The sequence below is a fragment of the Stenotrophomonas sp. I18B00994 genome (assembly GCF_014145825.1).
GTDB lineage: Bacteria > Pseudomonadota > Gammaproteobacteria > Xanthomonadales > Xanthomonadaceae > Stenotrophomonas > Stenotrophomonas maltophilia.
In genome coordinates, this window is sequence record NZ_JACIUW010000002.1 from 52,827 (window position 1) to 163,514 (window position 110,688).

At 66.8% G+C, this 110,688-nt stretch carries 108 protein-coding genes and 8 tRNA genes (2 of these 116 running past the window's edge); 51 read left to right on the plus strand and 65 right to left on the minus strand.

What is annotated here, in order from left to right; all coding sequences use genetic code 11:
- On the plus strand, positions 1-278 hold the 3' portion of the coding sequence (locus tag H4O10_RS02180) for a hypothetical protein (protein WP_143566029.1). Its footprint begins 217 nt before the window's first position; only the last 278 of its 495 coding nucleotides appear in the window; its start codon lies beyond the left edge, outside the window; its stop codon occupies positions 276-278.
- Between the two features lie 140 nt (positions 279-418).
- Here H4O10_RS02180 and H4O10_RS02185 read toward each other — a convergent pair whose 3' ends face one another.
- A complete protein-coding gene (locus H4O10_RS02185; protein WP_049396383.1) occupies positions 419-652 on the minus strand; it encodes a hypothetical protein in 234 nt (77 codons plus the stop codon).
- A 28-nt stretch (positions 653-680) separates the two neighbouring features.
- Between H4O10_RS02185 and H4O10_RS02190 the strand changes: the two genes are divergently transcribed.
- Positions 681-1,103 (plus strand): hypothetical protein, encoded by a 423-nt coding sequence (locus H4O10_RS02190; protein ID WP_154344331.1) that lies wholly within the window; start codon positions 681-683, stop codon positions 1,101-1,103.
- 356 nt (positions 1,104-1,459) lie between these two features.
- Here the strand turns inward: H4O10_RS02190 and H4O10_RS02195 are convergent.
- From H4O10_RS02195 to H4O10_RS02205, 3 genes are all read right to left on the minus strand, one after another.
- A tRNA-Cys gene (locus H4O10_RS02195) sits at positions 1,460-1,533 on the minus strand.
- Positions 1,534-1,599: 66 nt separating this feature from the next.
- A tRNA-Gly gene (locus tag H4O10_RS02200) sits at positions 1,600-1,675 on the minus strand.
- A 142-nt stretch (positions 1,676-1,817) separates the two neighbouring features.
- A tRNA-Gly gene (locus tag H4O10_RS02205) sits at positions 1,818-1,893 on the minus strand.
- A gap of 130 nt (positions 1,894-2,023) precedes the next feature.
- On the opposite strand from H4O10_RS02205, the gene H4O10_RS02210 reads away from it, so the two are divergent.
- Positions 2,024-2,425, plus strand: coding sequence for a hypothetical protein (locus H4O10_RS02210; protein ID WP_049397618.1), 402 nt, complete (start codon positions 2,024-2,026; stop codon positions 2,423-2,425).
- The gene (locus tag H4O10_RS02215) at positions 2,418-2,867 is read left to right on the plus strand and encodes a hypothetical protein (RefSeq protein ID WP_049397617.1); all 450 of its coding nucleotides are present in this window, start codon (positions 2,418-2,420) and stop codon (positions 2,865-2,867) included. The genes H4O10_RS02210 and H4O10_RS02215 overlap by 8 nt, the downstream gene beginning before the upstream one ends.
- 2 nt (positions 2,868-2,869) lie before the next feature.
- On the opposite strand, the gene H4O10_RS02220 is transcribed toward H4O10_RS02215, so the two are convergent.
- The 19 genes from H4O10_RS02220 to H4O10_RS02310 form a co-directional block, all read right to left on the minus strand.
- Positions 2,870-3,790, minus strand: a complete 921-nt coding sequence (locus tag H4O10_RS02220) for a biotin/lipoyl-binding protein (RefSeq protein WP_049397616.1) — start codon at positions 3,788-3,790, stop codon at positions 2,870-2,872.
- Complete coding sequence (locus H4O10_RS02225) at positions 3,787-4,515, minus strand: ABC transporter ATP-binding protein (RefSeq protein WP_099596202.1); 729 nt, start codon at positions 4,513-4,515, stop codon at positions 3,787-3,789. Before H4O10_RS02225 ends, H4O10_RS02220 begins: the two co-directional genes overlap by 4 nt.
- Before the next feature lie 10 nt (positions 4,516-4,525).
- The gene (locus H4O10_RS02230; protein WP_012479690.1) at positions 4,526-5,665 is read right to left on the minus strand and encodes an FtsX-like permease family protein; all 1,140 of its coding nucleotides are present in this window, start codon (positions 5,663-5,665) and stop codon (positions 4,526-4,528) included.
- Positions 5,662-7,125 (minus strand): efflux transporter outer membrane subunit, encoded by a 1,464-nt coding sequence (locus tag H4O10_RS02235; protein ID WP_012479689.1) that lies wholly within the window; start codon positions 7,123-7,125, stop codon positions 5,662-5,664. The genes H4O10_RS02230 and H4O10_RS02235 overlap by 4 nt, the downstream gene beginning before the upstream one ends.
- Before the next feature lie 369 nt (positions 7,126-7,494).
- Positions 7,495-7,570 (minus strand) — tRNA-Gly (locus tag H4O10_RS02240).
- 115 nt (positions 7,571-7,685) lie between these two features.
- Positions 7,686-8,792, minus strand: coding sequence for an NAD(P)/FAD-dependent oxidoreductase (locus tag H4O10_RS02245; RefSeq protein ID WP_012479688.1), 1,107 nt, complete (start codon positions 8,790-8,792; stop codon positions 7,686-7,688).
- Between the two features lie 138 nt (positions 8,793-8,930).
- A tRNA-Gly gene (locus H4O10_RS02250) sits at positions 8,931-9,006 on the minus strand.
- Positions 9,007-9,242: 236 nt separating this feature from the next.
- Entirely contained in the window at positions 9,243-9,869 is a 627-nt protein-coding gene (gene pgsA, locus H4O10_RS02255) for a CDP-diacylglycerol--glycerol-3-phosphate 3-phosphatidyltransferase (protein WP_005412825.1), read from the minus strand.
- A gap of 18 nt (positions 9,870-9,887) precedes the next feature.
- Positions 9,888-11,732 carry an excinuclease ABC subunit UvrC gene (gene uvrC / locus H4O10_RS02260; RefSeq protein WP_005408879.1) on the minus strand — a complete coding sequence of 615 codons (1,845 nt, stop codon included), beginning with the start codon at positions 11,730-11,732 and terminating at the stop codon, positions 9,888-9,890.
- Positions 11,729-13,141: a hypothetical protein gene (locus tag H4O10_RS02265; protein ID WP_005408878.1), complete on the minus strand. Its 1,413-nt coding sequence runs from the start codon at positions 13,139-13,141 to the stop codon at positions 11,729-11,731. The genes uvrC and H4O10_RS02265 overlap by 4 nt, the downstream gene beginning before the upstream one ends.
- Positions 13,138-13,626, minus strand: coding sequence for a low molecular weight protein-tyrosine-phosphatase (locus H4O10_RS02270; RefSeq protein ID WP_005408877.1), 489 nt, complete (start codon positions 13,624-13,626; stop codon positions 13,138-13,140). Before H4O10_RS02270 ends, H4O10_RS02265 begins: the two co-directional genes overlap by 4 nt.
- The gene (gene kdsB / locus H4O10_RS02275; protein WP_049397615.1) at positions 13,623-14,396 is read right to left on the minus strand and encodes a 3-deoxy-manno-octulosonate cytidylyltransferase; all 774 of its coding nucleotides are present in this window, start codon (positions 14,394-14,396) and stop codon (positions 13,623-13,625) included. Before kdsB ends, H4O10_RS02270 begins: the two co-directional genes overlap by 4 nt.
- A gap of 74 nt (positions 14,397-14,470) precedes the next feature.
- Positions 14,471-15,490 (minus strand): tetraacyldisaccharide 4'-kinase, encoded by a 1,020-nt coding sequence (gene lpxK / locus H4O10_RS02280; RefSeq protein WP_049397614.1) that lies wholly within the window; start codon positions 15,488-15,490, stop codon positions 14,471-14,473.
- Positions 15,490-17,238, minus strand: a complete 1,749-nt coding sequence (gene msbA, locus H4O10_RS02285) for a lipid A export permease/ATP-binding protein MsbA (protein ID WP_005412820.1) — start codon at positions 17,236-17,238, stop codon at positions 15,490-15,492. The genes lpxK and msbA overlap by 1 nt, the downstream gene beginning before the upstream one ends.
- A complete protein-coding gene (locus H4O10_RS02290; RefSeq protein ID WP_004152323.1) occupies positions 17,235-17,657 on the minus strand; it encodes a biopolymer transporter ExbD in 423 nt (140 codons plus the stop codon). Before H4O10_RS02290 ends, msbA begins: the two co-directional genes overlap by 4 nt.
- 3 nt (positions 17,658-17,660) lie before the next feature.
- Positions 17,661-18,323, minus strand: a complete 663-nt coding sequence (locus H4O10_RS02295; RefSeq protein ID WP_005412819.1) for a MotA/TolQ/ExbB proton channel family protein — start codon at positions 18,321-18,323, stop codon at positions 17,661-17,663.
- Positions 18,324-18,326: 3 nt separating this feature from the next.
- Positions 18,327-20,726, minus strand: coding sequence for a DNA internalization-related competence protein ComEC/Rec2 (locus H4O10_RS02300; RefSeq protein WP_049417678.1), 2,400 nt, complete (start codon positions 20,724-20,726; stop codon positions 18,327-18,329).
- Positions 20,727-20,785: 59 nt separating this feature from the next.
- Complete coding sequence (locus tag H4O10_RS02305) at positions 20,786-22,129, minus strand: HAMP domain-containing sensor histidine kinase (RefSeq protein WP_049397611.1); 1,344 nt, start codon at positions 22,127-22,129, stop codon at positions 20,786-20,788.
- Between the two features lies 1 nt (position 22,130).
- The gene (locus tag H4O10_RS02310; protein ID WP_005408870.1) at positions 22,131-22,802 is read right to left on the minus strand and encodes a response regulator transcription factor; all 672 of its coding nucleotides are present in this window, start codon (positions 22,800-22,802) and stop codon (positions 22,131-22,133) included.
- A gap of 145 nt (positions 22,803-22,947) precedes the next feature.
- Between H4O10_RS02310 and H4O10_RS02315 the strand changes: the two genes are divergently transcribed.
- Both H4O10_RS02315 and H4O10_RS02320 read left to right on the plus strand, forming a co-directional pair.
- Positions 22,948-23,715 carry a MipA/OmpV family protein gene (locus H4O10_RS02315; protein ID WP_049397610.1) on the plus strand — a complete coding sequence of 256 codons (768 nt, stop codon included), beginning with the start codon at positions 22,948-22,950 and terminating at the stop codon, positions 23,713-23,715.
- Between the two features lie 30 nt (positions 23,716-23,745).
- Complete coding sequence (locus H4O10_RS02320; protein ID WP_005408868.1) at positions 23,746-24,030, plus strand: hypothetical protein; 285 nt, start codon at positions 23,746-23,748, stop codon at positions 24,028-24,030.
- 42 nt (positions 24,031-24,072) lie between these two features.
- Here the strand turns inward: H4O10_RS02320 and H4O10_RS02325 are convergent, their stop codons facing one another.
- Positions 24,073-24,213, minus strand: coding sequence for a hypothetical protein (locus tag H4O10_RS02325; protein ID WP_005408867.1), 141 nt, complete (start codon positions 24,211-24,213; stop codon positions 24,073-24,075).
- Between the two features lie 162 nt (positions 24,214-24,375).
- On the opposite strand from H4O10_RS02325, the gene H4O10_RS02330 reads away from it, so the two are divergent.
- The 3 genes from H4O10_RS02330 to H4O10_RS02340 all read left to right on the plus strand — a co-directional run bounded on the left by H4O10_RS02330 (position 24,376) and on the right by H4O10_RS02340 (position 25,836).
- The gene (locus H4O10_RS02330; protein WP_005408866.1) at positions 24,376-24,945 is read left to right on the plus strand and encodes a TlpA disulfide reductase family protein; all 570 of its coding nucleotides are present in this window, start codon (positions 24,376-24,378) and stop codon (positions 24,943-24,945) included.
- 112 nt (positions 24,946-25,057) lie between these two features.
- Positions 25,058-25,246 carry a hypothetical protein gene (locus H4O10_RS02335; RefSeq protein WP_005408865.1) on the plus strand — a complete coding sequence of 63 codons (189 nt, stop codon included), beginning with the start codon at positions 25,058-25,060 and terminating at the stop codon, positions 25,244-25,246.
- A 257-nt stretch (positions 25,247-25,503) separates the two neighbouring features.
- A complete protein-coding gene (locus tag H4O10_RS02340; protein ID WP_005408864.1) occupies positions 25,504-25,836 on the plus strand; it encodes a hypothetical protein in 333 nt (110 codons plus the stop codon).
- Between the two features lie 94 nt (positions 25,837-25,930).
- Here the strand turns inward: H4O10_RS02340 and H4O10_RS02345 are convergent.
- The 3 genes from H4O10_RS02345 to uvrB all read right to left on the minus strand — a co-directional run bounded on the left by H4O10_RS02345 (position 25,931) and on the right by uvrB (position 28,310).
- Positions 25,931-26,005 (minus strand) — tRNA-Val (locus tag H4O10_RS02345).
- A 98-nt stretch (positions 26,006-26,103) separates the two neighbouring features.
- Positions 26,104-26,178, minus strand: a tRNA-Val gene (locus tag H4O10_RS02350).
- A 107-nt stretch (positions 26,179-26,285) separates the two neighbouring features.
- Positions 26,286-28,310, minus strand: a complete 2,025-nt coding sequence (gene uvrB / locus H4O10_RS02355; protein ID WP_005408863.1) for an excinuclease ABC subunit UvrB — start codon at positions 28,308-28,310, stop codon at positions 26,286-26,288.
- Positions 28,311-28,439: 129 nt separating this feature from the next.
- Here uvrB and H4O10_RS02360 point away from each other — a divergent pair, with 129 nt between their 5' ends.
- Positions 28,440-28,976 (plus strand): GspH/FimT family pseudopilin, encoded by a 537-nt coding sequence (locus H4O10_RS02360; RefSeq protein WP_099470581.1) that lies wholly within the window; start codon positions 28,440-28,442, stop codon positions 28,974-28,976.
- Positions 28,977-29,024: 48 nt separating this feature from the next.
- Here H4O10_RS02360 and H4O10_RS02365 read toward each other — a convergent pair.
- The 11 genes from H4O10_RS02365 to grxD form a co-directional block, all read right to left on the minus strand.
- Positions 29,025-29,101: transfer RNA gene (locus H4O10_RS02365), tRNA-Asn, on the minus strand.
- Between the two features lie 47 nt (positions 29,102-29,148).
- Entirely contained in the window at positions 29,149-29,574 is a 426-nt protein-coding gene (locus H4O10_RS02370; RefSeq protein WP_005408861.1) for a type IV pilin protein, read from the minus strand.
- Positions 29,575-29,587: 13 nt separating this feature from the next.
- Complete coding sequence (locus H4O10_RS02375; protein ID WP_012479678.1) at positions 29,588-33,376, minus strand: PilC/PilY family type IV pilus protein; 3,789 nt, start codon at positions 33,374-33,376, stop codon at positions 29,588-29,590.
- Positions 33,377-33,387: 11 nt separating this feature from the next.
- On the minus strand, positions 33,388-33,909 hold the full coding sequence (locus tag H4O10_RS02380) for a PilX N-terminal domain-containing pilus assembly protein (RefSeq protein WP_005408859.1): 522 nt from the start codon (positions 33,907-33,909) through the stop codon (positions 33,388-33,390).
- A 3-nt stretch (positions 33,910-33,912) separates the two neighbouring features.
- A complete protein-coding gene (locus H4O10_RS02385) occupies positions 33,913-35,082 on the minus strand; it encodes a PilW family protein (protein WP_012479677.1) in 1,170 nt (389 codons plus the stop codon).
- Positions 35,079-35,579, minus strand: a complete 501-nt coding sequence (gene pilV / locus H4O10_RS02390) for a type IV pilus modification protein PilV (protein ID WP_005408857.1) — start codon at positions 35,577-35,579, stop codon at positions 35,079-35,081. Before pilV ends, H4O10_RS02385 begins: the two co-directional genes overlap by 4 nt.
- The gene (locus H4O10_RS02395; protein WP_012479676.1) at positions 35,576-36,091 is read right to left on the minus strand and encodes a Tfp pilus assembly protein FimT/FimU; all 516 of its coding nucleotides are present in this window, start codon (positions 36,089-36,091) and stop codon (positions 35,576-35,578) included. The genes pilV and H4O10_RS02395 overlap by 4 nt, the downstream gene beginning before the upstream one ends.
- Before the next feature lie 161 nt (positions 36,092-36,252).
- Positions 36,253-37,641 (minus strand): nucleotide 5'-monophosphate nucleosidase PpnN, encoded by a 1,389-nt coding sequence (gene ppnN / locus H4O10_RS02400; protein ID WP_005408855.1) that lies wholly within the window; start codon positions 37,639-37,641, stop codon positions 36,253-36,255.
- Between the two features lie 252 nt (positions 37,642-37,893).
- Positions 37,894-41,142 (minus strand): TonB-dependent receptor, encoded by a 3,249-nt coding sequence (locus H4O10_RS02405; RefSeq protein WP_080101792.1) that lies wholly within the window; start codon positions 41,140-41,142, stop codon positions 37,894-37,896.
- 232 nt (positions 41,143-41,374) lie between these two features.
- Entirely contained in the window at positions 41,375-42,151 is a 777-nt protein-coding gene (locus tag H4O10_RS02410; protein WP_049395448.1) for an SDR family NAD(P)-dependent oxidoreductase, read from the minus strand.
- Entirely contained in the window at positions 42,148-42,468 is a 321-nt protein-coding gene (gene grxD / locus H4O10_RS02415) for a Grx4 family monothiol glutaredoxin (RefSeq protein ID WP_005408852.1), read from the minus strand. The genes H4O10_RS02410 and grxD overlap by 4 nt, the downstream gene beginning before the upstream one ends.
- 121 nt (positions 42,469-42,589) lie before the next feature.
- On the opposite strand from grxD, the gene H4O10_RS02420 reads away from it, so the two are divergent.
- The gene (locus tag H4O10_RS02420; RefSeq protein WP_032966020.1) at positions 42,590-43,168 is read left to right on the plus strand and encodes a superoxide dismutase; all 579 of its coding nucleotides are present in this window, start codon (positions 42,590-42,592) and stop codon (positions 43,166-43,168) included.
- A gap of 116 nt (positions 43,169-43,284) precedes the next feature.
- On the opposite strand, the gene H4O10_RS02425 is transcribed toward H4O10_RS02420, so the two are convergent.
- The 3 genes from H4O10_RS02425 to purE form a co-directional block, all read right to left on the minus strand.
- Positions 43,285-43,626 (minus strand): carboxymuconolactone decarboxylase family protein, encoded by a 342-nt coding sequence (locus H4O10_RS02425; protein ID WP_005408850.1) that lies wholly within the window; start codon positions 43,624-43,626, stop codon positions 43,285-43,287.
- A gap of 112 nt (positions 43,627-43,738) precedes the next feature.
- Positions 43,739-44,887 carry a 5-(carboxyamino)imidazole ribonucleotide synthase gene (locus tag H4O10_RS02430; RefSeq protein WP_049419355.1) on the minus strand — a complete coding sequence of 383 codons (1,149 nt, stop codon included), beginning with the start codon at positions 44,885-44,887 and terminating at the stop codon, positions 43,739-43,741.
- Positions 44,884-45,387 (minus strand): 5-(carboxyamino)imidazole ribonucleotide mutase, encoded by a 504-nt coding sequence (purE, locus tag H4O10_RS02435; protein WP_005412808.1) that lies wholly within the window; start codon positions 45,385-45,387, stop codon positions 44,884-44,886. Before purE ends, H4O10_RS02430 begins: the two co-directional genes overlap by 4 nt.
- Positions 45,388-45,445: 58 nt before the next feature.
- Here purE and H4O10_RS02440 point away from each other — a divergent pair, with 58 nt between their 5' ends.
- From H4O10_RS02440 to H4O10_RS02455, 4 genes are all read left to right on the plus strand, one after another.
- On the plus strand, positions 45,446-45,715 hold the full coding sequence (locus H4O10_RS02440; protein ID WP_005408847.1) for a Trm112 family protein: 270 nt from the start codon (positions 45,446-45,448) through the stop codon (positions 45,713-45,715).
- Positions 45,712-46,563: a carboxylating nicotinate-nucleotide diphosphorylase gene (nadC, locus tag H4O10_RS02445; RefSeq protein WP_005408846.1), complete on the plus strand. Its 852-nt coding sequence runs from the start codon at positions 45,712-45,714 to the stop codon at positions 46,561-46,563. The genes H4O10_RS02440 and nadC overlap by 4 nt, the downstream gene beginning before the upstream one ends.
- Positions 46,564-46,677: 114 nt before the next feature.
- The gene (locus tag H4O10_RS02450) at positions 46,678-47,679 is read left to right on the plus strand and encodes a DUF2272 domain-containing protein (RefSeq protein ID WP_005412807.1); all 1,002 of its coding nucleotides are present in this window, start codon (positions 46,678-46,680) and stop codon (positions 47,677-47,679) included.
- A 67-nt stretch (positions 47,680-47,746) separates the two neighbouring features.
- Positions 47,747-48,097, plus strand: a complete 351-nt coding sequence (locus tag H4O10_RS02455; RefSeq protein ID WP_005408844.1) for a DUF3301 domain-containing protein — start codon at positions 47,747-47,749, stop codon at positions 48,095-48,097.
- A 46-nt stretch (positions 48,098-48,143) separates the two neighbouring features.
- On the opposite strand, the gene H4O10_RS02460 is transcribed toward H4O10_RS02455, so the two are convergent.
- The 7 genes from H4O10_RS02460 to H4O10_RS02490 all read right to left on the minus strand — a co-directional run bounded on the left by H4O10_RS02460 (position 48,144) and on the right by H4O10_RS02490 (position 54,272).
- Positions 48,144-48,596, minus strand: coding sequence for a ClpXP protease specificity-enhancing factor (locus H4O10_RS02460; protein WP_005412806.1), 453 nt, complete (start codon positions 48,594-48,596; stop codon positions 48,144-48,146).
- An 84-nt stretch (positions 48,597-48,680) separates the two neighbouring features.
- Positions 48,681-49,316, minus strand: coding sequence for a glutathione S-transferase N-terminal domain-containing protein (locus H4O10_RS02465; RefSeq protein WP_005408842.1), 636 nt, complete (start codon positions 49,314-49,316; stop codon positions 48,681-48,683).
- Between the two features lie 134 nt (positions 49,317-49,450).
- The gene (locus tag H4O10_RS02470; RefSeq protein WP_005408841.1) at positions 49,451-50,200 is read right to left on the minus strand and encodes a cytochrome c1; all 750 of its coding nucleotides are present in this window, start codon (positions 50,198-50,200) and stop codon (positions 49,451-49,453) included.
- A complete protein-coding gene (locus H4O10_RS02475; protein WP_005408840.1) occupies positions 50,193-51,452 on the minus strand; it encodes a cytochrome bc complex cytochrome b subunit in 1,260 nt (419 codons plus the stop codon). Before H4O10_RS02475 ends, H4O10_RS02470 begins: the two co-directional genes overlap by 8 nt.
- Positions 51,452-52,072, minus strand: a complete 621-nt coding sequence (gene petA, locus H4O10_RS02480) for a ubiquinol-cytochrome c reductase iron-sulfur subunit (RefSeq protein WP_004151998.1) — start codon at positions 52,070-52,072, stop codon at positions 51,452-51,454. The genes H4O10_RS02475 and petA overlap by 1 nt, the downstream gene beginning before the upstream one ends.
- A gap of 264 nt (positions 52,073-52,336) precedes the next feature.
- Positions 52,337-53,257 (minus strand): lytic transglycosylase domain-containing protein, encoded by a 921-nt coding sequence (locus H4O10_RS02485; protein ID WP_049395455.1) that lies wholly within the window; start codon positions 53,255-53,257, stop codon positions 52,337-52,339.
- Positions 53,258-53,303: 46 nt separating this feature from the next.
- A complete protein-coding gene (locus H4O10_RS02490; RefSeq protein WP_033834738.1) occupies positions 53,304-54,272 on the minus strand; it encodes a WYL domain-containing protein in 969 nt (322 codons plus the stop codon).
- Between the two features lie 80 nt (positions 54,273-54,352).
- Between H4O10_RS02490 and H4O10_RS02495 the strand changes: the two genes are divergently transcribed.
- Positions 54,353-54,973: a glutathione S-transferase gene (locus H4O10_RS02495; protein ID WP_049395457.1), complete on the plus strand. Its 621-nt coding sequence runs from the start codon at positions 54,353-54,355 to the stop codon at positions 54,971-54,973.
- A 148-nt stretch (positions 54,974-55,121) separates the two neighbouring features.
- Positions 55,122-56,540: a tRNA (N6-isopentenyl adenosine(37)-C2)-methylthiotransferase MiaB gene (gene miaB, locus H4O10_RS02500; RefSeq protein WP_012479666.1), complete on the plus strand. Its 1,419-nt coding sequence runs from the start codon at positions 55,122-55,124 to the stop codon at positions 56,538-56,540.
- Positions 56,541-56,858: 318 nt separating this feature from the next.
- Here the strand turns inward: miaB and H4O10_RS02505 are convergent, their stop codons facing one another.
- The 3 genes from H4O10_RS02505 to H4O10_RS02515 are packed head-to-tail and all read right to left on the minus strand — an operon-like array spanning position 56,859 to position 59,868.
- A complete protein-coding gene (locus H4O10_RS02505) occupies positions 56,859-57,971 on the minus strand; it encodes an ABC transporter permease (RefSeq protein ID WP_049396218.1) in 1,113 nt (370 codons plus the stop codon).
- Positions 57,968-58,891 carry an ABC transporter ATP-binding protein gene (locus tag H4O10_RS02510; protein ID WP_049396219.1) on the minus strand — a complete coding sequence of 308 codons (924 nt, stop codon included), beginning with the start codon at positions 58,889-58,891 and terminating at the stop codon, positions 57,968-57,970. The genes H4O10_RS02505 and H4O10_RS02510 overlap by 4 nt, the downstream gene beginning before the upstream one ends.
- A gap of 20 nt (positions 58,892-58,911) precedes the next feature.
- Positions 58,912-59,868 carry an HlyD family efflux transporter periplasmic adaptor subunit gene (locus tag H4O10_RS02515; RefSeq protein WP_049396220.1) on the minus strand — a complete coding sequence of 319 codons (957 nt, stop codon included), beginning with the start codon at positions 59,866-59,868 and terminating at the stop codon, positions 58,912-58,914.
- A gap of 481 nt (positions 59,869-60,349) precedes the next feature.
- On the opposite strand from H4O10_RS02515, the gene H4O10_RS02520 reads away from it, so the two are divergent.
- From H4O10_RS02520 to H4O10_RS02555, 8 genes are all read left to right on the plus strand, one after another.
- A complete protein-coding gene (locus H4O10_RS02520) occupies positions 60,350-61,336 on the plus strand; it encodes a PhoH family protein (RefSeq protein WP_005408832.1) in 987 nt (328 codons plus the stop codon).
- The gene (ybeY, locus tag H4O10_RS02525) at positions 61,333-61,818 is read left to right on the plus strand and encodes an rRNA maturation RNase YbeY (protein WP_012479661.1); all 486 of its coding nucleotides are present in this window, start codon (positions 61,333-61,335) and stop codon (positions 61,816-61,818) included. Before H4O10_RS02520 ends, ybeY begins: the two co-directional genes overlap by 4 nt.
- A 48-nt stretch (positions 61,819-61,866) precedes the next feature.
- Entirely contained in the window at positions 61,867-62,475 is a 609-nt protein-coding gene (locus H4O10_RS02530; protein WP_005412797.1) for a hypothetical protein, read from the plus strand.
- A 74-nt stretch (positions 62,476-62,549) separates the two neighbouring features.
- Complete coding sequence (locus tag H4O10_RS02535) at positions 62,550-63,158, plus strand: hypothetical protein (RefSeq protein WP_049396221.1); 609 nt, start codon at positions 62,550-62,552, stop codon at positions 63,156-63,158.
- Positions 63,158-63,745, plus strand: a complete 588-nt coding sequence (locus H4O10_RS02540) for a hypothetical protein (RefSeq protein ID WP_172711786.1) — start codon at positions 63,158-63,160, stop codon at positions 63,743-63,745. The genes H4O10_RS02535 and H4O10_RS02540 overlap by 1 nt, the downstream gene beginning before the upstream one ends.
- Before the next feature lie 64 nt (positions 63,746-63,809).
- Positions 63,810-64,691 (plus strand): transporter associated domain-containing protein, encoded by an 882-nt coding sequence (locus tag H4O10_RS02545; RefSeq protein WP_005408827.1) that lies wholly within the window; start codon positions 63,810-63,812, stop codon positions 64,689-64,691.
- On the plus strand, positions 64,688-65,938 hold the full coding sequence (locus H4O10_RS02550; protein ID WP_033834730.1) for a DUF4105 domain-containing protein: 1,251 nt from the start codon (positions 64,688-64,690) through the stop codon (positions 65,936-65,938). The genes H4O10_RS02545 and H4O10_RS02550 overlap by 4 nt, the downstream gene beginning before the upstream one ends.
- Before the next feature lie 6 nt (positions 65,939-65,944).
- The gene (locus H4O10_RS02555) at positions 65,945-66,973 is read left to right on the plus strand and encodes a magnesium and cobalt transport protein CorA (RefSeq protein ID WP_049396223.1); all 1,029 of its coding nucleotides are present in this window, start codon (positions 65,945-65,947) and stop codon (positions 66,971-66,973) included.
- 195 nt (positions 66,974-67,168) lie between these two features.
- Here the strand turns inward: H4O10_RS02555 and H4O10_RS02560 are convergent, their stop codons facing one another.
- The 4 genes from H4O10_RS02560 to potA all read right to left on the minus strand — a co-directional run bounded on the left by H4O10_RS02560 (position 67,169) and on the right by potA (position 71,521).
- Positions 67,169-68,533 (minus strand): NAD-dependent succinate-semialdehyde dehydrogenase, encoded by a 1,365-nt coding sequence (locus H4O10_RS02560; protein WP_049417555.1) that lies wholly within the window; start codon positions 68,531-68,533, stop codon positions 67,169-67,171.
- Positions 68,534-68,616: 83 nt separating this feature from the next.
- On the minus strand, positions 68,617-69,459 hold the full coding sequence (locus H4O10_RS02565) for an ABC transporter permease subunit (protein ID WP_005408823.1): 843 nt from the start codon (positions 69,457-69,459) through the stop codon (positions 68,617-68,619).
- Positions 69,456-70,388, minus strand: a complete 933-nt coding sequence (locus H4O10_RS02570; RefSeq protein ID WP_005408822.1) for an ABC transporter permease subunit — start codon at positions 70,386-70,388, stop codon at positions 69,456-69,458. Before H4O10_RS02570 ends, H4O10_RS02565 begins: the two co-directional genes overlap by 4 nt.
- A complete protein-coding gene (gene potA, locus H4O10_RS02575; RefSeq protein ID WP_005408821.1) occupies positions 70,385-71,521 on the minus strand; it encodes a polyamine ABC transporter ATP-binding protein in 1,137 nt (378 codons plus the stop codon). The genes H4O10_RS02570 and potA overlap by 4 nt, the downstream gene beginning before the upstream one ends.
- 273 nt (positions 71,522-71,794) lie before the next feature.
- Between potA and H4O10_RS02580 the strand changes: the two genes are divergently transcribed.
- Positions 71,795-73,195, plus strand: a complete 1,401-nt coding sequence (locus tag H4O10_RS02580; RefSeq protein ID WP_049396225.1) for an NAD(P)-binding domain-containing protein — start codon at positions 71,795-71,797, stop codon at positions 73,193-73,195.
- 38 nt (positions 73,196-73,233) lie between these two features.
- On the opposite strand, the gene H4O10_RS02585 is transcribed toward H4O10_RS02580, so the two are convergent.
- The 3 genes from H4O10_RS02585 to H4O10_RS02595 form a co-directional block, all read right to left on the minus strand.
- Positions 73,234-74,343 (minus strand): polyamine ABC transporter substrate-binding protein, encoded by a 1,110-nt coding sequence (locus tag H4O10_RS02585; RefSeq protein ID WP_005408819.1) that lies wholly within the window; start codon positions 74,341-74,343, stop codon positions 73,234-73,236.
- A 91-nt stretch (positions 74,344-74,434) separates the two neighbouring features.
- Positions 74,435-75,832 carry a glutamine synthetase family protein gene (locus H4O10_RS02590; RefSeq protein WP_005408818.1) on the minus strand — a complete coding sequence of 466 codons (1,398 nt, stop codon included), beginning with the start codon at positions 75,830-75,832 and terminating at the stop codon, positions 74,435-74,437.
- Complete coding sequence (locus H4O10_RS02595) at positions 75,829-76,590, minus strand: gamma-glutamyl-gamma-aminobutyrate hydrolase family protein (protein WP_049396226.1); 762 nt, start codon at positions 76,588-76,590, stop codon at positions 75,829-75,831. The genes H4O10_RS02590 and H4O10_RS02595 overlap by 4 nt, the downstream gene beginning before the upstream one ends.
- Positions 76,591-76,751: 161 nt before the next feature.
- Between H4O10_RS02595 and H4O10_RS02600 the strand changes: the two genes are divergently transcribed.
- The 5 genes from H4O10_RS02600 (at position 76,752) to H4O10_RS02620 (ending at position 83,423) form a co-directional block, all read left to right on the plus strand.
- The gene (locus H4O10_RS02600) at positions 76,752-78,029 is read left to right on the plus strand and encodes an FAD-binding oxidoreductase (RefSeq protein ID WP_049396227.1); all 1,278 of its coding nucleotides are present in this window, start codon (positions 76,752-76,754) and stop codon (positions 78,027-78,029) included.
- Between the two features lie 50 nt (positions 78,030-78,079).
- Positions 78,080-79,684: an MASE1 domain-containing protein gene (locus H4O10_RS02605; RefSeq protein ID WP_049396228.1), complete on the plus strand. Its 1,605-nt coding sequence runs from the start codon at positions 78,080-78,082 to the stop codon at positions 79,682-79,684.
- A gap of 198 nt (positions 79,685-79,882) precedes the next feature.
- Positions 79,883-81,436: an MASE1 domain-containing protein gene (locus H4O10_RS02610; protein WP_049396229.1), complete on the plus strand. Its 1,554-nt coding sequence runs from the start codon at positions 79,883-79,885 to the stop codon at positions 81,434-81,436.
- Positions 81,437-81,532: 96 nt separating this feature from the next.
- A complete protein-coding gene (locus tag H4O10_RS02615) occupies positions 81,533-82,876 on the plus strand; it encodes a diguanylate cyclase (protein WP_005408813.1) in 1,344 nt (447 codons plus the stop codon).
- An 85-nt stretch (positions 82,877-82,961) separates the two neighbouring features.
- The gene (locus H4O10_RS02620; protein WP_004151683.1) at positions 82,962-83,423 is read left to right on the plus strand and encodes a bacteriohemerythrin; all 462 of its coding nucleotides are present in this window, start codon (positions 82,962-82,964) and stop codon (positions 83,421-83,423) included.
- Here the strand turns inward: H4O10_RS02620 and H4O10_RS02625 are convergent.
- Complete coding sequence (locus H4O10_RS02625; protein ID WP_176394327.1) at positions 83,404-84,696, minus strand: MFS transporter; 1,293 nt, start codon at positions 84,694-84,696, stop codon at positions 83,404-83,406. The two genes, H4O10_RS02620 and H4O10_RS02625, sit on opposite strands and share 20 nt — an antisense overlap.
- Before the next feature lie 156 nt (positions 84,697-84,852).
- Between H4O10_RS02625 and H4O10_RS02630 the strand changes: the two genes are divergently transcribed.
- Positions 84,853-85,494 carry a hypothetical protein gene (locus H4O10_RS02630; protein ID WP_044569750.1) on the plus strand — a complete coding sequence of 214 codons (642 nt, stop codon included), beginning with the start codon at positions 84,853-84,855 and terminating at the stop codon, positions 85,492-85,494.
- A gap of 115 nt (positions 85,495-85,609) precedes the next feature.
- Here H4O10_RS02630 and H4O10_RS02635 read toward each other — a convergent pair whose 3' ends face one another.
- Positions 85,610-87,106, minus strand: a complete 1,497-nt coding sequence (locus H4O10_RS02635; protein WP_012479650.1) for an aldehyde dehydrogenase — start codon at positions 87,104-87,106, stop codon at positions 85,610-85,612.
- A gap of 103 nt (positions 87,107-87,209) precedes the next feature.
- On the opposite strand from H4O10_RS02635, the gene H4O10_RS02640 reads away from it, so the two are divergent.
- From H4O10_RS02640 to H4O10_RS02665, 6 genes are all read left to right on the plus strand, one after another.
- Positions 87,210-88,562, plus strand: a complete 1,353-nt coding sequence (locus H4O10_RS02640) for an aspartate aminotransferase family protein (protein WP_182680958.1) — start codon at positions 87,210-87,212, stop codon at positions 88,560-88,562.
- Positions 88,563-88,625: 63 nt separating this feature from the next.
- Positions 88,626-89,504 carry a hypothetical protein gene (locus H4O10_RS02645; RefSeq protein WP_005408807.1) on the plus strand — a complete coding sequence of 293 codons (879 nt, stop codon included), beginning with the start codon at positions 88,626-88,628 and terminating at the stop codon, positions 89,502-89,504.
- A gap of 118 nt (positions 89,505-89,622) precedes the next feature.
- Positions 89,623-90,909, plus strand: a complete 1,287-nt coding sequence (locus H4O10_RS02650; RefSeq protein ID WP_024958724.1) for a DUF445 family protein — start codon at positions 89,623-89,625, stop codon at positions 90,907-90,909.
- 246 nt (positions 90,910-91,155) lie between these two features.
- A complete protein-coding gene (locus H4O10_RS22235) occupies positions 91,156-91,470 on the plus strand; it encodes a DUF3649 domain-containing protein (RefSeq protein ID WP_005412781.1) in 315 nt (104 codons plus the stop codon).
- Positions 91,467-93,104 (plus strand): PepSY-associated TM helix domain-containing protein, encoded by a 1,638-nt coding sequence (locus tag H4O10_RS02660; RefSeq protein ID WP_049396282.1) that lies wholly within the window; start codon positions 91,467-91,469, stop codon positions 93,102-93,104. Before H4O10_RS22235 ends, H4O10_RS02660 begins: the two co-directional genes overlap by 4 nt.
- Positions 93,101-93,430 (plus strand): DUF3325 domain-containing protein, encoded by a 330-nt coding sequence (locus H4O10_RS02665; protein WP_049396280.1) that lies wholly within the window; start codon positions 93,101-93,103, stop codon positions 93,428-93,430. The genes H4O10_RS02660 and H4O10_RS02665 overlap by 4 nt, the downstream gene beginning before the upstream one ends.
- A gap of 120 nt (positions 93,431-93,550) precedes the next feature.
- On the opposite strand, the gene rlmKL is transcribed toward H4O10_RS02665, so the two are convergent.
- Together rlmKL and H4O10_RS02675 are read right to left on the minus strand one after the other, a co-directional pair.
- Positions 93,551-95,689 (minus strand): bifunctional 23S rRNA (guanine(2069)-N(7))-methyltransferase RlmK/23S rRNA (guanine(2445)-N(2))-methyltransferase RlmL, encoded by a 2,139-nt coding sequence (gene rlmKL, locus H4O10_RS02670; RefSeq protein ID WP_049396278.1) that lies wholly within the window; start codon positions 95,687-95,689, stop codon positions 93,551-93,553.
- 145 nt (positions 95,690-95,834) lie between these two features.
- The gene (locus tag H4O10_RS02675) at positions 95,835-96,362 is read right to left on the minus strand and encodes an alpha/beta hydrolase (protein ID WP_049396277.1); all 528 of its coding nucleotides are present in this window, start codon (positions 96,360-96,362) and stop codon (positions 95,835-95,837) included.
- Positions 96,363-96,434: 72 nt separating this feature from the next.
- On the opposite strand from H4O10_RS02675, the gene H4O10_RS02680 reads away from it, so the two are divergent.
- The gene (locus H4O10_RS02680) at positions 96,435-97,001 is read left to right on the plus strand and encodes an N-acetylmuramoyl-L-alanine amidase (protein ID WP_012479642.1); all 567 of its coding nucleotides are present in this window, start codon (positions 96,435-96,437) and stop codon (positions 96,999-97,001) included.
- Positions 97,002-97,271: 270 nt separating this feature from the next.
- On the opposite strand, the gene H4O10_RS02685 is transcribed toward H4O10_RS02680, so the two are convergent.
- The 3 genes from H4O10_RS02685 to H4O10_RS02695 form a co-directional block, all read right to left on the minus strand.
- The gene (locus H4O10_RS02685; RefSeq protein ID WP_049395293.1) at positions 97,272-98,174 is read right to left on the minus strand and encodes a sulfurtransferase; all 903 of its coding nucleotides are present in this window, start codon (positions 98,172-98,174) and stop codon (positions 97,272-97,274) included.
- Complete coding sequence (locus tag H4O10_RS02690) at positions 98,171-98,974, minus strand: CoA pyrophosphatase (RefSeq protein WP_049395294.1); 804 nt, start codon at positions 98,972-98,974, stop codon at positions 98,171-98,173. The genes H4O10_RS02685 and H4O10_RS02690 overlap by 4 nt, the downstream gene beginning before the upstream one ends.
- A 217-nt stretch (positions 98,975-99,191) precedes the next feature.
- On the minus strand, positions 99,192-99,893 hold the full coding sequence (locus tag H4O10_RS02695) for an FKBP-type peptidyl-prolyl cis-trans isomerase N-terminal domain-containing protein (RefSeq protein ID WP_005408797.1): 702 nt from the start codon (positions 99,891-99,893) through the stop codon (positions 99,192-99,194).
- A 167-nt stretch (positions 99,894-100,060) separates the two neighbouring features.
- On the opposite strand from H4O10_RS02695, the gene H4O10_RS02700 reads away from it, so the two are divergent.
- From H4O10_RS02700 to H4O10_RS02755, 12 genes are all read left to right on the plus strand, one after another.
- Positions 100,061-100,843, plus strand: a complete 783-nt coding sequence (locus H4O10_RS02700) for an enoyl-CoA hydratase-related protein (RefSeq protein ID WP_012479639.1) — start codon at positions 100,061-100,063, stop codon at positions 100,841-100,843.
- A 4-nt stretch (positions 100,844-100,847) separates the two neighbouring features.
- Positions 100,848-101,201, plus strand: coding sequence for a hypothetical protein (locus H4O10_RS02705; protein ID WP_005408795.1), 354 nt, complete (start codon positions 100,848-100,850; stop codon positions 101,199-101,201).
- Positions 101,201-101,890 carry an endonuclease III gene (nth, locus tag H4O10_RS02710; protein WP_012479638.1) on the plus strand — a complete coding sequence of 230 codons (690 nt, stop codon included), beginning with the start codon at positions 101,201-101,203 and terminating at the stop codon, positions 101,888-101,890. Before H4O10_RS02705 ends, nth begins: the two co-directional genes overlap by 1 nt.
- 196 nt (positions 101,891-102,086) lie before the next feature.
- The gene (locus H4O10_RS02715; protein WP_005408793.1) at positions 102,087-103,298 is read left to right on the plus strand and encodes an OprO/OprP family phosphate-selective porin; all 1,212 of its coding nucleotides are present in this window, start codon (positions 102,087-102,089) and stop codon (positions 103,296-103,298) included.
- A gap of 222 nt (positions 103,299-103,520) precedes the next feature.
- A complete protein-coding gene (gene pstS / locus H4O10_RS02720) occupies positions 103,521-104,537 on the plus strand; it encodes a phosphate ABC transporter substrate-binding protein PstS (RefSeq protein ID WP_005408792.1) in 1,017 nt (338 codons plus the stop codon).
- A 476-nt stretch (positions 104,538-105,013) separates the two neighbouring features.
- A complete protein-coding gene (gene pstS, locus H4O10_RS02725; RefSeq protein ID WP_005408791.1) occupies positions 105,014-106,102 on the plus strand; it encodes a phosphate ABC transporter substrate-binding protein PstS in 1,089 nt (362 codons plus the stop codon).
- An 82-nt stretch (positions 106,103-106,184) separates the two neighbouring features.
- A complete protein-coding gene (gene pstC, locus H4O10_RS02730) occupies positions 106,185-107,153 on the plus strand; it encodes a phosphate ABC transporter permease subunit PstC (protein ID WP_005412771.1) in 969 nt (322 codons plus the stop codon).
- On the plus strand, positions 107,153-108,016 hold the full coding sequence (gene pstA, locus H4O10_RS02735; protein WP_005408789.1) for a phosphate ABC transporter permease PstA: 864 nt from the start codon (positions 107,153-107,155) through the stop codon (positions 108,014-108,016). The genes pstC and pstA overlap by 1 nt, the downstream gene beginning before the upstream one ends.
- Before the next feature lie 19 nt (positions 108,017-108,035).
- Positions 108,036-108,866, plus strand: coding sequence for a phosphate ABC transporter ATP-binding protein PstB (pstB, locus tag H4O10_RS02740; protein WP_005408788.1), 831 nt, complete (start codon positions 108,036-108,038; stop codon positions 108,864-108,866).
- Between the two features lie 65 nt (positions 108,867-108,931).
- Positions 108,932-109,639, plus strand: coding sequence for a phosphate signaling complex protein PhoU (phoU, locus tag H4O10_RS02745; protein WP_005408787.1), 708 nt, complete (start codon positions 108,932-108,934; stop codon positions 109,637-109,639).
- Between the two features lie 258 nt (positions 109,640-109,897).
- A complete protein-coding gene (locus H4O10_RS02750) occupies positions 109,898-110,254 on the plus strand; it encodes a hypothetical protein (protein WP_049395295.1) in 357 nt (118 codons plus the stop codon).
- Positions 110,241-110,688, plus strand: partial view of a DUF692 domain-containing protein gene (locus H4O10_RS02755; protein WP_005408785.1) — the 5' portion only. 428 nt of this gene lie beyond the right edge of the window; the window shows 448 of its 876 coding nt (coding positions 1-448); it begins with the start codon at positions 110,241-110,243; its stop codon lies off the right edge, out of view. Before H4O10_RS02750 ends, H4O10_RS02755 begins: the two co-directional genes overlap by 14 nt.

Genomic DNA, 110,688 nt, shown 5'->3' on the forward strand with positions numbered 1-110,688 from the left:
TCTTTGCGTGGGCGACTGGAACAACGTACCAGATATGCAATCCCACCCACTGCACCGTCTATCACGAGAATTTTGAATCCAATTGGGTGGGCGAAGGCCGGACCCCTCGCGAGGGTGTTATGCCCGAGCCAATCTACGAAGGCGGCGGCGTGGAGACTGGCGGAGGCGGCACCGAGAATGGGGGTGGCGGAGTTGGCGTCGGTGGCACCAACTTTGGCGGTGGATGTGTCGGCAACTGCAGTGGCAGGATAGATGTCGGCCCAGTCCAGCAAATTTGATTTACCGATGCAAAGCCCAGCTCACTCAACGAGCAGGGCTTTTCTCACAAATGCCACGCGCGCCGGTCATCCTGACCAGATTCCAGTAGGCAGCGATGATCCGGGCGTAATAGCACATACGCTTCTCCTGTAAGGAGTATTTAGATGGTGACCTCCATCACTGGAAGGTTGGGAGCCGCTTCAATCAGGCGACCACCTCGAACCCAGACGTTGTAAGGAATGGTTTGCTGCCGCTGGCCGAAAGCCCGCACCTGTACCCCGTCATACGTCGTCAGCGTGCTGCTGCCATCACTGTTGTGCGCGGTGACGGTCGCCAGCAATCGAGGATTGCTGCTGACCAGTTCGCCGAATTGATCCCGAAGGTCAGTTCGCATCGTTGTAGTGCCTTTCGAGGGCTGCGGCGTGCTCGATCACAACTGCCTGTTGATCGATCACAACATCAACGCGCAGCGACTCGCACTGCCCATGCCATCTCCCCGCAGCGCCAACCACTTCCATCAGGTCCAATGGCATGACTGGGCCGACCTCACCTGGCTTAATCGGCTTGGGGAACAGCGGCATAGTGAGGTCGACGGCGGCTTGCTCACTTCGTTCACCAAGGATGTTCCGCCCGCGCTCGGCGCCGACGGCAGCAACATGAATCAGTGGGCTGCTGACCTGCTGTGCGAAAAGCTGACCTGCCTCACCGTCCTTGCGTACTTTGCAGGTGACGCCCTTTCCCGGCAGCTCACCAGTGACCACCACCGCATCGTGCAGCGGTTCGCTACGTATCTGGAGGCTCTCGGCAAGGACGATGTACTCCTGCACAACGTGATCAGGAGGTGATTCCCGCCAAAGCTACGGGCTGACTGGATAGCTGGCCCGAACCCGCAACACCGGCTGCGCCGGGTCGGACTGCACACCACCGCGACACTTGCCCCGGCCAAGCCGCTGATGGCATCGAGAGGCGTGTTCGCGTCGCAGATTCTTCGCTGCCGCCTCGGTGTTGGCTAGCTCCTCCGGCACCACGCCGCGATCAAGCAGCACGTCCAGACGACGTACATACTCGTTCCTCGGCTTCATAGGACCTGCCGACAACGGGTGGCAAACAGATGATTTCATGGCCGAATCAGGAGATTCTGCACAAAGGCATCGAACGCCAGGCAAGCAAAAAGCCCTGACCGGAGTCAGGGCTTTTCAATTGGAGGCCTCAAGCGGAATCGAACCGCTGTAAACGGATTTGCAATCCGGTGCATAGCCACTCTGCCATGAGGCCAACGTACTGCGCGCCAGGAACTGGGCCCTGACAAGACAAAACCCCATGATGGGGCCTGTCGGAACATGGAGCGGGAAACGAGACTCGAACTCGCGACCTCAACCTTGGCAAGGTTGCGCTCTACCAACTGAGCTATTCCCGCGTAAGCCGACATGCTACCGGAAATCCGGAAAACACACCAGCGATTTCACCTTTCTGACTGCGCGCAAAGCCTTGTGGCCCAACGTGCCCCGCCTTGCCGTGGCGGGAGAAAAACAAGGCCCCTGCCGGGGCCCTGTAGAATCTGGAGCGGGAAACGAGACTCGAACTCGCGACCTCAACCTTGGCAAGGTTGCGCTCTACCAACTGAGCTATTCCCGCAGATTCCGTTCGACCTGCGTCGAAGGAGCGCTATTGTGTCCAAATTCCTTCACGCCGTCAACAGTCTTCACATCATGCGGTCACGGACGTCCGCAGTGGGGTACGCTGCCCCGCCCGGCCCCGTTCGCCCATGCTCCTTCGCGGCACGCCTCTGTTGATCGCCCTGCTGCTGCATCTGCTGGTGGCCCTGCTGTACTGGGCGCTGATGCCGATGGGAATGAACTGGTATCCCGACCATTTCGGCTTTGCTTCACATCGTGACATCGGCCTGGGCATCGCCCAGTTCTATCTGTTCTGGATGTTCATTGGCGCCCAGCCGCTGATCGCGGTGCTGCGGCCACTGTTTGCCAAGCTGCTGGTGCTGGCGATTCCCCTGGCGTTCGCGAGTTGGACACTGATGCACAACCATCCGCTGCGCCAGCTGTACTTCACCCTCGGGCCCGGCCTGCTGGCACTGGCCGCGATCGCCATTTCCGCGTGGTATGCATCACGCAAGCGCCTGCCTGCCACCACGGACACCGCCGATGCCTAGACGCTACGTCCGCCTGTTCTGGTTGCTGGTTGCGTTGACCTGGCTGGCGCTGATCGCCGCACTGGTCAATGCCGGCTTCACACCAGACTACTGGCTGCTGCATCACATGGAGGGCGCCGAACTGCCCTACCCGACCAGCACCGTCATCGTGTTCGCGTTGCTGGGCACCGTCGAACTGGTGGTGGCCGCCTTGATCGTGCGGCCGTGGAGACTGAAACGCCTGTGGCTGCGCCTGCTGATCGCCTTCGCCCTGCTGCTGGCATGGTCGGTGCCGTGGATGCTGTCAGCCATGCACCAGCCGCCGGTACACGGCATGCATCTGCTGTGGTTGTTGCTGCTGGACGTGGGACTGCTGCTGGCGCTGTGCATGGTGTCGGCGGTGAGCGCATGGCAGACGCTCAGGCGTCGAGGGCGCGCGGATGCGCCCCCGCCGCAGCACTAGGCTTACTTCCGGAACTCCACCCGCACATGCTGGCCGAAGCGCGCCTTGGCCTCGCCATCGAACTCCAGCACACACTCCACCACCTTGGCCACGCCACGCCCCGCATCTTCAGGCAGGCGTGCCTGCGCGAACACAGGGCTGATGCGCACCACGCGTGCAGACGGCAGCGTGCCGGTGTTCTCGGCACCATCGCTGTCCGGCACCACGGTAGCCTTCATGCCCACCTGCACGGCATCGGCATAGGCGGCGCTGAGTTCGGCACGTACCTGCAGCGGGCGCGCCGGCAGCAGCGAGATCGCCGGCTTGCCCGCCTGCACGAAAACTCCGAGGCCAGGCACCTGGCCGACCACGGTGCCGGCTTCCGGCGCGCTCAGCGACATCTGCTGCAGTTTCAGCCTGGCGTGTTCCAGCTTGTGCTGGGCCAGGTCGACCTGCGCACTGGCCACGTCGACATCGGCGCGCACACCCGCCAGCTGCTGCTTGGCCGCATCGGCCTGCTGGTTGGACGACACGCCTTCGCTGGCCCCCGTAGACAGGCGAGTAGCGTTGCGCTCCAGTTCGCGCAGCTGCGCCTGACTGCCCTTCAGGCGGTCATTGGCCAGGGCGAGATCGGCGGTGGCCATCGCCACCTCCTGCTGCAGCAGCGCACCGTCCAGCGACAGCAGCAGCTGCCCCTTCTTCACCGTGGCGCCCTCCTTCACCGGCGCGGCAGTGATCGAGCCGTCCACCGGCGGTGCCAGCGCGATCAGGCCACCCTCGACGTCGATGATGCCGCGCGCCACCGCGACCTTGCCGACGGCGGTTGCACCGGCCTTGCCCGAAGGCGACTGTGCAGGCGCAGGCGCGTCCCTGGAACAGGCGCCGAGCAGCAGTGCCGCGGACAGGGCCAGGCTGAGGGGAAGCAGGTGCGACGTCTTGGTCATGGGGCGGACTCTACAGTTTCGTTCTGGCGGCGGTCATCACGGACCATGCCGTCTTCCATGGCGATCACCCGATCGGCATGCCGGATCAGGCGCGGATCGTGGCTCACGCACAGCACGGTGGCGCCATGCGCACGTGCGTAGCGATGCAGGATGTCGATCACGCGCTGACCGCTCTCGGCGTCCAGCGCGCTGGTGGGTTCGTCGGCGAAGATCAGCGTCGGCGACTTGGCGAAGGCGCGGGCAACGGCCACACGCTGCTTCTCGCCGCCGGACAGCTGCGCCGGGCGCATGTGGCTGCGGTGGCTGAGGCCCACTTCTTCCAGCGCCTTGCGCGCCAGCGGTTCGCTTTCGCGATTGCGCATGCCGCGGTAGCCCAGCGGCAGCTGCACCTGCTCCAGCGCAGTCAGTGCCGGGAACAGATTGAAGCCCTGGAACACGAAACCGACATGGTGCAGGCGGAAGCGCTCCACCTCGCTTCGGGTCATGTGCCCCACATCCTGGCCAAGTGCGTGCACGCGGCCACCATCGGGCGCGGACAGGCCGGACAGCAGCGACAACAGCGTGCTCTTCCCGCAACCCGACGGGCCCGATACCAGGGTCAGCTCGCCAGGATAGATGTCCAGCGACAGGCCGCGCAGCACCGGCACCTGCACGTCGCCGGACATGAAGCCCTTTTCAAGTGCATCGGCCCGCAGGGTCGGGGCGACGGCGCGTGTGGAAGTCATCGGCCGGTCCTCAACGCAGCAGCAACGATGGATCGGAGCGGACGACACTGCGCACCGCCATGATGCTGGAGAGCATGGCCATCACCGCAACCAGCGCGACGCAGCCGAGGATCACCATCGGTGTCAGCTGCACCGGAACGCGCTGGGTCTGCGCGATCAACAGCACCACGGTGCTGAAGGCCGCCGCCAGCAACATGCCCACGCCACCGATCAGCAACGCCTGCTCGAACACCACCCGTGCCAGCGCATAGCGGCCTGCACCGAGTGCATTGAGCGTGGCGTACTCGCGAACCGAGCCAGCCACCACCGACGCGAACGACTGGTTGGTGATCACCGCGCCGACGAAGCAGACGATGACGGCCATGAACAACACCGCGATGCCGGCACCGGTGTCGAACAACCAGTACTGCTGCGAGCGGCTGGCGAACTCCGGCGCGGTCCAGAACTCGACCGGCGTAGCCTGGCCCATTGACGCGGCCAGGCGATCGCGCACGCGGTCGGCCAGGTCCGGCGAGCGCAGGCCCGCCACGAAGTAGGTACTGCCCTCATGTGGGTCGGTACCGGCGATGGCGCGCGCGGTATCCAGCGAAGCCAGTACGTTGACACCACCAAGGCCACGCAGGCCCGGCTGCGCGGCAACCACGCGCACGGCCTTGCCATTGATCCAGGCACGGTTGTTCTGCAGGTCCACGCCCAGCGTATCCAGGTCAGCGCTGTCGACGATCACCGCACCCGGTTCGCGCAACTGCGCGCGCAGGTCGATGGGCAGGATGCGCGCGAACATCATCGCGTCGTCCTGGGTGGAGATGCCGGACAGATACACCGACACGTTGCCGGTGCCCTGCGCGCTGGAGCGCCATTCGCCATCCACCCACTCGTAAGGTTCGACGCGGGTGACATCCGGATCCATGCGCAGGTGGCTTTCCACATCGGCGCTGATCGCGTGGCCGTAGTTGACGCTCTGGGTGCCGGGGAAACCGGCCCAGATATCGGCCGAGGATGCCTTCACATAGATCGCGGCGGTGCCGAAGATGCCCAGCACCAGTGCGGCCTGCACGATCAACAGCACGCCGGCGAAACACATCGCCAGCACCACCGGCAGGAACCGGCGCCACTCATAGGCCAGGGTCTTGCGGGCCAGCGCGATCATTGCGGTTCGCCCTCAGCCTCGACCGGCAGCGGTGCGCCACCAAGGGCGCGGTACAGCGACGCAAACGCCAGCACGCGCGCGCCCTGCGCACCGATCAGGTCGGCCTGCGAGGCCAATGCGGCACGCTGCGTATCCAGCCCATCGAACTCGCTGGACAGGCCCAGCTGCACCTGCCTCGCCTGGCGCTTGACCTGCTGGTTGGCGGCATCATTGGCCGCACGCAGGGACTGGATGCTGCTGTCCTGGCGTGCAAGGCTGCCCAGCGCGCCTTCCACTTCGCTCACGCCTTCCAGCACGGCCTTGCGATACCCGAGCAGCGCGGCGTCCAGCTGCTTCTCATCGGCATGGAAACGCGCACGGCGTTGGCCCCAGTCCCACAGCGGAATATCGACGTACGGGCCGATCGAGGGACTGGAATCGGAGTTGGAGCGGGCGTTCTGGGTGAGGTTGTAGGCGTACAGGATCGAACCACCCAGGCTGATCCGCGGATACATCGCAGCGCGCGCCGCGCCCTTGCTGGCGGCGGCCTGCATCACCTCCGATTCGGCCAGCAGGATCTGCGGACGGTGGCGCAGCAGATCGGCGGGTACCTGCTGCAGCGAGAACGTGCCCAGCGTCGGCGGCGTGCGGTAGGCGCGCCAGGCCGGGTCCGGGCCGTCACGGCCCAGCAGCAATGCCAGCGCGCGGGCCGCGTTGTCGGCGTTTTCCCGAGCCTGTGCCGTGGCGGCGCGGGTGGCGGCCTGGCGTGCACGCAGGCGATCCAGTTCGCCCGGCTCATCCAGGCGAAGTCGCTGGCGGACCCGCGCCAGTTGTTCGCCGCGGTCGTCCACGGCCTGCTGGCGCATCAGCAGATCCTGCTGGGCCTGCGCCACGGTCAGGTCCAGATAGCTGCGCACCACGTCGGCAATCACCGCTACCTGCGCGGCATTGCGCAGCGCCTCGGCATTGCCAGCCGAAGCCTGCGCGCTCAGCTGCGCACTCTCGGCGGCGCCGAACAGGCCCAGGTCCCAGATCGCTTCAATGCCGGCATGGAAGTAGGTATCGACAGCGGCGGCGTCCTGCACCTGCTTGGCGCTGGCGGAGATTTCCGGCAGGAAACGCGAGTCGGACGTGCCAGCGACGATCCGAACGGCCTGCAGGCGCAAGGTGGCCTGCTGCAGGTCGAGATTGCCGGCGACCGCCTGATCGACCAGGCCATCCAGCGCCGGGTCGGCCAGCACCTTCCACCACTGCCTGGCGTCCACCGCCACGCCCTGGCCCTGCGGTACCTGGGTCCAGGCGCTGGGTGTGCGATCAGGCAGGTCCGGGACGGGCACCGACATGCAGCCGGCCAGGGCCAGGGTTGCCAACAACGCACCGGGGCGCAGCACTGCCTGCAGGGAGAGTCCGCGCCCGGTCCTGGGCACTGCCACTGAAGTGATACGCCTGACCACCAGCCCGCCAACGTGTAGAAGGAGCATGAAGGCTACCGTGCGATTGTGGAGCGAACATGGAGAATTGGTCCGAAAAAGGTCACAGCACGCGTGCGGTTCAGGCAACGATGGCGTTGGCCTTTCGCCAGCCTTTCACTGCATGCGACGCACGGAACGCTGGTGCGACATCCGGGCCATTGCGTCTTGTTGCCAACTTCCCCGAGCCCCGCGCCTGCGGTCATCCCCACGACCGATACGCCCCGCCATTCCGATTGCGACACTGACGCTGGAATCGTCCCGCCAGGCCGTCGATATCACGCCCGCCATGACGATGCCATGGCGCGAATGTAGCGCCCCGTGCCGCCAACGTCATGACAAACGAAAAACGCCCCCTTGCGGGAGCGTTTTTCTTGAATCTGGAGCGGGAAACGAGACTCGAACTCGCGACCTCAACCTTGGCAAGGTTGCGCTCTACCAACTGAGCTATTCCCGCAGATTTCTTTCGACCTGCGTCGAAGGAGCGCTATTGTGTCGATATTGCTGCACGGCGTCAACAGGAATTTTCACGTGAGTGAGGGACGGCGTTCAGACGCCCCCACCTGCTCTCCTCACGTGCGCACGCCACGGCGGTGGAAGTAGACCTGCTCGGCGATGCGCCGCGTGGCCGCCGTGTGCAGCAGTGCATTGAGCGGCCAGTCGGCCTGCAGATGGTCCATCGCCCAGCGCAGCAGGCGCTTGCCATGGAATGCCGGCGCCACCCGCCGCGCCACCCGTTCCGCTTCCGGCCCTTGCCCACGCAGATGGTGGGCAATCGCCTCGCCGACCGCCCAGCCGTGCCGCCACGAGGAGTGGATGCCCCCGGCGGACAGCGGCGAGACGATGCCTGCCGCGTCGCCGGTCAGGATCACGCGTTGGCCGGTGAACGGCCCATCCGGCCGGCCGCACGGGACCAAGCCGGCGCGGGTGGCCGAGGGACGCGCCGAAGGCGGAATGCCGACCACATCGCGCACGTGCTCGAGGAAGCCATCGATATCCGGCGGCCGCACCTGTTGCGGGTCATGACGCAGCGCCAATCCCACCTGCAGCCCGGTCGGATTCTGTGCGACCCAGCCGATGTAGCCCGGCGCGTAGCGCTTGCTGACGAAGCAGTGCAGTGCGTCGCCCTGCGACACCTGCAGGCCGGCGAACTCACGCTCGATGCCGTAGAGGTTGTCACGCACCTGGCCAAGTCCGGTGCGATGTGCCACGCGTGAGCGTGCGCCATCAGCACCAACCAGATAGGCGCATCGCCCTGCCCCATCCACCTGCCAGCCGTCACCACTGCGATGGGCATCGGTGAAAGACCGTTGCAGGCGCAGGTCGACACTATTCGCGCGCAGCTCGCTGGCCAGCCAGCGCATCAGGTTCGGCGTATCGGTGGTGAGGAAGTAATAGCCCGGCGCGGCCAGCAACACGTTGCGCAGGTTCGGCGCATACAGGCGCACGTTGGCGACGCGCTGCACCAGATGCTCGGGCATGCGCCCCAACCAGGTCTGCTCCATCGCTTCTTTCACCACGATGCCGGTGGTGTGCAGGCGCTCGCCGGGGTCGGCCTTGCGTTCAAGCACGCAGACGCGCAGACCGTACTGGGCGGCAGCCAATGCGCAGGCGGCACCGGCGAAACTGGCGCCGACGATGACCACGTCGTGGTCGTAGGCGGGGGAAGTGTGAGGCATTGCGGCATCGCCGTGGAGCGTCGGAGATGCAGCTTCGAACTGCCGCGTGGTGAGGCGAAGGAGTGGCGGTGAAGTGAGGATGAAGCGTGGAACACGCAAACGAAAAACGCCCCCTTACGGGAGCGTTTTTCTTGAATCTGGAGCGGGAAACGAGACTCGAACTCGCGACCTCAACCTTGGCAAGGTTGCGCTCTACCAACTGAGCTATTCCCGCTTGGGAGGCGAAATTTTACCTATTCCAAGGATGGCGTCAAGCGCTTTTTTCAGGGTCTGCCGAGGCACCTGGCACCGCGTATCCACGCATGGCGTGGATCTACTGCAGCGTCTCCGCAAACTGATGGATCCGCCCCCTCCGTGGATGCGGCATTTCCAATAGATCCACGCCATGCGTGGATGGCAGCAACCGTGGGGTCAGAGCCCTTTCCTGCGGAAAGGGATCCGACCCCGGGCTCAGTTGCCCAGCTTCTTCTGCCGCGCACGCTCGCGCGCCGCGCGCTCGTCATCGCGCAGGCTGGGCCAGGCAGCGTGCAGGTACTGCAGGCCCGACCACAGGGTCAGTACCGCAGCAATCGCCAAAGTCCAGTCACCGATGTGGAACACCGGCCAGCCCATCCAGATGTCTTCCACCGGCACGTTCGGGGCCACCGAGTACAGCAGGCACAGCAGCGCGACCATCTGCGCGGTGGTCTTGATCTTGCCGATCATCGCCACGCGCACCTTCGCACGCTGGCCCAGCTCGGCCATCCACTCGCGCAGCGCCGACACTGCGATCTCACGGCCGACGATGACCGCCGCCCAGAACGCCATCCACGGCGTCGGATGGCCCTGCACGATCAGGAACAGTGCCACTGCCACCATCAGCTTGTCCGCGACCGGGTCGAGGAAGGCGCCGAAGGCCGACTCCAGCTGGTAACGGCGAGCAATCCAGCCGTCGAGCCAGTCGGTGATCGCGGCCAGGCCGAAGATCGCCGCCGAAGCGAAGTTGGTCCAGGTGTAGGGCAGGTAGAACACCAGCACCAGCACCGGGATCATCACGATCCGCAACAACGTCAGCCAGGTGGGCAGGGTCAACTTCATGCTTGCGTGCTTCTCTCTCTACTCGGCCGCATCAGGCGTGGCCAACCCGTGCAGGTTAGCGTAGATACGTGCCGCGAGGGCGTCATTGATGCCTTCCACCTTGGCGATTTCCGCTTCGCCAGCGGCTTTCAGGCCCACCAGGCCGCCGAAATGCTTGAGCAGGCTGGCGCGGCGGCGCGGCCCGATACCGGGAATGTCCTCCAGCTTGCTGGTCATCCGCGCCTTCTGCCGGCGGCCGCGGTGGCCGGTGATGGCGAAGCGGTGCGCCTCGTCGCGCACCTGCTGGATGAACTGCAGCGCCGGGTTGGCCGCGCCGGGGCGCAGCTCGCGGCCGTCGGGCATCACCAGCGCTTCATGGCCAGCGCGCCGCTCCACGCCCTTGGCCACGCCCACCAGCAGCACACCTTCCACGCCCAGGTCGGCCAGTGCGGCCTGGGCCTGCGCCAGCTGCCCGGCGCCGCCGTCGATCAGCAGCACGTCCGGCAGCACGCCCTGCTCTTCCACCGCACGGCGGAAGCGGCGGTCGATGGCCTGGCGCATGGCGGCGTAGTCATCGCCCGGCTCGATGCCGCTGATGTTGAAGCGGCGATACTGCGCGCGCACCGGACCGGCAGCGTCGAACACCACGCACGAGGCCACGGTAGCCTCGCCCAGGGTGTGGCTGATATCGAAACACTCGACCCGCTTGACCGGCTCGGCCAGGCCCAGCATCTCGCGCAGTGCGTCGCTGCGCGCATGCTGCGCGTTGCGGCTGTTGAGTTCGGTGGCCAGGGTCAGCTGCGCGTTGCGGCTGGCCAGTTCCACGTAGCCGGCGCGCTCGCCGCGCACGTTCCACTTCAGCTGCACCTTGCGCTCGGCCGAGGCCGACAGCGCGGCGACCAGCAGGTCGGCGTCGGGGATCTCGCGGTCCAGCAGGATCTCGCGCGGCGGCTCGAATTCGATGTAGTACTGCGAGACAAACGCGGCCAGCACTTCCTCCGGGCTTTCTTCACCATTGGTGCGCGGGAAGAACGGGCGGGTGCCGAGGTTGCGGCCATCACGGAAGGCCAGCAGCAGCACGCAGGCCTGCGAGCCCTGCATGGCCACCGCCAGCACGTCCAGGTCGGCAGCACGGCCATCCACGTACTGGCGGGTCTGCATGCTGCGCAGCGAGGAAATCAGGTCACGCAGGCGCGCGGCCTGCTCGAATTCCAGTGCCTCGCTGGCGGCCTGCATCTGCTCGCCCAGCTCGCGGGTCAGTTCGTCGCTCTTGCCTTCCAGGAACAATGCAGCGCGACGTACCGATTCGGCGTACTCGGCAGGCGCCACCAGCTCCACGCAGGGCGCGCTGCAACGCCCGATCTGGTACTGCAGGCACGGTCGCGAACGGTTGCGGAACACGCTGTCCTCGCAGCTGCGCAGCTTGAACAGCTTGTGCATCAGGTTCAGCGTTTCGCGCACCGCAGTGACGCCGGGATACGGCCCGAAGTAGCGGCCGGGAATGGCGCGCGGGCCGCGATGCAGCGCGATGCGCGGCCAGTCCTCGCGGGTCAGCAGCACATGCGGGTAGGTCTTGTCGTCGCGCAGCGAGACGTTGTAACGCGGCGACAGCGACTTGATCAGCTGGTTTTCCAGCAGCAGCGCCTCGGCTTCCGAGCGCGTCACCGTCACGTCCATGCGCACGATCTGCGAGATCATCGACATGATCCGCGCATTCTTCGGGCTGCCGTTGAAATAGCTGCCGACACGGTTGCGCAGCGCACGCGCCTTGCCGACATACAGCAGGGTGTCGTCGGCCGCGTACATGCGGTACACACCGGGGGCGGTACTGAGCTGGGCCGCGAAGGCCTTGCCGTCGAAGGCCGGGGCGGGAACGTCGGTCATTCGCTGATCGGCACTTCGCTGAGCACGCCGCTTTCGGGGTCGAATCGCAGTATGGCGTGGGCGTCGGTCTCGGCGATCCACACCGCACCGGCACCCACGGCCAACCCGGCCGGGCCGTGCAGGCGGCGCGGCAGCGGCTGGGTGGTCAGTTCGCCACCGCCCAGGCGCAGCGTGCGCAGGCGGCCATTGCCGGTATCGGCAATCCATAGCAGCGGCGCATCCGGACTCAGCGCGATCGCCTGTGGGAACTGCAGGCTGGCCTGCGCGCGCGGGCCATCTTCGTCACCGAAACGCCAGGGGCCCTGCCCGACCAGCGTCTGCACCAGATCCCCGCGCAGCTGCAGTGCACGGATCGAGGAGCCCAGCGCATCGGCCACGTACAGCACCTGCTGCACCACGGCCAGCGCAGTCGGTTGGGCAAAGGCAGCCAGGTGGCCGCTGCCGTCACGCTCGTCGATGGCACCGCTGCCGGCGCGCCACTGCAGGCTGCGCTGACCCAGGTGGTAGCTCCAGATGCGGTTGTCGCCGGCCATGGCGATGTGCAGCTGGTTATCGGCGATGGCGAGGCCGACCGGGTGGTCCAGCGAGACCTGCCGCGCCTGTGCTACCGGGCCCTCCACCGGCGCACCGGGGCGGCCATTGCCGCACAGCGTGTCGACGATGCCGGTCAGCAGGTTGATGCGGCGCACGGCATGGTTGCCGGTGTCGGCCACGTACAGCGCGTCGCGCTCCAGCACCAGCGCCTGCGGGCGATGGAACGCCGCTTCGGCGAGGTTGCCGTCCATGAAATCGGCCGTCCCCAGCCCGAACTGGCGCAGGATGCGGCCGCCGTGGCTGCATTCGAGGATGCGGTGATGGCCACTGTCGGCGATGTACAGGCGTTCGGTGCTGACCGCCAGGCCCAGCGGAAAACGCAGGGCCTGCCGCGGCTCCGGATGCAGCTCGGTACCGCCGCGCGGCGGTGCCGACGGCGCACCGTGGCACAGCGCATTCAATGCACGCTCAAGCTCTCCCGGAGCCCCCAGCCCGACCAGCCGCTGCTGCTCGCGACCCTGCGCGTCCAGCAGCACCACGGTCGGCCACGATGTGATGCCGAAGCGACGCCAGCCATCCCAGTCGGCATCGAGCAGGACCGGCATTGACAGCCCCTGGCGGCGCAGCAGTTTGAGTGCGGCGCCGGCGTCACGCTCGAAATCGAAGCGGGGTACCTGCAGGACCAGCGGCTGCAGCATGCCAGGGTGACGCGACAGCCATTGACTGAATTCGGCCAGGCGCTGCGCGCTCCAGGCAGAAGCGGCGTTGACGAACAACAGCGCCACCGGCCGACCGCGCAGTTCGGTCAGGGTACAGGGGGCGGCATTGAGCCAGGTGGCGAACTCGGGCAGGTCCGGGACGGGCTGGACGTTCATGGCCCGATTATGCCGGAGTCGGCGTCATGCAACAGTCGTGCCACTGCACGTTTTGCAGCATTGTCGACCAGCGTCCAGACCTGTTCGAAGTGATCGCTGCCGCCGGTGTAGGGATCCGGGATGGCCGCCTGCCCCTCCCCGCCCGACCAGGGCAGGTACAGCGCCAGCCGCTCACGCTGGGCGGGTGCCACCAAGCGTCCCGCGTCCCGCAGGTTCGCCTCGTCGGCGCACAGGATCCAGTCGAAGCGGTCGAAATCAGCGGCGTGCAGCTGGCGCGCACGCAGGCCGCCGATGTCCACGCCGTGCCCGGCCGCGCAGGCGATCGCACGCCGGTCCGGCGGCTCGCCCACATGCCAGTCACCGGTGCCGGCCGAATCCACCTGCACGCGCCCCGCCAGTGGCGAAGCGTCCAGGCGTGCGCGGAGCGCGCCTTCGGCCATCGGCGAACGGCAGATGTTGCCGAGGCAGACGACCAGCAGCTTCATCGGGCAGCCAACGTCTGCAGCAGTGCTTCGGCGCGCTCCAGGTCCTCGGGCGTGTCGATGCCCGCCGGGAATGGTTCAGGCGAGATCGCCACGCTGATCGGGTAGCCGGACTCGAGCACGCGCAGCTGCTCCAGCGATTCGACCTGCTCCAGCCGACCCGGGGGCATCGCCGCGAACTGCTGCAGGAAACCGGCGCGGTAGCCGTAGATGCCGATGTGGCGCAGCCAGGCATGCCCTTCCGGCAGCACGTCGCGGCTGCGCGCGAAGCCATCGCGGTGCCAGGCAATCGGCGCGCGGCTGAAGTACATCGCCTCGTTGCGCACGTTGCGCACCAGCTTGACCACGTTCGGATCGAACAGGGTTTCTGCATCCTCCACGGTGGTCGCCAGGGTCGACATCGGCGCATTGCCTTCAACCAGCGCCTGGGCCACCGCACGGATTCCCGCAGCCGGCGCGAACGGTTCATCCCCCTGCAGGTTGACCACTACGGTGTCGTCGGCCCAGCCGGCGATGCGCGCGCACTCGGCCAGGCGGTCGGTACCGGAGGCATGCGAGGTGGCGGTCATGGCCACCTTCACCTCGGCCAGCCCGGACAGCGCGTCGGCGATGCGTTGATCGTCGGTAGCAACCCAGACCTCGCCAGCGCCGGCCTGCAGCGCGCGGCGCGCCACGTGCAGCACCAGCGGCTCACCACCCAGCAGGCGCAGCGGCTTGCCCGGCAGCCGCGAGGCGGCATAGCGGGCCGGAATGGCGACGACGAATTCGGTCATGGGGCAATACTCGGCAGGCTCGTTACAACGGGGATGCGGCCGGCGGCACGTGAATGCAAGCGCCGCCGCGCCGCTCAGTTCGGTCGCAGCTTGTCCAGGCGGTCGGTCAGCGCCACCCAGAACGCGGCAGGCAGCTCGGCACGCAACGGCACCGCGTAATGCCAATCGTTGCCGAACGCGCGGCATTTCACCGCATCCTTCTCGGTCATCAGCACCGGCAGCTGGCTGCCGAAGGACAGGTCCTGCGGCTGGTAGGCCTGGTGGTCGGCAAAGGCGTGCGGCACCACGCCGATGCCACGCGCGCGCAGCATGTCGAAGAAGCGCTGCGGATGGGCGATGCCGGCAACCGCATGAACACGCTGGCCCTTGAAGTACGACAACGGGCGCGCGCGGCCACCGGCCAGCGGCTGCGCACTGTCGATGTGCAGGGCCATCGGCCACTGGCCGAAACCGCAGGCCTGTGCCGCGCTTTCCTCATCGGCCTGGCCCAGGTTGACCACGCGGAAATCGCATTCGCCGGCACGGCTGACCGGCTCGCGCAGCGGGCCGGCGGGAATCATCCGGCCGTTGCCGTAGCGCCGCTGGGCATCGACCACTTCGATCTCGATGTCGCGCGCCAGCCGGTAGTGCTGCAGGCCGTCATCGCAGACGATCACGTCGCAGCCGGCCTGGATCAGTGCCTTGCCTGCGGCCACGCGGTCAGCGTCCACGCGCACCGGTACGCCGGTCTTCCAGGCGATCAGCACCGGTTCGTCACCGCCCTTGGCGGTCGGCGTGTCGGCCTGCACCCACAGCGGCTTGTCAGCGTCTTCACGGCCATAGCCACGGCTGGCGACGCCCGGCTTCCAGCCGGCCGCACGCAAGCGCTCGACCAGGGCGATGGTCAGCGGCGTCTTGCCGGTGCCGCCGGCGGTGATGTTGCCAACCACGATGACCGGCACCGGCAGCGCGTAGCGCTTGCGCCATCCACGCCGGTAGGCACGGCGGCGCAGCGCGGTGACGCCGGCATACAGCGGCGCCAGCAGGCGCATCGCCCACGGAACCGGGCTGCCGTCGTACCAGTACGGCGGGGTCTGGGTACCCTTGCCAGCCATCAGTCCTGCCTTTCGCGGAACTGCATGCTGTGCAGATGCTGGTACAGGCCACCCATGGCAAGCAGCTCCTTGTGGGTACCCCGTTCAACGATGCGGCCGTGGTCCATCACCAGCACCTGATCGGCATGCTCGATGGTCGACAGGCGGTGCGCGATGACCAGCGTGGTGCGTTCGGGCATCAGGCGCTGCAGCGCATCCTGCACCAGTCGCTCGGATTCGTTGTCCAGCGCGGCAGTGGCTTCGTCGAGGATCAGGATCGGGGCGTCACGCAGGATCGCGCGGGCGATCGCCAGTCGCTGGCGCTGGCCACCGGACAGCAGCGCGCCGTTCTCGCCGACAGGGGTCTGCAGCTGCTGCGGCATGCGCGCGATGAACTCCCACGCATTGGCTGCTTCGGCCGCCGCACGGATCTGCTCCTCGCTCGCTTCCATGCCATAGGCGATGTTGGCCGCGATGGTGTCATCGAACAGCATGACCTTCTGTCCGACCATCGCCACCTGCCGACGCAGGTCGGCCAACGGATAGTCATCCAGCGCGACGCCATCGAGGGTGATCACACCACCGCTGGGCTCGTAGAAGCGCGGCACCAGCCGGATCAGGCTGGTCTTGCCACTGCCGGAACGACCCACGATGGCGGTGACCGTGCCGGGCTTGGCAACGAAACTGATGTCGTCCAGGGCAATGCCGCTGTCCTCGCGGTAGCGCAGCATGACGTGGTCGAAGGCCAGTTCGCCGCGTACGCGCTGCACGCTGTTGCGGCCCTCGTCACGCTCGACCTGCATGTCGAGGATGCCGAACAGGCGCTCTGCGGCGGCCACGCCGCGCGAGATCGAGGTCTGCACGCTGGTCAGGCGGCGCAGCGAAGGAATGATGGCCATCATCGAGGTCATCAGGCCCATGAACTGGCCGGCGTTGAGGCGACCGGCCAGCGCTTCACGCGTCGACACCCAGACAATCACCGCCAGCGCCAGCGCGGCCAGGAACTGCACCACGCTGGAGGCGGCAGCACGGGTGACTTCCACCTTCATGTTCAGCGACAGCATGCGGTTGGCCAGGCGCGAGTAGCGCGAGATCTCATGCTGCTGGGTGCCGTGCACCTTCACTTCCTGCTGCGCCGCCAGCGACTGTTCGGCGGTCTGCGCCATCGAACCCATACCATCCTGGATGCCACGGCTGATGCGGCGGTAGCGCTTGCCCACGTAGGACACGATCACGCCGATCAGCGGTACCACCACCAGCATCGCCACGGTGACCTTCACGCTCATCTGCAGCATTACCGCCAGCATGGCGATGATGGTCAGGGTGTCGGCCACCACGGTCTTGAGTGCGTCGGCACTGGCCTGAGTGACCTGTTCGGTATCGAAGTTCAGGCGGCTGACCATCACCGGCGTCGCTTCGGTATCAAAATGCGAGGACGGCAGGTGCAGGTACTTGGCCAGCACCTGTTCGCGCAGGTCGCGCACCACGCTGCGGCCGGTCTTGGCCAGCGCGTAGTCGCTCACCCAGGTGGCGACGCTGCGCATCAGGAACAGGCCCAGGATGGTCAGCGGCAGGATCACCGCCATGCGCGGTTCCGGGTTGACGAAACCGCGGTTGACCAGCGGCTCCATCAACTTGGTGAAGTGGTAGCCCGCCAGGGCTTCGACCACCATGGCGATGACCGCGGCCACCATGAACACCCAATAGGCGCGGGTGTACCCCAGCAGACGTTTGTAGATCGGCCACACCGGCGCGTGATTGGAACTCATGGACGCACCTCGGGTGCTGTTGCAATGGCAATACGGCGGAAGCCGAGCTGACCCAGCGCGTCCTGCGCGGTCACCACGGCCTGGTAGGGAGTGCGTGCGTCGGCACGCAGCAGCACGGTCTGCTCGCGATCGCTGCCGGCCACGGCGGCGATGGTCTGCTTGACCGACTCTACGTCGCTGCGCAGCACTTCCTGGTCGTTGATGAAGTAACGGCCTTCGGCGTTGATCAGCACGCTGAGCGAGCGCGGCGGCTCGTTGGTCTGCTGCTGGCTGGCGGTCGGCAACTGCACCTGCAGCGTCGAACGCGCGTCGAAGGTGGTGGTGACCACGAAGAAGATGATCAGCACCAGGATGACGTCGATCAGCGGCACCAGGTCGATATGCGGCTCATCCTGGGATCGGTCGTTGCCGATACGCATCGATCAGGCCTTCGCCGTGGCGGCGCCGGACTGGCGCGCGGCCGGGGCCGGGTTCATCACCCCGGGGCGGCCGTCGAGTGTATCCAGCAGGGCGCTGGCTTCCTGCTCCATCTCCACCACGTAGCCGTGGATGCGGCCCTTGAAGTAGCGATGGAACATCAGCGCCGGAATCGCCACGATCATGCCGGTGGCGGTGCACACCAGCGCCTTGCCGATGCCGCCGGCCAGCTGGTTCACGTCGCCCACGCCGTGGTCGAGGATGCCCAGGAACATCTGGATCATGCCGATCACCGTGCCGAGCAGGCCCAGCAGCGGGCCGGCCGAGGCAATGGTGCCCAGTGCGTTCAGGAATCGCTCCATGCGGTGTACCAGGTGGCGGCCGGTGTCTTCGATGCGCTCGCGGATCTGGTCGCGCGGGCGGTTGCGGGCTTCCAGAGCGGCAGCCAGCAGCGCGCCCAGCGGCGAGTTCGCCCGCAGGGTCTGCAGGTGGGCCGGGTCGAGCTTGCCGCGAGCGGCCCAGTTGCGCACTTCCTGGCCGAGGCCGGGCGGCAGCACTTCAGTCCGCCGAAGGGACCAGAAACGCTCCAGGATGATCGCCAAAGCCAGTACGCCCAACAGCAGCAGCGGCACCATCGGCCAGCCACCGGCCTTGACCAGTTCCCACACGTTTCAACCCTCCGGCCCAACGGCCGCTTGTTCGATCGGCGATAGGATAGCAGCCGACCGCGCCCGCCCAGCGGCATCCCACCACCGGGATGCATGGATGCGCTGTTCACGCAGCTGCAGGCCTTGTGCGCCAAGCCATACGCGGATCGCCCCGGAGTCGGCCGTGGCCAGCACCTCCGCGCCTTGCGCCTGCCAGCGCTGGACCACCTCCTGGCGCGGGTGGCCGAAGCGGTTCCGGTGCCCGGCCGAGACCACCGCCAGCCGCGGCGCCACCGCCGCAACCCACGGCGCACTGGAGCTGCCGCCGCTGCCATGGTGCGGCACCAGTACCACGTCCGCCCTCAGCGCGTGCGGATACGCCTGCAGCAGCGCCCCCTCGGCCGGTCGACCGATGTCACCCGGCAGCAGGACCACGCCGTGACGGCTGGCGATGCGCAGCACGCAGCTGTCCTCGTTTTCGGCTTGCCGGCCGCCCGGCGCCGGGTGCAGGACCTGGAAATCAACCCCGTCCCACTTCCAGCGCATCCCCTGCTGGCAGGGCGTGGCGCCGCCGATGGTGCTGCCCGGTGGCGCCAGCAGCTGCAGCCCGGGCAACTGCCGTCGCAGGCTGGGCAGGCTGCCGGTGTGATCCAGGTGGTCATGGCTGAGCATCACCTGCCGGGGCGGCCCCTGGCCGAGCGCGCGCAGGGCCGGGACCAGGATGCGTTCGTTGCCCTCGCCGCCAGTCGGCGGCCCCACGTCGTACCAGAGCGCGTGCCGCGCCGTGCGCACCAGCACCGCCGTGCCCTGGCCGACATCGTGCACCAGCAGCTCCAGTTCCCCCGCGGCCGGTGCATGCCGGGCCGGCCACAGCAGCGGCAGGCACAGCAGCAGGCCCGCCAGGCCACCGCCGGCGCCGCGCGGCAGCAGCCACCAGAACACGCCCAGCAAGGCCACGGGTAGCGCCCAGCGCGGCGCCTCGGCCAGCCACCACATCGCCTGCGGATGCAGTGCCAACGGCTGCAGGGCCTCCCAGCTGAGCTCGAACAGCCAGGCCGCGGCACGCCAGGCCCAACGCCCCGCGCCGTCATGCAGCACGTGCAGGCCGGTACCGAGCAGCGACAGCGGAACAACCAGCATTGTCCACCACGGGATGATCGGCAGGTTGACCAGCGGCCCCAGCCGCGCCGTCCCGCCGAACAAGGCGATGCACAGCGGCAGCAGCCCAAGGCTGGCAACACCCTGCGCGGCAAGGAACCCGCGCAGCCCGCCACCGATTCCCTCCGGCCCCGTCCTCGGCAGGCACCAGAGCAGCCACAGCACGCCACCGAAGCTCAGCCAGAATCCAGCCGAGAGCACCGACAGCGGCGCAGGCAACAGCATCACCATCGCGGCCAACGCCAGCCCCTGCCCTGCGCCCACCGGGCGACGCCCGGCCCTGGCCAGTGCGACCAGCCCGATCATCAGCGCTGCGCGCACCGTCGGCAGCGCACCACCCGCCGCCACGGCATAGGTGGCTGCGGCCAGCGCCGCTCCCCATGCGGCGGCCTGCGGCCGTGGCCAGTACCGTCCCAGCAACGGGCACAGCCACCACCACAAGCGGCACAGCAGTACACCGAAGCCAGCCACCACGCCCACGTGGAAACCGGAGATGGCGACCAGATGGGTCAGGCCCAGCGCGCGCAGGTGTTCCCAGTCGGCATCGGACAGGCCACGGGTATCGCCCAGTGCCAGCGCCTGCACGAACCGCGCGGCAGGATGTGCCACCTGCACGGCGATCGCCGCACTGCTGCGTTCCCGCCAGGCCTGCAGGCCCTGCGCCGGCAGCCACTCCCGCGCACGGGCCGGATCACGCACCGAGGCATTGCCGGAGATGCCCCGCAGCACGGCGTGGCGCTCGCCATCGAAGCCGCCGGGATTGATCCGCGAGCGTGGCGCGCGCACGCGCAGCGACAACTGCCAATGCGATCCTGCGCGAACCGCATGGCGCTCGCCCTCCGCCTCGTGCGCCGGCGATCCGCGCCACGGATCGTTCCAGGTCACCTGCAGGCGCTTGCCACGCAGCGATGGCAGCGCGCCGGCATCTTCGACATGCAGCACGAAACGCGTGTAGCCGGGCCCCTGCTGGGGAAGGTCGGCAACCCGGCCCCGCACCTGCACATCCTGCGGTGGCGCGCCGGGTGGCAGCTGGCCATGCAGGACCCAGTGCCCGTGCACCGTTGCCCAGGCCAGGCCGAGCAGGGCCGCGGCCCAGGCACGGCCGCGCCAGGGCAACAGCCAGCCGCCGGCGCCGGCGATCGCCATCAGCACACTCAGCCACAGCGGCAGCAACATCGGCATCTGGACGCAGGCCAGCGCCCCCAGCACCAGGCCTGCAGCGCAGCCAAAGCCAAACAGGGCCGGGGCGGATCGATCGGGAACCATTTCCCCAGCCTGCCGCTGGAGGCCGCAGGCTGCCTATCGGGCCTTTCCCCGTGCGCCTGTCAGCGCCGTACGGTACCGCGGTGGAAATTGACTCTGAAGCTGGCGCCGCCGCCAGCCGCTTCGCCAACGCTGACCGAGCCACCGTGGTGCTGCACGATTTCCTTCACCAGGTGCAGGCCCAGGCCACTGCCGCTGCCGGCTGCACGCAGGCGGTGGAAGGGCTCGAAGATCGCTTCGCGGTCGCCGACCGGAATGCCGGCGCCCTGGTCGCTGACCTCCAGCAGGCCGCGTGCATCGAGGCGCACGCAGATCGTGCCGCGCCCGCCGCCATGGACGATGGCGTTGTGCACCAGGTTGGCGATCACCCGCCCCAGCGCCAGGCTGTCGCCATGGATCCACACGGGCGACTCCGGCGCATCCACCTCGAAGCCATAACCGGCGCCGACCACCAGCGGCGCCAGATCGGCGGCCGCCTCGCGCACCAGCAACGCCAGGTCCAGCCGCTGCAGCGCGCCGACATTGCGATCGAGACGCTGCAGGTCGAGCAGGTGCTCAGCCACGTTGCCGAGGCGGGCGACGTCGGTCAGCAACTGCGATTTCAGTTCACCCTGCGGCAGCTGCGACAGGCGCGCCTGCACCACCGCGATCGGTACGCGCAGCTCATGCGCGGCATCGGCGAGGAACTTGTCGCGCGCTGCATAGCCCTGCTGCACCTTGTCGATCGCATCGTTGAACGCTTCCACCAGTGGTGCGACCTCGGTGGACACCAGCTGCGCATCCAGGCGCGCGCCCGGCTGGCCGATGTCCAGTTCCTTGGCCTGCTGCGCGGAGCGGCGCACGCCGCGCATCGCGCGATGGATCACCGTCGGCATCACCAGCAGCGTGATCACGATCAACGGCAGGAAGAACCACAGGCCGATCAGGCGCAGCACCATCAGCGCGCCATCCAGCAACCCACCCTTCGGAGCACCACCGACCATCACCGTGATGCGGCGTCCATCCTCGTTGCGGATCATCACCCGCGCCACGTCCAGATAGGGTGGCACCAGTGAACCCAGTTCGGTGGCGCCCACTGTCGGCAAGCGTGCCAGCAATGGCGCGTGGACCGCAGGAATCGTGCCGCGCTCCAGCCACGTGCCCCTGTCATCAACCGCCGCGAACCAGAGGTTGCCGCCGGCCCCGGCATTGAGCTTGTCCCAGCGCGCCTGGTCCAGTTCCAGCCGGCCGCCTTCGCTGTGCACGGCTTTGGCCACCGCCTCGGCCGTGAACATGTCCATGCCCCAGGAGTCCTTGTCACCCCAGGTCAGGATCAGCGCGACCACCGCGAACAGTACGGTGAACGCCTGCGCAAGGAACAGGCGCCAGGCCAGGCCCAGGGTGATGGAACGGATCGGGCGTGCCATCTCAGGCCTCCGCCAGCAGGTAGCCGACGCCGCGGATCACATGGATCTCCACGCCGGCCCCGGCCTGTTGCAGCGCCTTGCGCAGCTTGGAGATATGCGCGTCCAGTGCATTGGACTGGATCTCGTCATCGAAGCCGTACACCGCCGCCTCCAGTGCACTGCGGGTGACGGTACGCCCCTGCCGCATCGCCAGCGCCTGCAGCACCAGCACCTGGCGCCGGGGCAGCGCCAGCAGCTGGCCATCGACCTGCGCCTGCAGCGATTCGAAATCGAACTCCAGCCGGCCCAGTCGCAAGCGTGGTGTCACCATTGCCGAGGGCCGTCGCGAGACCGCACGGATGCGCGCCATCAGTTCCTCGATCGCCACCGGCTTGACCAGATAGTCATCGGCGCCGACATCCAGGCCCTCGACCTTGTCCGACAGCGTGCCCTTGGCCGTCAGCATGATCACCGCCAGGTTCGGACGCAGGGCCCGCGCAACGGCAACGAAGCCAGCGCCATCGCCATCAGGCAACTGGCGGTCGAGCAGCATCAGCTGGTGCACCGGTTCGCGCAGCGCGATGGCCGCTTCGGCCAGGCAACCAACCACATCGGCGACCACGCCCTGCCGCTCCAGCCCCGATTGCAGGGCACGGGACAGGTCAGGATCGTCTTCGACCAGGAGGATGCGCATCGGGGGCTCGGCTACCGGAAACGGTGCCGATCATAGTGCCTGGCGCCCACTTTTTCCGCTTCGGCCTGGCGGATGCGCCGACGCAATGTTCTGACAATGTTGCTCCCCCATCATGCGCAGCCATCCTCCGCAACGTCGTTGACCGATGCCGCCACTGCCCTCGACCCTGCTGCGCCCGCTGCTGTTCTCCGCTGCCTTTGGCCTGCCGGTGTTCGCGCAGGCCGCCGACAGCAACCCGGGCGTACAGGCCGGCATCAGTGCTGGCGCGACCTCGGGCGCGTATGCGCACTACGACGTCAAGCCACTGGTGGTCCCGTCCATTGCCTGGCAGGGCCAGCGCTTCTTCGCCAGCCCGGGCTCGCTGGGCATGTACCTCTACAAGCGCGAGGGCCTGCGCCTGTCGGCGGCGGTCACGCCCTACACGCTGCGCTTCAAGACCGACGACGTGAACGATCCGCAGCTGCGCCGGCTGCACAGCCGGCAGATGTCCGCCATGGCCGGCATCAATGGTGAATACAGCGCCGACTGGGGCATCGTCGAGGCCAGCGTGATGCGCGAGGTCACCGGGCACGGAGGTGGCATGGAGTCGCGCCTGCACTACAGCTATCCGATCCAGGCTGGTCGCTTCACCTGGGTCCCGAAGGTCGGCGTGGTCCACTCCAGCGCACGCTTGCTGGATTACTACTACGGCATCAGCGATGAGGAAGCGCTGCGCTCGGGACTTGCCGCCTACAACCCGGGCAGCGCGACATCACCGAGCCTGCAGATCGCGGTCAGCACGCCCCTGGGCACGAAGTGGCGCGCGACCGGCGTGGTCGCCAACCAGTGGTTCGGCGATGCAGTAAAGGACAGCCCGATGGCACGACGCGGTACTCAGTCATCGGCCTTCATTTCCCTGATGCGCTCGTTCTGAACGAGCACCCGCTACGGACAAGGACTCCCCATGGCCTCCGTCTCCCCCACCTCCGAAGCACACGCGATCCTGCGAGCCCCCGATCTGGACAGCGCCGAACGCGTCTACCTTGGCCTGATGCCCGACCTTGAGCACGTAAGCGCGCTTGCACGTCGCGCGCTCGGCCAGTCGCGCGTTGCCGACGCAGCCCGGGGATACGCGCTTTCGATGACCCTGGTCGGGCTGCGCCTGCAGGAACTGGAAATGGGCGAGGCCAGCGCGAAAGAGCACCGGCAGGCCACCCTGCGCAGCCTGCGCCAGGCCTTCAGCGCCTGAGCACCGGCCTGCCGCAACGCGGCGGCAGTGCCGCGCCCCCGCTCAGCGGAACGTGGTCCAGGCCAGCACAGCGGACAACAGGGCGACCCAGATCACTGCCTTGAACGTACCTTCCAGCATGTTGCCGCCGAACAGCAGTTCAAAGAACGGATTGGGCCTGGAAACCGGCACATGATCGCTCATCGTTGAAAGATCCTGGGGATGGGTGGAGGGCATGCACGCATGCCTGCGCGGGCACAACTCTAGTACGTGCGCTCCGTCGGAGGATGTGCCGGGAACATCCGCTTAACAACCTGCGCGCCAGTTCGGGTATGTTCGACCCAACGCTGTGTTCAAGGATGATCGATGCTCAAGCGCGTCCTGTTCCCCGTTGTCGCCCTGCTGCTGTCCGTGCTGGTCATCGCGCTCGGATGGCAGAACCGCCAGCTGCGGCAGATCAATGAGCAGATGGCCACGCAGCTGCAGGACATGCGTCTTGCAGCACATGGCCTCGAACTGGGTAGTCGCCCGGATGCGCTGGCGCTGCGCACCACGCAGCAGACCTTCGTCGATATCGGCGGTGCCCGCGAGGTTCCGCAGATCCTCTATTTCTTCTCCACCGCATGCCGCTACTGCCTGGCCTCGGTACCGCAGCTGCAACAGATCGCTGCGGCCCGCGGCAACAGCGAACTGGTCGGTGTCGGCATGCCGCCATACGACCAGCTGGCGGACTACGCCGGCAAACATGCACTGCGCTTCCCGATCGCCATCGACAACGAAGCCGCCGCGTCCACGCGCTATCGCGCCACCGTCACGCCGATGCTGATGGTGCTGGCTGCCGATGGCCGCGTTGCCTACAAGCATGTCGGCCAGCTCGACGCCCAGGTCGTGCAGGCTGCCGTCGCGTCGCTCGCACCGAAGCCGGCGCTGCCCTGATCCCGCGTGCCGCGCATTGCGTCGCGGCCCCCTGTTACCGCATTCGCGCCACAACCGGCACTCCCGTGCCTTCGGCAACTGCAACTCCACAACGCCAACCAAGGAGATACACATGATCGGAAAGAAAGTGCTTTCGTCCGTCGCCGGTATCGTCGTTGTCGCGGCCATGGCCTTCGGCGCCAGCCAGGCCTTCGCCGTCTCGCCCAAGACCGGATATGCACCGGGCTGCGAACCACACCCGCAGTGCCCGTTCGGCAACGCGGGCAAGCACGGCCAGCTGCTGTGCTGCGATCCGTTGTAACCGGATCCGTGCATGGGGTCGGCATCGCTGACCTGCCACACCCGCCGCGGAGCTGAGCCAGCGCCGCGGCCATGACCGGGCCACCCCGCAGTGGCCCACCACGCCGGGCCGCCTTGAAGCGCGGCCCGGCACTTCCTGGCCCGGATTCATCCTTCCCGCAGCGACTTGGCGGGCGCTTTTCCGGCTTTCGTCGCATACCGGTTTCACAGTGCGGGGGGCAGTGCCACGCTGGACTCCCTTCTCCGGAGCACCGTGCCATGCCGATGCTTGCCCTGCTGCTGTTGTGCGCTGGCCTGTTCGGCCGCGATGCCGACGCCGGGGATGCCTCCCTGCGCAGCCAGATCCTGCAGGCCGACGTCGGGCAGGCGGGCGTGCCCCCGGCACATGACCAGACACCGGAGCCGACGGCCCTGCAGTTGTACCGGTTGCGCCAGGACCGCGTGCTGCGCGTGGGCAACCAGCGCCTGCCTGCAGGCGGCCAGCAGCATCAGGCCGGTTCAGCACGTTTCGCGCAGGTCTGGGAACGCGTGGACGGGCACTGGCGGCTGCAGCGCATGATCAGCATCGACGAATGGGTTGCCCAGCGCTGACCTGGGGCACCGGCGACCGTCGCAAACGAAAAAGCCGGCACAGGGCCGGCTTTCATCGTGATCCACCGCTGCACCGGCAATGCCGGGAGCCAGGTGGTGGGCGGTACAGGGTTCGAACCTGTGACCCCTACCATGTCAAGGTAGTGCTCTACCGCTGAGCTAACCGCCCATCTTGTTCTTGCCGCCCGAAAGCTGGCCCTGCTACGTAAAAACCCGGCGCCAGGGCCGGGCTCTTCAGTTCACGACAGCCTCCTTCCGGAGACTTCGTGGTGGGCGGTACAGGGTTCGAACCTGTGACCCCTACCATGTCAAGGTAGTGCTCTACCGCTGAGCTAACCGCCCGTTTTTGCTTCTGAACGTCCGCGATTGCGTCGGTGCAGGCCGCGTATATTACGGATGCCGGCCGTGAAGCGCAACACTTTTGTGAAGAAGATGCTGCACCGCCGCGTTCAGCCCAGACTCGCTTCCTTCAGCTGCCGGATCTGGTCACGCACCCGTGCGGCATCCTCGAATTCCAGGTCCTTGGCGTGCTGGTACATCTGCTGTTCGAGCGCCTTGAGACGCGCCGCCAGCTGGGCCGGACCGAGCGAACGGTAATCGGCTCCGTCCTCGGCAACACCCGCCCTGCCCTTGCCCTTGCCCTTCTTGGCTTCCTTCTCCGCCGCATCCGAACGCGCACCTTCGAGGACGTCGACGATCGGGCGCGCCACCGAGCGCGGCACGATGCCATGTTCTTCGTTGTACTCGACCTGCTTGGCGCGGCGGCGGTCGGTCTCGTCGATCGCTGCCTGCATCGAGCGGGTCACCTTGTCCGCATACAGGATCGCCTTGCCGCGCACATTGCGGGCGGCGCGGCCGATGGTCTGGATCAGCGAACCGGTGGAGCGCAGGAAGCCTTCCTTGTCGGCGTCGAGGATCGCCACCAGCGACACCTCGGGCATGTCCAGGCCTTCGCGCAGCAGGTTGATGCCCACCAGCACATCGAACTTGCCCAGGCGCAGGTCGCGGATGATCTCCACGCGCTCGACCGTATCCACGTCCGAGTGCAGGTAACGCACGCGGATACCGTGTTCGGTCAGGTATTCGGTGAGGTTCTCGGCCATGCGCTTGGTCAGCGTGGTGACCAGCACTCGGTCACCGGCCTTGATGCGCGCGTTGGCCTCGCTCATCAGGTCGTCGACCTGGGTGCCCACCGGGCGGATCTCCACCACCGGATCGATCAGGCCTGTCGGGCGCACCACCAGCTCGGTGATCTCGTCGCCGGCCTCGCGGTACTCATACGGGCCCGGCGTGGCGGACACGTAGATCGCGCGCGGGCAACGCGCCTCCCATTCCTCGAAACGCAGCGGTCGGTTGTCCAGTGCCGACGGCAGGCGGAATCCGAACTCGACCAGGGTCTCCTTGCGCGAGCGATCGCCCTTGAACATGGCGCCGATCTGCGGAATGGTCACGTGCGATTCGTCGATGACCAGCAGCGCGTCCGGCGGCAGGTAGTCGAACAGCGTCGGTGGCGGCTCGCCGGCGTTCTTGCCGGTCAGGTGCCGCGAGTAGTTCTCGATACCGTTGCAGAACCCGACCTCGGCCATCATCTCGATGTCGAACTGCGTGCGCTGTGCCAGGCGCTGCGCCTCCACCAGCTTGTTTTCCGCGTACAGCTGCTCAAGCCGCTCCTTCAACTCCACCTTGATCGTTTCCACCGCGGCCAGCACGCGCTCGCGGGTAGTGGCGTAGTGGGTCTTGGGGTAGACGGTGAAACGCTGCATGTTGCGCATCGTCTCACCGGTGAGCGGGTCGAACAGGGTGATCTTCTCGACCTCGCCGTCGAACAGCTCGATGCGCAGCGCTTCGCTGTCCGACTCGGCCGGGAACACGTCGATCACTTCGCCACGCACGCGGAACGTGCCGCGCTGCAGCTCGTACTCATTGCGCGTGTACTGCAGCTGGGTCAGGTGATTGATCAGGTCGCGCTGGTCGATGCGCTCACCCTTGGACAGGATCAGGCGCAGCGACAGGTAGTCCTCCGGCGCACCCAGGCCATAGATCGCCGACACCGTGGCCACCACGATCGCATCCGGGCGCGACAGCAGGGTCTTGGTCGCGGCCAGCCGCATCTGCTCGATGTGCTCGTTGATCGAACTGTCCTTCTCGATGAAGGTGTCCGACGAAGGCACGTAGGCCTCCGGCTGGTAGTAGTCGTAGTAGCTGACGAAATACTCGACTGCGTTGTGCGGGAAGAACGCCTTGAACTCACCATACAGCTGCGCCGCCAGCGTCTTGTTCGGTGCCATGATCAGCGTCGGCTTCTGCACGTTCTGGATGACGTTGGCGATGGTGTAGGTCTTGCCCGAGCCGGTGACGCCCAGCAGGGTCTGCTTGGCGATGCCCGCCTCGAAGTTGCTGGTCAGCTTCGCGATGGCATCAGGCTGGTCGCCCGCCGGCGAATACGGCGAGACGAGTTCGAAACGGTCGCTCATGGTGTTGCCAGTTCCCGGGAAGGACAAGTATACGGGGCAAGGGGTGACGGCCGGCTGAGGGCTTTCCGGGCAGGCGGGCGCGGCAGTGCCTGATGGCGGCCGTCCCGCTGCGGCGCGAGGCTTGATGCCATGCATCGCACTCCCGCCCACTGTCGTTCAGCATCACGCGGCATGCATCTGGTCGAGATGCTGGTGGTGATCGCCATCCTTTCCGTTCTGCTGGCCGTGGGCTGGCCGGCCCTGCGCCCGGTGCTGTTGCGGCAACGCGCCGACGCCCTGCAGCTGACCCTGCATGCCAGTCTTTCCAGCGCCAGAAGCGAGGCCCTGAAGCGCCGCGAACTGATCGGGCTGTGCGCCAGCGACGACGGTGAGCAGTGCTCCCGCGACTGGAGCGCAGGGTGGATCATCTATCGCAGCGGCAGGCACCGGGGGACACCAGCATCCGCCCAGGACATCCTGATCCACCATCAAGGCCGGACCGACATCGCCATCGTCGCCCAGGCCAGCGGTGGACGGCCGCTGCTGTTCTTCCAGCCTGACGGGCGCAGTCCCGGTGCCAATCTGACGCTGCGCATCTGCGCAGGAGACCGGCTGCATGGCAGGTTGGTCATCAACAACGGCGGCCGCATCCGCAGCGAGCGTGTCGACCGCACCCTTCCCTGCTGACGGGCCAAAACGACAAAAGCCGCGATTTCTCGCGGCTTTTGGAGTATCTGGCGCCCGAAGTTGGACTCGAACCAACGACCCCCTGATTAACAGTCAAGTGCTCTAACCGGCTGAGCTATTCGGGCGGGGAGGCGCATTGTACTGGGCGTTCAGAGGAAGATCAACACCTGATTTACCAGCAATCGGAAACCGTGCCGCTGGCCGTTTTGCGGTTGGCCTGGTCCACGCTCAGCGTCCCGCAGCTGTCCTTGGTCTGGTTGCCCTGGGGCGTCGCAGTCAGCGTGAACGAGGACGCCTTGCCATCGAACGTGATCGCGTACCGTGTGGTCCCGCCCTCGCGCGGCGACACCTTGCTGGGCAGCGCGAAGCCCGAGTAGGTGTTGTTCACCGAGTAGTAGCGCTCAGCACGCTGCGCGTATTCCACCAGGTCCGCCTTGGCCACGCCCCGGTGCGACTGGCGGATGTACTGCTGGTACGACGGAACGACAATCGCGGCCAGGATGCCGAGCACGATCACCACGATCATCAGTTCGATGAGGGAGAAACCGTGCTGTTTGCCGGGACGACGCAGGGTACGGGAAAGAGTGTTCAGGCTCATGGGCATGTCTTCGTTACTGGATCTGACGCCAGGATTGGCGACCGCAGGGATAAGGCACGTACATCGTCGGAGCACCCGCCACGTTGACCGCCATCCAGCAGGCACGTCCGCCTCGATCGGCACCCTTTGCCAGGCGTGGCATCACCGAGACATTGACGTCCTTCACCGGTGCGGTGCCGCCGGTGTCGAGACTCACGCCAGCCGTGCCCGCTCCGTAGGGCGTGCCGGTAATGGACCCGACCCGCGCCTGCTCCAGCGATGCAACACCCGAGATCGGATTGAGGCCAAACAGCCAGTTGCTTCCCTCGGTCGAACAGCCACGGCCACCCGCGGTAGGCATGTAGGTCGGCATGAACACCGTTCCCGACGCCACGGCAGGATTACCAACAAAGCGTTCACCTGCGCCGGGCAGTGCAATGCTCCATCCGCGCGCCGCCCCGGAGAAGGGCGTGGCCGTGACCGTGCGCAACTTGTTGGTGGTGGTCACCGTATAGGCCACCAGATTGGCGGGCACGATCGTGGCCTCCGGCTGGTCCTTGCTGGTGTCGTTGACACCGTACAGCGATTGCGCGGTGAGATCCTGGGGGTCATTGTCGAAGGAGAAGCTGCCGGTACCCAGCACCAGCATCACGCCACCACCGGGTCCGGTCACGGCGGTCATGCCACCGGTAATCGGCTGGCGATACACCTGGTTGTTGTTGTTGGTCTGGCGCGCCGTGGTGAACACCGGTGTGGTGACCGAGGTTGCCGTGCTTTCCAGGTCGAACTTCCACAGCGCGCCGCGCTGGTCGGCCGCATAGATCGTGTCCGCCAGGCCGTCACGGCCACGTACACGCCCCGTCCCACCGGCGCTGTCGGCGCGCCAACGGTCGACAGCCACGATGTTGCCCAGGCCATTGTCACCGGCGGGTGCGGTTGCTGCGGCCTCGGTAGCAGTGATCATCCGCACCGCGCCCGATCCCAGGTCGACCACGAACAGCACGGCCTTGCGGCTGAGGCTGTTGTAACCGTTGCCGAAGATCGCTTTCCACGCCACCCCGGTCCCTTCCTTCACCGGCACGATCACCGGCTTGCCAAGGACATGGCCGATGTTCGCCTTTACGGTGCTGTCGAGCCCCGGCGCCACGTCACTGATTTCCCACAGGCGATTGCCGGTGCCGAAGCTGGACGGCGTGGTTATATCCAGCGCGAACACCGAGCGCCCACCGGCGCCGGCCGTACCGACCAGCGCCGTGGCCCAGTTGCCACCGATCTGCGCGTCCGCCACCGCGATCGGTCCATCCACGTAGTAGCGATGACGGAAGCGCTGGTCGGACTTGTTGGCCGCCACGTAGGGATACAGCAGGTTGGCCATGTGGCCCAGCGCGGTTCCAGGGATGTAGGCGAAGGTCTCGCTGCCACCGGCACCGTCACTTACGCCATTGCCGTTCATGCCACCGTCGAAGGCATGCAGCATGCCGTCATTGGCACCAACATAGACCATGTAGCGGCCATTGTTGCGCTTGCGGGTCAGATACGTGGCATACGAGGTCGCCATCGCGGTGCTGATGCGCTGGTAGCCATAGTCGTCGCGGGGCGAACTGATCACCGGGCTGGAATTGACGATGTCGCCCAGCACGGTGGTACGGGTGCGATAGATGCCCCCCGAGTTGCGCACTTCGCGTGATGCGTCGCCGCGCAGATAAGCCATGGCCGTGGCGATGTCGCCGCCCAGCTTTTCAGCCTCGGTCGCAGAACAGCGCGCAATACCCGGATACTGCTTCTCATCCTTGTTGCAGAGATCGGTGAAGGCGATGTTGGTGCTGCTGAAGTCAACTGCAGCATTGCCCTTGGTGGCGACGATGGTGCGCGAACGCTGCGCGCCCAGTTTCTCGGCCGCTTCCCACACCTGCGTGTACTCGGTCTGCTGCGTCTTGTCGTTCACCGCAAGCTTGGATGCCTTCAGGCGGCTGAACCAATCGGTTTCCTCGTTGGCCACTTCGAACTGGGGCGTGACCGCCAGCGACCCGGTACCGATACGCGCGCCGGTCAGGCCCTGGCTGCCCGAAGGCGCTGGCCCGGAGGTGACCGACGAGAGCACCCGGCGCATGGCCGTGGTGATGTCTGCCGGAGTACGCGCGTTGATGTACTCACCGCGGGTATTGGTCGCGGCGTGCCAGATGTCATCCACGGTGCTGGGGTTGTCGTTCTGGCGACTTGGCCAGTTGCTGTAGACCGCCGAATCGGTATACGGGTTCTGTTGCTTGTTCGGATCGAACAGATTGCCACGCGCGCCCAGCGTGATCCCGTAGAAGTTGATATGCAGGTCCTTCTTGCAGTCCAGCGACTTGTCAGTGCTGGTCGCACATTGCTCCGGCACCGGCACTTGTCCCCGGGGCATCCGATCATCGGTTCGCAACGGGTTCACGTAGTAGTACGCGGCAATATCACCCATGGTGTTGGAATTGCCATCCGAGAAGGGAGTCCCCATGTCCCCGTCCACGTTGCCTGGGGCAGGTGCGAGGGATGACGAAAGGTTGTTGCCATTGTTGCTGTAGCCGTCGGTGAACAGCATCACCGCATTCTTCTGGCAGGACAGCTTGATGGGGGCATTGTCATCGGTCCGCATGAACTGCAGGCCCGCAGCGTTGACGGCATGTCGATTCGGCGTGCCACCACTGGCCGTCAGCGCGATCATGCTGCTGTAGAGCGCGGACTTCTGCCCGATCACGCTCATGTCCCGGATCGCAAGCCGTTTGTTGGAGTCTGTCGAACTGTTGTAATTCTGGAAATCATTGATCCGGAAATACCCGACATACATGTCATTGACATTCAATGCGCGCGTCATGCCGGCGATCATCGCCCGGTTGCGGTTACCGTAGTACGAGTACCAGTTGGCGAAGTTCTGCAATGCGGCAGCATCACCGGTCCCGATGACGTACTTCCACATGTCACATCCGGAACCGCAGGCGCCGGTGACCTTGGTTCGCTGGATACCTGCATACGCATTGGCAGTGCCTGGCAACTGCGGATAGGCGTCACCATCGCTGGTGTACGGCATGTAGAACGTTGCGGGCACATAGCGCAGCGACGCATAGCCCGCCGAGCTCCAGGTCGTGCCTCTCGTATTGGCGTTCTCGTTGCCAAAATTACCATTGGCCCTGCTTGCAGTCCTGTAGGACTGCCCGGCCGGTACCGTCATCCCTTCCTGCATCCTCTGGACGTCCCAGGACGAAGTGCCCAGATAGCTGCTGGCGATCGCGAGTGTATCTGTCTCACGAGGATCGATGAGGGTGGCCGACGTGCTCGCGTCCGGATACGACTGCACCTCTTCATTTACGATCCGCAACCAGGGCTCGTACTTGATTGCGGGGTCGTAGTAGGTTGGATTGTAGGCCGCTGATCGTGCGAACCCGAAGACATCCAGAGCGGGGATGCCGTTGTAGTTGTTGATCCGGGCGCCCGGCAACACGTAGAAATAGCTGCATTCGCCGGTCTGGATGGCATTGCCCCACCGATCATAGGTGGGGAGTACGTCATCGGGCGTGTTGAGAACACCGGCCGACCGGAAGAAACTCTTCCTCCCGTAGTGCCAGCACGCCGTTCCGTCCTGCCCCGGGAACTGGGTCTGGAAGGTCATCGAACCCGAATCGTCCACCGCCATGATGAATGACGGCGGCGCGGAGACCTTCAGGTTCATCGGGTGCTGCGACAATGTGCCCTGCGCCTGCGCGGCGAACAGGTTCATCGCAAGCCAGGTGCCGCCAGCCACCGCCAGCAACAGCCCGGAGCCGGCCAGGATCTTGATCTTTCGGGTCGCCATGACCGGGTTCCTCAAAGCTTGAAAACAGTGTCGACAGCCGCCGAGGAAGTACCCTCGTTGCTGGTGGCGGCATCGCGATCGGAGCCGAACGCGGTGATCTGGTAGACGCGGGTGGGCTCTTCGCTTTCCGGCGTGCCCATGCCCAGCGTCGATTCGCCCTGGATGCAGGCGTCGATGCGGCGCACGCTGACCACCGGCGCCGCCGACAGTTTCTGCTCTCCCACCCAGCGGGTGGGATCGAAGCCGTCATCGCAGATGCGCTTGATGGCGTCAGCCTTCAACGAGCCGCCGTCGCCGGTATTGTTGTCGATCTCCTCGATCGACCGCTCGGCGTCACGGACCGCCCGCTCGCTGGCCTGGAACGCCACGTTGGCGGCCCGGTAGTTGGAGGACATGCGCTCCTGCATGCTCGCCACCTGCATGCCGACCACGCCGATCAGCGACAGCAGGATCAACAGCATCAGAGCCACGTACAGCACCGCACCGCGCTGCTGCGTACGCCCCTGGAATCGACGGGAGACGGAGGGCTTCATGGGTCAGTTCCCGAACAGTCGGTTGCGCAGTGCCACGGACACCTCGTAGGAGGCGCGGTAGCGATCGTCGTAGGTCGTGGGCGGATTGAAGCCAACGCCGAGCACGCCCAGCTGGGCCACGGCCGTATTGGCCTGCTCGGCCGCGGCGCGCTGCGGGCTGCGCACCAGCAGTCCAAACTGCACCAGGCCAACCCGTCGCCACGCAGCGACAGCGGCGGCATCGGTACCGGTACTGACCCCGCTGGCAGTCTTCTGAAAGGCGATTACCCCGGACGGCGGCGCGGTGCTGCTGATCGCCGTCTCGGTATCCTGGCCGTAGAGGAACTGCAGGCTCTCAATGCCCTCCACCAGCTCCTCACCGGTGGCGAACGTGTTGTCGCCAGCGCCACGCGCGCGGTACAGCGCGGGTTCGCCGGCGGTATTCGTTGCCACGTAGTACGCCATCGATTCCACCCGATAGACCATGGTCACCGCGTTGTTGGCCGAATACGCCGAGAGATCGGCTTTGCTGGCCGTGATCGTGCTGCCGGCGATTTTTCCGGCAAACACGTCCACTTTGCTGCAATCGGCCACGGCAAACGCCGAGGGCGTGGTGACGGCACCGGCCGACAGGCGGGCCGCCGCGTCACTGGCGATCGTGATGTCCGGCGAAGTACCGGAGCCGATGGACAGCACCGGCGAGCCTTCCGGCGCAAGGTAGCGCATCACGATGATGTCGCTGCCGCCAAGCGGTTTGGGCTTCAGATTGGTGATCGCCGACGGCGTGCTGCCGGCAGCCCCCCAGCTTGCGCCGAGGGTCAGCTTGTTGCCAGGCGCGGTGCCCTGTGCCTCGTAACCCTGGATCGGCACCGAGAAGTCCATCGGGCTGCCATCACCCGACTTCACGCCGGCAATGTTGACCTTGACACTGTCCTGGGCGCGCACCAGGTGCGCCTGGTCATTCACGCAGCCCATGTGCCCGGCCATCCGGATGTCGCGCTCGAGGAACTCCAACGCGAATCGGGCGTTCTCCTGGGTGCGCGCGACACCTTCGGACAGCTGCGAGGCCGCCCGCGAAGCCATGAAGATCTGGGTCACGCCCAGCATCAGCACCAGGCCGATGACCAGCGAGATCAGCAGTTCAACCAGCGAGAGGCCAGCCGCATGGCTGGCAGCGGAAGGCGCGCGCTTCATAGACGGGTAACCAGGGTGAACGTGGTGATGCTGTCGGGATTGGCTGCGTTCCATCGCTCGTCTCCCCAGCCGATGCCCACCGTGACCAGACCATCATTGACGGTCACGTTGGCGCTGGCCTTGCCTCCCAGCACCTTGACGACCTGGCATTGCCAGCGCGCCACGTTCGCCTTGGAGGCTGTCACGTCGGCACTGTTGGGCCAGGTGCAGGGGCCAGCCGGCGCGGTGACCGAGCCGGCAGTGAAGGAGGCCTTGGTGTATTCGCCACCGTTGAGGGTTTCGCTGCGCTGTACGCGCATCAGCTCGATCAGATCGTAGGCCAGGCTGGTGGCCTGGGTGCGCTGGCTGGCGCTCTGCACGAACCGCACGTTCATGGTCTGCAGCAGCGCAAAGCCAAGCAGGCCGAACGCCAGCACCAGCAGCGCGATCAGCACCTCGATCAGGCTGAAGCCACGACTGCGGGCAGGCCCGCCCATGCCGGAACGACGACGTTTCATTTGCAGGTTCCTCCGGTGGAGCGGACCTGGCCGGAGAACAGGACGGTCAGGGTCCGCATGGGGTCACCCGTCTTGCAGCCTTGCGGCACCAGGCTCACGACCTGGTCGGCGGACGCGCGGCGGCGTCCCTGGGAATCGAAGGTGATGACGGTTGGGCTGGGAGCCTCGACCGCCAGGCTGCTGCTGCCCTTGGAGAAGCGCAGCACGCTTTCGCTGCCGCTGACGGAGCCATCGCCATCGGCGTCGCCCCAGGCCAGCATGCCCTTGCTCCACTCACCATCGCAGGACGTGCCGTTGCTGCTGCCGCACACCCCGCCACCATGGCGGTTGCGGATGGCCTCGCTGCGAGCGAGCGACAACAGACCGATCACCTCGTTGTTGGTGGTGGTCAGCCGGTTCGAGCGCATCGCGGTGCGGAAGCTGGGATAGGAGATGCTGGCCAGAATGACCAGGATGACCAGCGTGATCATCAACTCGACCAGCGTGAAGCCGTTTTGCCGGCGCAAAGACATTGGACGCTCCCCAGCGTGTTGATGGCCACGATGGGCCATCGTCCCGCCACCGGCAAGCGGCGGCAGGATGAACGGTCAATCCAGGGCGACGGGCGTCAAAGCCTTGACGACCCGCACCTTCCCACCCCGGCCGGCGCGATCCCCATCGCACCGGCCCGGGCTCAGGCCAGCACCTGGTAGCAGGGCTGGTATTCGCCGGAGATCTTCATCCGGCGCTGCTCGACGAAAGCGCGCAGCAACGCGTCCAGCGCCTGCATCATGTCCGGGTCGCCATGGATCTGGAACGGTCCGAACTGTTCGATGCGACGCATGCCGTCTTCCTTCACGTTGCCGGCGACGATGCCCGAGAACGCGCGGCGCAGGTCGGCCGCCAGCGCATGCGGCGCACGCCCGTGGTGCAGGTCCAATGCGGCCATCGCCTCGTGGGTGGGCACGAACGGCTGCTGGTACTCCCACGGAATCTCGATCGACCAGTTGAAGAAGAACGAGTCCTTCTGCGCCAGGCGGTGCTCGCGCACGCGCTTGATGCCATTGGCCATCTTCTTCGCCACCGCCACCGGGTCGCCGATGATGATCTCGTAGCGCTCGGCGGCCGCGTCACCCAGGGTCAGGCGGATGAAGCGGTCGATCTGCTCGAAGTACGGCGCCGCCACGGTCGGTCCGGTCAGGATCAGCGGGAACGGCAGGTCCTTGTTTTCCTCGCGCAGCAGGATGCCGAGCAGGTACAGGATCTCCTCGGCGGTCCCGACGCCACCGGCGAACACAATGATGCCGTGGCCGATGCGGACGAAGGCCTCCAGGCGCTTCTCGATGTCCGGCATGATCACCAGGTGGTTGACGATCGGGTTCGGCGACTCGGCGGCGATGATGCCCGGCTCGGTCAGGCCGATGTAGCGCGTCACGGTACGGCGCTGCTTGGCATGTGCGATCGTGGCACCCTTCATCGGACCCTTCATCGCGCCCGGGCCGCAGCCGGTGCAGATGTCCAGGCCGCGCAGGCCCAGTTCATAGCCCACCTGCTTGGTGTACAGATACTCGTCGCGCGAGATCGAGTGGCCGCCCCAGCACACCACCAGGTTCGGGTCACCCGGGTTGAGGATGCGCGCATTGCGCAGCAGGCCGAACACCGCGTTGGTGATGCCCTCGGACGACTCCAGCTCGGCCGCGTAGGCAGGGCCCATCTCGATGGCCATGTAGGCCAGGTCACGCACCACGGCGAACAGCAGTTCGGCAACACCGCGGATGATCTCGCCATCGACGAAGGCCATGGCCGGTGCGTTGACCAGGTCGATGCGCACGCCGCGATCCTGCTGCGCCACCTGGATGTCGAAATCGGGATACAGATCGCGCGCCGCGCGAGGATCGTCAGAGGCACTGCCGCTGGTCAGCACGGCCAGCGCGCAGCGGCGCAGCAGCTCGTGCATGCCGCCGGCAGAGGCATCGCGCAAGCGGGCCACTTCGGCCCGCGACAGCACATCCAGCCCACCGCGCGGGTAGATCCGCGCGTCCTGCACTGGCAGTGCGCGGGCTGATTTTTCGTTCGTGGTCATGTCCAATTTTTTGCTTCCTTCAAGGTTTCCGACTGTACTGCCGCCCCCTTAAAAAGCAAAACGGCCGGGAAGCCCGACCGTTGGATGTGTGCTCCCCGCGTTCGCCTTTCCGGGACCGCATCGGCGGCGTTGGCACCGCGCACATTTCTGGATGCTACGCCGATGCAGAGTGGCCTGCAAGGACTTTCGCCTGAACGGAAAACGGCCGGGTTTCCCCGGCCGTTTCCGTTTACATCATCAAGCTCTGACGGATCAGAACTTGTACTTCACAGTCAGCTGCATGGACCAACGCGACACGGCAGTGTTGCCCTTGTCATTGTTGTTTTCCTGGATCGAGGAATCATCCGCACCGGTGAACGAGTACACATACTTCCCGGTGGCCGGATCGATACCTGCGAAGTTGCCCACGCGGCGGGTTGCATAGAAGCCGTAGTCGTCAATGAGGCCCCACTTCTTGTTCAGCAGGTTGCCGACATTCATGATGTCCAGGGCGACTTCACCCTTGTGACCCTTCACGAAGCCTGGGAATTCCTGGCTGATACGAACGTCGAAGCTGTTGACCCACTTGGCGCGGTGCGAGTTGGCCGGGACCACGCTGCCACGGTAGGCCTCGAGTTCCGGGTTCTGCGCCAGCCAATCGAAGAACTTCTTCTCCATCGTTGCGCCGCCAGTGAACAGCACGTCGCCCACACCCTTCGGCACGTAGAACAGATCGTTGCCGATGGCGCTGTCGCCGTTGGCATCGTTGTAGAACACGTAGCTGTACGGACGGCCCGAGCGACCTTCGTAGAAGAGGCCGATACGGGTAGCGTTGTCACCGAAGAAGTTGTGCTTCCACTCCAGGGTGCCGGTGATACGGTCCTTGATTGCATAGCGCGAGTTGTACGCGATGTTCTCGTTGGCGTTCAGGATCTGGGTGTTGTTCCAGTTCGAGGTGTTCTGCGAGCTGGTCAGCGGGCTAACTTCCTTCGACTGGGTGTAGGTGTAACCCAGCGACCAGCCCCAGTTCTCGGTCAGCGGCTTGGCCAGCGAGAAGGTAGCCTGGCTGCCACGACCCTTGTCGGTGTTGCGCAGCAACATCACGTCACCGATGTTGTTCGGACGGTTGGCGCGGTTCAGCGCGCCGTTGGTGCCGTTCTCCATGCCCAGGTTGTCGCCGGAACGGCTGTCGATCTTGCTGTTGGCCTGATTCAGACCTGCCGGGTTCCAGTACAGCTCACGACCGTCCTGCGCCGAAACGAAGGTCGCACCCTTGCCCTTGCCGTCCGTCAGGTCCAGACGTTCGAAGTACAGACCATCCTTGACCTTGGTGAACAGCACTTCAGCCGACGCCACGATGCCGTACCACGGCAGCTCATGGTCGAACGCCAGGTTGGCCTTCCACACCGACGGCAGGCGGGTGCCCGGAGCGATAATGTCCACGTTCTGGCGAGCAATGATCTTCGACGGATCCGGAATGAACGGATTGTCGGCATCAGCACTGAAACCACCCGGGTTGCCACTGACGTTGTACTCGACGTAGTTCAGACCGGTGTTCTGGTAGGCACCTGCCAGCCACACGTTCGGTGCTGCACCGCCGAACAAGCCAACGCCACCGCGCAGCTGGGTCGGACGATCGCTGTCGAAGGTGTAGTTGAAGCCAACACGCGGCTGGAACAGGCTCTTGTCCACCAGTTTGGTGTTGTCGTAGCCGTAGCGCGACTGGATGTCGGTGTTGTACTTGTTCTGGCTGGTGAAGTCCGGGATATCAAGACGGACACCAAACATCAGGCTCAGGTTGTAGTTGATCGCCCAGGTATCCTGGATGAACAGGCCAGTGTTCTTCAGATGGAACTTGGCCGGAATATCATCCAAGCTGCCACCCGGACGCGGCACGCGCAGCTGGTAGCCGTTGGCGGTACCCTTCAGGAACGACGCCAAGTCGCGGAAGTCGTACGCGCCGTACAGATTACGGCCGTAGAAGTTCATCAGGTTATTGTCGGTGTAATCGAAACCGAACTTGACGGTGTGGTCACCGATGTACCAGGTACCGGCACCGAAGGCGCTAAGTTCCTTCGACTCGACCAGATTGGTGTGAGTGTTCTGCTCGGTGCCCAGGTACAGCGAGTTGTTGCCGAAGCGCACGCGCATCTGCGGCAGGTGCGAAGCCGCGACACGATTGGACGAGTAGTCCTTGTGCGAAACCTTGAACTCGGTCGAGAAGTTCTCGGACCAGTCACTGAACAGTTCACCCATCCAGGTTTCGTACTGGGTCGGCTGGGTGTACCAGAAGTCACTCAGCGACAGCGCGCTGCTGCTGACCTGCGGGAAGCGGACGACGTCCTGCTTCATCTTGTTGTAGCGCAAGGCCGCACGGTGGTTCTCGTTGATGTTCCAGTCGAGCTTGACGGCGTACTCTTCGATCGTCGTCTTGTTGTTCAGACCGTCAACGCCGCCGACCGGATAGCCCAGATCACTCATGCGCTTCTGGACTGCCGAGATGTCGGCGTCACTGATGCCGCCCTTGGACGGATCCTTGTTGTACGGGCTGTCACTCAGGCTCACGCCGCCGCCGCTACGCTCGTACTTTTCATAGTTGGTGAAGAAGAACAGCTTGTCCTTGAGGATCGGACCGCCGAACGTCATGCCGTAGGTCTTCTCGTCCTTGAAACCATTGAAGTCCGACTTGTCACCTTCCAGGCGCGAACGGACCATGTCCTTGTCGCGGTACGAACCGTACACGGTGCCGTGGAACTCATTGGTACCCGACTTGGTCACGGCGTTGATCACCGCACCGGTACCGCCGGCGATGGTGGTGTCGTAGTTGGCCAGGTCGATGTTGATTTCCTGGATGGCATCCATCGACACCGGCTGACGCTCGGTCGGCAGGTTGTTGGAGCCCAGGCCGAACGGATCGGAGGCGCTGATGCCGTCGATGCGGATGGCGTTGTAGCGGGTGTTCTGGCCACCGGCCGAGATCGCGCCGTCAGCCTTGCTGACCTGCGAGATGCGCGGGTCCAGGCGGATGTAGTCCTGGATGTTGCGGTTGGCCGACGGCAGCGCGTCCATCGTTTCGCGGGTCACGTTGCTGCCGGTGCCCATCTTGTTGGCGCTGAACAGGTCCAGGCCGCCGGCGGTCGCAACAACGTTCACCGCGTCCAGGTTGGTCGCAGCCAGGTCACCGCCCAGGTTGGCGTTGACGGTGTTGACCTGGTTCAGGTTCAGGTAGACACCCTCTTCGGTCTTGGTGCCTTCACCGGACTTGGTGATGGTGATGGTGTACGGACCACCCACGCGCAGGCCGCGCGCGTTGTATCGACCCGACGCATCGGTGGTGGCACGCGAAACGGTGCCCGACTCGGTGTGGGTGATGGTGACTTCAGCGCCGGCGACAGGCTGGCCTGCGGCGGACATCACCTGGCCGCCGACACCGGCAGAGGTGCTCTGGGCGAAGGCGGGAGCGGCGGCGAGCGCAGCCACGAGACCAAGGGTGAGCTTGGACATCCGGAGTGGGTGGGTCATTTTTCGGTAGCCTCGATGCGAGTTGGCGATGGCGGAAAAAAAGCGCATCCAAACAGCCCTGCGGGTGGCTGGTCGGAGATTTATCTGGGGTTCCCTACCGCTTGGCTGAAGGCAGCCACAACGGTTAACACTAGATTAACACGCTACGCCATCAATGTGACGGTTGTGCGACAAACGGCACCGGATCGCAACGCAATCGTGACGGGTTCTTCACTCCGCCTTTCCCCCGGCCTCATTCCGTCAGGGGCGCCTCACTGGCGTCGAGAATCCGGCCCCGCCAGGCAAGCCCAGCGCTGGACAGCAGGGTCACGGCCGCCGCAGCGGCGGCCTCCGGGCCCCGGGCGGCCGGGTCCTGGTCGACGGAATAGGCCCTGGCGCGCAGCGCCGTGCGCAGGGGGCCCGGATACAGGCCGCTGACCCGCACCGGGCTGCGGCCGAGTTCGTCATGCAGGCTGGTGATCAGCCCGCGCAGGCCATGCTGGGCCACACCGTATCCACCCCAATAGGCCTGCCCCACCCGTTCGGAGGCATCGACCGCAAACACCAGGGCCGCGTCGTCGCGCTGCCGCAGCAGCGGCAGGCAGGCCTGGGTCAGCCACGCCGGGGCAGTGAGGGTGACATGCACCGCACGGGCGAAACTGGCCGGGTCGGCCAGTTCGAACGGGGTCAATCCGGGGAAATGGGCGGCACAGACCAGCACTCCATCCAGGCGTCCCAGCTCGCGCTGCAGGGCCTGGGCCAGTTCGGCATAGTCGTCGGGGCCCGCACCCTCCAGATCCAGCGGATACAGCAGCGGTTCCGGGCCGACGGCCTGGACCTGGGCATAGACACGGTCCAGGCGGCGCGGCTTGCGGCCCAGCAGGACCACGGTGGCCCCGGCGGCGGCGGCGGCAACGGCCGCCGCACTGCCCAGCCCACCGCCGGCGCCGGCAACCAGCACCACGCGATCCTGCAACGGGCGGCCATCGAGCGCCCCCTTGGTCGGTGACGTCGATGGCCAGGCACTCATCCCTGGGTCGCCTCTTCGACGATGCGCTTGAGCTCGCCGGCTTCAAACAGTTCCAGGACGATGTCGCAGCCGCCGATCAGCTCTCCATTGATGAACAGCTGCGGGAAGGTCGGCAGGTTGGAGAACCGCGGCAGGTTGGCGCGGATCTCGGGTTCTTCCAGCACGTTGACGGTGCGCAGGGTGACCGCGCCGGCTGCCATCAACGCCTGTACGGCGCGGCTGGAGAAACCGCACATCGGGTATTGCGGGGTACCCTTCATGAACAGCACGAGCGGGTAACGATCGACCTCGGCCTGGATTTGCTGCATTACCGCCACAACCTCACTCCTTGCTTCGCCGGACAAACCGACCGCGGTGGTCGGCTAGACTGCCCACGGTAGCCGCCATTGTAAGCGGATGGAACCGGCTGCCGCCGCCCCTCTGGCCACGAACCTGTCCATGCCTGTCGAATTGCCTGCCCTGCCCTACCTTTCCGGCTCCCTGCAGCCGCACCTGTCCGCACAGACCCTGGAGCTGCACCACGGCCGCCACCATCGCGCCTACGTGGATGCGGTCAATGCCGGCATCCTCGGCACCGAGTGGGAAGACGCGTCACTGGAAGAGATCGTCCGCCAGGCCCAGGGCAAGCTGTTCGATGCGGCCGCCCAGGCGTGGAACCACGGCTTCTACTGGCAGTGCCTGCGACCGCGTGGCGGTGGCGAACCGCAGGGTCGCCTGGGCGAGCTGGTGAAGCGCCAGTTCGGCGACGTGCAGCGCCTGCGCGAGGAATTCAACCGCACCGCGCTGGGCCTGTTCGGCTCCGGCTGGGTGTGGCTGGTGCAGCATCCGGGCGGACAGCTGGGCATCCAGGCGACCCGCAATGCCGGCACGCCGCTGACGGGTGAAAGCACGCCGCTGCTGTGCTGCGATGTCTGGGAGCACGCCTACTACACCGACTACCAGAATGATCGCGCGCGCTATCTGGACGCGTTCTGGCAGATGGTCAACTGGGAATTCGCTGAGAGCCAGCTACGCTGAGGCAGCGGCACCGCCCCGGGGTGGTGCCGGCCGCTGGCCGGCATCCCCCCATCGGTGTACAGAGATGGCGAATCTGCCGGCCAGCGGCCGGCACTACCGGAAAGCAGAGCGTGGCTTCACGCGTTCTCGTGCGCGGCCACCGCATCCATCACCCGCGCCGAGTACACCAGCGCCGCACCGGCATTGAGCGACACCGCCACACCCAGCGCCTCGGCGATTTCCTCGCGGTTGGCACCGTGCTTCAGCGCGGCATCCACGTGCACGGTGATGCAACCGTCGCAGCGGGTGGTCACCGCCACCGCCAACGCGATCAGCTCGCGGGTCTTCGCATCGAGGTGGTTGGTCTGCGCGCCAGCGTTGGCCAGGGTGGCGTAGCCCTTGACCGTATCCGGTGAGAGCTTGCCGATCTCACCGATACGGCCCTTCAGTTCCTTGCGGTAGGCATTCCAGTCGAGCATGGGGGTGACTCCTGTGAAAGGAGCTCCACGCTACCACCGGGAATGTTGCGCCGATGCCTGCACCGGCGCTTCACAGCGTTGCACTGCCGACCAGCGGCCGGCACTACCGGGCTCAGCGATTGCGCAACGCGTGCACCGCCGGCGCCACCTGGGCCTGGCGATCCAGCTCCAGGCCGACCTGCTCCAGCGCATCGGCCAACGCGGCAGCATCGTCATCGCGCAACGTGGCGTGGCCGACCTTGCGGCCTTCGCGCGGCTCCTTGCCATAGTCGTGCCAATGGCCGCTGGCCTGGCCCAGCACCGGTGCCGGGTCCGGCATCGCGCCCAGCCAGTTCAGCATGCAGGCGTGGCCGAGCATGCGGGTGCTGCCCAGCGGCAGGCCCAGCACGGCACGCAGATGGTTCTCGAACTGCGAGGTCTCGCTGCCTTCGATGGTCCAGTGGCCGGAGTTGTGTACGCGCGGCGCCATCTCGTTGGCCAACAGCTCGCCATCGCGACAGAACAGCTCCAGCGCGAACACGCCGACGTACTGCAGGTGCTCGGCGACACGGCGGGCATAGCCGATCGCGGCCTGCTGCTCGGCATCGGACAGCACAGCCGGTGCCACGCTGGCCGACAGCACGCCGTCGACATGCCAGTTGCCGGTGACCGGCCAGGCTTCGAAGCTGCCATCGCGGCCACGCACGGCGACCACGCTGACCTCGCGCTGGAACGCCACGAAGCCTTCCAGGATCAGGCCGGTACGCTCGACCTGCGCGCCCAGTGCATCCCACGCGGCGTCGATGTCGGCCTCGCTGCGCAGGCGGAACTGGCCCTTTCCGTCATAACCAAGGCGGCGGGTCTTGAGGATGCACGGCAGGCCGAACTCAGCCGCCTTCGCAGCCAGCTCGTCACGGCTGCGGATATCAGCGAAGGCCGGCAGCGGGATGCCCAACTGCTGGAACAGGGTCTTCTCGCTCAACCGGTCCTGGGCCACCGCCAGCGCGGCCGGCGGCGGATAGACCGGCACGCGGTCGACCAGGAACTGCGCGCTGTCTGCGGGCACGTTCTCGAAATCGAAAGTGACCACATCGACCTTGGCGGCGAACTCCGCCAGCGCGTGGCGGTCATCGAAGGCACCGACGGTGAGCGGCGCCAGCGGGCCACTGCAGGCGTCGGCCGCCGGGTCGTACAGCTGGAAGCGCAGTCCCAGCGGCGCACCGGCCAGGACCATCATGCGGGCGAGCTGGCCGCCGCCCAGGATGCCGACGGTCAGGCTCATTGGCGCGGATCGTCGTGGGCCATCACGTCTTCGGTCTGGCGTGCACGGAAGGCGTCGAGCGCCTGGCCGATCGCCGGCTGGTCGCTGGCCAGCATCGCAGCAGCGAACAGCGCCGCGTTGGACGCGCCGGCATTGCCGATGGCGAAGGTGGCGACCGGGATGCCGGCCGGCATCTGCACGATCGACAGCAGCGAATCCATGCCGTTGAGGGCCTTGGACTGCACCGGCACGCCCAGCACCGGCACGGCGGTCTTGGCGGCGATCATGCCCGGAAGGTGCGCAGCCCCGCCGGCGCCGGCGATGATCGCGCGCAGGCCACGCGGGCCCGCCTGCTCGGCGTAACTGAACAACACATCCGGCGTCCGATGCGCGGACACCACCTTCACTTCGAACGGAACACCCAGGGCTTCAAGCTTCTGGGCGGCGTGCTGCATGGTTTCCCAGTCGGAACGGGAACCCATGACGATGCCGACAAGCGGCGCGATCGGGTTGGGGGTCATTGGCCGTCACCTGCCTTAAAGACGTATTCTAGCCATCTTCCACGCAAGACGAAGAACCATGGATCGCAAGCTGCTCGACCTGCTGGTGTCGCCGGACACCCGCCAGCCCCTGTCCCTGCTGGATGGCAAGGGCCTGGAAGCCCTCAACAAGGCCATTTCCGCCGGCGCGGTGAACAAGGCCGATGGCAACCCGCTGGCGCAGCCGCTGCGCGAAGCCCTGGTCACCCGCGACCGCAAGCAGGTGTTCCGCGTTGACGACGGCATCCCGGTGCTGCTGGCCGAGGAAGCCATCCCGACCGCCCAGATCGCCGACTTCCCGGCCGCATGAGCGCGCTGCCGACGCCGGATGCGGCCGTTGTCGCCGCCGATGTCGCGCGGGCGCTGGCCGAGGACCTGGGCAGCGGCGACGTCACCGCCGCCCTGCTGCCCGACCAGGCCGACAGCGCTTACCTGCTGTGCAAGCAGGACGGGGTGATTGCCGGCCGCCCGTGGTTCGACGCCACCCACCGCGCACTCGACCCGGACGTGCGCATCGAATGGCGTGTCTCCGAAGGTGACGCGGTCACCGCAGGCACCGTGCTGGCCCTGCTGCACGGGCGCAGCCGCAGCCTGGTCAGCGCCGAGCGCACCTCGCTGAACTTCCTGCAGACGCTGTCTGGCACCGCCACCACCACTGCCCGCTACGTGGCGGCGGTGGCCGGTACCGGCACGCGCATCCTCGACACCCGCAAGACTCTGCCTGGCCTGCGCCTGGCGCAGAAGTACGCAGTGCGCTGTGGCGGCGGCGACAACCACCGCTTCGGCCTCTATGACACGGTGATGCTGAAGGAAAATCACATCCGTGCCGCCGGTTCGCTGGCCGCGGCGGTGGCCGCCGCGCGCCGGCAATGGCCCGCGCTGCCGCTGGTGGTCGAGGTCGAGGACCTGGCCCAGCTGCGCCAGGCGCTGGAAGCCGGTTGCGAGCGCATCCTGCTGGATGACTTCAGCCCCGACCTGCGCCGCGAGGCAGTGCGCATCACGGCCGGCCGCATTCCGCTGGAAGTGTCAGGCAGCGTGGGCCTGGGCGGCCTGCGTTCGATCGCCGAGGACGGCGTTGACTGCATCTCCATCGGTGGACTGACCAAGCACGTGCAGGCCATCGATCTGTCGCTGAAGCTGGGCCCGCCGCCGGGTTGAGGCCTGGCGTGGGGGCCGATCCGTTGTCCATGGGAAAAGGGATCTGACCCCGTTCTCACACCCGGCGTTCACGACAGCGCTGCGACGCTGAGGTATCCCCCACAGGAGCCGCGCATGCGCCGGATGCTCTTGCCTGCCTGCCTGCTGCTGGCCGCGGCACCGTTGTCCGCAGCGGCCGCCGAGGCCTGCGATGTTCCGCCCCGCTTCGGCCTGAGTCCGTTGGCGGTGGCCATCCGCAACACCGCCTGCAATGAGCACCGGCTCTGGTACCGGCCCTTCATCGATCGTGAAGGCCGTGCCGCCAGCCTCAGCGTCACCGAAGCCGAAAGCGATCACCTGGCAGACAATGGCCTGATCGCCTGGCAGCGCGTGGCCGGCTACTGGCGCAACAGCGGCACACTCAATGCGATGGGCAGCATCGCGGGCGCCAGCAGCTGCCTGGCGCCGTTGGGCACGCGCTACACCGACAGCGACTGCCGCGCCTTCCTGATCGACAACCCATGGTCGGCCGCGTTCATTTCCTGGGTGATGGTGCAGTCCGGCGTTCCTGGCTTCAATACGTCGCCACGCCACATCGACTACATCCGTGCCGCCTACCAGGGCGGTCCCTCGGGCGTGCCGTACCGGCTGGTCGACCCGGCCACGGCCAAACCCGCACCGGGCGACCTGCTGTGCTTCCTGCGCGACCGCAGCACCACGCTCAGCTACAGCGGGCTGGTGCAGGCACTGGGCAATGGCTCGGTGGGCCACTGGAAATCGCATTGCGAAGTGGTGGTGGCGGCCAACCTCGGCGGCGACCAGACCCTGTACCTGGTCGGTGGCAACGTGATGAACACCGTAGCGATGCGGTTGCTGCAGCTGGATCGTACGGGGCTGATCAAGCTGCCTCCGGCACGCGAACGCAACAGCACCGGCATCGACCCCGGCTGCACACCAGGTCGCGAGGACGAATGCAGCTTCAACCGGCAGGACTGGGCAGCGCTGCTGCAGCTGACTGCAACCTCACCGCTGGTGATGCCCTCGCCCACTGCGACGCCGATGCAGCCCACTCCGGCACCGCAACCGGTCATCGTGCCCGCGCAGCCGATGTCCAGCGAACCGCAGCCGCGGCGGTGAGTGCAGCGCTTGATCCAGCGCGCGTTCGCCGCCATCTTTGCGGGATCGACCCCTGACGGCTGACGCCATGCCCACCCTGCTGCTGTTGCTGATTGCCGGCGGAATCATCTATTTCTTCTGGAACGCGGCGCGTTCGGCCGCCGAGCGCGCGGTCGAACTGGGGCGCAATGCCTGCCGTGCTGCCGACGTGCAATGGCTGGATCAGGCGGTGCACGCCACCGGCCTGCGCCTGTCGCGCGGCGAAGATGGCCGGCTCGGCTTCGAACGTACCTTCAAGTTCGAGTATTCCTACGACGGCATCGATCGCCACGTGGGCCGCATGGTGCTGCGCGGCGACCAGCTGATCTCATTCACTGGCCCGGGCGCGGCGCGGATCAGCCAGATCCGCGCGGATGTGGACGATGCCGAGGATGTGTAAGGGCTGAAGGCGTGCCGACCAACGGTCGGCACCCACCGTTACCTGGTTACTTGACCACGCGCAGGTTCGGGCGCCCCTTCGGCGGCGGGCTGGCTGGCGGCGTATCGTCCGGCGGCGTGCCTTCCTCGTGCAGCAGCTCATCGCTGGTCGGAGCGGTCTCGTTGCCCGGGATGTCATCCGGTAGCGCCATGCCCTGCCCGGTCTCGCGGGCGTAGACGGCCAGCACGGCGCTGATCGGCACCTGCACCGGGTAGCTGGTACCGGAGAAGCGCGCCGAGAAGCTCACCATCTCGTTGTCGATCATCAGCCGCACGACAGCACGTTCGGCGATGTTGAGCACGACCCGGCCATCCTTGACCGCCGAAGGCGGGACCTGCACGCCGGGAACGCCGGCGTCGACCAGGATGTGCGGGGTCAGCTGGTTGTCGTTGATCCATTCCACCAGCGCCCGCAGCAGGTACGGGCGGTGGCTGGTCATGTGGAAGAAGTCTTCGGTCATGCGTGAAGTGTACGCGCCCGGCGCCCCGCCGGGGCGGATCACCTGCACGCCGGTCGGCGTGCAGACGGGTAACGCAGGCCCGGATCAGACCGGCAGATCGCGCAGCTTCTTTTCCTGATCGGTCAGGCTACGGACGAAGCCCGGATGGCGGAAGATGCGGTTGCCGTAGTCCTCGATTGCCTTGCCGTCCTTCGGCAGCGGTACGTCCAGCGACTGCAGGCGCCAGATGATCGGCGCCATCGCGCAGTCGGCCAGGCTCATTTCCGGGTTGAGGAAGAACTTGCTGGCCTTGAACAGCGGCAGCGAGGCGGTCAGCAGCTCCTTCAGGCGCTTGCGGCCAGCCTCGGCCTGGGTCTTGTTGCCGAGCTGGATGGCCTGCACCTGTGGCACCCAGTCGTGCTCGATGCGCAGCATCGCCAGGCGGATGCGCGCACGCGAGAGCGGATCGACCGGCATCAGCGGCGGATGCGGATAACGTTCGTCCAGGTACTCGCTGACCACTGATGCGGCGTACAGCACCAGCTCGCGTTCGACCAGGGTCGGCACCGAGTGATACGGATTGAGGTCGATCAGGTCTTCAGGCGGGTTCTGTGGATCGACCGGAACGAAGTCGAAGGTCACACCCTTGGCCGCCAGCACCAGGCGTACACGGTGGCACAGTACATCGTCGTTCGAGGAAAACAGCGTCAGTGTATTGCGCATGCGTACGCTCGCCGCCATCAAAGGCTCTCCCACGACAGGAGACCGCCTGCCGCATCGGCGCCGCCGGCACCGTGCCGGCGGTCGACTCCTCCCCGAGTGTGCAACCGACCATCACAAAAGCCAATAGGCCCGTGCGATGGCCGGCGGCAGATTCAGTGAACGTCCTTCCAGTATTCCTTCTTCAGCAGGTACAGCAGGAAGGTGAGCAGGGCCAGGAACAGGATCACCCACACGCCCAGCTGCTGGCGCTTGAGCGCGGCCGGTTCGCCGGCATACTCGAGGAAGTTGGTGATGTCCCGCACCGCCTGGTCGTACTGCCCGGCATCAACCGAACCCGGCGTTTCGATCTTCAGGCCGGTCACCGGCGGGTCCATGCCGGGCGCTTCCGCCTTGCCATGGACCGCATGCTGCAGGCCCTGCATCTCCCACAGCGGGTTGGGCATGGAGGCATTGGCGAACAGCGCGTTGTTCCAGCCCAGCGGCCGGCTGCTGTCCAGATAGAACGACTTGAGGTAGGTGTAGACCCAGTCACTGCCCCGCACGCGCGCGATCAGGCTGAGATCGGGCGGCATCTTGCCGAACCACTTCTCCGCGTTCTCCTTGGGCATCGCCACCGGGATCGGGTCGCCGATCGCCGAGCCGGTGAAGTTGAGGTTGTTCATCACCTCTTCCTCGGTCAGGCCCAGGTCCTGCGCCATCCGCGAATAGCGCAGGTACTTCAGCGCGTGGCAGCCGGAGCAGTAGTTCATGTACAGCTGCGCGCCGCGCTGCAGCGAAGCGCGGTCGCCCAGATCGTTGCCGGCCTGCAGCAGCTTGGTGCCACCTTCGGCGGCGGAGGCCAGGAAACTGCCCAGCATCAGGGTGGCCGTCAGGGCCAACCGGACCATCCAGCGATCAGTCATGGGTGGTCACCCTCTCCGGTACTGGCTTGGTCTTGTCCAACCGTGTCCATAGCGGCATGGTGATGAAGAACGCGAAGTACAGGAAGGTCAGCACCCGCCCGATGTAGGTCTCGTGCACGTCGGTGCCCGGGCCGGAACCAATCACGCCCAGCCACACGAAGCACACCGCCAGCACGCCCAGCATCACCTTCGAGATCCAGCCGCGGTAGCGCACCGACTTCACCCTGGCCTTGTCCAGCCACGGCACCAGGAACAGGATCGCAATGGCCGAGAACATCACCAGCACGCCACCGAGCTTGTTCGGCACCACGCGCAACATCGCGTAGTAAGGCGTGTAGTACCAGACCGGCTTGATGTGTTCCGGGGTCACCAGGCGGTTGGCCTCGGTGAAGTTGTCGTGCTCCAGGAACAGGCCGCCGAAACCGGGCGCGAAGAAGATGATGAAGGCGGCGATGATCAGCAGGAAACCGGCGCCGACGCCATCCTTGAGCGTGTAGTACGGGTGGAACGGAATGCCATCGGCCGGTGCGTTCGGCGACCAGCGGTTGCCCTTCGGCCCCTTCTTGATCTCCACGCCATCGGGGTTGTTCGAACCCACTTCGTGCAGCGCGCCCAGATGCAGTACCACCAGCAGCAACAGCACCAGCGGCAGGGCGATGACATGCAGCGCGAAGAAACGGTTGAGCGTGGCGTCACTGGGCAGGTAATCGCCCATGATCCATTCGGTCAGGCCGTTGCCGATCACCGGTATCGCGCCGAACAGCGAGATGATCACCTTGGCGCCCCAGAACGACATCTGGCCCCACGGCAGCACGTAGCCCATGAAGGCTTCGGCCATCAACACCAGGTAGATCAGCATGCCGAGGATCCACACCAGCTCGCGCGGCTTCTGGTAACTGCCGTACAGCAGGCCACGGAACATGTGCAGGTAGACCACGATGAAGAACAGCGAGGCACCGGTGGAGTGCATGTAGCGGATCAGCCAGCCCCACTCCACATCGCGCATGATGTATTCGATGGAGCCGAACGCCTCGGCGGCGCTGGTCTTGTAGTGCATCGTCAGGAAGATGCCGGTGACGATCTGGTTGACCAGCACCAGCAGCGCCAGCGAACCGAAGTAGTACCAGATGTTGAAGTTCTTCGGCGCGTAGTACTCGCTGACGTGCTTCCGGTAGACCGGCATCAGGCCGGGCGCGCGGGCATTGACCCAGTCGGCCACGCCGCTGGCGGTACGGCTGAGGATATTGGCCATCAGGCAGCCCCCTGCGGATCGACACCGATGATGATGGTGTTGTCGTCCTGGTAATGGTGCGCGGGCACCTTCAGGTTGATCGGCGCCGGCACGTCCTTGAAGACGCGGCCGGACATGTCGAAGCGCGACTTGTGGCAGGGGCAGAAGTAGCCACCCTTCCACTGCGGGTCGTAGGGCTCGGGCCGGATCTCGGCGACCATTTCCGGCGAGCAGCCCAGGTGCGTGCACAGGCCGACCAGCACGGAGATGTCCGGCTTGATCGAGCGCAGCTCGGGGTTCTGCTTCAGCACGTAGTCCGGCTGCTGGTCCTTCTCGCCGGACTCGGGGTCCTTGAGACGGCCGTCCAGCCCGTGCAGCGCATCGAGGATGGCCTTGGACCGCTTGACGATCCAGATCGGCTGGCCACGCCATTCCACGATCAGGCGTTGGCCTTCCTGCAGGGCGCTGATGTCGGCCACCACCGGTGCGCCGGCAAGCTTGGCGCGGGCACTGGGGTTCCAGGATTTGATGAAAGGAACTGCGGTGAATCCGACGCCGACGGCGCCCACCACGGCTGTGGTGGCAGAAAGAAAACGCCGACGTCCGGTGTTGACTGGATCGTGTACCCCATCGTTGGCCATCCGGCACTCCGATATTGATTAGGTAGCTTTAAGGCTGCCAGCGGATCCGGTGGGGGCCAGAGCCGCATTGAATCACGGTCGAGTGTAGCGGAACCGTCGCGCGCCACACAACGCATTGCAGCAACATTGATTGCGGGGTTGCCGGCCAGCGGCCGGCACTACCTTTCAAAGGAGTGCCGACCAACGGTCGGCACCTACCGCTCAAGGAGTGCCGACCAACGGTCGGCACCTACCGTTCAAGGAGTGCCGACCAACGGTCGGCACCTACTGGTGACTCAGGGCGGTGCGGTAACGTTCGGCCAGTTGCCCGACCCGGCGCACGTAGTACTGGGTCTCGCTGTAGGGCGGCACGCCACCGTGGCGGTCGACCGCGCCTTCGCCAGCGTTGTAGCCGGCTGCGGCAAGGGTCAGGTCGCCATTGAAGCGTTTCAGCAACCACGCAAGATACTGCACGCCGCCACGGATGTTCTGCCCGGCGTCATAGGAATCGCTTACGCCGAAGCGCGCGGCGGTCGGCGGCATCAGCTGCATCAAGCCCTGCGCGCCAGCACGGCTGAGCGCGGTCGGGTTGTAGGCCGACTCGGCATGGATGATGGCGCGCACCACCGCCTCCTCCACGCCGAACTCGCGCGCGGCCGAGGTGATCTCGGCCTGGAAGGCCGAGGTGTTCAGTCGCACGGTGCCGAAGTCCACGCGTGGATTGACCCCGCAGGCATAGCAGCGCTCCATGAAGCTGTAGCGGATGGTCCGGACCGGGCCGAGGCTGGCCACCTGTGCCGGGCGCGCACTGGTGTAGTGGCGCACGCCATCCTTCATGAAGGAATACACCTGGCCACTGACCATGCGCCCGCTGCGCGAGGCGACCGGCTGTGCGGGACCGGATGCCGGCACGGACGCAGGCGCGACCGTTGCCGGCGCTGCGGCACTCGCAGCAACGGCCACCGGGTTGCGTTCGATGCTGGCCACCGTTGTCGGTGCCGGCCTGGGCGCGGCCACCACCGGTCGAGGTGCCGGGCGGGTGTCACGGGTGTAGCTGATGGTGCTGCAGCGCGCGCCGGCCACCCGCTTGCTCACATAACTGGTGACGCCGTCAGCGCCCTGGCACTTGTACAGGGTTCCAGCGCTGGCCGGCGCAGCGGTCAGCGCAGCGATGATGATCGCCGTTGTCCCCAGTATCCCCTTCATGGCGGCGAGTGTCCCAGCTTCGCCGGGGCTTGCCAAGCGACGTGGCTCAGCCTGTGACCGGCGGCACAGCCAGCAGCTGGCCGAGGCCCGCCAGGCGCTGCGCCAGTTCGTCGCGCAGGCCCGGCGGGGTGGTCCAAAGCGCCACGGGTAGGCGGTCCAGGCTGAGAATCTGCGCCAGCATCATGCCGCGGCTCTCGGCGCCCATGCGCAGCAGGCAGTGGTCGGGGCCATCCGCTTCCAGTACTCCACACCACGGCGGGATGCGGCCTTCCAGCTCGGAATGGCTGCCGGACAGGCGGAGGATGGCCTGCAGCGCGAACGGCGCCTGGCTGACCGCCTGCCGCACCATCACATCGGGCGGCGCCGGGGTGCGCCGGTGCAGGCCCGGCCCGGCGCACTCACGTACGGCGCCCATGCGGTCCACGCGCAGGGTGCGCCAGTCCTGCCGCCCCAGGTCCCAGGCAAGCAGATACCAGCGTCGCCCGTAGTTGACCAGGTGCTGGGCCTCGACCTCGCGCTGGGTGACGGCTTCCTGCGCGCTGCGGTATTCGAAGGCCAGCCGTGACGCCTGTCGGCAGTGCTGGGCCAGCCGCCCGAGCAGGCGTGCGTCGGTGGACGGAAGGTCGGACAGGGTGGCCGTCGCTGCATGCACCTCGCCGGCCTGCTGGCGACGACGGGTCGGCACCAGCGGATCGAGCTTGGACAACAGGCCACGCGCGGTGTCGTCGATCCCGGCAACGGTGGCCGAGGCTGCGCGCAGGGCGATGGCCAGGGTGGTCGCCTCCTCCTCGTCCAGCAGCATCGGCAGCACCGGGGCCCCGGCCCCCAACTGGTAGCCGCCGCCGACCCCGGACGAGGCCTGCACCGGATAGCCCAGCTCGCGAAGGCGCTCGATATCACGGCGGATGCTGCGCCGGTCCACACCCATGCGCTCGGCCAACTCGGCCCCGGACCACTGGCGGCGGGCCTGCAGCAGGGCGATCAGGCGCAGCAGACGATGGGCGGTATGGCGCATGAAGGATCGAGGACAGAAGTCGTCCGCAATAGTGCCCCAGGATGGCCTCCAGTTCACCACTCACCGCAAGGAGCAATGCCATGAATTCACGCCAGATCACCCTGTACCACGCCGCCCGATCCCGCTCGAGCGGCGCCGTGGCCCTGCTCGAAGCGCTGGGTGCCGACTACCGCATGCAGGTGCTGGACCTGAAAGCCGGCGCCAACCTGGCCCCGGCCTACCTGGCCATCAACCCGATGGGCAAGGTGCCGGCCATCGTCCACGACGGCGCACTGGTGACCGAGCAGGTGGCGATCTACCTGTACCTGGCCGACCTGTATCCGGAAGCCGGGCTGGCACCGCCGATCGGCGACGCCCTGCGCGGCCCCTACCTGCGCTGGATGGCCTTCTATGGCGCCTGTTTCGAGCCGGCGATGATCGACAAGGCGATGCACCGCGAGCCGCCGCCGCGCCTGATGTCGCCGTACAACGATGCCGAGACCGTGCTGCAGGTGGTCGAGGCCCAGCTGGCGCAGGGCCCGTACCTGCTGGGCGAGGTCATGAGCGCCGCCGACGTGCTGTGGGGCAATGCACTGGCGTGGACCACGGCCTTTGGCCTGGTACAGCCGGCGCCGGCCACGGCTGACTACATCGCACGGATGAGCGCGATGACCGCGTTCGACCGTTCGCGGCAGATCGATGCGGAGCTGGTGGCGGCGTAAGGGCGCCCGCCGGGCACCGCCCGGCGCTACCGGGGCCGGCGGGATGCGGGTAGCGCGGGGCCGTGCCCCGCGAGCGCACAGCGCGGCGTACGCGCCGGGATGCAGGTAGAATTGCCGGCTTTCCCGCCACCCGAATGGATTAAGCGCCATGACCGGGACGCCAGACGTCTTTCCGCCCGCCACGCCGGGCGGTGCCCCGCTCGTTGCCCTGCCCGCCGGTCCGCGCAAGCCCGACCAGGTGAAAGGCAAGCTGTACATCAAGACCCACGGTTGCCAGATGAACGAGTACGACTCGGCCAAGATGGCCGACGTGCTCGCCGCCAGCGATGGCCTGGAACTGACCGATACCCCGGAAGACGCCGACGTCATCCTGGTCAACACCTGTTCCATCCGCGAGAAGGCGCAGGAGAAGGTGTTCAGCCAGCTGGGCGTCTGGAAGGGCCTGAAGAACAAGGGCCGCGAGGTCATCATCGGCGTGGGCGGCTGCGTTGCCTCGCAGGAAGGCGAGGCGATCATCAAGCGTGCGCCGTTCGTGGACCTTGTGTTCGGCCCGCAGACCCTGCACCGGCTGCCGGAGCTGATCCGCGCCCGCCGCGAGCAGAAGCGCCCGCAGGTGGACATCAGCTTCCCCGAGATCGAGAAGTTCGACCGCCTGCCGGAACCGCGTGCCGAAGGCGCTTCGGCGTTCGTGTCGATCATGGAAGGCTGCTCGAAGTACTGCTCGTTCTGCGTGGTGCCCTACACCCGCGGCACCGAAGTCAGCCGCCCGTTCGAGGACGTGGTGGTGGAAGTGGCGCAGCTGGCCGCGCAGGGCGTGCGCGAAATCAACCTGCTCGGGCAGAACGTCAATGCCTATCGCGGCCCCTATGGAGATGGCGAGTTCGCCGATCTCGGCCTGCTGATCCGGACCATCGCCGAGATCGACGGCGTCGGCCGCATCCGCTTCACCACCTCGCACCCGCTGGAGTTCAGCGACTCGCTGATCGATGCGTTCCGCGACGTGCCGCAGCTGGCCAACTTCCTGCACCTGCCGGTGCAGGCCGGCAGCGACCGCGTACTGTCGGCGATGAAGCGCGGCTATACCGCGCTGGAATTCAAGTCGAAGATCCGCAAGCTGCGCGCGGTGCGCCCGGACATCTCGATCAGCTCGGACTTCATCGTCGGCTTCCCCGGCGAAACCGATGCCGATTTCGAGAAGACCATGAAGCTGATCGAGGACATCGGCTTCGACCACAGCTTCTCCTTCATCTATTCGCGCCGCCCGGGCACCCCGGCGGCCGACCTGGAGGACACGATCAGCGATGCCGAGAAGCACGCGCGCCTGTCGCGCCTGCAGGAGCGCATCAATGCGCACGCTGCCGGCATCTCCGAGAAGATGGTCGGTACCGTGCAGACCGTGCTGGTGGAAGGCCCTTCGCGCAAGAACCCGAACGAACTGACCGGCAAGACCGAGAACATGCGTTCGGTGAACTTCCCGGCGCCGGCGCGGCTGATCGGCCAGTTCGTGGATGTGGTGATCACCGAGGCGCTGACCAATTCGCTGCGCGCGCGCGTGGTGGCGGAATAAGGTGCGCCGACCAACGGTCGGCACCCACCGAATTGATGCCGACCAACGGTCGGCACCCACCGGAGTTGATGCCGGCCAACGGTCGGCACCTGCCGAATTGATGCCGACCAACGGTCGGCACCCACCGAATTGATGCCGACCAACGGTCGGCACCCACCGAATTGATGCCGACCAACGGTCGGCACCCACCGGAGTTGATGCCGGCCAACGGTCGGCACCTGCCGAATTGATGCCGACCAACGGTCGGCACCCACCGAATTGATGCCGACCAACGGTCGGCACCTACCAGGGTGGATGCCGACCGTTGGTCGGCATGCCTCAATCCAAACGCTTGCGGAAACGCAGGATCGCCAGGCTCATCATCACCGCGATGAAGCCCAGCAGCGCCAGCGCGTCGTGCCACAGCTCCCACAGCGAGGCGCCGCGCAGCATGATGCCGCGCACCAGGCGCAGGAAGTGGGTCAGCGGCAGTACTTCGGCCAGCCATTGCACCGGCCGCGGCATGCCCGCGAACGGGAACATGAAGCCCGACAGCAGGATCGACGGCAGGAACAGGAACAGGGTCATCTGCATCGCCTGGAACTGCGAGCGCGCGCGCGTGGAAATCAGCAGCCCCAGTGCGAGGTTGGCCAGCACCAGCAGCACCGCGGCCAGGTAGATATCGAGCAGGCTGCCGCGGATCGGCACCTGGAACAGCCAGGTGCCCAGCACCAGCACCAGCGTGGTCTGCAGCAGGCCGATGGCTGCATAGGGCAGCACCTTGCCGACCATCAGTTCGCTGCGCGACACCGGCGTGGCGATCAGCAGCTCCATGTTGCCGCGCTCGCGCTCGCGCACCACCGCCACCGCCGTGAACATCACCAGGGTCATGGTCAGGATCACCCCGATCAGGCCTGGCACGATGTTCACCGCCGAACGCCGCTGCGGATTGTAGAAGCTGGTCACGCTGATTGGCCCCCCGGCGATGCTGCCTTCGCGCAGCGGCCGCGTGTTGCTGGTCGGTCGCGTCTCCAGCGGCACCTGCGCCAGCTGGATCGCCGCGCTCTGCACCACGGTGTCGCTGCCATCAACCAGCACCTGCACCGCCTCGCGTCCATCGAAGCGACGGCGCTCGAAGTCGGCCGGCACCACGATGCCGACACTGATCTCGCCACGCCGCAGCGCCTGCATCAACTGGTCGGGCGTATAGGCTTCGCTGCGCGGCGTGATCACGCCGGTGGCGACCATGTCCTGCACCAGCGCGCGTGACGCCGCACTGTTGGCCTGGTCGGCGACACCGGCGTCGAGGTGGCGCAGGTTGAGATTGATCGCGTAGCCGAACAGCAGCAGCTGCATCACCGGAATGCCGACGATCATCGCCAGCGTGATGCGGTCGCGGCGCAGCTGGCGCAATTCCTTGAGCATGATCGCCCACAGCCGGCGCAGGTTCATGCCGCTGGCTCCCGGCCACGGCCGCGGGTGGCGGCGACGAAGACGTCTTCCAGGTTCGGCGCCACCGCCTCGATGCGGGCCTGCGGATCGGCGCTGGCCAGCGCGCGCCGCAACGCTGGCGTATCGGCGGCCGCCTCGCTGCACAGCACCCGCAGCTGCGTGCCGATCTGTGCCACGCTCAGCACGCCGGGCAGCTCAGACAACGCGCGGCTGGCCTGCCGCGGCTGCGCCGACGTGACCTGCAACGTGCGGCCGTCCAGCTGTGCACACAGTTCGGCCGGCGTGCCATCGGCGACCAGCGCGCCTCGATCGAGGATCGCCAGCCGGTGGCAGCGCTCGGCTTCGTCCATGTAGTGGGTCGATACCAGCACGGTGGTACCGGCGTCGGCAAGTTCAAACAGGGCCTCCCAGAAATCGCGGCGTGACTCCGGGTCGACCGCGCTGGTCGGCTCGTCCAGGAACAACAGCTCGGGCGCGTGCACGACGGCGCCGGCCAGCGCCAGGCGCTGCTTCTGGCCACCACTGAGGGTGCCGGCCAGCTGCGGCTGCCGGTCCAGGAGACGGTACTGCTGCAGCAGTTCGTCGACCCGCTGCCGGGCCTGCGTACGCGGCAGGTCCTGGATGGCGGCGAGGAATTCCAGGTTCTCGCGCACCGAAAGGTCTTCATACAACGAGAAACGCTGGGTCATGTAGCCGATGCGCCGGCGCAGTGCCTCGGCCTGCTCCGGCACGGCCAGGCCGAGCACCTCGATCTGGCCGGCGCTCGGTTCCAGCAGGCCGCACAGCATGCGGATGGTGGTCGACTTGCCCGACCCGTTCGGGCCCAGGAAGCCATAGACCTGGCCACGCGGCACGGTCAGGTCGACATTGTCCACGGCCAGCAGATCGCCGAAGCGGCGGGTCAGGCCCTGGGCATGCACCGCGATGTCGTTGCCGGTGTTCAGAAGCTCACCTGCACCGGCATTCCCGCCGGCAGCTTCTGCATGTCGGAGGGAGCGTCCACTTCGATCTCGGCGAGGTAGCTCAGGCGCGCGACGTCGTCACCGGTCAGTGCGTAGTACGGAGTAAATGAAGGCTCGCTGCGGATCGAGCGCACATGCCCCTTCAACGCAGTGCCTTGCCCTTCCAGGTGCACCTGCGCGACCTGCCCGACCTTGACCTGCAACCGCAATGGCTGCGGCAGGTAGACGCGCGCATAGGGGCGCTCGCCGACCAGCATCACCGCCAGCGGCGCGCCGACCGGCGCCTGGTCGCCCTGCCGGTAAGGCAAGGCATCGACCACGCCGTCGCGCGGCGCACGCAATTGCAGCTTCTGCAGGTTCACGGCCTGCACTGCCTGTTGCGCCTGCGCGGCATCGGCGGCGGCCTGGCCCTGGGCGATATCCTGCACACGGCTGCCGTGCACCCGCTCCAGCCAGGCCTGCTCGGCAGCACGCACGCTGGCCTCGGCATTGCCGGCGGCGGCACGTGCACGATCCAGCTCAGCGGCGGCAATCAAGCGCTGCTGTGCCAACGGCTGGACCCGCCGGTAATAGGCACTTGCTTCGGCAGCCTGTGCGCGCAGCGCGGCCAGTTGCGCCTGGGCCTGCGCGATCTGCTCCTGGCGTGGGCCGATCTTCAGTTCTTCCAGCTGCGCCTGCGCACGCGCCGTATCAGCCTGCGCTGCGGCGAACTGCGCGTCGCCGCGGGCCGGGTCGAGCTGCATCAGCACGGCGCCGGCCTTGACCTGCTGTCCCTCGCGCACCTCCACCGTGGCGATCACTTCGGCCGCCGGCGCCGGCACCGTGATCCGGTCCCACTCCAGCGTGCCCAGTGCAGTCGGTGTTGACTGCACACACCCGGCCAGCAGGCCGATGCCCGCCAGTCCGATTCCTCGCATCCCGTTGCCGATGCCCATGCCATCCCCTCCTGCGACGGCGACACGGTGCCATGTGCCCCGTGCACCCTCAATGATTCCGATCAGCCCTGGCGGTTTTTTCGCCACACGCCGGCACGCCTTTTGCTGCAAGGCTCCGCACCACCTATCCACAGGTTGATTCGGCATCATTCCACAACCGTTGTGGAAATCCGCCAGCGCCCGGCTTTGTTGCTCACCCGGCAACGAAACCTGCACTGTCGTCACGATGAATGCCCCCGTGCAGGCCCCCGTGGCAGTGCTGCCGAAGCGACGAGCGACCATGACGTTTTTTTCACCAGGACCTCATGGGCCTTGTGGCACAAGCATTGCGAAGGTCTATCCACAGGTTTTCGCGCCCCCCGTCCACACCGGGTGTGGAAAACGCTGTATCGACCGTCTGCTGGCCGTGTGCCCCGCACGCGCGCTACCCTTGTCTCCCCTGAATACACTGCGGTGGAAGGCGTCCGCCCCACCCGAAGCAATGAAAAGCATCGAGCATCGAGACTTCACCCTGTCGCCGGAAGACAACGAACGGCTGGCCAACCTGTGTGGCCCGTTCGACGGGCACCTGCGGCAGATCGAACTGAAACTCGGCGTGGAAATCGCCAACCGTGGCTTCGTGTTCCGCATCAGCGGGCCGAAGGAAGCCATCGTCGAGGCGCAGAAGCTGGTTGAAGCGCTGTACGCCGAAGCCGGCGAAACCACCTTCGACAACCACGCCATCCACCTGCGCCTGGCGCAGGCCAATGTCGAGCAGATCGCCGAACGCTCCTACGAAGCGCAGGAGGTGGCGATCAAGGTCAAGCGCGGCACGGTACGCGGGCGCGGTGCCAACCAGGCCCGCTACCTGCACCAGATCGCAACCCACGACATCAACTTCGGCATCGGGCCGGCCGGCACCGGCAAGACCTTCCTGGCCGTGGCCAGCGCAGTCGAAGCGCTGAACGAATCGCGGGTGCAGCGGCTGATCCTGGTCCGTCCCGCGGTGGAAGCCGGCGAGAAGCTGGGCTTCCTGCCCGGCGACCTGAGCCAGAAGGTCGATCCCTATCTGCGACCGCTGTACGACGCCCTGTACGAGATGATGGGCGTGGAGAAGGTGGTCAAGCTGCTGGAAAGGAACGTCATCGAGATCGCGCCGCTGGCCTATATGCGCGGCCGCACGCTCAACGATGCGTTCGTGATCCTGGACGAAGCACAGAACACCACCATCGAGCAGATGAAGATGTTCCTGACCCGCCTCGGCTACGGCTCCACCGCGGTGGTCACCGGTGACCTGACCCAGACCGACCTGCCCAAGCACGTGAAGTCGGGCCTGCGCGATGCCATCGATGTGCTGCGCGACGTGGAGGGCGTGAGCTTCACCTTCTTCGAATCCCGCGACGTGGTCCGCCACCCGCTGGTGGCGCGCATCGTCAGCGCCTACGACCGCCGCGACCTGCATCAGATCCAACCTGGAGCAACTCCATGACCCGTGGTCCCGTGCGACTGGACGTCGCCATCAGTTATGCCCTGCCGCGTGCCGGTCTGCCGGCGGCAGTGAGCTTCCGCAGGTGGGTGGCTGCCGCGCTGAAGGGCCGCATCCGCGAGGCCGACCTGGCCATCCGCGTGGTCGACGCCAAGGAAGGCCAGTCGTTGAACCGCCACTACCGTGGCAAGGACTACGCCACCAACGTGCTCAGCTTCCCGGCCGAAGTGCCCGAAGGCCTGCCCAAGGGCGTCAAGTTCCCGCTGCTCGGCGATCTGGTGATCTGTGCACCTGTCGTAGCGCGGGAGGCCGACGAACAGGGCAAGGCGCTCAACGCCCACTACGCGCACCTGACCGTGCACGGCGTGCTGCACCTGCTCGGCTGGGACCACGAGGACGACAAGGAAGCCGAAGCGATGGAACAGCTGGAACGGGAGATCCTGGCCGAGCTGGGCATCGACGACCCCTACGCGGGCGAGCGCTGACACCGGGCCCTGTTCCGAGCCCACGCACTCACGGAAGAGGAGCGCAGCATGACCCTGCCCGCACTTGTGCTTGCCGCGCTACTGCAGTCCGGGGCAGGCCTGATGCCCGATCCTGACCGTCCCTCACCGTTCCCCGCCAGCGACAGCGAGGCCGACATCGCCGCAAAGATCGCCGAACTACGGGCGTTCTTCGGCAGCAGCGAGCGCGACACCCGCAACATCGTCGCCACTGCCCAGCAACGGGCACTGATCGAGCGCCTGGAAGCGCGGCACGCGGCACGTCTGGCCGGCATCTGGGTGGACAATGCGAGGGGCTGGAACGTTGTCGTGCGACTGACAGGCGCCGCACCCGAGGCCGATGAGACACATCCAGGGGCGGATGGCCCGCAACGTGTGCGCTACATCACCGGCGCCGCGATGACCGAAGCGGAGATGACGCGCCGCCTGCACGCACAGCAGGACTGGCTGCGGGCCCAGCTGCCCGACCTGTTCGGCCATGGCCTGGATGTCAAGACCGGGGAGCTGGAGGTGGAGCTGCGGGATACCCCAGCCAACCGCGCGACGGCGGCGGCCGTGCGTGACCACCTGCAGGCGCGACTGGGCTACCCGGTCAGGCTGCGCTGGTACCCAGCGGCCACGCGCTGGAGTCCTCCCTGACTGCGCCACGGCTGGAGTGCCAGCCATGCGCTGAGCTACTGTTCAACACCGGCCAGGACGCGGAAGGAAAAAGGATGAACCCAGGGAACAGCTTCACGACGTTTGCGATGGCCGCCGGCCTGCTCGCGGGCCTGCTGGTGCTGGGCGCTCACACCGTGCGCCGCATCAGCGCCCGCGACCCCGGCGGCAGGCACTGGCTGCTGCGCAGCCTGGCCCTGCTGTCGCCCGTGTGCCTGCTGGCCGGGCTGGCGATCGGCATGTTCGGCCCGCACTTCACAGGTAGAGCGGAACCCGCCCACCTGCCGGGGCTGTGGGAAACGTCGATGGTGCTGATACTGGTCGGTGCCTTGACCTTGCCAGTGCTTTGGCGAACGCTGCTGCAGCAGCGGTTTGGCAGGCCGGTCAATGCACTGCCGTTCTTCCACGCCAGCCGCACCTCGCTGCTGGTGCTGTTCGTGCTGGCCGTGATGTACATGAAAGTGGCCAGGACAACCGCGGCGGAACTGATGCCCTGGCTGACCAGCCCGGGCCTGTGGCCGGCGGTGGTGCGCATCGCGGGGCAATCGATGCAGGTCGCCATGCTTGCGGTCGTGCTGACTCTCTCACTGATGGTCGTACGGCGGGCGATGACCGGTTTCCTGCGCCTTCTCAGCGGGCTGTTCCGGCGCTCGCCGGGGCTATGATGGCGGCCCCTCGCCTGCGGAAACCGACCGTGTCACTGCGCTGCTGTCTGCCCCTGCTCTGTGCCCTCGCCGCTCCCTCCGCCTTCGCCACCCGCCTGGACCTGCCGGCCCTGATCGAATGCCGCCAGGGCGTGGCCGAGCAGGCCGCGCTGGCGCCGCTGCTGGCCGATCCGCTGAAGGCCGTGGCCCAGGGCCTGCAGCCGCTGCCGCAGGGCAACCAGTTCATGAGCGAGTTCCGGCTGGCCAGCCCGATCACCGTCTTCGGCCAACAGACCGATCGGGTGGCGGTGGCCGGCGCCAGCGTCATGGCCGTCCTCGACCAGGCCGACCCACGCCCGCTGGCCAAACGGCTGGAATTGGAGACCGGCTACGACCAGGACGGCAAGTTCATGGCCGGCCGCGAGCTGGTCAGCCGCGACGTGACCGACCCGAAGACCGGCGAGGCCCAGATCGAGTCGATCATCCTCAGCGTCTCCACCGTGGCCTCCCACCCGGGCAAGACCCTGGCCGGCTGCACCTACAGCCTGGACCTGCCCGAAGAGGCGCCGGCCGCGGCCGCCCCAGCCCCGGCCACCGGCAGTCACTGACAGGCCATCACATCCTGCTAGACTTGGGTCAACGCCCGGCCTGCCGGGTGCCTTTTTTCCAGAGATGTCAGAAGACGACAGTAGTAGCTCCCCTGCGGAGCACAGTGAAAAGAAGCGCGGCTGGCTTGAACGCCTGACCTCCGCCTTCTCCGGCGAACCCCATACCCGCGACGAGCTGGTCGCTGTCCTGCACACCGCGCAGGAAGAGGGTCTGATCGCCGCCGATACCCTGAAGATGATGGAAGGGGCCATTTCGGTGGCCGAGCTGACCGTGGGCGACGTGATGATCTCGCGCTCGCAGATGGTCTCGCTGCCGGTTGAAGCGCCCTTCCTGGAACTGATGAAGCAGGTGGTCGAATCCGGCCATTCACGCTTCCCGGTGCACGGCGAGAACAAGGACGACATCCTTGGCATCCTGCTGGCCAAGGACCTGCTGCGCGGCGTGGTCGCCGACAACGGTCCGGCCAACGTGCGCGAGCTGCTGCGCCCGGCGGTCCTGATCCCGGAAGCGAAGAAGCTCAACGTGCTGCTGAAGGAGTTCCGCCTGTCGCGCAACCACATGGCCATCGTGGTGGACGAGTACGGCGGTGTCGCCGGCCTGGTCACCATCGAGGACGTGCTGGAACAGATCGTCGGCGAGATCGACGATGAGCATGACGAGGCCGAGGATCCCTCGGCGCAGATCGCGATCCAGTCCGACGGCCAGTACGTGGTCGACGCGCTGACCCCGATCGGCGACTTCAACGAGCGTTTCGGCGCGACGTTCTCCGACGAGGACTACGACACCATCGGTGGCCTGGTCACCGAGGCCGTGGGCCACCTGCCGGAAGTCGGTGACGAGCTGGCGCTGGACCGCTTCATGTTCCGCGTGGCCCGCGCCGATGCGCGCCGGGTACAGGCCTTCCACGTGACCGTGCTGCCGCCGGACGCGCAGGACGACGCTTGAAGCGCCGCGGCCTGATCCTCATGGTGTGGCTGGCACTCTACGTGCTGGCCATGGCCCTGCCGCTGGCCGCCTTCGCGCAGCCGGCGCCGGCCACACCTGCCGTGCCCGCGGCCAGCGCTGAAGCCCCTGCTCCGCGCATCGGCGTGGTGACCATGCAGCCGGGCACGGTGTTCTTCGAACGCTTCGGCCATGACGCCATCGTGGTGGTCGATCCGCTCAGCGGTGAAGCGACCTCGTACAACTTCGGCTACTTCGATCCGTCCGAGGACGATTTCATCAGCCGCTTCGCGCGCGGCGACATGATGTACTACCTGGTGGCGCTGCCGCTGCAGCAGGACCTGTCGTACTACGACGAGACCGGCCGTGGCGCCAGCGTGCAATGGCTGGACCTGCGCCCGGACCAGGCGCGCTCGCTGGCCGCCGGCCTGGCCGAGCGGGCCAAGCCGGAAAACGCGCGTTACCACTACGATTACTACACCGCCAACTGCGCCACGATGGTGCGCGACACGCTGGACAAGGCGCTCGGCGGCGGCCTGCAGTCGCAGCTGTCGGGGCGCTCGCGTGGCAACACCTATCGCAGTGAATCGGTCCGTCTGGCCTCGCCGGCACCATGGATGTGGCTGGGCTTCGATGTAGGCCTCGGACCGTTCGCCGACCAGCCGCTGTCGCGCTGGCAGGAAGCGTTCGTTCCGATGCGCCTGGCCGATGCCCTGCGCCAGGCACGCAACAGCGATGGCCGGCCGCTGGTGCAGTCCGAACAGGAACTGTTGCCGCACCGTATCGATCCGGAGCCGAAGGAGTTCGCACGCCGCTGGTGGCCGTGGCTGCTATGTGGCCTGGTGATCGCCGCTGGCGTGCTGGCGCTGCGCAACCGCCCGCGCCTGCTGGCCGGGCTGGCCCTGCCGTTCTGGCTGCTGTGCGCCCTGTTCGGTGGCGTGCTGGTGTTCCTGTGGGGCTTCAGCATCCACTACGCCGCATGGGCCAACCGCAACCTGCTGCTGCTTTCGCCACTGGCCGTGCTGCTGCTGCCGGGCGCGATCGCACTGCTGCGCCGGCGCGTGCCGGGACGCATGTTCAGGATCGTGCTGTGGCTGCTGGCGGTACAGGCGGTGGCCGCGCTGGTGCTGCACTGGCTGAGCCTGCAGGCGCAGTACAACGTGCAGTGGATCGTGCTGCTGCTGCCGGTGCACGTGGCACTGGCGTGGGTGCTGGCGCGTCGTCCTCACTTGTCCGAAACACGGCCCTGACGCACGATGGCGGGCATGTCATTGCCCGCCTCCGCTTCCGCTTCCGCCCCCGCTTCGGCCAACCCTACCTGCGTCATCAACTGCGTCCACTACGATGACGAGGGCAAGCGCCACGACATCAGCCTGGATGCCATCAGCGATGTCATTGCCAGCGGCAACGGCTTCGTCTGGGTCGGCCTGTACGACCCCAACGAAGACGTGCTGCTGAAACTGCAGGAAGAATTCTGCCTGCACGACCTGGCCATCGAGGATGCGCGCAATGCGCACCAACGGCCCAAGGTCGAGACCTATGGCAACTCGTTGTTCGTGGTGGTGACCACCGCCCAGATGGTCGACGAACGCATCCAGTATGGCGAAACCCATGCCTTCCTCGGCCCGCGCTTCCTGGTGACGGTCCGCCACGGCGCCTCGCTGTCCTACGCGCCGGTGCGCGCACGCGTCGAGCGCGAGCCGCAGCTGCTGAAGATGGGCCCGTCGTACTGCCTGTACGCGGTGACCGACTTCGTGGTCGACAACTACCTGCCGATCGTGCACCGCTTCCGCGACACCCTGGACCTGCTGGAAAAGGACATCTTCGCCGACACCTACAAGCGCAGCACGGTGGTGCGGCTGTACGAGCTCAAGCGCGAATTGAACAAGATGCGGATGGCGGTGGCGCCGTTGCAGGACGTGCTGGCGCAGCTGCGCCGCTACCAGGGCGAACTGATCCCCGACGAAGTGAAGCTGTACGTGCGTGACGTGCATGACCATGCGGTGCGCATCAGCGATGTGATCGACACCCTGCGCGAGATGCTGGGCACCGCGCTGAGCGTGAACCTTTCGCTGGTGACACTGGCGCAGGGCGAGACGGTCAAGCGGCTGGGCGCCTGGGCTGCCCTGCTCGCCGCGCCGACGCTGATCACCAGCTGGTACGGCATGAACTTCAGTCACATGCCGGAGCTGAGCGAACCCTGGTCGTACCCGCTGATGATCGTTGGCGTGGGCGGTGTGTGCGTCGGGCTGTACCGGTTGTTCAAGCGCGCGAAGTGGTTGTAGCGCGTATCGACCAACGGTCGATACCCACCATGCACGGGGGGGCGTCGATACCCTGCAATCCGGTAGGCCACGACCGTTGGTCGTGGCGCATGGCCCGCTTCTGGTAGTGCCGGCCGCTGGCCGGCAACCCGGCAATGCCGGCCGGCGGCCGGCGGCCGGCGGCCGGCGGCCAACGGCCGGCACTACCGTTCGGGATCAAGCCACGTAGACGGTCTTGATGTTCATGAACTCATGGATGCCATGGTCAGCCAGCTCCCGACCAAAGCCTGACTGCTTGCTGCCGCCGAACGGCAGCCGCGCGTCGCTCTTGACGATGGCGTTGACGAACGCCGCACCGCATTCCATGCGCTGCGCGAAGCGCTCGCCGCGTACCGGATCGCCGGTCCACACGCTGCCGCCCAAGCCGAAGCGGGTGTCGTTGGCCACGCGCAGTGCCTCGGCCTCATCCTTGACCCGGATCACTGCGGCCACCGGCCCGAACAGCTCCTCGTCATACGCCGGCATGCCCGGGCCGACCTGGTCGAGCACCGTGGCCGGATAGCCGGCATGGGTGCCGGCAATCGGCTCACCACCGATCAGCACCCGCGCGCCCTTGGACACGCTGGCCTGCACCTGCTTGTGCAGTTCGTCACGCAGGTCGGCGCGAGCCATCGGCGCCAGCGTGGTACCGCGCTCATCGGGATCGCCGTACTGGCGCTCGCCCGCCGCCTGTACAAAGCGACGGGTGAATTCATCGGCCACCGCCTCGACCACGATGAAGCGCTTGGCCGCGATGCAGGTCTGCCCGCTGTTGTCGAAGCGCGACTTCACTGCCGCGGCCACGGTCTTGTCGAGGTCGGCATCGTCGAGCACCACGAAGGCATCGCTGCCACCCAGCTCCATCACCGACTTCTTCAGCTGGCTGCCGGCATTGGAGGCGATCGAGCGCCCTGCCCGCTCGCTGCCGGTCAGCGTCACCGCCTTCACCCGTGCGTCGCGCAGCACGTCGGCGGCCTGGTCGTTGTCGATGTGCAGCACGTCGAACACGCCATCAGGCAGGCCGCCGTCACGGCACACCGCCAGGATCAGGTCGGCGCACTGCGGCACGTTGCTGGCGTGCTTGAGCAGGGCGACGTTGCCAGCCATGAACGCCGGGGCGAGGAAACGGAACACCTGCCAGATCGGGAAATTCCACGGCATCACCGCGAACACGCAGCCGATCGGCTCGTAGCGCACGTAGCTGCGCTGGGCTTCGGTATCGATCAGCTGCGGCTTGAGATAGTCGGCCGCGTGATCGGCATAGTACTCGCAGGCGGCAGCGCACTTGTCGACCTCGGCCAGCGCCTCGGCCTTGAGCTTGCCCATCTCGTGGGTCATCGCCTGCTGCAGGTCGTCGCGCCGCGTACGCAGCTGCGCGGCGATCTGGCGAAGGATGGCGCCGCGGTCCTGCAGCGAGCGATCTGCCCAGCCCGGAAATGCATCGGCAGCGGCCTGCAGGCGCTGCTCGATGTCGGCTGCGCCCATCAGTTCATGGCGGTAGGTCACCTGTCCGGTGGCCGGGTCGACGATCTCGACGGTCATGGGGGATCTCCATCTGGAAGACCCCCATTGTGCGCCGCCGGCTGTGAGCCGGGTGTTGCCGGCGTTGTCGGCAGACCGTGTGCTCAGCCGTTGTCCTGCCGCGCCAGCTGCAGGTCGCGCTGGCGCCGCTTCTCGGCGCGGGCGTTGATGTACCAGCCGATCACCGCGGCGATCGACACCGCCGACACCAGCAGCGTGGCCAACGCGTTGATCTTCGGGCTGATGCCCATGCGCACCGAGGCGAACACCTTCATCGGCAGCGTGGTCGAGCCCGGCGTGGCGACAAAGCTGGCCACCACCACGTCATCCAGCGACAGGGTGAAAGCCAGCAGCCAGCCCGCCACCAGCGCCGGCGCGATGATCGGCAGGGTGATACGGCCGAACACGGTCAGCCGGCTCGCACCCAGGTCCATCGCCGCTTCTTCCAGCGACAGATCCATCTCCTGCAGCCGCGAGGACACCACCACGGTGACGAAGCACAGGGTGAAGGTGACGTGGGCGATCCAGATGGTGGCCAGGCCGCGTGCCGGGAAGCCGGGAATCGCGCCCATCGAGGCCAGCAGCGCCATCAGCGAGAAGCCCAGGATCACATCCGGCATCACCAGCGGCGCGGTGACCAGCGCGCCGAACAGCGGCTTGCCGCGGAAGCGCTTGAAGCGGGTCATGACCATCGCTGCCAGCGTGCCCAGCACGGTGGCCGTGCAGGCAGTCCAGAACGCCACCACCAGGCTGGTCCACATCGCATCCATCAGCGCGCGGTCGGCGAACAGGTCGCTGTAGGCACGGGTGGAGAACCCGGCCCAGACCATCGCCAGCCGCGAGCTGTTGAACGAATAGAACATCAACAGCAGGATCGGCAGGTACAGGAAGGCGAAGCCGAGCAGCAGCACGCCCAGCCCCAGGCCCTTTGCGCTACGCGGGCTCATGCCTGCTTCCCTTCCAGCAGGCGCTGCTGGGAACGGTTGAACAGCAGGATCGGCACCAGCAGCAACAGGATCATCGCCACCGCCATCGCCGAGGCGCCCGGCCAGTTGCGGTTGTTGAAGAACTCGTTCCACAGCTGGCGGCCCACCATCAGCGTTTCCGAGCCACCCAGCATTTCCGGGATCACGAATTCACCGATCGCCGGAATCATCACCAGCATGCAGCCGGCGATGATGCCCGCTTTGGACAACGGCAGGGTGATGCGCAGGAACGCCTGCCACGGCTTGGCACCGAGGTCGTAGGCCGCCTCCAGCAGGCGGTGGTCATGCTTGACCAGATTGGCGTACAGCGGGAGCACCATGAACGGCAGATAGCAGTAGACGATGCCGATGTAGGCGGCGGTCGGGGTGTCGATCAGCTGCAGTTTCGGCAGGCCCATCGACGTCATCAGCGTCTGCAGGCCGGTGAACTGCAGGAACTGGTCGAGCAGGCCATTGCGGTCCAGGATCGCCTTCCACGCATACACGCGGATCAGGAACGAGGTCCACGACGGCAGCACCACCAGCATCATCGCCACGTTGCGCGCGGCGGGCGACAGGCGCGCGATGGCATAGGCCATCGGGTAACCGATCAGCAGGGTCAGGAAGGTCGAGATCGCCGCGATCCTGATCGAGCTCAGGAACGCCTGCGCATAGATCGAATCGCGGAACAGCGCCAGGTAGTTTTCCAGGTTCAGCTTCAGCGAGAAACCGCCGTCGGCGTACTGCAACAGCCAGGTGTACGGCGGCGAGCCGACCCGGCTGAGCGAGAAGCTGATCATCAGCACGATCAGGAACGGCACTGCGAAGAACAGCAGCAGCCACAGGTACGGAATGCCGATCACCGTGGCACGCAGCCCCGGCAGCCAGCGCTTCAGGCCGGCGGTGCTCATGAGGTGAGCACCACGCCGTCGTTGTCGCGCCAGTGCACCCACACCTCGTCGCCCCAGGTGAGGCCATCACTGGCCCAGCGCTGCGAATTGGCGAAGTTGGCCAGTACCTTGGCGCCGCTGGGCAGGCGCACGTGGTAGACCGAATGGCTGCCGAAGTAGGCGATGTCCTCGATCACGCCTTGGGCCTTGTTGGTGTGTCCTTCCGGTTCGTCCTTGCCGATCATCACCTTCTCCGGGCGCAGCGCGAACGCGACCGGCTGCCCTTCATAACCGGTGATGCCATGGGCGATGTAGATCGGCGCCGGGAACAGCGGCGAGCGTACGGTCACGTACTCCGGCAGGTCCTCGTCGATCACCCCGTCGAACAGGTTGACCGAACCGATGAACTCGGCGACGAAGCGGTTGGCCGGCTGCTCGTAGACCTCGTCCGGCTTGCCGACCTGCTGGATCCAGCCGGCATCCATCACCGCGATGCGGGTGGCCATGGTCATCGCTTCTTCCTGGTCGTGGGTGACCATCACGCAGGTCACGCCCGACGATTCGATGATGCTGACCAGTTCCAGCTGCATCTGCGAGCGCAGCTTCTTGTCCAGCGCGCCCATCGGCTCGTCCAGCAGCAGCAGCTTCGGCCCCTTGGCCAGCGACCGCGCCAGCGCCACGCGCTGCTGCTGGCCGCCGGACAGCTGGTGCGGCTTGCGCTTGCCCAGGTGGCCCATCTGCACCAGGTCGAGCATCTCGCCGACGCGCTTGCCGATCGCGTCCTTGCCCAGGCCATCCTGCTTCAGGCCGAAAGCGATGTTCTGCTCGACCGTCATGTGCGGGAACAGCGCATAGGACTGGAACATCATGTTGACCGGCCGCTGGTACGGCGGCAACGCATCCAGGCGCTGGCCGTCGAGGGTGATGCTGCCCTTGGTGGGCGTCTCGAAGCCGCCCAGGCAGCGCAGCAGGGTCGATTTGCCACTGCCGGAGCCACCTAGCAGGGCAAAGATCTCGCCCTTGCGCACGTCCAGGTTGACGTCGTCGACGGCGACGAAACCGTCGAATTCCTTGCGCAGGTCACGAATGGAGAGATAGCCGGGCGCACCGGTCGTGTCGACGACGGTGGCTACCGGCTGGGCTTCAACGGGCATGGGGGCTCCGGGAGCGGGCGGTGGACAGCGGCCGCCATTCTAACGGCCGGGGGGCCCAGGGGATATGACGGCGGCAGGCGGAAGCGGCCGCTGGCCGGCCCCGGGGGCCCCAGGAGTGTCGGTTTTCCCCCGCCATGGTGGCCTGCCCGCGCAGAGGCCCGGCCTCCCCGGGACGACCCTGCGGCCGTCCCGGCCAGACACCACAGGCGACGCCTCGATCTGCAACGTTTTTCAGAACCGGATCTGTTGAAGGCCCGGGGCATTCCCCGCGCAATGGCCCTGATAAAGGCCTTGCATGGACCCACTCTGGTGATTTCCCCGGACAGCCCCTCCCCTCTCCCGCCCCGCCTGCCGGGCTCCCTGCCTGCAAGGCTGCCGCTGGTCATCATCGGTGCCGGCCAGGCCGGGTTGTCGCTCAGCGCGCTCCTGCAGGAGACCGGCGTCGAGCATCGCGTGCTGGAGGCCGAAACCGTGGGCGCCAGCTGGCAGCGGCGCTGGGAGTCGTTCCAGACCAACACCGCCAACGCGACGATGGCCCTGCATGGTCATGCCTATGCCGGCGATGACCCGGATGGCTTCATGGGCGCCCCGGAGGTGATCCGGCACCTCCGCGACTATGCCCACGAGCGTTCCCTGCCGATCAACGAGGGATGCGGGGTGCATCGGGTTGGGCCTGGGCCCGGCGGCTACGCCATCCACAGCAGCCAGGGGCTGATCCATGCCCGCGCAGTGGTGGTCGCCACCGGCGAATACCGCCGCGCACGGATGCCCCGGGTCCCGTTCGCGCCCGCGCCAGGCCTGACCGTGCTGCACTCGGGCGACTACCGCAGTGCCCGTCAGCTGCCCGATGGCGCCGTGCTGGTCATCGGGGGTGGGCAGTCCGGCGCGCAGATCGCCCAGGACCTGCGCGACAGCGGTCGCAGCGTGCACTGGTCACTGGCCCAGCGGCATTCGCATACCCGCCGGCTGCGCGGCAAGGACTCGATGACCTGGTGGGACATGGCCGGGCGCATCCATCAACATGTGAGTGAAGCGGCGGGCGTACTTGCCGGGGAACCGGATGCACTGCGCAAGGCCCGCACCGCGGAGTTCCCGCTTATTTCCGGCAAGGGAAACGGTGGGCTGGGCAGCTCGATCAGCCTGCTGGCGATGCACCGCGCGGGCATCAGGCTGCTGGGCCGGTTGCAGGGCTTCGATGGAAACGTCGCCCGCTTCGCCGATGTGCGCCCGCAGCTGCGTACCGCGATCGAGGCGACGCGGGCCGAATACGCCTATCTCGATTCGCTGGCCAGCGCGTACTACGCCACGCGTCCCGAGCCACGCACCGACGATGCCCGCTACATTCCGGAGGAGGTCTATCTGCACTGGGAGCCGGACGCCGCCCCGCGTGAACTGGATCTGCAGGCGGAAGGCATCCGCTCGGTGGTGCTGGCCACCGGCTTCGTCGCCGAATGGCCCTGGCTCGACGTACCGGGCGCGCTGGATGCACATGGCTACCCGCTCGGCGAATTCGGTGTTTCACCGCAACCGGGGCTGTTCTTCATCGGCATGCACAACCTGCAGCGGATGAGTTCATCGTTCCTGTGCAACGGCGGTCGCGATGCACGCGACCTGCTGCCTGCCATCCTGCGGCACCTGGGCCGAAGCGGGAGTACCGGCATCGACCCAGGGTAAGGCAGCCGCCGGGCATGACCCGGCGGCACCAGGCCGGCTCAACGGCCGGTCTTCACCTCGGTCCACAGCCGGGTGTAGAGCTTGTCGGTTTCCGGCGTGTTGATCGAGTACGTGAACATCTTCGCGGCCACGTCGGCCGGCGGGTAGATGGTCGGGTCGGTACGGATCGCCTCATCCACCAGTGGGGTCGCGGTCGGCACCGGGTTGGCGTAGTGGATGAAGTTGGTGTTGGCCGCGGCAACCTTCGGCTGCAGCAGGTAATTGATGAAGGCGTAAGCGGCCTCCGGATGCTTGGCGTCCTTCGGGATCGCCAGCATGTCGAACCACTGCGGGGCGCCTTCCTTCGGGATCGAATAGGCCACGTGCACGCCATTGCTGGCTTCCTCGGCGCGGTCGCGGGCCTGGATGATGTCACCCGACCAGCCGACCACCAGGCAGGTGCCGCCATTGGCCAGCGAACCCACGTACTGCGAGGAGTGGAAATTCTGCACGTACGGTCGGATCGACTTCAGCAGGTCGGCCGCCTTCTGCAGCTCGGCCGGGTCACCGCTGTGCGGGTCCAGGCCCAGGTAATGCAGCGCGATCGGGATCATGTCGGCCGGCGTGTCCAGGATGGTCACGCCGCAGTCCTTCATCTTGCTGATGTTCTCCGGCTTGAACACCAGGTCCCAGCTGTTGGCGATGTCGGTGCTGCCACCGAAACGCTGCTTCAGCATCTCCACGTTGTAGCCGATGCCGGTGGTGCCGATCATGTACGGCACGCCGTACTGGTTGCCCGGGTCCTGGGTGGCGATGCGCTTCATCACCGCCGGATCGAGATTGGCCAGGTTCGGGATCTTGCTCTTGTCCAGCGGCAGGAACACACCGGCCTGGATCTGGCGACCGAAGAAGTTCAGGGTCGGCACCACCACGTCGTAGCCGCTGTTGCCGGCCAGCAGCTTGGTCTCGACCATCTCATCGCTGTCGAACACATCGTAGGTCACTTTGATGCCGCTCTCCTTCTCGAAGGTCGGGATGGTGTCCTCGGCGATGTAATCGCTGTAGTTGTAGACGTTCAGGACCTGGCTGTCCTGCGCGCCGCCATTGCCACCGCCACAGGCGGCGAGCATGGCGGAGGCCAGGCCGAGCGTGAGGATACGCAGCTTCATCGGGTGCTCCAGAATGCGGGAAGGGGGGCCGGCGGGGCCGGCGACGGGTGCCAGCCTACCCCCCGGCGGCGGATTTTTCTATTCCGGATGCTCAGACGTTCAGCAGCAGGAACTCGCGCTCCCACGAGCTGATGACACGGAAAAAGGTCTCGTATTCCTTGCGCTTCACCGAGATGTAGGCCCGGCAGAAGCGCTCGCCCAGCAGGGCCTGCAGTTCGCTGCACTGCTCCAGCCCATCCAGCGCTTCGCCCAGCGAGCGCGGCAGGTTGTAGCCCAGCTCCTTGGCGCTGCCGGTCACCGGCGCATCCGGTGCCAACCGCTCGCGGATGCCCAGCAGGCCGCAGGCCAGGGTCGCCGCCATCGCCAGGTAGGGGTTGGCGTCGGAACCGGCGAAGCGGCTCTCCACGCGCATGTTTTCCGGCGTGTCCAGCGGCACGCGCAGGCCACAGGTGCGGTTGTCGAAGCCCCAGTGCACGTTGCTCGGCGAGACTTCGCCGAACACCAGCCGGCGGTAGGAATTCACGTTCGGCGCGAAGAACGCCATCGCCTGCGGCGCGTACTTCTGCAGGCCGCCCAGATAGTGGCCGAACACCGGGCTGAACTCGCCTTCGGCATCGGTATCGCCAGCGAACACATTGCTGCCGTCGCTCACCCGCACCAGGCTCTGGTGGATGTGCATGGCACTGCCCGGCTCGTTCTCCATCGGCTTGGCCAGGAAGGTGGCATACACGCCGTGGCGCATCGCCGCCTCGCGCATGGTGCGCTTGAACAGGAACACCTGGTCGGCCAGGTCCATCGCATCGGCATGGGTGAAGTTGACCTCCAGCTGCGCCGCACCGGATTCGTGGATCAGCGTGTCCACATCCAGCTTCATCGCATCGGCGTAGTCGTACATCAGGTCGAGGATCGGGTCGAATTCGTTGACCGCATCGATCGAGTACGACTGCCGCGCAGTTTCCGGGCGCCCGGAGCGGCCGGCCGGTGGCAGCAGCGGGAAGTCCGGGTCGGTGTTCTTCTGCACCAGGAAGAACTCAAGCTCCGGCGCCACCACCGGGCGCAGGCCCAGCTCGGCGTAGGCCGCCAGCACGCGGCGCAGTACGTTGCGTGGCGCCAGCTCGTGCGGCTCACCGTTCTTGGTGTAACAGTCGTGGATGACCTGCGCGGTGGCGTCGGCCGCCCACGGCACCATGCGCACCGTGTCCGGATCGGGACGCAGCATCATGTCCGAGTCCGACGGCGAGGTCAGCTCGTAGTAGTCATCAGGGAACTCGCCGGTGACGGTGGTGGCGAAAATGCCTTCGGGCAGCCGCGTACCGTAATCATGCGAGAACTTGTCGGCGGGAATGATCTTGCCGCGCGCGTTGCCGGTGATGTCCGGGACCAGGCATTCGACCTCGGTGATGCGCCGCTCCTTCAGCCAGCGCAGCAGGCTGCTTTCCTGCGGTGCGGGGGGCGTAGCCGTCTTGCGCGGGCGCGTTCGGGAACTCATCGGGAATCCAGTCGGTTCTGTTGGTGCTGCCGGCAAGCTTGGCCGAACGCACGGAAAATAGCGTGATAGAACGGCGAGTCCATGACACGCCACTCCGGGTGCCACTGTACGCCGAGCACGAAACGATGGTGTGGGCTGCGCGCTGCCTCGACCAGTCCATCATCGGCCCTGGCCTCGACCTGCAGCCCGTGTGCCAGTCGGTCGATGCCCTGCCCGTGAACCGAATTGACCTGTGCGCGGTCACCGCCTTGCCACTGCGCCAGCCAGCCATCCGCCGCCAGGGCGACCGCATGGGCCGGCCCGTACTGCACATCAACCGGCGCCTTCGGGTCTTCACGATGATCCGAAAGACCGGGCGCCGCGTGCACCTGCGGATGCAACGTGCCACCCAGCGCAACGTTCAGCTCCTGCAGGCCGCGGCAGATCGCCAGCACCGGCAGGTCCAGCGCCAGCGCCTCGTGCAGCAGCGCGAACGCGTTGGCGTCACGGGCCGGGTCATGCGGATTGCCCGGCCAGCTGCGACCGCCGTCGTAATGCTGCGGTTCGATGTTGCTGACCGCACCGGTCAACAGCAGGCCATCAAGCCCCTGCAGCCAGTCGCCGGCCGGCAGCGGCGGCTGCACGCTCGGCAACAGTACCGGGGTCACCTCGGCGGCCTCGGCCAGCGCGCGCACGTACTTCTCGCCGGCCACCGCGAAACGGTGATGGCCGAGCACGGTGCTGTCGGTGGGCAGGCCCACCCAGGGCAGGCGGCGCATGGGAAAACTCCTTGGCGTGCCGACACGTTACCCGCCGTCCGGCGAAGGCGGCAAGTCGTCGCCGTCACAACATGGCTGTCACGCATCGGCGAAACTACTCGGGTGAATGCTGATCGTCCTCCCCCGCTCTCCTCTCCCGCACTGCGCCCGCGAGGCCTGCGGTGAGTGCCGCGTTCCCGCCCAGCTGGTACGCCGCCAGCCTGCCCGAACCACCCGCGCTGCCCCCGCTGCAGGGCGAGGTTCAGGCCGATGTGGCAGTGCTTGGTGCGGGCTACACCGGCCTGACCGCGGCCCTGGAACTGGCCTCACGTGGCCAGCGCGTGGTGGTACTGGAGGCGCAGCGGATCGGGTGGGGCGCGTCCGGCCGCAATGGTGGCCAGGCGCTGGTCGGCTACGGCTGCGAGGTGGACGAACTGGAGCGTCAGCTGGGTCGTGATGATGCACGCCACCTGTTCGACTGGTCGCGCGACGCGGTGCAGGCGATGCGCACGCGCATCGATCGCCACCGCATCGACTGCCATTGGGTTGAAGGCCACGCCAGCGTGGCCATCCGTGAACGCCACGAGCGTGACCTGCACGCCAACTGCGAGCACCTGCAACGCCACTACGACTACCCCATGCAGTGGTGGAGCCGTGACGCTCTGCGCGCGCAGCTGGACAGCCCGCGCTACCGCGCCGCGATGTTCGACCCGCTCAGCGCACACCTGCACCCGCTGGCGTATGCACGCGGTCTGGCCGATGCAGCGCGCGCGGCAGGTGTGGTCATCCACGAGGATTCGCCCGTCGTGCGCATCCAGCGCGGGCCACGGCCGAGCCTGCACACTGCCCAGGGCAGCGTGTGCGCCATGCATCTGGTGGTGGCCGGCAATGCCTGGCTGCAGGGCCTGCTGCCCGAGCTGGAACGGCGGATCATGCCGGTGGGCACCTATATCGGTGCCAGTGAGCCACTGGGTGCAGAACGTGCCCGCGCCCTGATCGGCAACAACATGGCCGTGGCCGACACCGCCTGGGCACTGGACTACTTCCGCCTCAGCCACGACCACCGCCTGCTGTTCGGCGGCCGCGCCAGCTACTCGGCACTGCCCCCGCCCGGCCTGCGCGGGGTGATGCAGCGACGCATGCACGACGTCTTCCCGCAGCTGGCCGACGTGGTGCTGGACCAGGTCTGGGGTGGCTACGTGGACATCACCCGCAACCGCGCCCCGCACTGGGGCCGGCTGGACGGCAACCTGTACTTCGCGCAGGGATTCTCCGGCCATGGGGTGGCCGCCGCCGGACTGGCCGGCGAGGTGATCGCCGCCGCCATCGCCGGCCAGAGCGAGCGCCTGGACGTGTTCCAGCGCCTGCGGCATGCGCCCTTCCCCGGCGGCCGGCTGCTCCGCACGCCCCTGCTGGTGGCGGCGATGTCGTGGTACAAGCTGCGGGATGCGTTGTGGTAGCGGGGCCCTTCCCAGCCACATAATCGGCGCAGGAGCTGGGGAGCACGTGGATGCAGTGGTGGAAGGACGGCCTGCTGGTGAGGATACGGGTCAGCCCCGAAGGGCTGGCGCTGGCGCTGCTCTATGCCCTCGCCTGCTGGGGTGCGCGCAAGCTGTCACTGGACCAGTTCTTCCTGCCTGCCGGCGTGCGGGTGGCCGCGCTGTTGCTGTGCCCGCCCCGTCTTTGGCCCTACCTGCTGATGGGTGAATACGCCTACTTCGCGCATCTGCGCATCCCCCTGATCAGCAAATACAACCTGACCTGGGTAATCCTGGCCTCGGTGTTCCTGATGCCTGCCGTGATGCTGATCGTGCGCCTGCACCGGAAACTGCTGGCACGCACCACGATCGTCGGCGTGATCTCCATTGCGGTATGCGCCGCGACGGTCATCAGTCTGCTCAACCTGGGAATCTCGTACCTGCTCTGGGAGCCGTTGCAGAACGCGTCATTCATCACCAACGTATTGCGCTATGCGCTGGGCGACTTCACCGGCATCCTGATCCTGGCACCCCTGGCATTGCTGTGGATCCGCCGCGCCGAGGAAAAATGGACAACCGGGTCTGTCGCGGCCACGGTCGCAGCACTCGGCGCCATGCTGGTCATTGGCCTGCAGGCGACGCCGGTACCGGCCTCGATCACGGCCCCCGGCTCGCTGCAGCTGCTGTTGATCCTGCCTATTCCCGCGATCGCCCTGACCTGCCTGCTGGGATGGCGCGGTGCGGCCATCGGTGTCGCCGCCGTTAACATGATTCTTGGCCTCAGCACCCCCGCCGACCATCCGACGGCATTCGACCCGGCTACCTTCGCTACCCAGCAGGCCATGGCCATCGCCAGCATCGCCCTGCTGTTGCTGGGTGCGCGCATCACCCACTTCCAGAACCAGCACCGGCTGCGCGAGGAAGATGGCAGAGCGGCCCTGCAGCTTGCGCGGAATTCACACCTGGCCAGCGAGATGGACCTGCGCGAACGCGCGGCACACCTGCGCCAGCTGGGCGATGGCATGGACCTGTCGCTGAACGAAATGGTGAACTGGCTGCATGCGCAGGGTCATCACGCCGTGGCCGACAGCCTGCGGCATACCTCGGAGGTGCATTCGCGCCTGTTCCGGGCCCAGGCCAGCATGATCTATCCCGCCGCCCTGGAACAGCTGGGCCTGTACGTGGCGTTGCAGGCTGGCGGGGTGCGCGAGGCATGGAATGCTACGCATCGCATCGGCCAGCCGAGGTTGAAGGGTGACCCCTGCGCACTCGGGGTCGGCCTGCAGCTTGCTGCCTATCGACTCGTGGTCGATGCGGTCTCGCTTCTATTGAAGTGCGAGTGTGGACAGATCTCGGTCAGTATCCGCTGCGGAAGCTCCATCCGGAAGCGTGGTGCCTTCATCTGCGTGGCTCTTCTGGACCGCCACGCATCACTGGGAGGCCGTGCAAAGGCGCTGGCAAACGAGCAGCTGCTGGGCCGAGTGCTCGCACACGCTGGCCACATGGACCTGAGTGGCAACAGGCTCAGGATGGTGTTGACCGAAGCACGGGACGCTCCCCGCCAGGCAGGCACTACTGAAGCCTTGAGGGAAAGCACACGCTCCATGGACACTGGCGCCCCCCGGGCCGCGATCTGACTATCCCGGTGAAAGGATCTGCAGATCATTGCGCGAAAGTGATCTTTGGTCGGCGCCGAATCCACCCCGTCAGGATCTGGCGCCGGCGTGCAATTGCGCCCCCCTGCTTCCATCCATACTGTCATCCAATGGCGCGTCATGGCGCGTTCAAGCAACCCGCACGGCCGCTGCCATGTCACGAGCAAGGGAGGCTCGGGTTTGGACCGATTCAAGAAGGCAGTTGAACTGAGCTTCCGTATCCGGCCAGCCGGCATCGCACTCGCGGCCGTCTATGCGCTGAGCTGCCTCGGCTCGCGTCAGTTTTCGCTGGATCAGTTCTTCCTGCCGGCGGGCATCCGCGCAGCGGCACTGCTGATCGTCCCGACCCGCCTGTGGCCCTACCTGCTGCTGGGCGAGTACGCGTACTTTGCAACGCTGCGCATCCCCATGATCGACACCTACGGCCTGGATTGGGTCATCCTGGCTTCGACGCTGCTGATGCCGATGGCGATGCTGGTGGTCTACCTGCATCGGATGAGAATGCCGTCCGAAGCAGCTACCGGTCTGTGGCTGCTGTCGCTGTCGTTCTGCACAGCGTTGTTCGTGCCGGGCCTCAACCTGGGCATTTCATATGTCCTATGGTCGAACCCACCACCCAGCAACCTGCTGGACGCGGTCGACCGGACGATCTTTGGCCACTTCGCCGCCATCATCACCCTGGTACCGTTGGCATTCCTCTGGTCGCGGCGGCAGGCCGACCCCGGTTGGACAGACCGTTTCGTCGCCCCTACCGCCTCGGCGATCCTGGTGATGCTGGTGCTGGGCCTGTGCATGCAATTGACACGCGCCGGCGCCCACACGACGCGGACACACATGGTGCTGCTGGCCGCCCTGCCCGCCATCGCCCTGACCTTCATGCACGGGTGGCGCGGCGCAGCCATCGCGATTCCGTTGTTGAACCTCCCCCTGCACGGCGCAACGCCCAGCACTGGCCTGCCTTCCTCGTTCGACCTGGGCACGTTCGCCACCCAACAGAACATGGCGGTGATGAGTGTCGCACTGCTGGCACTCGGTTCCAGCATCAGCTATCACCATCAGCGCGCCCGGTCCCGCGGCCTGGCCGAGGCAACCACGCTGCGCCTGGCACGCGGCTCACTTCAGACCAGCGAGCGTGAGCTGCGTGAACGGGCCGTCCACCTGAAGCACCTGGGCGAGGGCATGGACAATTCGCTCAGCGAGATGGTCAGCTGGCTGAAGTCCCAAGGCCACCATGCGGTCGCAAACAGCCTGCAGCACGCGTCGTCGGTACATTCACGGCTGTTTCGCGAACAGGCCAGCCTGGTCTATCCCACCGGACTGGAGCAGGTCGGGCTCTACATCGCGCTGCAAGCCGGCGGTGCATGCGAAATCTGGAACAACACGCATCGCGTCATTCCACCCAGGCTGGCGGGCAATCCCTGCCTGCTGACCGTGGATCTGCAACTGGCCATCTATCGCTCGCTGATCGAGGCGGTTTCACTTCTGCTGGAACTGGAAACCGGGCAGGTCTGCGTGCGCGCCCGAAGCGGTCGGGCAGGCAAGCATCGCGGCATTGTTGCCGTGGTGAGCCTGCTCGACCGTGGTTGCCCGCTTTCCACGCGTACCACCCAACAGGCCGTCGAGCGCCTGGCCGGACGGATGCTTGCCTACGGCGGAACGGTCCACTGCCGCGGCAATCGGCTGCGGCTGGTCCTGCATGAACCGATCACCCACGCGTCGCCAGCGGCGGCCTGACGCGGAATCTGGCCCGGCGCGCAACGTTCGCCGCTAAAGTTACACCCGAAACCGCCGTTATCCGTGCCGAGCCCCTCCCTCGTGAGCCACCGCATCATGCCCGTCCTGCCGCAGGCCGCCGTCGATGGCGACCTGGCCGATCCGCTGCCGCAGCGGATCCTGCTGGTCGAAAACTCCCGCGCCTTCACCGGCATGCTGCGCGAGGCCATCGAGCAGCGCCTGGAACTGCCGGTGGTGATCGCCTCCACCCTGGCCGAGGCCGACCGCCTGCTGAGCGAAGGTGGCGGCTGGTTCCTGGTACTGACCGGGCTGGTCCTGGCCGATGGCGACCGCGACGCGGTGGTCGAGTTCTTCCTCAAGCGCGACCTGCCCACCGTGGTGGTCAGCGGCGTGTACGACGAGGACCTGCGCAAGCGCGTGCTGCAGCAGCAGATCATCGACTACGTGCTGAAGAACACTCCCGGCAGCATCGATTACCTGGTGTGGCTGGTGCAGCGGCTGGAGCGCAACCGGCGCATCGCCGCGCTGGTGGTGGACGACTCACCGTCCGCGCGCGGTTATGCCGCAGCCTTGCTGCGCATGTACGGCCATGAGGTGCACGAAGCGGCCGATGGCAACGAAGGCCTGGCCGCGATCGAGGCGCATCCGGCGATCCGCCTGGCCGTGGTCGACCAGGAAATGCCGGGCATGCAGGGCGTGGAGTTCACCCGCCGCCTGCGCACCCTGCGCTCGCGCGACAAGGTGGCGGTGATCGGCATCTCCGGCAATACCGATGCATCGTTGATTCCGCGCTTCCTGAAGAACGGCGCCAACGATTTCCTGCGCAAGCCGTTCTCGCGCGAGGAATTCTTCTGCCGGGTCTCGCAGAATGTGGACCAGCTGGAGCTGATCGGCACCCTGCAGGACCTGGCCACCCGCGATTTCCTCACCGGCCTGCCCAACCGCCGCTGCTTCCTGGAGCAGAGCCAGCGCCAGCTGCCGCAGCTGCAGCTGCACGGCCAGTGCGTGGCGGTAGCGATGATCGACATCGACCACTTCAAGCACATCAATGACACCCATGGCCACGAAGCCGGCGACGATGCGCTGCGCGCGGTGGCCGGCGCGGTGGCCACGCATGCACGCAGCCACGACCTGATCGCGCGCTTCGGCGGCGAGGAATTCTGCCTGCTGGTGCCGGACATGGAGCAGGACGAGGCGCTGCTGTACTTCGAGGAGCTGCGCCAGCGCATCGCCGCGCTGGAGGTGGACATCGGCACCGCCACGCTGCGCATGACGGTCAGCATCGGGCTGTGCTGCCTGCGCCCGCAGCGCGATGCACTGCACCGGCTGATCTCCGAAGCCGACCGCCAGCTGTACCTGGCCAAGGCCGGTGGCCGCAACCGGGTCAGCTGCACCACGGTCGCCAGCCCGCTGCGCCCACGCGAGCCGGCGCTGCCCTGACCGGTACGCTTTGATCCAGATCAACGCCGCCCGCGCAGGGCGGCTCTACAGTCGGCCCCGACATACGCATGAAGGGGAGCCGGGGATGGCACTACTGGTCTGGCAGGACGATCTGAACATCGGCATCGATGTGATCGACCAACAACACCGCCGCATCATCGAAATGCTCAACCACCTGCACGTGGCCCAGGCCAGCATGCAGCGTGCCGCAGTGGGTGAAGTGATCGACGAGGTGGTGGACTACACCATGTCGCACTTCGCGTTCGAGGAAGAGCTGATGGAGGAAGCGGGCTACCCGTTCTGTGCCGCGCATAAACGCGTGCATGAGGTCTTCATCAAGCGTGTCTCGGAGTACCGCATGCGCTTCCAGGCCGGCGAGGACATCAGTGACGAGCTGCGCACCATGCTCTCGCGCTGGCTGTTCAACCACATCCGCGGCGACGACCAGGCCTATGCCGAACAGGTCAAGGCGCACCTGAACCAGTTCGCCCGCGAACACCAGGGCGGCGGCTGGCTGGGTCGCACGCTCAAGCGCTTCTTTGGTTGAGCCGCAGCGCGCGCCGGTGCAGTGCCACCAGCGCGCACAGGGTCGCCACCGCAGTCAGGCACAGGTAGTAGCCGACCGCGACCAGGCCGAAGCGTTCGGCCAGCCAGGTGGCCAGGTACGGCGCCGGTGCCGCACCGAGGATGCCGGCCAGATTGAAGGACAGCGAGGCACCTGTGTAGCGCACCTCCACCGGGTAGATCTCGGCCAGGAAGGTACCGCAGGGGCCGTAGGTCAGCCCCATCAGGAACAGGCCCAGGCACAGGAAGGCGGTGACCAGCCACGGGCTGTGCGGCTGGAACAACGGTGCGAACAGTACGCCGAAGCCGACGATCAGTACGCTGGCAACAATCATCGTGCGCCGCGTGCCCCAACGGTCGCCATAGCGCGCCGACAGCGGGATGCCCAGCGCGAAGAACAGCATGCCGGCCATCTGCATCAGCAGGAACTGCTCGCGGCTGTAGCCCAGCACCGCGGTGCCATGGCCGAGACTGAACACCGTCATCAGGTAGAACAGCACGAAGGTGGCGAACGCACCCAGCGTGCCGAGCAGCATCGGTACCGGGTGGTCACGCAGTACCGTCCACATCGGCAACCGCACCGGCGCCTTGCGCTCCAGCGCCTTCTTGAAGTCCGGCGTCTCGTGGATGTTCAGGCGCACCCACAGGCCGAGGCCGACCAGCAGCGCGCTGGCCACGAACGGAATGCGCCAGCCCCACTGCAGGAAGTCGTTCTGGCTCAGGCAGCGGCCGAGCACGAGGAAGATGCCGGCCGACAGCAGGAAGCCGAGCGGTGCGCCCAGCTGCGGGAACATGCCGTACCAGGCGCGCTTGCCCGGCGGCGCATTCTCGGTGGCCAGCAGCACCGCCCCACCCCACTCGCCGCCCAGCCCCAGGCCCTGGCCGAAACGGCACAGCGCCAGCAGCGCCGGCGCCCACAGCCCGATCTGCGCATGGGTCGGCAGCAGGCCGATCAGCACCGTGGACAGGCCCATGGTCAGCAGCGCGGCGACCAGGGTGGCCTTGCGGCCGATGCGGTCGCCGAAATGGCCGAACACCGCCGAGCCGACCGGACGCGCGATGAACGCCACCGCGAAGGTCGCCAGTGACTGCAGCAGGGCCGCCTGCTCACTGCTGTCCGGAAAGAACAGGTGCGGGAACACCAGCACGGCGGCCGTGGCGTAGATATAGAAATCGAAGAATTCGATGGTGGTGCCGATCAGGCTGGCCAGCAGGACACGAAGGGGGGAATTCACGGGCGGCGCGGCAGCAGTGATCGTCGACATCGGCAACACGGGTAACGGCGGATCGCCCGATTCTGCCACGGGCCGATGGCCGCACGGGACGATGGTTTCAGCCGACACCGATGCCAACGGAATTTTTCCGGCCGCCGGCCAGGCTGCGCCACCGGTCCCTGCATGGATGCCTTGCCCATGGCTGCAGTTGCGTTGTCATGCTCCGATTCGCCGAAGCTGCCGCGCATGGCGGCATGGCTGGTGGTACTGCTGGTGCATGGCGGGCTCGCTCTGTGGCTGCTGGACAGCGGCCGGATCGAACTGCGTAGCGGTGAGGGCCCGCGGATCTCGCTGCATTGGCTGCCACCGGAACCGCCGGCGCCGGTACCTCAACAGCCCGCCTTGCCCTCCGCAAAGATGACGCGTCCGGCCGCATCGATGATGCCCCGCCCTGCCCCGGTTGCACAGGCAGAGAGCGCCCTGCCTGCCCCGGGGAACGTGGCTGCAGTGGCGCCACTGATCCTGAGCCTGCCTGCGGGCAGCATCGACGGTGGTGACGGCATCAGCGCAGCTGGCTTGGCGCCGCGCCTGATCGGTCGGCGCGAGGTCCATCCTGCGTTCGGGCCTCGCCGCAATTACTTCCGGATCCGTCGGCAGATGAGCCCCGAGCAGATCGTGCATGGCGTGGCGCAACTGCTGGGGCTTTGGCCGCCGGGATACATCGTCGACCCGTGCGAACTGGGCCGGCAGGACATGGATTACTTCCAGAATGCCGTCGAAGAAGCCGATCGCGACATGCTGCGTGCGGCAGTGCTGCAGGTGAGTGCCCGCTGCCGGTAGCTCGACGGCTGTCTGCCTTCTGTAGAGTCGAGCAAGGCTCGACTGCTCTTCGCGAGAAGCAGTCGAGCAGGGCTCGACGCTACAAAGAACGAACAGCGGTCAAGCAGCCACGTCGTTACAGCTGGATCCAGGTGGCCTTGATCTCGCTGTACTTGTCGAACGCATGCAGTGACTTGTCGCGCCCATTGCCGGACTGCTTGTAGCCACCGAACGGTGCGGTCATGTCGCCACCATCCCAGCCGTTCACCCACACGCTGCCGGCGCGCAGCTGGCGTGCGACGCGATGGGCGCGGCCGAGGTCGCGTGTCCACAGGCCCGCCGCCAACCCATAGCGGCTGTCATTGGCCACGCGCACTGCCTCCGCTTCATCCTCGAAACCAAGCACCGCCAGCACCGGGCCGAACACCTCCTCGCGTGCCAACGCGTGGTCCGGACGCACCTGGTCGAACACCGTGGGCTGCACATAGCAGCCGCCGGCCTCCACCTCGGCCCGATGGCCGCCGAGCAGCAGGCGGGCGCCCTCGCCTTCGGCCCGTGCGATATCGGCCAGCACCTTGTCCACGTGCGCGGCATCGACCAACGCGCCCATCGGTGCATCGGCCTCCAGTGGATGCTGCGGCTGCATATGCTGGCCGTAGGCAATCACCTGGTGCACGAAGTCCTCACGGATCGAGCGCTGCACCAGCAGCCGCGAGCCGGCGGTGCAGACTTCGCCCTGGTTGAAGAAGATGCCCTGCGCCACGGCCTTGGCTGCTACGTCCAGGTCCGGTGCGTCGGCGAACACCAGGTGCGGGCTTTTGCCACCGCATTCCAGCCAGACCCGCTTGAGGTTGGACCGTCCCGCATGCTCCAGCAGCTTCGCGCCGGTGGCGGTGGAACCGGTGAAGGCCAGCACGTCCACATCCATGTGCAGCGCCAACGGTTCACCGACGCGCGTACCGTGGCCTGGCAATACGTTCAGCACGCCGTCCGGCAGGCCCGCCTCAGCGGCCAGCGCGGCCAATCGCAACGCACTCAAGGGCGACCGCTCGGAAGGCTTGAGCACCACCGAATTGCCCATGGCCAGCGCAGGCGCGATCTTCCAGCAGGCCATCAGCAACGGAAAGTTCCATGGCACGATCGCTGCGACCACGCCGGCTGGCTCGCGCGTGACCAGGCCCAGCTCGTGTGGGCCAGTCGGTGCGACTTCGCCGTACAGCTTGTCCACCGCTTCGGCGGTCCAGCGCAGGCAGCGCACCACGCCGGGCAGGTCGATACGGCGTGCGTCGCGCACCGGCTTGCCCATGTCCAGGGTTTCCAGCAGGGCCAACTCATCAGCGTGCTTTTCCACCAATGCCGCCAAGGCCAGTAACACCCGCTTGCGATGGGCCGGGCTGGCCTCTGACCAGTGGCCCGCATCGAAGGCACGCCGCGCCGACCGAACTGCGCGCTCTACGTCCTCTGCATCGCAGTCGGCGACCACCCCCAGCACGCGCCCATCAATCGGGCTGATGCAGTCGAAGCGCGCGCCGCTGGCAGCGTCGGTGTAGCGACCATCAATGAAGGCCTGTGCGGGCATCGAAAGCTGCTGGGCCAGCACCTGCCAGTGGCTGCGGTCGGGAAAGTCGGCCATGTCGGGCTCCTCGGAACAGTTTCCCCGGTTATACCGGCGCGGCCGCGACTCCGCCGTGACGTGGCTGCGCTACATTTCCCCCATCGGACCCGATGGAGCTGGCATGAAGCGTTCCGCGAGCGACCTGCACGATCTGGCTACCCAACGCCCGGAGTCATTTGAGGCGTACTGGATGCCGTTCACCGCCAACCGCCAGTTCAAGGCCGCGCCGCGTGTGCTGGTGCGTGCCGAGGGCATGCACTACGAGGATGTCGACGGCCGCCAGATCCTCGATGGCACCGCCGGCCTCTGGTGCTGCAACGCGGGCCATGCCCGCCCACGCATCGTCGAGGCCATCGTCGAGCAGGCACGCACGCTCGACTACTCGCCGGCCTTCCAGATGGGCTCACCGCCGGCCTTCGCGCTGGCGCAGCGACTGGCCGCATTGGCGCCGACGCCACTGAACCATGTGTTCTTCACCAGCTCCGGCTCGGAGGCGGTGGATACCGCGATGAAGATCGTGCTGGCCTACCACCGCCAGCGTGGCGAGGGCCAGCGCACGCGTTTCATCAGCCGCGAGAAGGCCTACCACGGCGTGGGCTTCGGCGGCATGGCGCTGGGCGGCTTGCCCAACAACCGCAGGGCGTTCGGCCTGCAGCTGGGCGGCGTGGACTACCTGCGCCACACCCTGGACCTGCAGCGCAATGCGTTCAGCAAAGGCCTGCCGCGCCAGGGCGCCGAGCTGGCCGATGACCTGGAACGACTGATCGCACTGCATGATGCCTCAACCATCGCGGCGGTCTTCGTCGAACCCATTGCCGGTTCCGCCGGGGTGATTCTGCCGGCGCCGGGCTACCTGCAGCGCCTGCGCGAGCTGTGCGACCACCACGGCATCCTGCTGGTGTTCGATGAGGTCATCACCGGTTTCGGCAGGGTCGGCATGCCATTCGCCGCACAGCGCTTCGGGGTCACCCCCGACCTGCTGACCTTCGCCAAGGCGGTCAGCAACGGCGCAGTGCCACTGGGCGGCGTGCTGGCCAGCGACGCCGTGCATGCAACCCTGATGCAGGCACCGCCACAGGCCATCGAGCTGTTCCATGGCTATACCTATTCGGGGCATCCGCTGGCCTGCGCGGCCGCACTGGCCACGCTGGAGGTCTACGCCGAGGAGCGCCTTTTCGAGCGCGCCATCGAGCTGGGCGAGTACTGGCAGGAACGGCTGCATGCGCTGCAGGGCCTCCCCAACGTGATCGACATCCGCAACTTCGGTCTGGTCGGCGCGGTCGAGCTGGCGCCTCGCCGCGATGCGCCGGGCAGCCGGGGCTACGAGGTCTATCGGCGCTGCTTCCACGACGGCGGGCTGCTGGTGCGCTGTACCGGTGACATCATCGCGCTGTCGCCCCCGCTGATCGTGGACAAGGCGCAGATCGACCAGATCACCGGCACGCTGGGCGAGATGATCCGGGCCACTGCCTGAGCCCTGGCCGGCGGCGGCGAGCGGGTACAATGGGCGGTTCCGCTCCTGCTCGCTGCCGTGCCCATGGATATCGTCGTCAAAGAAGAACTCAAGGCCTATATCGACCCGCTGACTGCGGACGAACATGACGCGCTGGAGCGCAGCATCCTGGCCGAGGGCTGTCGTGACGCGCTGGTCCTGTGGGGCAACGTACTGGTCGACGGCCACAACCGCTTCGGCATCTGCCAGAAGCATGGCCTGCCCTTCAACACCGTACAGAACACCCGCTTCCAGAGCATGGAAGACGTGCACCTGTGGATGATCGAGCAGCACCTGGGCCGTCGCAGCGTGTCCGACTTCCAGCGCGGCGTGCTGGCGCTGCGCAAGCGCGACATCCTGGCCGCCCGCAAGCAGATCGAGCAGGCGCAGCTGCAGCGCGAGAGCGATGGCACTGCCGACGCCACCGATGAGGCCGGTGAAGACAGCCCGCCGTGGGAACCGGCGCCGAAGATCAGCCGCGCCGAGCTGGCCCGCGAAGCCAAGCTGAGCACCAGCCAGGTTGGCATGATCGAGCGCATCCACGCCCAGGCCGCGGCCGAGGTGGTGGAAGCGGTCAAGGCCGGCGTGATCTCGATCAGCGCCGCCGCCGCCGTAGCTGACCTGCCGGAAGAAGAGCAGCGCGCCGCCGCCGCCGGTGGCAAGGACGAGCTGAAGCAGGCCGCCAAGCGCGTGCGCGAGTCCAAGCGCAAGCCGCGTGCGCCGAAGCCGGAAGCAGCCGAGATGGATTTCGAGGAGGCAAATGAGGACGAGATCGCCAGCCGCGATGCCGAGGTGCTGTCGGCGCTGGAGCAGCTGGGCGAGGACGCACCGGCGCTGCGCCGTCGGGTGGTCGCGCTGACCCGCGAGAACGACACCCTGCGCGCGCAACTGGCCGCGCTGCGCAAGCAACTGGAAGCGCTCTGAACCAAGGGGTAGTGCCGGCCGCTGGCCGGCAACGCCATGAACGTATCGGCTGCGTTGAGGATGCCGGCCAGCGGCCGGCACTACCAGATGCTCATGCCGTGCCGGTTAGACTTCCGGCATGACGTCTGCCAACGATCCGCGCCGCGCTCAGCTGCGGCGCCTGAAAGCCCTCGCGCTGGGCCTGCTGCTGTTGATGCTGGCCGGTTTCGCGGTCAGCCACTGGCAGGGCGAGCGCGGCATCTGGGCCTGGGTTTCGGCGTTCTGCGAGGCCGCAGCCGTGGGCGCACTGGCCGATTGGTTCGCCGTGGTCGCGCTGTTCCGGCGGCCGATGGGCCTGCCGATCCCGCACACCGCGATCATCCCGCGCAGCAAGGAACGCATCGGCGACAGCCTTGCGCTGTTCGTGCGCGACCAGTTCCTGGAGCCGGGCGTGCTGCTGGCCAAGCTGCAGGTGTTCGATCCGGCCAGCCGCCTCGGCAGCTGGCTGGCCGACCCGGCACGCTCGCGCATGCTGGCCGACATGGCCCGCGGCTGGGCGCTGCAGGCACTGGATTTCTTCGACGAAACCGCCGTGCGCCGGCAGCTGCACGGCTTCGTTGTGCAGCAGCTGCGGCAGTGGAATGCCGCTGCCACTGCCGGTGAGCTGCTGGCCCTGCTGACCGCCGATGGTCGCCACCAGCGCGTGCTGGACGAAGGCCTGCAGCGGCTGGGCCGCTGGCTCGAGCAGCCCGAGGTGAAAGAACGCGCCTCGCAGCTGATCGTGCGTTACATCCAGCGCGAATGGCCGACGCTGTCGAGCACGGTGAACTGGGTCAAGCCGATTGACGAGATCGGCGACAGCCTGGCCGAGCGCTTGGCCCGCGCGGTACTGGAAGAGCTGCAGCAGGTACTGGCCGAGCCGCAGCATCCGCTGCGCCAGGACTACGAGAGCTGGCTGCAGAATTACGTGCAGCGCCTGCGCGAGGACCCGGCCCTGGCCGAGCGCATCGAACAGCTCAAGCAGGAAATGATCGACCATCCGGCCCTGCAGGACTACGTGCAGGGGTTGTGGGCGCGCATCCACGCCAGCCTGCGCGCGGACCTGCAGCGCGAGGACTCGGCGCTGGTCGGCCACCTGCAGCGCAGCCTGGGTTCGCTCGGTGCCAGCCTGCAGGCCGACCCGGCGCTGCGCGAGGCCCTCAACCAGCACCTGCTGGAAGGCGCGCAACGCCTGACCGGCCGCCTGCGCGAAGGCGTGACCACGCATATCGCGCAGACCGTGAAGGGCTGGGACGAGCGCCATCTGGTGGAACAGCTGGAACTGAGCGTGGGCCGCGACCTGCAGTTCATCCGCTTCAACGGCACCCTGGTGGGTGGCCTGATCGGCCTGCTGCTGCATGCGGCGACAGTGGTGTTCAGGTTCTAGGCCTCAACGCGCCCCTCGGGTCATCACGCTTGATTCATAAAATGCGAATGCCTATCATTTACTGATCGGTTGTACGCTTAGCCAATCGGGTGCGGAAGACGCACCCATCGCCCGTGTACATCCCCGACCTCTGAACTGCCCGTCTGCGCGGGCCGTGCTTTGTCGATGGGACACGCTGGGCAACATGCGCAGGGCGCAAGGGGGCCGCGGACGCGTTCCATCCCCTCTCCTACCTGCAGGAATGCCGTGGACCGCTCGCCCGCAACCGCCAGCCCCCGCACCTTCTTTTCCAACCCGCGCTGGGGCGTGCTGTCACGCTCGTTGGCCGCGATCTTCGGCGGTTACGCACTGGCCTCGATGACCAGCGTGTTCTGCGCCGTGGCCCTGCCCGGCGCACGTGGCCAGACCGTGCTGACCGGCATGCTGCTGGCCATCCTGGTCGCCGCCTGTGCGGCACTGTGGGCATTCGCCACCCGCAGCGCGCTGCGCGCCTGGGTCGGCATCCTCGCGCCCGCGCTGCTGATGGCCGCCATTGCGCGCCTGATGGGGGCCTGGGCATGAAGAACGGATTCCGCCAGTCGATGGCCTGGCTGCACACCTGGACCGGGCTGCTGGTTGGCTGGTTGCTGCTGCTGATCTTCATGGCTGGCACGGCCAGCTACTACCGCGAGGAAATCAGCCGCTGGATGCGTCCGGAACTGCCGTCCAGCAACGTCAGCATCGACGTCGCCGCACAGCGCGCGGTGGACTACCTGCAGGCCAACGCCGCGCAGGCCGAGAACTGGTTCGTCACCTTGCCGCAGCCGCGCAACCCGGCCATGCAGATGTTCTGGCGGTTGCCGCCGGAACTGGCCGATCCCAGCCGTGGCCGCCGCGGTGGCTTCGGCGACGCCACGCTGGACCCCAACACCGGCCAGGCATTGAAGGCGCGCGAGACCCGCGGCGGCGACTTCTTCTACCGCCTGCACTTCGACCTGCACTACATCCCGGTGCTGTGGGCACGCTATCTGGTCGGCTTCTGCGCGATGTTCATGCTGGTGGCGATCATCACCGGCGTCATCACCCACAAGAAAATCTTCAAGGACTTCTTCACCTTCCGCAAGGACAAGGGCCTGCGTTCCTGGCTTGATTTCCACAACGTCAGCGCGGTGATGGCCCTGCCCTACCACGCGATGATCACCTACACCGGCATTGTGACGTTGATGATCATGTACCTGCCGTGGGGCGTGAAGGTGGCCTACCCGCAGGACGAGGACCAGTTCTTCTTCGAGGCCTTCGGTGGCATGCCGGAGGTGACCGCACCGGCCGAAGGCCGCGCCGCGCCGCTGCCGATCGCACAGCTGTTGGACAGCGCACGTGCACACTGGCACGGCGTGGAAGTGGCCGGCTTCACCGTATCCAACCCGGGCGCGGCCAATGCGGTGATCGACATCCGCCAGCGTGACGGCAAGCGCCTGTCCACCGACACCCCGGCCGTGCGCTACGACATGGTCAGCGGTGCGCTGCTGGAAGAGACGCCACCGTCGGGCGGAGCTACCGCGACCCGTGGCGTGCTGTATGGCCTGCACCTGGCCCGCTTCGCCGACTGGGGCCTGCGTGCACTGTTCTTCCTGTCCGGCCTGGTCGGCTGCCTGATGGTGGCCAGCGGCGTGGTGCTGTGGGCGGTGAAGGAACGGCCCAGGCACGCCAAGAGTGGCCGCACCGGCTTCGGCCTGCGCCTGGTCGATGCGCTGAACATCGGCACCGTGGCCGGCCTGCCGATCGCCTTCGCCGCCTACTTCTGGGGCAACCGCCTGCTGCCGCTGGACATCGCCGAGCGCTCGAGTGCGGAGGCCAACGTGTTCTTCTACGCCTGGGCCGGCGCGCTGCTGGCCGCCTTCATCTGGCCGAAGCGGATGATGTGGGCGTGGCAGCTCTACCTGGGCGCGGCCGCGTTCGCACTGGTACCGGTGGTCAATGCGCTGACCACGCATGCGCACCTGGGCAACACCCTGCGCAACGGCGACTGGATATTGGCTGGCTTCGATCTGTCGATGATCGCGTTCGGCGCGATGCTGGCGCTGTGCGGTTGGCGCATGCAGCGCTGGACGCCACCGCTGAGTGCGGCCGAGAAGAAGAAGCGTGCGGCCGCTGCGGCTGCGCCGAAGGCATCGGTGAACACTGCAGACGCGGCCGAAGCGGAGGCCAGCGCATGATGCTGCTGGCGCTGACCCTGTCGTTCTCTGCGTTTACTGCGCTGTCGCTGGCGATGGAAAAGCACCAGCACGATCTGCACGGCAAGGCTGCAGCCCCCCCGGCACGGCGCACGCAGTGGCGGGTACTGGGCTGGGTACTGCTGGCGGTAGCGTTCGCACTGTGCGTGGCCGACCACGGCTGGGCGATGGGCCCGGTGCTGTGGCTGGGCACGATGACACTGGGCGGTCTGGCGCTGTCATTCGGGTTGTATCCGTACCAGCCGAAGTGGATCGTGCCACTGGCGATCGCGCTGCCGGTGTTGGGGCTGGTGGTGGCGTTGCTGTAACCGGGCCACCGGGGTCGGATCCCTTTCGCGAAGCGCAAGGGCTCTGACCCCTGGTACGTAGATCCAGATGGGGTCAGAGCCCCTGCGCTTCGCGCAGGGGATCCGACCCCGGGCGTCGTGTTACCCCAACCGCTTCAGCTCCCACGCGCGATGGATGCGCGCGTTGCGTTCGAAGTCCGGCCCGATGGTGCGCGCGGTGATCTCGCGGCACTGGGCAAATTCGGCAATGGCGTTTTCTTCCAGCTTGAAGCGGCGGAAGTTGTTCGAGAAGTACAGCACGCCCCCCGGGGCCAGCCGCGCCACCGCCGCACGCAGCAGCTTCAGCTGTTCGCGCTGCACGTCGAAGTCATCGGCGCGTGCGGAGTTGGAGAAGGTCGGCGGGTCACAGAAGATCACGTCGTACTGGCCACGGTCGCCTTCCAGCCAGGCCATCGCATCGGCCTGCACCAGAAGGTGCTGGTTGCCGCCCTGCCCGTTCAACGCCAGGTTGTCGTAGCACCACTGCAGGTAAGTGGCCGACAGGTCGACGCTGGTGGTGCTGGCGGCACCAGCCACGGCGGCCTGCACGCTGGCCACGCCGGTGTAGCAGAACAGGTTGAGGAAACGCTTGCCACGCACCTGCTCGGCCATCATCCGGCGCAGCGGGCGATGGTCGAGGAACAGGCCGGTATCAAGATAGTCGAACAGGTTCACCTGCAGCAGTGCATTGTTCTCGCGCACTACGATGAATTCATCTCGCTGCTCGAAGCGGCCGTACTTGCTGCCGCCCTTGCCGCGCTCGCGCGACTTCATCGAGACCTGCTCCGGCGGCACGCCGAATACTTCGCGCGCGGCGGCCAGCAGTTCGTTGCGGCGGCGGCGCACGTCGTTCTCGGGAATCGCGGCCGGTGCGGCGTATTCCTGCACGTGCAGGAAGGTACGGCGCTTGCCACCGTCTTCCTCGTAGACGTCGATGGCGGCCGCGTATTCCGGCAGGTCGGCGTCATAGGCACGGAAGCAGGTGATGTGCTCGCGGGCGCGCCAGCTCTTGAACTTCTTCAGGTTCTTGCGCAGGCGATTGGCCACCATCTGCGCACCTTCGCTCAGCTCGCGCGGTTGTGCCGGATCACGGCCCGGCACGGCAATCGGATCGCAGACGATCAGCGCGCATTCCAGCGCACCGTTGAACATCTGGTACTTCTTGCTGGCGCGCAGGCCGGTGGCGAAGGCCAGCTCGTCGTTGCCGCACAGCAGGCTGGCACGCCACTGCGGCACCGCCTTCTGCAGGGCGGTGCCCAGTGCGCGGTACAGCGCCGGATCGGCGGCCAGGCGCTCGTCGTACGGCGGGTTGCAGACCACCGCACCGATCTCCTGCTCCGGCGCGGCCAGGTCGGCCACATCGGCACGGGTGAAGCGGATCGCATGAGCGACGCCCGCGACCTCGGCATTCTCGCGTGCCGCCTGGATCGCGGTCGGATCGATGTCGCTGCCGTGGATGACCGGCTTCAGCGCGGCCAGGCCAGCGGCCTCGCGATCGCGTGCTTCGCTCTGGAGGGTCTTCCAGGCCGCTTTGTCGAAGCCCAGCCAACGGCTCGGCGGCAGGCTGCCGTGGCGCATCAGGCCCGGGGCGACGTCGGCGGCCATCAGCGCGCCTTCGATCAGCAGCGTGCCGCTGCCGCACATCGGGTCCAGCAGGCCGCCACCGGCGGCGTGCAGGCGCGGCCACTGCGCGCGCAGCAGCAGCGCGGCGGCCAGGTTCTCCTTCAGCGGCGCCTCGTGAGCAGCACCGCGCCAGCCACGGCGGTGCAGCGGGCCACCGCCGAGGTCGATCGACAACGAAGCGCGGCCCTTGCGCAGCGACAGGTTGACGCGCACATCGGGCAGATCGGTGTTGACCGAGGGACGCTCCAGGCCTTCATCGCGCATGCGATCGACGATGGCGTCCTTGATCCGCTGCGCGGCGAAGCGGGCATGGGTGATCTTGTCGCCGGACACGTGTGCGTCCACCGCCAGGGTCATCTCCGGCTTGATGTGCTCATGCCACGGCAGCGCACGCACGCCGTCGTACAGAGCCTGCTCGTCCGGGCAGTCGAACTCGTCGATCGGCCACAGCACGCGGCTGGCCAGGCGCGACCACATCACGATCCGCAGCGCCTGCTCCAGTTCGCCCTCGGCGTTGACGCCGGCAATGGTGGCAGTGGCCTTGCCAAGGCCCAGGGCCGACAGTTCATCGGCGAGCAGGTATTCCAGGCCCTTGGCGCAGGAGACGAAGAATTTCACGGGGTCGGTTCGCAGGTGGTCGGGCGCGGCACAGGGGCCGGGCCGGTCGGAAAGGAGGGCCGTAGTCACGGCCGGCAGGCCCGCGCCAGGGGCGGCGGGCCTGCCATTGTAGTCAATGCGGGCGGGCGCGCCGTGCGCCCGGGCTTCACAGTTGCCGCAACAGGCGCTCGAAGGCCTGCGCGGAGGCCTCCACGTGGCGTTCCAGGCGGTGGCCGTCGTCGACCAGCAGCAGCTGCGCCGAACGCGCCTGCGCCCAGGCGATGACCCCGGCGGCCGGGACCACATCGTCATGCCAGGCCTGCACCACGGTGGTCGGCACGGCGGCGGCATCCAGCGCCGGCATTGGGCCCATGGTGGTCGGCGGCACCATCAGGAACAGGCCGGCCACCGGCACCTGCAACGAGGCGATGGCGGAGATGTAGGCGCCCAGGCTGGAGCCGGCCAGCACCACCGGCCCCTGCCGGGCAGCGATGGCGGCGCGCTCGACCAGGCGGCGCAGGCGGGCCGGCACGTCGCCCACCCGGCTGACCTCGCTCATCGCGTCCAGGTCGGTGTAGTCGGGGCGCTCGTGGGTCCAGCCCAGGCGCTGTGCCACCTCGGCCAGCGCGGTGACCTTGGTCGCTTCCGGGCCGCTCTCGAAGCCGTGGGACAGGATGCAGTGGCCGCGGCTCATGCGTGCGCTCCGTGGGCGCGGGCCAACCAGGAAAGAGAAGGCAGGTTCATGCCGCAATGCTAGCATCGCCGGATGCCCAACCCGCTCCTGCCCGGCCTGCAGCTGCAGCCCCTGCCCTACGAAGACCGCCTGCCACTGCGCGACCCGGCCACGCTGGAGATGGTGGTGATCCACTGCACCGAGTTGCCCGACCTGGCGATGGCCCGCGAGTACGGCGAGCGTGTGCTGTACGACAGTGGTGCCGGCAACAGCGGGCATTTCTACATCGACCGCGATGGCAGCGTGGTGCAGTACGTGGCACCGGAACGGGTGGCCCACCACGTGCGCGGCATGAACGCGCATACGCTGGGTATCGAACTGGTCAATACCGGGCGCTACCCGCACTGGTTCGACAGCCGTCACCAGGCGATGGACGAGGCCTACACCGAGGCGCAGCTGGAAGCGCTGGAGCGGCTGCTGCTGGCGCTGGTGGCACGCTATCCGTCGCTGCAGCGGATTGCCGGGCATGACCAGCTGGATCGGGAGCAGGTGCCGGCCAGCGATGATCCGACGCTGATGGTGGCGCGCAAGCGTGATCCGGGGCCGTTGTTCCCGTGGGCGCGGGTGCTGGCGAAGGTGCCACTGCAGCCGGTTGGGTAAGTGGCAGGGCTGCGCCCTGCACCCGCAGAAGCAACGGCAACGTCAACGTCAAGAGCTGGCATTCCGGGGGATGGCGGGGTGGGTCCGGTTGCGGGGGACGCCGTAAACCCGTCCATGGGGGCTTGGCCGCGGCATCCATGCCGCGGACACCCCCGCAACCGGCCCCACCCCGCCTTCGACAGATTTCTGCCGCTGTTGGTGGGTGCCGACCTTAGTCGGCACGGAGTCAGAGCCGTTTTCCGTTGGAAAACGGATCGGACCCCGCGCTTCTCAGGCGCCGGTCGCCACCGGGCGGCTGCTGTCGCTCACCCAACCGCTCCAGGAGTCGGCGTAGATGCGTGCGCCGCTCAGGCCTGCGCTTTCCATCGCCAGCAGCAGGTGGCAGGCGGTCACGCCGGAGCCGCACATCAGCACCACCTGCTGCGGATCACGGTTCCCGATCACACCCTGCAGCTCGACGCGCAGTTCCTGTGCATCGCGCAGCCGGCCGTCGGCCACGTTCAACGCAAACGGACGGTTGACCGCGCCGGGTACGTGGCCGGCGACCGGGTCCAGCGGCTCGACTTCGCCGCGGAAGCGTTCGCCCGCGCGTGCGTCGACCAGCCAGCCCGGCGCGTGCTTCAGGCGTGCGCTGATCTCCTCGGCATTGGCGATCTGGGCGGTGTCGAAACGGCCCGGGTAAGCCGGCAGCGCGGTCACCTCGTCCGGCCCCGTCGCCAAAGGTTGCCCTGCGGCCTGCCACGCGGCGATACCACCATCGAGCACGGCCACCTTGCTGTGCCCGATCAGGCGCAGCAGCCACCACAGGCGCGAAGCGGCCATGCTGCCGTCGCTGCCGTCGTAGACCACCACCTGCGTGTCAGGACCGATACCCCACTGGCCGAGCTTCGCGGCGAAGGCATCGCTGTCCGGCAGCGGATGGCGACCATGGCCGACGCGCGACAGATCGGACAGGTCACGATTCAGATCGGCATACACCGCACCCGGGATATGACCTGCCAGGTACTGGCCGCTACCCGCCTGCGGATCGGCCAGCGAGGAACGCGCATCAACCACGCGCACCGCGGTGCTGGCGGTGGCGCGTGCGTCGACCACGCGGATGCCCTCGCCCAACGCGGCAGCCAGGGTGGCGACATCGACCAGGGTGGTCCACGGCGGATCGATCGGGTTCATTGCACTTGCTCCAGGCGGCGACGCAGGTTGTAGAGAATGGCCGCGGTGGCACCCCAGATGCGCTGGCCGGGCCAGCTGTACTCAAGGACGTGACGGATGCGGCCGCGATGGTTGATTTCGACCTGGCGCAGGTTGTCCGCCGCCATCAGGTAGTCCAGCGGCACCTCGAACACCTCGGCCACTTCGCTGGGCTGCGGCACCGGCACGAAGTCCGGATCGACCACCGCCACCACCGGGGTGACCCGATAGCCGGTGATCGTCACGAAGGGATCGAGATAGCCCAGCGCCTGCACCTGGCCCGGAGCCAAGGCGATTTCTTCCTGGCTCTCGCGCAATGCTGCCGCCAGTGCGTCGCGGTCGTCGGGCTCGGTGCGGCCGCCGGGGAATCCGACCTGGCCACCGTGCGTGCGCAGGGTTTCGGTGCGACGGGTGAGGATCACCTGCGCGCCACTGGCGCGGGGCACGATTCCCGCGAGCACGGCCGCTTCCACCGGAGGCCCGGGCGGCAGCAGATCGATCAGTTCGCTGCGGTTCCAGCCATCGCCGGCCGGCGGATCGGCCAACGGATGCAGCGCGCGCATCAAACGTTCGTGGTCGGCCAGCGAGCCGCGCAGTGATTGCTGGAGCTGCGCCCGCAACGGCTGCACGCGATGCAGGATGCGACTGCGTTCGTCGTTGCTCATCGACGGCCACCGTGCGATTTCATCGATATGACGTCCGCAGCCGGTGCACCGCCGGTGCGGATCCAGCGTGCACACTCCGATGCAGGGACTTGCGACAACACGCGCCGTTTCTTCCATTGTTTGCACCCGGCAACAGTAGCGCGAACGGGCTGAATTTGCGCGGGTCGGCCGGTCGGACGGTAGAGTCGACTGTCAGTCGACTCGCGCGCGCAGCGCGGGCGTTTCCCCGATGTGACCCAAGAGCAGTCGACTGACAGTCGACTCTACCGTCAGGCACTGCGCAAACAAAAACGCGCCGGTGGGATCACCGGCGCGTTTGGTTTACTGCTTCGATTTACTTGACGCTGACCAGCTTGATCTCGAACTGCACAGCCACGTTCGGCGGGAACGGGGTGCGCGGGTCCGCACCGTAGGCCTGGTCCGGCGGCAGGGTGACTTCCCACTTCGAGCCGGCCGGCATCTGCAGCAGGGTCTCGCGCATGGCCTTCATTTCGACTTCGCTGACCTTGATCGACGGGATCTGCTGGGCCGGGCGGGCTTCGGTCGGGCGCTGGCCGTACGGGAACGGACCGGCCACTTCCAGCTGCACGGTGCTGGCCTGGGTCGGCTTGGCACCCTTGCCGGCTTCGATCACGCGGTACTGGACGCCGCTCGGCAGCGACTGCACGCCGGCCTTGGCCTTGTTCGCCGCGATGAACTGATCGCTCTTGGTCTTGTTTTCGGCAGCAGCCTTCTCGTACTCGGCCTTGGCAGCCTGGGCACGGCCCTGCTCGCGCTTCTGGAACGCTTCAACGGCCGGCTTCAGCTGCTCGGCGGTGATCGCCGGCTGCTTCTTGGCGTAGGCATCCTGCAGGCCCTTCACCACCGAGTTGATGTCCAGCTGCTCACCACGACCGGTCAGCTCCGCCAGGTTGTTGCCGTAGTCGTAACCGAAGTAGTAGCTCAGCTTGCCCTTTTCGGACGAGACGTCCTGGGCGAAGGCATTGCCCGTCAGGGCCAGGGCCGCGACGGCGACCGCGATAGAACGCAACTTCATCAAACAGTTCTCCAGGGGTGGTAACTCAGGGACGTTCTGCGCCGCCCTGAGGCGACGGGTTAGGATAACGGGCGCAACGTGTAACCGCTACTCACGATGCAGGCTATGACCCGTCTGCGTTCGCGGAGTTCAATATCACTTTTTTTTAACGTTCCAGGAGTTTCCCCGTGGCCGATGCCTTGATCGCTGTCACCGACGACGGCGCCATCCGCACCGTGACCGTCCAGCGCCCGGACAAGCTCAACGCCCTGAACGCCGCGACCCTGCAGGCCCTGGCCGAGGCCTTCAGCGCCGCCGCCGCAGACCCGGAGATCCGCGTGGTGGTGCTGACCGGTGCCGGCCCGAAGGCGTTCGTGGCTGGCGCTGACATCGCCGAGATGAACACACTCAGCGCGGTTCAGGGACGTGATTTCTCGCTGCTGGGCCAGGCCCTGATGCGCCAGATCGAGCGCATGCCCAAACCGGTCATCGCGCGCGTGAACGGTTTTGCCCTGGGCGGCGGCCTGGAACTGGCCATGGCCTGCCACCTGCGCATTGCCGCCGATACCGCCAAAGTCGGCCAACCGGAAATCAATCTCGGGCTGATTCCCGGCTTCGGCGGCAGCCAGCGCCTGCTGCGCCTGTGCGGCCGCGCCGCCACCCTGGAGCTATGCCTGCTGGGTGCACCGATCAATGCCGCACGTGCGCTGGAACTGGGGATCGTCAACGAGGTGGTACCGGCCGACGCGCTGGACAACCGCGTGCAGGACATCGCCCGGCAGCTGGCACGCTCGGCGCCGCTGGCCCTGCGCGGCCTGCTCGATGCGGTGCACGTGGGCGGCGAATGCAGCCTGGAAGCCGGGCTGGAATACGAAAGCGCACAGTTCGGCCTGCTGTTCGCCACCGAGGACATGCGCGAGGGAACCAGCGCCTTCCTGCAGCGCCGCCCGCCAGCCTTCCAGAACCGCTGACGCCATGGCATCCCGACCCAACCCCGCGCAGCTGTTTGCCCGGGTCCAGGCAGACGATCTCGATGGCGCCCTGCAGGCCGGGCTGATGGACTATGTCGCCCGCGCCGACGACGCGCAGTTGCTGCCCGGCCACCCGGAACTCCCGCAGCGGTTGCAGCAGGCCCAGCAGCAGCTTCAGGCCGCCTGGGCGGCACGCGAACGCTACCGCGCGCGTGCGGTGCGACTGGCCCGCCGCGAAGCCGAACGCGACGCGCGGCGCACGCCCGCCCCGGCGCCGGACGTGAAACCCGCCCTGCCCGCCGCAGCGGCCGCCATCCTCGCCCGGGCCAAGGCCCGCGCCAGCGGCAAGGAGCAGTAATGGCGACCACGAAGAAGACCGCACGCGCCCCGGCGCGGCGTGGCGGCACGATGCCGCGCGCCGACGTGGTGGAGATGTTCACGCGCCTGCGCGAACTCAACCCGCACCCGAAGACCGAACTGGAGTACAGCTCGCCGTTCGAGCTGCTGGTGGCGGTGGCGCTGTCGGCGCAGGCCACCGACGTCGGCGTCAACAAGGCCACGCGCCGCCTGTTCCCGGTGGCCAACACGCCGGCGAAGATCCTCGCGCTTGGCGAAGAAGGACTGAAGCAGTACATCGCCACCATCGGCCTGTTCAACGCCAAGGCGAAGAACGTGATCGCGACCTGCGCGATCCTGCTGGAAAAGCATGGTGGTGAAGTGCCGCGCGATCGCGATGCGCTGGAAGCACTGCCGGGCGTGGGCCGCAAGACCGCCAACGTGGTGCTCAACACCGCCTTCGGCGAGCCGGTGATGGCGGTGGACACGCATATCTTCCGCGTCTCCAACCGTACCGGCCTGGCCCCGGGAAAGAATGTGCGCGAAGTGGAAGACAAGCTGGTGAAGGTGATCCCCGCCGAATTCCTGCTCGACGCGCATCACTGGCTGATCCTGCACGGACGTTATGTGTGCAAGGCGCGCAAGCCGGATTGCCCGGGATGCGTGATCGCCGATCTGTGCCGGTTCAAGGACAAGACCCCGGCCGAGTGACGGCCGCATCCATGCAGGGCGTGGATCGACTGCAACCAAGGCGCAATCCGGGCGTCATACGCAAGCGGGTTCAATGGCAGGCCCTGCCGTGACGGGGCCTGCGGTGGATGTCTGCCGCGCGTGAACTGTCACATTTACGCAATCTTTACCTTCTAGCCTGCGCGCATCTTCCCACCTGCCTGCAAGGCTCCTCTCCATGAAACTGCATCACCAACTCCTGACGGTGGCCGTGGCTGCTGCGCTGTATGTGCCGGCTGCACACGCCGAAGTCGCCATCGACGTGATCGGCGGTTCGGAAATCACCTTCGAAGGCCTGGTCCAGGCCGATGGCAACTGGTTCCACAACGATGTGGTCGACCTCAACGGTGGCGACGCCGGCAACGGCAAGAACAGCGAATTCGAACTGCGTCGCGCCGAGCTGGTGCTGAAGGGCAAGGGCCCGGGCAACGTGGAGTGGGTGGTCGGCTATGACGCCAAGGCCGACAAGTTCCTCGACACCAACGTGAAGTACAAGCTGCTGGGCAACGCCAACCACTTCCTGCAGCTGGGCCAGTTCAAGCAGCCCAACAGCCTGGAAGAACTGTCCAGCACCAAGAACAACGATTTCATTTCCAAGGCAGCGGTCACCAACACCTATGCCATCGCCCGCCGCCTGGGCGGCGCGTACAGCTACGGCCAGGACAACTGGTCGGTGACTGCCAGCGCCTTCGGCCGCGAGCTGACCCGCAACCTGGCCCACGGCAGCGGCTACGGCGCGCGTGGCACCTGGGCCCCGATCAATGAAAAGGGCCAGGTCCTGCACTTCGGACTGAGCTACGTCAACTACGACACCGACGCCGACACCCTGCGCGTGCGTGCACGTCCGAATGCCGACCTCGCCACGGCCCGCCTGGTCGACAGCGGCAACCTGACCGACACCGACCGCGTCAGCACCATCGGTGCCGAAGCGATGTACTTCCAGGGCCCGTTCAAGGCCCAGGCCGAGTACTACACCAGCAAGGCCAAGCGCTACGACCACGACAACTACACCAGCGACGGCTATTACATCAGCGGCGTGTGGAACGTCACCGGCGAGACCTGGAGCTACAAGGGCGGCACCCCGGGCACCGGCCTGCCGAACAACCCGGCCGGCGGCCAGTGGCAGCTGGGCGTGCGCTACGACCACATGGACCTCAATGACGGCAACCTCGCCGCCAACCCGGTTGCCGGTCGCCCGCCGATCGTCGATGGCGTGCTGGGTGGCAAGATGGACATCTGGACCGTTGGCGCCAACTGGTACCTGCGTTCCAACTTCAAGCTGATGCTCAACTACGTGATGGTCGACAGCAAGAAGTACAGCTCAACGGCGCGCGGTTTCGTCAATGATGATCCCAACATCCTGGAAGCCCGCGCGCAGTTCTTCTGGTAAGTCCAGCCCCCTGCGTTGACCCGCGAAGGCACGGCCCCGGCCGTGCCTTCGTCGTTGCATCGATAGCCGCGCTGCCCTGCCGGCGCAGCGGACGTGACATCGCTCATGACGCGTGTCACGCCCGCGTCATATGACAGACGCGGGGGTGTCACGCAACCGTTATGGAATGTGCACCGAAACGTCGGGCAACCGCCCTTCGACCACCACCCCAGGAGTCTCCCTGTGATCCACGCCTTCAAGTCGCGCGCCGCTGTCGCCATCCTGGCCGCATCGTCCGTGTTCGCCGCCAACGCCGCCGATATCACCGGCGCGGGCGCATCGTTCATCTACCCGGTCATGTCCAAGTGGTCGGCCGACTACAGCACCGCAACCGGCAACAAGGTCAACTACCAGTCCATCGGTTCCGGCGGCGGCATTGCCCAGATCAAGGCCAAGACCGTTGATTTCGGCTCCTCCGACGCGCCGCTGAAGCCGGAAGACCTGGCTGCTGCGGGCCTGGCGCAGTTCCCGTCGGTGATCGGCGGCGTGGTGCCGGTGGTCAACGTGGCCGGCATCGCGCCGGGCGCGCTGAAGCTGGACGGCGCGGTGCTGGCCAACATCTTCCTGGGCAAGATCAAGACCTGGAACGACCCGGCCATCGCCGCGCTGAACCCGGGCGTGACCCTGCCCAACGCCAAGGTCACCGTCGTGCATCGTTCGGACGGCTCGGGCACCACCTTCAACTTCGTCAATTACCTGTCCAAGGTCAGCCCGGAGTGGAAGAGCTCGGTCGGTGAAGGCACCTCGGTGCAGTGGCCCGCCGGCATCGGCGGCAAGGGCAACGAAGGTGTTGCCGCCTATGTGAAGCAGATCAAGGGCGGCATCGGCTATGTCGAACTGTCCTACGCGCTGCAGAACAAGCTCTCCTACACCGCGATGAAGAATGCCGCCGGCAAGTTCGTGCAGCCGAGCGACACCTCGTTCGCAGCCGCTGCCGCCAGCGCCGACTGGGCCAACGCCCGCGACTTCTACCTGGTGATGACCAACGCGCCTGGCGCCGAGTCCTGGCCGATCACCGCCACCAACTTCATCCTGGTGCAGAAGACGCCGAAGAATGCTGCCAATGGCAAGGCGACCCAGGAGTTCTTCCGCTGGGTCTACAAGAATGGCGACGCCCAGGCCCGCCAGCTGGACTACGTGCCGCTGCCGGACAGCCTGGTCCGCCAGATCGAGACCTACTGGTCGCAGAACCTGAAGTAAGCAAGCGCGTTCCCCCGCAGGAACGGGGGCGGCGGGTCCTCTCTCCCCCGCCGCTCCCACCCGGGCGCGAGATCCTCGAGATCTCGCGCTCTTCTTGTTTTTGGGGGATGGGTCGTGAAGAGCGCTGGGCCTTCGCTGATCCATGGGGGGTCGGTGGGGTCATGGAAGGCAGGAGCGTCTGTAGAGACGAGCCCACGCTCGGCTGGGTGCTGGAGCGTGCGGACCAACGGTCCGCACCTACCGAGAACAGGGAGCAGTCGAGCATGGCTCAACTCTACAAGGGCCAACCGACCGTCATATCGGTGCGCAGATCGCGGGTTTCCTGGCACCTGCCGGATCGGCGCCAATCCTGTGAAACCCTTGTCAGAACGTGATCCAGGACACCCCTGTCATGGTCGTAATACGGCTGTAACAAAAACATCATTTCATAGCCGCATCCGCCGACCACGTCGGCTCTTCCCCGCTATGGAGTGACCATGAAACTGCACTCGGCCGGCCTCGCCGCCCTTTCCCTGGCCATCGCCCTGGGCCTGTCGGCCTGCGGTGGCGACAAGCAGGCCGCGCAGCAGCCGGCTGCCGACGGCGCCGCCGCCCCGGCCGCTGCCGGTGCCAAGGTGACCGCCGAAGTGTCCGGCGCGGGCGCGTCCTTCATCTTCCCGCTGGTCTCCAAGTGGTCGGCTGACTACAACACCAGCACCGGCGCCAAGATCAACTACCAGTCGATCGGCTCCGGCGGCGGTATTGCCCAGATCAAGGCCGGCACCGTCGACTTCGGTTCCTCCGACAAGCCGCTGAGCAGCGAAGAGCTGGCCCAGGCCGGCCTGGCGCAGTTCCCGTCCGCCATCGGCGGCGTGGTGCCGGTGGTCAACATCGAAGGCCTGGAAGCCGGCAAGCTGCGCCTGAGCGGCGCCCTGCTGGCCGACATCTTCCTGGGCAAGGTCAAGACCTGGAACGACCCGGCCATCGTCGCCGCCAACCCGGGCGTGAAGCTGCCGGACGGCAAGATCACCCTGGTCCACCGTTCGGACGGTTCGGGCACCACCTTCAACTTCTCCAACTACCTGTCCAAGGTCAGCCCGGAGTGGAAGAGCAAGGTCGGCGAAGGCACCTCGGTGCAGTGGCCGGACGGCGTCGGTGGCAAGGGCAATGAAGGCGTCGCTTCCTACGTGAAGCAGATCAAGGGCTCGATCGGCTACGTCGAACTGGCTTACGCGCTGCAGAACGGCATGCCGTACACCGCCATGCAGAACGCGGCCGGCAACTGGGTCGAGCCGAGCGCGGAAACCTTCGCCGCCGCGGCCGCCAGCGCCGACTGGGCCAGCGCCAAGGACTTCAACCTGGTCATCACCAACGCTCCGGGCGAGCAGGCGTGGCCGATCACCGCCACCAACTTCATGCTGATGCAGAAGAAGCCGAAGGACGCCAAGCGCAACCAGGACACCCTGGCCTTCTTCAAGTGGGCCTTCGAAAACGGCCAGGCGCAGGCCAACGAGCTGCACTACGTGCCGCTGCCGGCCGAACTGGTCAAGCAGATCGAGGCCTACTGGGCGACCGACCTGAAGTGATGGACACGACGGTGCCCGCCCCACGCGGGCACCGTTTCTTCCACGCCGTGCCGCCCCGCCCCTTCCTGGCCCTGCCGTCCCCATGAATGCCATCGCCCAGCCTGTAGCCGCCCCGTCCACGCGTGATGCGCGTGATGCCCGCAACGACAAACTGTTCCGATGGGTGCTGGTCGGCACCGTCATCTTCGTCCTGATCGCCCTGGCCTGCGCCGCGCTGTCGATGCTGTGGGGCGGCCGCCATGCCCTGCAGATGCAGGGCCTGAGCTTCTTCTTCTCCGCCGACTGGAATCCGGTCGAAAACAAGTTCGGTGCGCTCGCCCCGATCTACGGCACCCTGGTCACCGCCGTCATCGCGATGGTCATCGCCGTGCCGGTCAGCTTCGGCATCGCCTTCTTCCTCACCGAAGTCGCGCCGCGCTGGCTGCGTGGTCCGGTCGGTACCGCCATCGAACTGCTGGCCGGCATTCCCTCGATCATCTACGGCATGTGGGGCCTGTTCGTGCTGGTGCCGGTGATGACCGAGTACGTCACCCCGTTCCTCAACGAGACCCTGGGCGAATGGCCGATCATCGGCCCGATGTTCCAGGGCCCGCCGCTGGGCATCGGCATGCTCACCGCCGGTTTCGTGCTGGCCATCATGGTCATTCCGTTCATCTCCTCGGTGATGCGCGAAGTGTTCCTGACCGTGCCGACCCGCCTGAAGGAGTCGGCGTACGCGCTGGGCTCCACCAAGTGGGAAGTGAGCTGGGACATCGTCCTGCCCTACACCCGCTCGGCAGTGATCGGCGGCATCTTCCTCGGCCTCGGCCGCGCCCTGGGCGAGACGATGGCGGTGGCCTTCGTGATCGGCAACAGCGTGCGCCTGTCGCCGTCGCTGCTGGAGCCGGGCACCACCATCGCCGCGCTGATCGCCAACGATTTCGGCGAAGCCACTGAAACCTACCGTTCGGCCCTGCTGCTGCTCGGCTTCGTCCTCTTCATCGTCACCTTCGTGGTGCTGGCCATCGCCCGCCTGATGCTGATGCGCCTGTCCCGCAAGGAGGGCAACTGATGTCCACCACCGCTGATTCGTTGTACCTGCGCCGCCGCATCGGCAACGTCGTTGCGATCACCGCCTCCTGCGCCACCGCGCTGTTCGGCCTGTTCTTCCTGGGCTGGATCCTGTTCACCCTGGCCTCGAAAGGCCTGGCCGGCATCAACTGGGACCTGTTCACCAAGATGACGCCGCCGCCGATGCAGGACGGTGGCCTCGCCAACGCCTTCTTCGGCAGTGCCGTGATGTGTGCGCTGGCGATCGGCATCGGCACGCCGCTGGGCGTGCTGGCCGGTACCTGGCTGGCCGAGTACGGCAACGCCCGCAAGGCCGGCACCGTGGTCCGCTTCGTCAATGACATCCTGCTGTCGGCACCGTCGATCGTGCTGGGCCTGTTCGTCTACACCCTGTACGTGATGCAGACCGGCGGCAACTTCTCGGCGTTCGCCGGTGCCCTGTCGCTGGCCTTCATCGTGCTGCCGGTGGTGGTGCGCACCACCGACGAGATGCTGCGGCTGGTGCCCTCGCAGATGCGCGAAGCGGCCCTGTCGCTGGGCATCCCGCAGTGGAAGGTGATCGTGCAGGTGCTGTACCGCAGCGCCTCGGCCGGCATCATCACCGGCATCCTGCTGGCGCTGGCCCGCATCTCCGGCGAGACCGCTCCGCTGCTGTTCACCGCTTTCGGCAACCAGTACTGGAACAACAACATCTTCCAGCCGATGGCCTCGGTGCCGGTGGTGATGAACCAGTTCGCCGGCAGCCCGTATGAATCCTGGCAGGTGCTGGCCTGGGCCGGTGCCCTGGTGCTGACTGTCTTCGTGTTGCTGGTCAGCCTTGCCGCCCGCGGCATCCTGCTGCGCAACCGTATCTCCCATGACTGACCTTTCCGTGGACAACGCCATGAACGACCTTTCCAACGCCGTGCCGATGCAGCGCATCGCCGTGCCGTCCTCGCACGAGAGCCTGCACACGCCGTCGCCGGTGAAGCTGGCTGCGCGTGGACTGGACTTCTACTACGACAAGTTCCACGCCCTGAAGGGCATCAACCTGGAGATTCCGGAAAAGCGCGTGACCGCGCTGATCGGTCCCTCCGGTTGCGGCAAGTCGACCCTGCTGCGCATCTTCAACCGCATCTACGCGCTGTACCCGAAGCTGGAAGCGCGCGGTGAAGTGCTGCTGGACGGCGAGAACATCCTGTCGCCGAAGTACCCGATGAACCGCCTGCGCAGCAAGGTCGGCATGGTGTTCCAGAAGCCGGTGCCGTTCCCGATGACCATCTTCGAGAACGTGGCCTACGGCATCCGCCACCACGAGAAACTGAGCAAGGCCGACATGGCCGACCGCGTCGAGCAGGCACTGCGCCAGGGCGCACTGTGGGACGAAGTGAAGGACAAGCTGGGGCAGAGCGCGCTGGGCCTGTCCGGTGGCCAGCAGCAGCGCCTGTGCATCGCCCGTGCCGTGGCGCTGCGCCCGTCGGTGCTGCTGCTGGACGAGCCGACCTCGGCGCTGGATCCGATCTCGACCAGCCGCATCGAGCAGCTGGTGGAAGAGCTCAAGCACGAGTACACCATCGTCATCGTCACCCACAACATGCAGCAGGCCGCGCGCGTTTCCGACTACACCGCCTTCATGTACCTGGGCGACCTGATCGAGCACGACCGCACCGAAGTGATCTTCTCGCAGCCGTCGCAGCGGCAGACCGAGGACTACATCACCGGTCGCTTCGGCTGATCGACGCTGATCCTTCGCCACATGTCCCAGCCAGGCACGGCCTGGCTCTACCCGGATTGCAGACCATGAACCTTCCCAACGACCACATCGTCAAGAGCTACGACGAAGAGCAGCAGCGCCTGGTGGCCGAAATCGTGCGCATGGGCGAGATGGCCGTCGCCCAGCTCGAAGCGTCGATGGACGTAATCGAGAAGCGCGACGAGAACGCCGCCCATCGCATCATCGCCAACGACGAAGCCATTGATGCGCTGGAGCAGCAGATCAGCCATGACGTGATGCGCCTGGCCCTGCGCGGCCCGATGGCGCGCGACCTGCGCGAGATCCTCGCCGGCCTGCGCATCCCGGCCGATATCGAGCGTATCGGCGACTACGCGGCCAACGTCGCCAAGCGTTCGATCGCGCTGGGCAAGGTGCCGCCGCTGCCGCAGATCCAGGGCCTGCGTGCGCTGGGCCGCCTGGCCGCGCAGCAGGTCCGTCGTGCCATTGCCGCCTACCGCGACAACGACGCCGACGCCGCACTGGAACTGCGCGAGGACGACGCTCGCCTGGACGCGCAGTACACCGCGCTGTTCCGCGAGCTGCTGACCTACATGATGGAAGACCCGCGCAACATCACCCCGTGCACGCACCTGCTGTTCATGGCCAAGAACCTGGAGCGCGTGGGCGACCACGCCACCAACATCGCCGAGAACGTTTGGTTCCTGGTGCACGGGGAGCAGCCGCTGCCGCCGCGCGAGAAGCGCGACGAGACCTCCAGCACCGGCCAGCCCTGACGCTGCACTGCAACACCGGAGTTGACTCCAAGGTGGCCGCTGTCCTGGTGACAGCGGCCTTCTTTTTTGGGGTGTTCCACCCGCGTTGTGGGCGCCGGGCTTGCCCGGTGCGAACCTTCCGGATGCTTCTGTAACAAACCTCACGAAAATTTGAGTTCTTGGCGAGGATTCGTTGAGTAGGATCGCTGCACCATCGTTTCCACCGGCATCCCTGCCGGCCATCCGGGCACCCGCCCACACCACCCAGGAGCACGACCGATGAGCAGTTCCAACAAGACCCTGTCCCTGCTGACTGCTACCGCCCTGGCCGCCGGCCTGGGCATGACCGCCAGTGCCTCGGCCCTGAGCATGAGCGACCTCGCCCAGGGCTACCTGGTTGCCGGGCAGGCAGCCAAGGCCAGTACCGACGCCAAGGCCGCAGACACCAAGATGGCCGCTGACGCGACCAAGCATGCCGAAGGCAAGTGTGGCGCCGACGGCAAGCCCGCCGAAGGCAAGTGCGGCGCCGACAAGGGCAAGGCTGCCGGCGCTGCGGCAGGCGCCAAGCCCACGTCCGGCGACAAGAAGGCGGCCGAAGGCAAGTGTGGCGAAGGCAAGTGCGGTGGCAAGCACTGACGTCCGCGCCAGCGTCGTCAGCCCGCGGTCGCCGCTTCGTGCGGCGGCCGCCGGGTTGGGGCTGCGCAGGGCGTTGCTGCAGGAGCTGCGTGATGCACCGGCGGGCGACTTCGATTTCCTCGAATGCGCACCGGAGAACTGGATCCATGTCGGTGGTCCTGCCGGGGATGCACTGGCCGAGCTGGCACAGCGCCATCCGCTCAGCTGCCACGGCCTGTCCCTGTCGCTGGGCGGCAGTGCGCCGCTGGATACCCGGCTGCTGGAACAGGTCGGCCAGTTCCTGGAAAAGCACCGCGTGCCGTTGTACAGCGAGCACCTGAGCTACTGCAGCGACGACGGCCACCTGTACGACCTGCTGCCGATTCCATTTACCGACGAAGCGGTGCGCCATACCGCCGCACGCATCGCCCGTGTGCAGGACCTGCTGGGTCGCC

Excerpts from the sequence above, each read along its gene's own strand:
- purE (WP_005412808.1), bottom strand. The coding sequence starts at position 45,387 with ATGACCCCCAACCCGATCGCGCCGCTTGTCGGCATCGTCATGGGTTCC.
- H4O10_RS02270 (WP_005408877.1), bottom strand. The coding sequence starts at position 13,626 with ATGAAGCTGCTGGTCGTCTGCCTCGGCAACATCTGCCGTTCGCCGATG.
- H4O10_RS02235 (WP_012479689.1), bottom strand. The coding sequence starts at position 7,125 with ATGCTCCTTCTACACGTTGGCGGGCTGGTGGTCAGGCGTATCACTTCA.
- H4O10_RS02680 (WP_012479642.1), top strand. The coding sequence starts at position 96,435 with ATGCCCAACCCGCTCCTGCCCGGCCTGCAGCTGCAGCCCCTGCCCTAC.
- H4O10_RS02750 (WP_049395295.1), top strand. The coding sequence starts at position 109,898 with ATGAGCAGTTCCAACAAGACCCTGTCCCTGCTGACTGCTACCGCCCTG.
- petA (WP_004151998.1), bottom strand. The coding sequence starts at position 52,072 with ATGGCCAACGATGGGGTACACGATCCAGTCAACACCGGACGTCGGCGT.
- H4O10_RS02450 (WP_005412807.1), top strand. The coding sequence starts at position 46,678 with ATGCGCCGGATGCTCTTGCCTGCCTGCCTGCTGCTGGCCGCGGCACCG.
- H4O10_RS02425 (WP_005408850.1), bottom strand. The coding sequence starts at position 43,626 with ATGCTCGACTGGAATGCCTACCGCAAGGAACTGAAGGGCCGTATCGGT.
- H4O10_RS02630 (WP_044569750.1), top strand. The coding sequence starts at position 84,853 with ATGGCTGCAGTTGCGTTGTCATGCTCCGATTCGCCGAAGCTGCCGCGC.
- H4O10_RS02430 (WP_049419355.1), bottom strand. The coding sequence starts at position 44,887 with ATGAGCCTGACCGTCGGCATCCTGGGCGGCGGCCAGCTCGCCCGCATG.
- H4O10_RS02375 (WP_012479678.1), bottom strand. The coding sequence starts at position 33,376 with ATGGCGACCCGAAAGATCAAGATCCTGGCCGGCTCCGGGCTGTTGCTG.
- lpxK (WP_049397614.1), bottom strand. The coding sequence starts at position 15,490 with ATGGCTGGCAAGGGTACCCAGACCCCGCCGTACTGGTACGACGGCAGC.
- H4O10_RS02485 (WP_049395455.1), bottom strand. The coding sequence starts at position 53,257 with ATGAAGGGGATACTGGGGACAACGGCGATCATCATCGCTGCGCTGACC.
- H4O10_RS02395 (WP_012479676.1), bottom strand. The coding sequence starts at position 36,091 with ATGTCTTTGCGCCGGCAAAACGGCTTCACGCTGGTCGAGTTGATGATC.
- pstS (WP_005408791.1), top strand. The coding sequence starts at position 105,014 with ATGAAACTGCACTCGGCCGGCCTCGCCGCCCTTTCCCTGGCCATCGCC.
- H4O10_RS02640 (WP_182680958.1), top strand. The coding sequence starts at position 87,210 with ATGAAGCGTTCCGCGAGCGACCTGCACGATCTGGCTACCCAACGCCCG.
- H4O10_RS02685 (WP_049395293.1), bottom strand. The coding sequence starts at position 98,174 with ATGAACCCGATCGATCCGCCGTGGACCACCCTGGTCGATGTCGCCACC.
- H4O10_RS02645 (WP_005408807.1), top strand. The coding sequence starts at position 88,626 with ATGGATATCGTCGTCAAAGAAGAACTCAAGGCCTATATCGACCCGCTG.
- H4O10_RS02715 (WP_005408793.1), top strand. The coding sequence starts at position 102,087 with ATGAAACTGCATCACCAACTCCTGACGGTGGCCGTGGCTGCTGCGCTG.
- H4O10_RS02305 (WP_049397611.1), bottom strand. The coding sequence starts at position 22,129 with ATGGCACGCCCGATCCGTTCCATCACCCTGGGCCTGGCCTGGCGCCTG.
- H4O10_RS02540 (WP_172711786.1), top strand. The coding sequence starts at position 63,158 with ATGGCGGCCCCTCGCCTGCGGAAACCGACCGTGTCACTGCGCTGCTGT.
- H4O10_RS02245 (WP_012479688.1), bottom strand. The coding sequence starts at position 8,792 with ATGCCTCACACTTCCCCCGCCTACGACCACGACGTGGTCATCGTCGGC.
- pgsA (WP_005412825.1), bottom strand. The coding sequence starts at position 9,869 with ATGAAGTTGACCCTGCCCACCTGGCTGACGTTGTTGCGGATCGTGATG.
- H4O10_RS02535 (WP_049396221.1), top strand. The coding sequence starts at position 62,550 with ATGAACCCAGGGAACAGCTTCACGACGTTTGCGATGGCCGCCGGCCTG.
- H4O10_RS02635 (WP_012479650.1), bottom strand. The coding sequence starts at position 87,106 with ATGGCCGACTTTCCCGACCGCAGCCACTGGCAGGTGCTGGCCCAGCAG.
- pilV (WP_005408857.1), bottom strand. The coding sequence starts at position 35,579 with ATGAAACGTCGTCGTTCCGGCATGGGCGGGCCTGCCCGCAGTCGTGGC.
- H4O10_RS02420 (WP_032966020.1), top strand. The coding sequence starts at position 42,590 with ATGCCTGTCGAATTGCCTGCCCTGCCCTACCTTTCCGGCTCCCTGCAG.
- H4O10_RS02615 (WP_005408813.1), top strand. The coding sequence starts at position 81,533 with ATGCCCGTCCTGCCGCAGGCCGCCGTCGATGGCGACCTGGCCGATCCG.
- H4O10_RS02465 (WP_005408842.1), bottom strand. The coding sequence starts at position 49,316 with ATGGCGGCGAGCGTACGCATGCGCAATACACTGACGCTGTTTTCCTCG.
- H4O10_RS02555 (WP_049396223.1), top strand. The coding sequence starts at position 65,945 with ATGGCGGGCATGTCATTGCCCGCCTCCGCTTCCGCTTCCGCCCCCGCT.
- H4O10_RS02320 (WP_005408868.1), top strand. The coding sequence starts at position 23,746 with ATGGCCTCCGTCTCCCCCACCTCCGAAGCACACGCGATCCTGCGAGCC.
- H4O10_RS02565 (WP_005408823.1), bottom strand. The coding sequence starts at position 69,459 with ATGAGCCCGCGTAGCGCAAAGGGCCTGGGGCTGGGCGTGCTGCTGCTC.
- H4O10_RS02495 (WP_049395457.1), top strand. The coding sequence starts at position 54,353 with ATGAATTCACGCCAGATCACCCTGTACCACGCCGCCCGATCCCGCTCG.
- H4O10_RS02620 (WP_004151683.1), top strand. The coding sequence starts at position 82,962 with ATGGCACTACTGGTCTGGCAGGACGATCTGAACATCGGCATCGATGTG.
- H4O10_RS02705 (WP_005408795.1), top strand. The coding sequence starts at position 100,848 with ATGGCATCCCGACCCAACCCCGCGCAGCTGTTTGCCCGGGTCCAGGCA.
- H4O10_RS02290 (WP_004152323.1), bottom strand. The coding sequence starts at position 17,657 with ATGCGTATCGGCAACGACCGATCCCAGGATGAGCCGCATATCGACCTG.
- H4O10_RS02505 (WP_049396218.1), bottom strand. The coding sequence starts at position 57,971 with ATGAACCTGCGCCGGCTGTGGGCGATCATGCTCAAGGAATTGCGCCAG.
- H4O10_RS02265 (WP_005408878.1), bottom strand. The coding sequence starts at position 13,141 with ATGAACGTCCAGCCCGTCCCGGACCTGCCCGAGTTCGCCACCTGGCTC.
- H4O10_RS02560 (WP_049417555.1), bottom strand. The coding sequence starts at position 68,533 with ATGACCGTCGAGATCGTCGACCCGGCCACCGGACAGGTGACCTACCGC.
- H4O10_RS02310 (WP_005408870.1), bottom strand. The coding sequence starts at position 22,802 with ATGCGCATCCTCCTGGTCGAAGACGATCCTGACCTGTCCCGTGCCCTG.
- H4O10_RS02695 (WP_005408797.1), bottom strand. The coding sequence starts at position 99,893 with ATGAAGTTGCGTTCTATCGCGGTCGCCGTCGCGGCCCTGGCCCTGACG.
- H4O10_RS02185 (WP_049396383.1), bottom strand. The coding sequence starts at position 652 with ATGCGAACTGACCTTCGGGATCAATTCGGCGAACTGGTCAGCAGCAAT.
- miaB (WP_012479666.1), top strand. The coding sequence starts at position 55,122 with ATGACCGGGACGCCAGACGTCTTTCCGCCCGCCACGCCGGGCGGTGCC.
- H4O10_RS02230 (WP_012479690.1), bottom strand. The coding sequence starts at position 5,665 with ATGATCGCGCTGGCCCGCAAGACCCTGGCCTATGAGTGGCGCCGGTTC.
- H4O10_RS02590 (WP_005408818.1), bottom strand. The coding sequence starts at position 75,832 with ATGAGTTCCCGAACGCGCCCGCGCAAGACGGCTACGCCCCCCGCACCG.
- pstA (WP_005408789.1), top strand. The coding sequence starts at position 107,153 with ATGTCCACCACCGCTGATTCGTTGTACCTGCGCCGCCGCATCGGCAAC.
- H4O10_RS02520 (WP_005408832.1), top strand. The coding sequence starts at position 60,350 with ATGAAAAGCATCGAGCATCGAGACTTCACCCTGTCGCCGGAAGACAAC.
- nth (WP_012479638.1), top strand. The coding sequence starts at position 101,201 with ATGGCGACCACGAAGAAGACCGCACGCGCCCCGGCGCGGCGTGGCGGC.
- msbA (WP_005412820.1), bottom strand. The coding sequence starts at position 17,238 with ATGAGTTCCAATCACGCGCCGGTGTGGCCGATCTACAAACGTCTGCTG.
- H4O10_RS02515 (WP_049396220.1), bottom strand. The coding sequence starts at position 59,868 with ATGGGCATCGGCAACGGGATGCGAGGAATCGGACTGGCGGGCATCGGC.
- potA (WP_005408821.1), bottom strand. The coding sequence starts at position 71,521 with ATGCCCGTTGAAGCCCAGCCGGTAGCCACCGTCGTCGACACGACCGGT.
- H4O10_RS02440 (WP_005408847.1), top strand. The coding sequence starts at position 45,446 with ATGGATCGCAAGCTGCTCGACCTGCTGGTGTCGCCGGACACCCGCCAG.
- H4O10_RS02325 (WP_005408867.1), bottom strand. The coding sequence starts at position 24,213 with ATGAGCGATCATGTGCCGGTTTCCAGGCCCAATCCGTTCTTTGAACTG.
- H4O10_RS02660 (WP_049396282.1), top strand. The coding sequence starts at position 91,467 with ATGAAGAACGGATTCCGCCAGTCGATGGCCTGGCTGCACACCTGGACC.
- H4O10_RS02330 (WP_005408866.1), top strand. The coding sequence starts at position 24,376 with ATGCTCAAGCGCGTCCTGTTCCCCGTTGTCGCCCTGCTGCTGTCCGTG.
- H4O10_RS02370 (WP_005408861.1), bottom strand. The coding sequence starts at position 29,574 with ATGAGCCTGAACACTCTTTCCCGTACCCTGCGTCGTCCCGGCAAACAG.
- H4O10_RS02360 (WP_099470581.1), top strand. The coding sequence starts at position 28,440 with ATGCATCGCACTCCCGCCCACTGTCGTTCAGCATCACGCGGCATGCAT.
- H4O10_RS02340 (WP_005408864.1), top strand. The coding sequence starts at position 25,504 with ATGCCGATGCTTGCCCTGCTGCTGTTGTGCGCTGGCCTGTTCGGCCGC.
- H4O10_RS02605 (WP_049396228.1), top strand. The coding sequence starts at position 78,080 with ATGCAGTGGTGGAAGGACGGCCTGCTGGTGAGGATACGGGTCAGCCCC.
- H4O10_RS02570 (WP_005408822.1), bottom strand. The coding sequence starts at position 70,388 with ATGAGCACCGCCGGCCTGAAGCGCTGGCTGCCGGGGCTGCGTGCCACG.
- H4O10_RS02220 (WP_049397616.1), bottom strand. The coding sequence starts at position 3,790 with ATGACCAAGACGTCGCACCTGCTTCCCCTCAGCCTGGCCCTGTCCGCG.
- H4O10_RS02690 (WP_049395294.1), bottom strand. The coding sequence starts at position 98,974 with ATGGAAGAAACGGCGCGTGTTGTCGCAAGTCCCTGCATCGGAGTGTGC.
- H4O10_RS02405 (WP_080101792.1), bottom strand. The coding sequence starts at position 41,142 with ATGACCCACCCACTCCGGATGTCCAAGCTCACCCTTGGTCTCGTGGCT.
- H4O10_RS02385 (WP_012479677.1), bottom strand. The coding sequence starts at position 35,082 with ATGAAGCGCGCGCCTTCCGCTGCCAGCCATGCGGCTGGCCTCTCGCTG.
- H4O10_RS02225 (WP_099596202.1), bottom strand. The coding sequence starts at position 4,515 with ATGACTTCCACACGCGCCGTCGCCCCGACCCTGCGGGCCGATGCACTT.
- uvrC (WP_005408879.1), bottom strand. The coding sequence starts at position 11,732 with ATGACCGACGTTCCCGCCCCGGCCTTCGACGGCAAGGCCTTCGCGGCC.
- pstC (WP_005412771.1), top strand. The coding sequence starts at position 106,185 with ATGAATGCCATCGCCCAGCCTGTAGCCGCCCCGTCCACGCGTGATGCG.
- H4O10_RS02300 (WP_049417678.1), bottom strand. The coding sequence starts at position 20,726 with ATGGTTCCCGATCGATCCGCCCCGGCCCTGTTTGGCTTTGGCTGCGCT.
- H4O10_RS02470 (WP_005408841.1), bottom strand. The coding sequence starts at position 50,200 with ATGACTGATCGCTGGATGGTCCGGTTGGCCCTGACGGCCACCCTGATG.
- H4O10_RS02380 (WP_005408859.1), bottom strand. The coding sequence starts at position 33,909 with ATGAAGCCCTCCGTCTCCCGTCGATTCCAGGGGCGTACGCAGCAGCGC.
- nadC (WP_005408846.1), top strand. The coding sequence starts at position 45,712 with ATGAGCGCGCTGCCGACGCCGGATGCGGCCGTTGTCGCCGCCGATGTC.
- phoU (WP_005408787.1), top strand. The coding sequence starts at position 108,932 with ATGAACCTTCCCAACGACCACATCGTCAAGAGCTACGACGAAGAGCAG.
- ppnN (WP_005408855.1), bottom strand. The coding sequence starts at position 37,641 with ATGACCACGAACGAAAAATCAGCCCGCGCACTGCCAGTGCAGGACGCG.
- H4O10_RS02665 (WP_049396280.1), top strand. The coding sequence starts at position 93,101 with ATGATGCTGCTGGCGCTGACCCTGTCGTTCTCTGCGTTTACTGCGCTG.
- H4O10_RS02215 (WP_049397617.1), top strand. The coding sequence starts at position 2,418 with ATGCCTAGACGCTACGTCCGCCTGTTCTGGTTGCTGGTTGCGTTGACC.
- H4O10_RS02460 (WP_005412806.1), bottom strand. The coding sequence starts at position 48,596 with ATGACCGAAGACTTCTTCCACATGACCAGCCACCGCCCGTACCTGCTG.
- H4O10_RS02335 (WP_005408865.1), top strand. The coding sequence starts at position 25,058 with ATGATCGGAAAGAAAGTGCTTTCGTCCGTCGCCGGTATCGTCGTTGTC.
- H4O10_RS02580 (WP_049396225.1), top strand. The coding sequence starts at position 71,795 with ATGGCCCTGATAAAGGCCTTGCATGGACCCACTCTGGTGATTTCCCCG.
- kdsB (WP_049397615.1), bottom strand. The coding sequence starts at position 14,396 with ATGACCGAATTCGTCGTCGCCATTCCGGCCCGCTATGCCGCCTCGCGG.
- uvrB (WP_005408863.1), bottom strand. The coding sequence starts at position 28,310 with ATGAGCGACCGTTTCGAACTCGTCTCGCCGTATTCGCCGGCGGGCGAC.
- H4O10_RS02650 (WP_024958724.1), top strand. The coding sequence starts at position 89,623 with ATGACGTCTGCCAACGATCCGCGCCGCGCTCAGCTGCGGCGCCTGAAA.
- H4O10_RS02410 (WP_049395448.1), bottom strand. The coding sequence starts at position 42,151 with ATGAGTGCCTGGCCATCGACGTCACCGACCAAGGGGGCGCTCGATGGC.
- H4O10_RS02595 (WP_049396226.1), bottom strand. The coding sequence starts at position 76,590 with ATGCGCCGCCTGCCCTGGGTGGGCCTGCCCACCGACAGCACCGTGCTC.
- H4O10_RS02315 (WP_049397610.1), top strand. The coding sequence starts at position 22,948 with ATGCCGCCACTGCCCTCGACCCTGCTGCGCCCGCTGCTGTTCTCCGCT.
- H4O10_RS02475 (WP_005408840.1), bottom strand. The coding sequence starts at position 51,452 with ATGGCCAATATCCTCAGCCGTACCGCCAGCGGCGTGGCCGACTGGGTC.
- H4O10_RS02490 (WP_033834738.1), bottom strand. The coding sequence starts at position 54,272 with ATGCGCCATACCGCCCATCGTCTGCTGCGCCTGATCGCCCTGCTGCAG.
- pstB (WP_005408788.1), top strand. The coding sequence starts at position 108,036 with ATGAACGACCTTTCCAACGCCGTGCCGATGCAGCGCATCGCCGTGCCG.
- H4O10_RS02545 (WP_005408827.1), top strand. The coding sequence starts at position 63,810 with ATGTCAGAAGACGACAGTAGTAGCTCCCCTGCGGAGCACAGTGAAAAG.
- H4O10_RS02675 (WP_049396277.1), bottom strand. The coding sequence starts at position 96,362 with ATGAGCCGCGGCCACTGCATCCTGTCCCACGGCTTCGAGAGCGGCCCG.
- H4O10_RS02210 (WP_049397618.1), top strand. The coding sequence starts at position 2,024 with ATGCTCCTTCGCGGCACGCCTCTGTTGATCGCCCTGCTGCTGCATCTG.
- H4O10_RS02585 (WP_005408819.1), bottom strand. The coding sequence starts at position 74,343 with ATGAAGCTGCGTATCCTCACGCTCGGCCTGGCCTCCGCCATGCTCGCC.
- ybeY (WP_012479661.1), top strand. The coding sequence starts at position 61,333 with ATGACCCGTGGTCCCGTGCGACTGGACGTCGCCATCAGTTATGCCCTG.
- H4O10_RS02455 (WP_005408844.1), top strand. The coding sequence starts at position 47,747 with ATGCCCACCCTGCTGCTGTTGCTGATTGCCGGCGGAATCATCTATTTC.
- H4O10_RS02530 (WP_005412797.1), top strand. The coding sequence starts at position 61,867 with ATGACCCTGCCCGCACTTGTGCTTGCCGCGCTACTGCAGTCCGGGGCA.